103 protein-coding genes and 2 tRNA genes (1 of these 105 cut by a window edge) are annotated in these 115,343 nt (G+C 73.9%); 57 read left to right on the plus strand and 48 right to left on the minus strand.

Annotated elements, in window-relative coordinates; genetic code table 11:
- Positions 1-1,050: the 5' portion of a magnesium/cobalt transporter CorA gene (gene corA / locus DQ244_RS02505; protein WP_113809880.1), read on the minus strand. It extends 72 nt beyond the left edge of the window; the window shows 1,050 of its 1,122 coding nt (coding positions 1-1,050); it begins with the start codon at positions 1,048-1,050; the stop codon falls past the left edge of the window.
- Positions 1,051-1,173: 123 nt separating this feature from the next.
- Here corA and DQ244_RS02510 point away from each other — a divergent pair, with 123 nt between their 5' ends.
- The 8 genes from DQ244_RS02510 (at position 1,174) to DQ244_RS02545 (ending at position 10,421) form a co-directional block, all read left to right on the plus strand.
- Positions 1,174-2,682, plus strand: coding sequence for an amino acid permease (locus DQ244_RS02510; RefSeq protein ID WP_113809881.1), 1,509 nt, complete (start codon positions 1,174-1,176; stop codon positions 2,680-2,682).
- Positions 2,683-2,784: 102 nt separating this feature from the next.
- Complete coding sequence (locus DQ244_RS02515) at positions 2,785-3,468, plus strand: hypothetical protein (RefSeq protein WP_113809882.1); 684 nt, start codon at positions 2,785-2,787, stop codon at positions 3,466-3,468.
- Positions 3,469-3,595: 127 nt separating this feature from the next.
- Positions 3,596-5,389 (plus strand): methionine--tRNA ligase, encoded by a 1,794-nt coding sequence (metG, locus tag DQ244_RS02520; protein WP_113809883.1) that lies wholly within the window; start codon positions 3,596-3,598, stop codon positions 5,387-5,389.
- Positions 5,386-6,273, plus strand: coding sequence for a TatD family hydrolase (locus DQ244_RS02525; RefSeq protein ID WP_113809884.1), 888 nt, complete (start codon positions 5,386-5,388; stop codon positions 6,271-6,273). Before metG ends, DQ244_RS02525 begins: the two co-directional genes overlap by 4 nt.
- 52 nt (positions 6,274-6,325) lie before the next feature.
- Complete coding sequence (locus DQ244_RS02530; RefSeq protein ID WP_233491122.1) at positions 6,326-7,165, plus strand: hypothetical protein; 840 nt, start codon at positions 6,326-6,328, stop codon at positions 7,163-7,165.
- Between the two features lie 361 nt (positions 7,166-7,526).
- Entirely contained in the window at positions 7,527-8,618 is a 1,092-nt protein-coding gene (locus tag DQ244_RS02535) for a resuscitation-promoting factor (RefSeq protein ID WP_113809886.1), read from the plus strand.
- 148 nt (positions 8,619-8,766) lie between these two features.
- Positions 8,767-9,495, plus strand: a complete 729-nt coding sequence (rsmA, locus tag DQ244_RS02540; protein WP_233491123.1) for a 16S rRNA (adenine(1518)-N(6)/adenine(1519)-N(6))-dimethyltransferase RsmA — start codon at positions 8,767-8,769, stop codon at positions 9,493-9,495.
- The gene (locus tag DQ244_RS02545) at positions 9,492-10,421 is read left to right on the plus strand and encodes a 4-(cytidine 5'-diphospho)-2-C-methyl-D-erythritol kinase (protein ID WP_113809887.1); all 930 of its coding nucleotides are present in this window, start codon (positions 9,492-9,494) and stop codon (positions 10,419-10,421) included. Before rsmA ends, DQ244_RS02545 begins: the two co-directional genes overlap by 4 nt.
- Here the strand turns inward: DQ244_RS02545 and DQ244_RS02550 are convergent.
- The gene (locus DQ244_RS02550; protein ID WP_113810600.1) at positions 10,418-11,011 is read right to left on the minus strand and encodes a TetR/AcrR family transcriptional regulator; all 594 of its coding nucleotides are present in this window, start codon (positions 11,009-11,011) and stop codon (positions 10,418-10,420) included. The two genes, DQ244_RS02545 and DQ244_RS02550, sit on opposite strands and share 4 nt — an antisense overlap.
- 65 nt (positions 11,012-11,076) lie before the next feature.
- Complete coding sequence (locus DQ244_RS02555; RefSeq protein WP_113809888.1) at positions 11,077-12,042, minus strand: acyl-CoA desaturase; 966 nt, start codon at positions 12,040-12,042, stop codon at positions 11,077-11,079.
- 246 nt (positions 12,043-12,288) lie between these two features.
- On the opposite strand from DQ244_RS02555, the gene DQ244_RS02560 reads away from it, so the two are divergent.
- The 16 genes from DQ244_RS02560 to DQ244_RS19280 all read left to right on the plus strand — a co-directional run bounded on the left by DQ244_RS02560 (position 12,289) and on the right by DQ244_RS19280 (position 35,895).
- Positions 12,289-12,361, plus strand: a tRNA-Gln gene (locus DQ244_RS02560).
- Between the two features lie 33 nt (positions 12,362-12,394).
- On the plus strand, positions 12,395-13,903 hold the full coding sequence (gene glmU / locus DQ244_RS02565) for a bifunctional UDP-N-acetylglucosamine diphosphorylase/glucosamine-1-phosphate N-acetyltransferase GlmU (RefSeq protein WP_233491124.1): 1,509 nt from the start codon (positions 12,395-12,397) through the stop codon (positions 13,901-13,903).
- A 15-nt stretch (positions 13,904-13,918) separates the two neighbouring features.
- Positions 13,919-14,899 (plus strand): ribose-phosphate diphosphokinase, encoded by a 981-nt coding sequence (locus tag DQ244_RS02570; protein WP_113809889.1) that lies wholly within the window; start codon positions 13,919-13,921, stop codon positions 14,897-14,899.
- A gap of 318 nt (positions 14,900-15,217) precedes the next feature.
- Positions 15,218-15,934, plus strand: a complete 717-nt coding sequence (locus DQ244_RS02575) for a 50S ribosomal protein L25/general stress protein Ctc (protein WP_113809890.1) — start codon at positions 15,218-15,220, stop codon at positions 15,932-15,934.
- A 98-nt stretch (positions 15,935-16,032) separates the two neighbouring features.
- Complete coding sequence (gene pth, locus DQ244_RS02580; protein ID WP_233491210.1) at positions 16,033-16,590, plus strand: aminoacyl-tRNA hydrolase; 558 nt, start codon at positions 16,033-16,035, stop codon at positions 16,588-16,590.
- A gap of 308 nt (positions 16,591-16,898) precedes the next feature.
- Positions 16,899-18,281, plus strand: a complete 1,383-nt coding sequence (locus DQ244_RS02585) for a sugar transferase (RefSeq protein ID WP_233491125.1) — start codon at positions 16,899-16,901, stop codon at positions 18,279-18,281.
- Between the two features lie 154 nt (positions 18,282-18,435).
- Positions 18,436-19,677: a DUF1972 domain-containing protein gene (locus tag DQ244_RS02590; protein ID WP_113809893.1), complete on the plus strand. Its 1,242-nt coding sequence runs from the start codon at positions 18,436-18,438 to the stop codon at positions 19,675-19,677.
- Complete coding sequence (locus DQ244_RS02595; RefSeq protein WP_113809894.1) at positions 19,674-20,360, plus strand: hypothetical protein; 687 nt, start codon at positions 19,674-19,676, stop codon at positions 20,358-20,360. Before DQ244_RS02590 ends, DQ244_RS02595 begins: the two co-directional genes overlap by 4 nt.
- 313 nt (positions 20,361-20,673) lie before the next feature.
- Positions 20,674-25,161: a PKD domain-containing protein gene (locus tag DQ244_RS02600; protein ID WP_113809895.1), complete on the plus strand. Its 4,488-nt coding sequence runs from the start codon at positions 20,674-20,676 to the stop codon at positions 25,159-25,161.
- 254 nt (positions 25,162-25,415) lie between these two features.
- A complete protein-coding gene (locus tag DQ244_RS02605; RefSeq protein ID WP_113809896.1) occupies positions 25,416-29,927 on the plus strand; it encodes a PKD domain-containing protein in 4,512 nt (1,503 codons plus the stop codon).
- A gap of 270 nt (positions 29,928-30,197) precedes the next feature.
- On the plus strand, positions 30,198-31,004 hold the full coding sequence (locus tag DQ244_RS02610; protein WP_233491126.1) for a CDP-alcohol phosphatidyltransferase family protein: 807 nt from the start codon (positions 30,198-30,200) through the stop codon (positions 31,002-31,004).
- Positions 31,001-32,206 (plus strand): glycosyltransferase, encoded by a 1,206-nt coding sequence (locus DQ244_RS02615; RefSeq protein WP_113809898.1) that lies wholly within the window; start codon positions 31,001-31,003, stop codon positions 32,204-32,206. The genes DQ244_RS02610 and DQ244_RS02615 overlap by 4 nt, the downstream gene beginning before the upstream one ends.
- Complete coding sequence (locus tag DQ244_RS02620) at positions 32,203-32,943, plus strand: polysaccharide deacetylase family protein (protein WP_113809899.1); 741 nt, start codon at positions 32,203-32,205, stop codon at positions 32,941-32,943. The genes DQ244_RS02615 and DQ244_RS02620 overlap by 4 nt, the downstream gene beginning before the upstream one ends.
- 14 nt (positions 32,944-32,957) lie before the next feature.
- Positions 32,958-34,241 (plus strand): hypothetical protein, encoded by a 1,284-nt coding sequence (locus DQ244_RS02625; protein WP_233491127.1) that lies wholly within the window; start codon positions 32,958-32,960, stop codon positions 34,239-34,241.
- The gene (locus tag DQ244_RS02630; RefSeq protein WP_113809900.1) at positions 34,238-35,476 is read left to right on the plus strand and encodes an O-antigen ligase; all 1,239 of its coding nucleotides are present in this window, start codon (positions 34,238-34,240) and stop codon (positions 35,474-35,476) included. The genes DQ244_RS02625 and DQ244_RS02630 overlap by 4 nt, the downstream gene beginning before the upstream one ends.
- A gap of 275 nt (positions 35,477-35,751) precedes the next feature.
- Positions 35,752-35,895, plus strand: coding sequence for a hypothetical protein (locus DQ244_RS19280; protein WP_158544451.1), 144 nt, complete (start codon positions 35,752-35,754; stop codon positions 35,893-35,895).
- A 162-nt stretch (positions 35,896-36,057) separates the two neighbouring features.
- Here DQ244_RS19280 and DQ244_RS02640 read toward each other — a convergent pair whose 3' ends face one another.
- Positions 36,058-37,263: a YveK family protein gene (locus DQ244_RS02640; RefSeq protein WP_113809902.1), complete on the minus strand. Its 1,206-nt coding sequence runs from the start codon at positions 37,261-37,263 to the stop codon at positions 36,058-36,060.
- A gap of 342 nt (positions 37,264-37,605) precedes the next feature.
- Here DQ244_RS02640 and DQ244_RS02645 point away from each other — a divergent pair, with 342 nt between their 5' ends.
- The 8 genes from DQ244_RS02645 to DQ244_RS02680 all read left to right on the plus strand — a co-directional run bounded on the left by DQ244_RS02645 (position 37,606) and on the right by DQ244_RS02680 (position 47,227).
- The gene (locus tag DQ244_RS02645; RefSeq protein WP_113809903.1) at positions 37,606-38,064 is read left to right on the plus strand and encodes an adenylyltransferase/cytidyltransferase family protein; all 459 of its coding nucleotides are present in this window, start codon (positions 37,606-37,608) and stop codon (positions 38,062-38,064) included.
- A gap of 135 nt (positions 38,065-38,199) precedes the next feature.
- Positions 38,200-41,739: a transcription-repair coupling factor gene (mfd, locus tag DQ244_RS02650; RefSeq protein WP_113809904.1), complete on the plus strand. Its 3,540-nt coding sequence runs from the start codon at positions 38,200-38,202 to the stop codon at positions 41,737-41,739.
- A 156-nt stretch (positions 41,740-41,895) separates the two neighbouring features.
- Positions 41,896-42,903: a SurA N-terminal domain-containing protein gene (locus DQ244_RS02655; RefSeq protein WP_158544452.1), complete on the plus strand. Its 1,008-nt coding sequence runs from the start codon at positions 41,896-41,898 to the stop codon at positions 42,901-42,903.
- A gap of 4 nt (positions 42,904-42,907) precedes the next feature.
- Entirely contained in the window at positions 42,908-43,819 is a 912-nt protein-coding gene (locus DQ244_RS02660) for a MazG family protein (protein WP_113810603.1), read from the plus strand.
- A 10-nt stretch (positions 43,820-43,829) separates the two neighbouring features.
- A complete protein-coding gene (gene eno, locus DQ244_RS02665; protein ID WP_113809906.1) occupies positions 43,830-45,107 on the plus strand; it encodes a phosphopyruvate hydratase in 1,278 nt (425 codons plus the stop codon).
- Positions 45,108-45,117: 10 nt separating this feature from the next.
- Positions 45,118-45,693, plus strand: a complete 576-nt coding sequence (locus DQ244_RS02670) for a septum formation initiator family protein (RefSeq protein ID WP_113809907.1) — start codon at positions 45,118-45,120, stop codon at positions 45,691-45,693.
- On the plus strand, positions 45,690-46,280 hold the full coding sequence (locus tag DQ244_RS02675; RefSeq protein ID WP_113809908.1) for a DUF501 domain-containing protein: 591 nt from the start codon (positions 45,690-45,692) through the stop codon (positions 46,278-46,280). The genes DQ244_RS02670 and DQ244_RS02675 overlap by 4 nt, the downstream gene beginning before the upstream one ends.
- Positions 46,277-47,227, plus strand: a complete 951-nt coding sequence (locus DQ244_RS02680; protein WP_113809909.1) for a Ppx/GppA phosphatase family protein — start codon at positions 46,277-46,279, stop codon at positions 47,225-47,227. Before DQ244_RS02675 ends, DQ244_RS02680 begins: the two co-directional genes overlap by 4 nt.
- Before the next feature lie 19 nt (positions 47,228-47,246).
- Here DQ244_RS02680 and DQ244_RS02685 read toward each other — a convergent pair whose 3' ends face one another.
- Positions 47,247-48,518, minus strand: a complete 1,272-nt coding sequence (locus DQ244_RS02685) for a GNAT family N-acetyltransferase (protein ID WP_113809910.1) — start codon at positions 48,516-48,518, stop codon at positions 47,247-47,249.
- A 221-nt stretch (positions 48,519-48,739) separates the two neighbouring features.
- Between DQ244_RS02685 and DQ244_RS02690 the strand changes: the two genes are divergently transcribed.
- Positions 48,740-49,501 carry a uracil-DNA glycosylase gene (locus DQ244_RS02690; protein WP_199580115.1) on the plus strand — a complete coding sequence of 254 codons (762 nt, stop codon included), beginning with the start codon at positions 48,740-48,742 and terminating at the stop codon, positions 49,499-49,501.
- Here DQ244_RS02690 and DQ244_RS02695 read toward each other — a convergent pair.
- Positions 49,455-50,366 (minus strand): alpha/beta hydrolase, encoded by a 912-nt coding sequence (locus DQ244_RS02695; RefSeq protein ID WP_199580117.1) that lies wholly within the window; start codon positions 50,364-50,366, stop codon positions 49,455-49,457. The two genes, DQ244_RS02690 and DQ244_RS02695, sit on opposite strands and share 47 nt — an antisense overlap.
- A 70-nt stretch (positions 50,367-50,436) precedes the next feature.
- Between DQ244_RS02695 and DQ244_RS02700 the strand changes: the two genes are divergently transcribed.
- From DQ244_RS02700 to DQ244_RS02725, 6 genes are all read left to right on the plus strand, one after another.
- A tRNA-Leu gene (locus DQ244_RS02700) sits at positions 50,437-50,510 on the plus strand.
- Between the two features lie 143 nt (positions 50,511-50,653).
- Positions 50,654-51,664, plus strand: coding sequence for a DUF4304 domain-containing protein (locus DQ244_RS02705; RefSeq protein ID WP_113809911.1), 1,011 nt, complete (start codon positions 50,654-50,656; stop codon positions 51,662-51,664).
- Positions 51,665-51,794: 130 nt separating this feature from the next.
- Positions 51,795-52,388: a TetR/AcrR family transcriptional regulator gene (locus tag DQ244_RS02710; protein WP_113809912.1), complete on the plus strand. Its 594-nt coding sequence runs from the start codon at positions 51,795-51,797 to the stop codon at positions 52,386-52,388.
- Between the two features lie 5 nt (positions 52,389-52,393).
- Positions 52,394-54,574, plus strand: a complete 2,181-nt coding sequence (locus DQ244_RS02715; protein WP_113809913.1) for an MMPL family transporter — start codon at positions 52,394-52,396, stop codon at positions 54,572-54,574.
- A gap of 49 nt (positions 54,575-54,623) precedes the next feature.
- Positions 54,624-54,914 (plus strand): hypothetical protein, encoded by a 291-nt coding sequence (locus DQ244_RS02720; RefSeq protein WP_113809914.1) that lies wholly within the window; start codon positions 54,624-54,626, stop codon positions 54,912-54,914.
- Positions 54,915-55,066: 152 nt separating this feature from the next.
- A complete protein-coding gene (locus tag DQ244_RS02725; RefSeq protein WP_113810606.1) occupies positions 55,067-55,933 on the plus strand; it encodes a Bax inhibitor-1/YccA family protein in 867 nt (288 codons plus the stop codon).
- Between the two features lie 130 nt (positions 55,934-56,063).
- On the opposite strand, the gene DQ244_RS02730 is transcribed toward DQ244_RS02725, so the two are convergent.
- Together DQ244_RS02730 and DQ244_RS02735 are read right to left on the minus strand one after the other, a co-directional pair.
- On the minus strand, positions 56,064-57,284 hold the full coding sequence (locus DQ244_RS02730; RefSeq protein ID WP_113809915.1) for an acetyl-CoA C-acetyltransferase: 1,221 nt from the start codon (positions 57,282-57,284) through the stop codon (positions 56,064-56,066).
- 128 nt (positions 57,285-57,412) lie between these two features.
- Positions 57,413-58,444 (minus strand): SGNH/GDSL hydrolase family protein, encoded by a 1,032-nt coding sequence (locus DQ244_RS02735; protein ID WP_113809916.1) that lies wholly within the window; start codon positions 58,442-58,444, stop codon positions 57,413-57,415.
- Between the two features lie 83 nt (positions 58,445-58,527).
- Between DQ244_RS02735 and DQ244_RS02740 the strand changes: the two genes are divergently transcribed.
- Positions 58,528-59,895: a DUF2252 domain-containing protein gene (locus DQ244_RS02740; RefSeq protein WP_233491128.1), complete on the plus strand. Its 1,368-nt coding sequence runs from the start codon at positions 58,528-58,530 to the stop codon at positions 59,893-59,895.
- Here DQ244_RS02740 and DQ244_RS02745 read toward each other — a convergent pair.
- Positions 59,892-61,877 carry a VWA domain-containing protein gene (locus DQ244_RS02745; protein WP_113809917.1) on the minus strand — a complete coding sequence of 662 codons (1,986 nt, stop codon included), beginning with the start codon at positions 61,875-61,877 and terminating at the stop codon, positions 59,892-59,894. The two genes, DQ244_RS02740 and DQ244_RS02745, sit on opposite strands and share 4 nt — an antisense overlap.
- Positions 61,878-61,879: 2 nt before the next feature.
- Positions 61,880-63,343 carry a sigma 54-interacting transcriptional regulator gene (locus DQ244_RS02750; RefSeq protein WP_233491129.1) on the minus strand — a complete coding sequence of 488 codons (1,464 nt, stop codon included), beginning with the start codon at positions 63,341-63,343 and terminating at the stop codon, positions 61,880-61,882.
- A 70-nt stretch (positions 63,344-63,413) separates the two neighbouring features.
- On the opposite strand from DQ244_RS02750, the gene ilvA reads away from it, so the two are divergent.
- From ilvA to DQ244_RS02775, 5 genes are all read left to right on the plus strand, one after another.
- On the plus strand, positions 63,414-64,640 hold the full coding sequence (ilvA, locus tag DQ244_RS02755) for a threonine ammonia-lyase (protein WP_113809919.1): 1,227 nt from the start codon (positions 63,414-63,416) through the stop codon (positions 64,638-64,640).
- A 132-nt stretch (positions 64,641-64,772) separates the two neighbouring features.
- The gene (locus tag DQ244_RS02760) at positions 64,773-65,774 is read left to right on the plus strand and encodes an ATP-binding cassette domain-containing protein (RefSeq protein ID WP_113810608.1); all 1,002 of its coding nucleotides are present in this window, start codon (positions 64,773-64,775) and stop codon (positions 65,772-65,774) included.
- Positions 65,771-66,577, plus strand: coding sequence for an ABC transporter permease (locus DQ244_RS02765; RefSeq protein WP_113809920.1), 807 nt, complete (start codon positions 65,771-65,773; stop codon positions 66,575-66,577). Before DQ244_RS02760 ends, DQ244_RS02765 begins: the two co-directional genes overlap by 4 nt.
- A 64-nt stretch (positions 66,578-66,641) precedes the next feature.
- Entirely contained in the window at positions 66,642-68,699 is a 2,058-nt protein-coding gene (locus DQ244_RS02770; RefSeq protein ID WP_113809921.1) for a M3 family metallopeptidase, read from the plus strand.
- A 69-nt stretch (positions 68,700-68,768) separates the two neighbouring features.
- A complete protein-coding gene (locus DQ244_RS02775; RefSeq protein ID WP_113809922.1) occupies positions 68,769-69,695 on the plus strand; it encodes a DUF5996 family protein in 927 nt (308 codons plus the stop codon).
- Positions 69,696-69,797: 102 nt separating this feature from the next.
- On the opposite strand, the gene DQ244_RS02780 is transcribed toward DQ244_RS02775, so the two are convergent.
- On the minus strand, positions 69,798-70,130 hold the full coding sequence (locus tag DQ244_RS02780; RefSeq protein WP_233491130.1) for an RNHCP domain-containing protein: 333 nt from the start codon (positions 70,128-70,130) through the stop codon (positions 69,798-69,800).
- 8 nt (positions 70,131-70,138) lie between these two features.
- The gene (gene greA / locus DQ244_RS02785) at positions 70,139-70,642 is read right to left on the minus strand and encodes a transcription elongation factor GreA (protein WP_113809924.1); all 504 of its coding nucleotides are present in this window, start codon (positions 70,640-70,642) and stop codon (positions 70,139-70,141) included.
- A gap of 245 nt (positions 70,643-70,887) precedes the next feature.
- Here greA and mca point away from each other — a divergent pair, with 245 nt between their 5' ends.
- Together mca and DQ244_RS02795 are read left to right on the plus strand one after the other, a co-directional pair.
- Positions 70,888-71,775 carry a mycothiol conjugate amidase Mca gene (gene mca / locus DQ244_RS02790; RefSeq protein WP_113810609.1) on the plus strand — a complete coding sequence of 296 codons (888 nt, stop codon included), beginning with the start codon at positions 70,888-70,890 and terminating at the stop codon, positions 71,773-71,775.
- Complete coding sequence (locus DQ244_RS02795) at positions 71,772-72,104, plus strand: hypothetical protein (protein ID WP_113809925.1); 333 nt, start codon at positions 71,772-71,774, stop codon at positions 72,102-72,104. The genes mca and DQ244_RS02795 overlap by 4 nt, the downstream gene beginning before the upstream one ends.
- 25 nt (positions 72,105-72,129) lie before the next feature.
- Here the strand turns inward: DQ244_RS02795 and DQ244_RS02800 are convergent, their stop codons facing one another.
- Positions 72,130-72,696 carry a hypothetical protein gene (locus DQ244_RS02800; RefSeq protein ID WP_113809926.1) on the minus strand — a complete coding sequence of 189 codons (567 nt, stop codon included), beginning with the start codon at positions 72,694-72,696 and terminating at the stop codon, positions 72,130-72,132.
- Positions 72,697-73,098: 402 nt separating this feature from the next.
- Here DQ244_RS02800 and DQ244_RS02805 point away from each other — a divergent pair, with 402 nt between their 5' ends.
- Positions 73,099-73,602 (plus strand): hypothetical protein, encoded by a 504-nt coding sequence (locus DQ244_RS02805; protein ID WP_304556545.1) that lies wholly within the window; start codon positions 73,099-73,101, stop codon positions 73,600-73,602.
- Positions 73,603-73,644: 42 nt separating this feature from the next.
- Positions 73,645-74,895 carry a geranylgeranyl reductase family protein gene (locus DQ244_RS02810; RefSeq protein WP_113809928.1) on the plus strand — a complete coding sequence of 417 codons (1,251 nt, stop codon included), beginning with the start codon at positions 73,645-73,647 and terminating at the stop codon, positions 74,893-74,895.
- A gap of 6 nt (positions 74,896-74,901) precedes the next feature.
- Here the strand turns inward: DQ244_RS02810 and DQ244_RS02815 are convergent, their stop codons facing one another.
- Entirely contained in the window at positions 74,902-75,492 is a 591-nt protein-coding gene (locus DQ244_RS02815; protein ID WP_113809929.1) for a rhomboid family intramembrane serine protease, read from the minus strand.
- A 6-nt stretch (positions 75,493-75,498) separates the two neighbouring features.
- Positions 75,499-76,314 carry a hemolysin III family protein gene (locus DQ244_RS02820; RefSeq protein ID WP_113809930.1) on the minus strand — a complete coding sequence of 272 codons (816 nt, stop codon included), beginning with the start codon at positions 76,312-76,314 and terminating at the stop codon, positions 75,499-75,501.
- Between the two features lie 137 nt (positions 76,315-76,451).
- Between DQ244_RS02820 and DQ244_RS02825 the strand changes: the two genes are divergently transcribed.
- The 4 genes from DQ244_RS02825 (at position 76,452) to DQ244_RS02840 (ending at position 80,466) form a co-directional block, all read left to right on the plus strand.
- The gene (locus tag DQ244_RS02825) at positions 76,452-77,231 is read left to right on the plus strand and encodes an isoprenyl transferase (protein WP_113809931.1); all 780 of its coding nucleotides are present in this window, start codon (positions 76,452-76,454) and stop codon (positions 77,229-77,231) included.
- Positions 77,232-77,253: 22 nt separating this feature from the next.
- Positions 77,254-78,471, plus strand: coding sequence for a DUF885 domain-containing protein (locus DQ244_RS02830; RefSeq protein WP_113809932.1), 1,218 nt, complete (start codon positions 77,254-77,256; stop codon positions 78,469-78,471).
- A gap of 42 nt (positions 78,472-78,513) precedes the next feature.
- Positions 78,514-78,846 (plus strand): hypothetical protein, encoded by a 333-nt coding sequence (locus DQ244_RS02835; protein WP_199580119.1) that lies wholly within the window; start codon positions 78,514-78,516, stop codon positions 78,844-78,846.
- A gap of 324 nt (positions 78,847-79,170) precedes the next feature.
- The gene (locus DQ244_RS02840) at positions 79,171-80,466 is read left to right on the plus strand and encodes a PhoH family protein (protein ID WP_113809934.1); all 1,296 of its coding nucleotides are present in this window, start codon (positions 79,171-79,173) and stop codon (positions 80,464-80,466) included.
- An 87-nt stretch (positions 80,467-80,553) separates the two neighbouring features.
- Here the strand turns inward: DQ244_RS02840 and DQ244_RS02845 are convergent, their stop codons facing one another.
- The 33 genes from DQ244_RS02845 to DQ244_RS03005 all read right to left on the minus strand — a co-directional run bounded on the left by DQ244_RS02845 (position 80,554) and on the right by DQ244_RS03005 (position 111,842).
- Positions 80,554-81,468, minus strand: coding sequence for a type IV toxin-antitoxin system AbiEi family antitoxin domain-containing protein (locus tag DQ244_RS02845; RefSeq protein WP_113809935.1), 915 nt, complete (start codon positions 81,466-81,468; stop codon positions 80,554-80,556).
- Between the two features lie 165 nt (positions 81,469-81,633).
- On the minus strand, positions 81,634-81,891 hold the full coding sequence (locus DQ244_RS02850) for a hypothetical protein (RefSeq protein ID WP_233491131.1): 258 nt from the start codon (positions 81,889-81,891) through the stop codon (positions 81,634-81,636).
- A complete protein-coding gene (locus DQ244_RS02855) occupies positions 81,888-84,788 on the minus strand; it encodes a hypothetical protein (RefSeq protein WP_147251453.1) in 2,901 nt (966 codons plus the stop codon). The genes DQ244_RS02850 and DQ244_RS02855 overlap by 4 nt, the downstream gene beginning before the upstream one ends.
- Positions 84,775-86,820 (minus strand): flagellar biosynthesis protein FlhA, encoded by a 2,046-nt coding sequence (gene flhA / locus DQ244_RS02860; RefSeq protein ID WP_113809937.1) that lies wholly within the window; start codon positions 86,818-86,820, stop codon positions 84,775-84,777. Before flhA ends, DQ244_RS02855 begins: the two co-directional genes overlap by 14 nt.
- A 92-nt stretch (positions 86,821-86,912) precedes the next feature.
- Positions 86,913-88,061 carry a flagellar biosynthesis protein FlhB gene (locus DQ244_RS02865; RefSeq protein ID WP_113809938.1) on the minus strand — a complete coding sequence of 383 codons (1,149 nt, stop codon included), beginning with the start codon at positions 88,059-88,061 and terminating at the stop codon, positions 86,913-86,915.
- Positions 88,061-88,825: a flagellar biosynthetic protein FliR gene (gene fliR / locus DQ244_RS02870; protein ID WP_113809939.1), complete on the minus strand. Its 765-nt coding sequence runs from the start codon at positions 88,823-88,825 to the stop codon at positions 88,061-88,063. The genes DQ244_RS02865 and fliR overlap by 1 nt, the downstream gene beginning before the upstream one ends.
- A 5-nt stretch (positions 88,826-88,830) precedes the next feature.
- A complete protein-coding gene (fliQ, locus tag DQ244_RS02875) occupies positions 88,831-89,106 on the minus strand; it encodes a flagellar biosynthesis protein FliQ (protein WP_104523809.1) in 276 nt (91 codons plus the stop codon).
- Entirely contained in the window at positions 89,106-89,951 is an 846-nt protein-coding gene (gene fliP, locus DQ244_RS02880) for a flagellar type III secretion system pore protein FliP (protein ID WP_113809940.1), read from the minus strand. Before fliP ends, fliQ begins: the two co-directional genes overlap by 1 nt.
- The gene (locus DQ244_RS02885) at positions 89,948-90,403 is read right to left on the minus strand and encodes a flagellar biosynthetic protein FliO (RefSeq protein ID WP_113810610.1); all 456 of its coding nucleotides are present in this window, start codon (positions 90,401-90,403) and stop codon (positions 89,948-89,950) included. The genes fliP and DQ244_RS02885 overlap by 4 nt, the downstream gene beginning before the upstream one ends.
- Before the next feature lie 5 nt (positions 90,404-90,408).
- Positions 90,409-91,146, minus strand: a complete 738-nt coding sequence (fliN, locus tag DQ244_RS02890) for a flagellar motor switch protein FliN (protein ID WP_113809941.1) — start codon at positions 91,144-91,146, stop codon at positions 90,409-90,411.
- The gene (locus DQ244_RS02895) at positions 91,143-92,204 is read right to left on the minus strand and encodes a flagellar motor switch protein FliM (protein ID WP_113809942.1); all 1,062 of its coding nucleotides are present in this window, start codon (positions 92,202-92,204) and stop codon (positions 91,143-91,145) included. Before DQ244_RS02895 ends, fliN begins: the two co-directional genes overlap by 4 nt.
- A 152-nt stretch (positions 92,205-92,356) precedes the next feature.
- Positions 92,357-92,851 carry a flagellar basal body-associated protein FliL gene (gene fliL / locus DQ244_RS02900; RefSeq protein ID WP_113809943.1) on the minus strand — a complete coding sequence of 165 codons (495 nt, stop codon included), beginning with the start codon at positions 92,849-92,851 and terminating at the stop codon, positions 92,357-92,359.
- On the minus strand, positions 92,848-93,747 hold the full coding sequence (locus tag DQ244_RS02905; RefSeq protein WP_113809944.1) for a flagellar motor protein MotB: 900 nt from the start codon (positions 93,745-93,747) through the stop codon (positions 92,848-92,850). Before DQ244_RS02905 ends, fliL begins: the two co-directional genes overlap by 4 nt.
- A 31-nt stretch (positions 93,748-93,778) precedes the next feature.
- A complete protein-coding gene (locus DQ244_RS02910) occupies positions 93,779-94,546 on the minus strand; it encodes a motility protein A (RefSeq protein ID WP_199580121.1) in 768 nt (255 codons plus the stop codon).
- A gap of 3 nt (positions 94,547-94,549) precedes the next feature.
- On the minus strand, positions 94,550-94,819 hold the full coding sequence (locus DQ244_RS02915) for a flagellar FlbD family protein (RefSeq protein ID WP_233491132.1): 270 nt from the start codon (positions 94,817-94,819) through the stop codon (positions 94,550-94,552).
- A gap of 288 nt (positions 94,820-95,107) precedes the next feature.
- Positions 95,108-96,370: a flagellar hook protein FlgE gene (locus DQ244_RS02920; protein WP_113809946.1), complete on the minus strand. Its 1,263-nt coding sequence runs from the start codon at positions 96,368-96,370 to the stop codon at positions 95,108-95,110.
- Between the two features lie 71 nt (positions 96,371-96,441).
- A complete protein-coding gene (locus DQ244_RS02925; protein WP_233491133.1) occupies positions 96,442-96,864 on the minus strand; it encodes a flagellar hook assembly protein FlgD in 423 nt (140 codons plus the stop codon).
- An 18-nt stretch (positions 96,865-96,882) separates the two neighbouring features.
- Positions 96,883-98,367, minus strand: coding sequence for a flagellar hook-length control protein FliK (locus DQ244_RS02930; protein WP_147251454.1), 1,485 nt, complete (start codon positions 98,365-98,367; stop codon positions 96,883-96,885).
- Entirely contained in the window at positions 98,364-99,311 is a 948-nt protein-coding gene (locus tag DQ244_RS02935) for a transglycosylase SLT domain-containing protein (protein WP_113809949.1), read from the minus strand. Before DQ244_RS02935 ends, DQ244_RS02930 begins: the two co-directional genes overlap by 4 nt.
- Entirely contained in the window at positions 99,299-99,754 is a 456-nt protein-coding gene (locus DQ244_RS02940; RefSeq protein ID WP_113809950.1) for a flagellar export protein FliJ, read from the minus strand. The genes DQ244_RS02935 and DQ244_RS02940 overlap by 13 nt, the downstream gene beginning before the upstream one ends.
- Positions 99,755-99,785: 31 nt before the next feature.
- The gene (locus DQ244_RS02945; protein ID WP_113809951.1) at positions 99,786-101,096 is read right to left on the minus strand and encodes a FliI/YscN family ATPase; all 1,311 of its coding nucleotides are present in this window, start codon (positions 101,094-101,096) and stop codon (positions 99,786-99,788) included.
- Complete coding sequence (locus DQ244_RS02950) at positions 101,093-102,025, minus strand: FliH/SctL family protein (protein ID WP_233491134.1); 933 nt, start codon at positions 102,023-102,025, stop codon at positions 101,093-101,095. Before DQ244_RS02950 ends, DQ244_RS02945 begins: the two co-directional genes overlap by 4 nt.
- Positions 102,009-103,067, minus strand: a complete 1,059-nt coding sequence (gene fliG, locus DQ244_RS02955) for a flagellar motor switch protein FliG (protein WP_113809952.1) — start codon at positions 103,065-103,067, stop codon at positions 102,009-102,011. Before fliG ends, DQ244_RS02950 begins: the two co-directional genes overlap by 17 nt.
- Complete coding sequence (gene fliF / locus DQ244_RS02960) at positions 103,064-104,656, minus strand: flagellar basal-body MS-ring/collar protein FliF (protein ID WP_113809953.1); 1,593 nt, start codon at positions 104,654-104,656, stop codon at positions 103,064-103,066. The genes fliG and fliF overlap by 4 nt, the downstream gene beginning before the upstream one ends.
- A complete protein-coding gene (locus DQ244_RS02965) occupies positions 104,656-104,970 on the minus strand; it encodes a flagellar hook-basal body complex protein FliE (protein WP_113809954.1) in 315 nt (104 codons plus the stop codon). The genes fliF and DQ244_RS02965 overlap by 1 nt, the downstream gene beginning before the upstream one ends.
- Positions 104,970-105,374: a flagellar basal body rod protein FlgC gene (flgC, locus tag DQ244_RS02970; protein ID WP_113809955.1), complete on the minus strand. Its 405-nt coding sequence runs from the start codon at positions 105,372-105,374 to the stop codon at positions 104,970-104,972. The genes DQ244_RS02965 and flgC overlap by 1 nt, the downstream gene beginning before the upstream one ends.
- A gap of 1 nt (position 105,375) precedes the next feature.
- Complete coding sequence (flgB, locus tag DQ244_RS02975; protein ID WP_113809956.1) at positions 105,376-105,723, minus strand: flagellar basal body rod protein FlgB; 348 nt, start codon at positions 105,721-105,723, stop codon at positions 105,376-105,378.
- Positions 105,724-106,076: 353 nt separating this feature from the next.
- A complete protein-coding gene (locus tag DQ244_RS02980; protein ID WP_113810613.1) occupies positions 106,077-106,496 on the minus strand; it encodes a hypothetical protein in 420 nt (139 codons plus the stop codon).
- Positions 106,493-106,879 carry a flagellar export chaperone FliS gene (gene fliS, locus DQ244_RS02985; protein ID WP_113809957.1) on the minus strand — a complete coding sequence of 129 codons (387 nt, stop codon included), beginning with the start codon at positions 106,877-106,879 and terminating at the stop codon, positions 106,493-106,495. The genes DQ244_RS02980 and fliS overlap by 4 nt, the downstream gene beginning before the upstream one ends.
- 44 nt (positions 106,880-106,923) lie before the next feature.
- Positions 106,924-108,306 (minus strand): flagellar filament capping protein FliD, encoded by a 1,383-nt coding sequence (gene fliD, locus DQ244_RS02990; RefSeq protein WP_113809958.1) that lies wholly within the window; start codon positions 108,304-108,306, stop codon positions 106,924-106,926.
- A 109-nt stretch (positions 108,307-108,415) separates the two neighbouring features.
- Complete coding sequence (locus tag DQ244_RS02995; RefSeq protein WP_113809959.1) at positions 108,416-109,597, minus strand: flagellin; 1,182 nt, start codon at positions 109,595-109,597, stop codon at positions 108,416-108,418.
- 155 nt (positions 109,598-109,752) lie between these two features.
- Positions 109,753-110,826, minus strand: a complete 1,074-nt coding sequence (locus DQ244_RS03000; protein ID WP_113809960.1) for a hypothetical protein — start codon at positions 110,824-110,826, stop codon at positions 109,753-109,755.
- A gap of 11 nt (positions 110,827-110,837) precedes the next feature.
- Positions 110,838-111,842, minus strand: coding sequence for a sigma-70 family RNA polymerase sigma factor (locus DQ244_RS03005; protein WP_113809961.1), 1,005 nt, complete (start codon positions 111,840-111,842; stop codon positions 110,838-110,840).
- A gap of 221 nt (positions 111,843-112,063) precedes the next feature.
- Between DQ244_RS03005 and DQ244_RS03010 the strand changes: the two genes are divergently transcribed.
- From DQ244_RS03010 to fliW, 4 genes are read left to right on the plus strand one after another with little or no spacing between them, the layout of a single operon-like run.
- Complete coding sequence (locus DQ244_RS03010; protein WP_113810614.1) at positions 112,064-112,549, plus strand: flagellar protein FlgN; 486 nt, start codon at positions 112,064-112,066, stop codon at positions 112,547-112,549.
- Positions 112,546-113,961, plus strand: a complete 1,416-nt coding sequence (gene flgK, locus DQ244_RS03015; RefSeq protein ID WP_113809962.1) for a flagellar hook-associated protein FlgK — start codon at positions 112,546-112,548, stop codon at positions 113,959-113,961. Before DQ244_RS03010 ends, flgK begins: the two co-directional genes overlap by 4 nt.
- A gap of 5 nt (positions 113,962-113,966) precedes the next feature.
- Positions 113,967-114,866: a flagellar hook-associated protein FlgL gene (flgL, locus tag DQ244_RS03020; protein ID WP_113809963.1), complete on the plus strand. Its 900-nt coding sequence runs from the start codon at positions 113,967-113,969 to the stop codon at positions 114,864-114,866.
- A complete protein-coding gene (gene fliW, locus DQ244_RS03025; protein ID WP_113809964.1) occupies positions 114,866-115,306 on the plus strand; it encodes a flagellar assembly protein FliW in 441 nt (146 codons plus the stop codon). The genes flgL and fliW overlap by 1 nt, the downstream gene beginning before the upstream one ends.
- Positions 115,307-115,343 lie beyond the last annotated feature (37 nt).

Consider the following 115,343-nt stretch of genomic DNA (forward strand, 5'->3'; position numbering starts at 1 on the left):
GAGGTAGCCGAAGCGCCACTCCAGCTCCGGCATGTGCTCGAAGTTCATGCCGTAGATCCCGGCGATCGCGGTCGGGACGGCGATGATGCCGGCGTAGGCCGAGATCTTCCGCATGTCCTCGTTGTCGGCCATCGAGGTCCGCGCCAGCGATGCCTGCAGGATCGAGGTCAGCAGCTCGTCGAGCCCGTTGACCTGGTCGCGCACCCGGATCGCGTGGTCCATCACGTCGCGGAAGTACGAGCGGATGGCGTCCGGGACGACGTCGATCGGCCGCTCGGCCAGCTTCTGCAGCGGCACCTCCAGCGGGGAGACCGCGCGCCGCAGCGCCATGAGCTCGCGCTTGAGCTGGTACAGCCGCCCGATGTCGTCAGTGCGGTCGGGGCTGAACACCGACGCCTCCAGCTCGTCGACGTCCTCCTCGACCGCGCCGGCCACCTCCACGAAGGTGTCGACGACGAGGTCGGCGACGGCGTAGAGCACCGAGGAGCTGCCCAGGCAGAGCAGGTCCCGCTGGTCCTCGAGCCGCTGCCGCAGGTCGGCCAGGTGGTTGTGCTCCCCGTGCCGCACGGTGATCACGTACCGCTCGCCGAGGAACACCATCACCTCGCCGGTGTCGACCACCTCGCTGGTGGCCGTCAGCTCCTCGTGCTCCACGTAGGTCGCCGTCTTGAGCACCATGAACAGCGCGTCGTCGTAGCGCTCGAGCTTGGGCCGCTGGTGGGCGTACACGGCGTCCTCGACGGCGAGCGGGTGCAGGTCGTACCGCTCGCCGATCGCGCCCAGCTCCTCCTCGGTCGGCGCGAACAGCCCCAGCCACACGAAGCCGCCGCGTTCCTCGGCCATCGCCAGCGCGTCCTCCGGCGCCACCGCCTCCTGCCGGCGGCCGTCGACGTAGACCGCGCAGTCGACGACGACGTCGACGTCGGGACGCCTGGTGGGGGTGCGGCCCTGACGGCCGGCCGGGCGCGGGCGCAGCGTGGGAGGCCCGCTCAGGGGCGCTTCCGACGGCAGGTCGAGCGGCGCGGCGCGGGGTGTCTCACCGGTGGTCATGGCGGCCCCTCCTGGATCGGTCCTCGGGCTGGTGCAGCGTAGGCGTGCGGCGGGCAGCGACCCGTGCGAACCTGCGGGGAGGGGCTGCCGGACCGTCGGGCCCTCGACCTGCGAGGAGGCACCGTGGCGGCAGGTACGCGGCGGATCAAGTCCGTCGAGGACTCCATCCGTGACACCGACGAGCCGGAGCACCGGCTCAAGAAGCACCTGTCCGGCCTGGACCTCGCGGTCTTCGGCGTCGGTGTGATCATCGGCACCGGCATCTTCGTGCTCACCGGTGTGGTGGCCCGCGACCAGTCGGGGCCGGCCGTCGCCATCTCCTTCGTCATCGCCGGCGTGGTCTGCGGGCTGGCGGCGCTCTGCTACGCCGAGTTCGCCTCCACCGTCCCGGTCGCCGGGTCGGCCTACACGTTCTCCTACGCGACGTTCGGCGAGTTCATCGCCTGGATCATCGGGTGGGACCTGGTGCTCGAGCTCGCGCTGGGCGCGGCCACCGTCGCCGTCGGCTGGTCGGGGTACCTGAACCAGCTGCTCGCCGACGTCGGGATGCCGCTGCCGGAGTCGATCGCCGGGGAGACGGCGAGGTTCAACATCCCGGCGATCGTGATCGTCGCGGTGATGACCGCCGTCCTCGTCCTGGGCATCAAGCTCTCGTCGCGGGTGACGGCGGTCATCGTGGTGATCAAGGTGGCCATCGTGCTGCTGGTCATCGGGGTGGGGCTCTTCTTCGTGAAGGCGGCCAACTACAGCCCGTTCGTCCCGCCGGCCCAGCCGGCCGAGGCCGGCGCGAGCGGCTGGGACGCGCCGCTGGTCCAGACGCTGTTCGGCTTCAGCCAGGGCACGTTCGGCTGGGGCGGCGTGATGGCCGGTGCCGCCGTCGTGTTCTTCGCCTTCATCGGCTTCGACATCGTGGCCACCGCGGCCGAGGAGACGAAGAACCCCGGGCGCGACCTGCCCCGCGGCATCCTGGGCTCGCTGGCGATCTGCACGATCCTCTACGTCGCGGTGTCGCTCGTCGTGGTGGGCATGCAGCGGTACAGCGAGCTCAGCGCCGACGCGCCCCTGGCGGCGGCCTTCTCCGACGTCGGGCTGCCCGTCTTCGCGACCATCATCTCGATCGGCGCGCTCGCCGGCCTGACGTCGGTCGTGATGATCCTGATGCTCGGGCAGTCGCGGGTGCTGTTCGCCATGAGCCGCGACCGCCTGCTGCCCGCGGGCCTGGCGTCGGTGCACCCGCGCTACGGGACCCCCTACAAGATCACCATCGGCACCGGGGTCTTCGTCGCGATCCTCGCCGCGGTCGTGCCGCTCGAGGAGCTCGCCAACCTGGTGAACATCGGCACGCTGTTCGCCTTCGTGCTCGTCTCCATCGGCGTGATCGTGCTGCGGCGGACCCGACCGGACCTCCCGCGCGCCTTCCGGGTCCCGCTGATGCCGGTGCTGCCGATCGTCTCCGCGCTGGCCTGCGTCTGGCTGATGCTGAACCTGCCAGGGGAGACCTGGTTGCGGTTCGCCCTCTGGATGGTGGTCGGCGCTCTCCTGTACGTCGGCTACAGCCGCCGGAAGAGCCGGTTCGCGACCGCGGGCGGACGGGAGGACGCCGCGGCCGCGAACGCCGCGCGGAAGGGCTGATCGTTCGCCCGGACGGGGGAGATCCGCCGCCGGGCCTACAGCACCTGCCCGCACGCGCCGTCCTGATCGGAGACAGCACCCTCCGGTCAAGGAGAACAGCACGTGGCCATCAGCGTCCTCGACGTCCGCGACACCGTCGCGTCGCCGTACCTCCGCACCCCGCGGACGGCCGACGCCACGTCGCAGGCGGACGCCGGTCAGGCCCTGCGCCGCGTCCCGGTCCCCGCGCTGGTGGCCGGGCTCGTCGCGATCGTGCAGGCCGTGGGCCTGCTGGCCGCGGGGCTCGACGGGATCGACGACGTCCTGGCGTCGGCGACCCGCCCGGCCGGTCTGCTGATCCTCGGTGGCCTGCTCGCGCTGGCGGCCTGGATCGTGCTGGCGGCCGGTGGCGGCGCGGCGATGATCGACGGGTGCAACCGGCGGCTGCTGGTGCTCACCTCGTCGGTCGAGCTGTTCGTCGTGGCGCTGGTCGGTGCGGTCGCCGTCGTCTGGCCGGTCCCGGAGGCGCTGACCTTCGGCCTGCCGGTGCCGGTGGCCTTCGCCGGCGCGGTCGCCGTCCCCGTCGCCAAGCTGCTGCTGGCCGACGCCCCCACCGCCCGTCGCTGGGTGGCCCAGGGGCCGCGGCTGCGCACCCGCCGCCCGGGTCCGGACCCGGTGGTCGTCCACCGCGTGCTGTGCACCGCCACCCTCGGCGTCATCGCTCTGGGCCTCGGCGCCGTCGCGCTCCTCTCGCCCGTGCAGCCCGGCGCCGAGAACCCCGCGTCGAGCGTCGTCTACCACCCCTGACCGGGGCGCGGTCGGCCCGCACGGGACACCCCGCCACGGTCCGTCCGGTGCCTGCGCCGTTCCGCTCCTCGGTCGCCGGCGCTCCCTGCGATGCTCGCGGCTCGGTCACCTTCACTAGTCTCGTGCCGTGAGTGATCGGCACATCCTGACCGCAGTCGCCTGGCCCTACGCGAACGGGCCGCGGCACATCGGGCACGTCTCCGGGTTCGGCGTCCCCTCCGACGTCTTCAGCCGGTACCACCGCATGGCCGGGGACAGGGTCCTCATGGTCAGCGGCACCGACGAGCACGGCACCCCGATCACGGTCGCCGCCGACGCCGAGGGCATCACGCCCCGCGAGATCGCCGACCGCAACAACCGGATCATCGTGGACGACCTGGCCAGCCTCGGGCTGAGCTACGACCTCTTCACCCGCACGACGACGGTCAACCACGCGAAGACCAGCCAGGAGATCTTCCTCGGCCTGCTGAAGAACGGGTACGTCTTCCCGAAGACGACGCTCGGCGCGATCAGCCCCTCGACCGGCCGCACCCTGCCCGACCGCTACATCGAGGGCACCTGCCCGATCTGCGGCTACGACGGCGCCCGCGGCGACCAGTGCGACAACTGCGGCAACCAGCTCGACCCGACCGACCTGGTCAACCCGGTCAGCAAGATCAACGGCGAGACGCCGAAGTTCGTCGAGAGCGAGCACTACTTCCTCGACCTGCCGGCGTTCACCCGCGCGCTGGGCGACTGGCTGGCCACCCGCAACAGCTGGCGGCCCAACGTCCTCAACTTCAGCGTGAACCTGCTCGAGGACCTCAAGCCGCGCAGCTACACCCGCGACATCGACTGGGGCGTCAAGGTGCCCCTGGACGGCTGGCGCGACCGGAACGACAAGCGGATCTACGTGTGGTTCGACGCGGTGGTCGGCTACCTGTCGGCGTCGATCGAGTGGGCCCGCCGCTCCGGTGACCCCGAGGCCTGGCGGCAGTGGTGGCAGACGCCGGACGCGGACGCCTACTACTTCATGGGCAAGGACAACATCGTCTTCCACTCCGAGATCTGGCCCGCCCAGCTGCTCGGCTACAACGGCGAGGGTGACAAGGGCGGGTCCGCGGGCTCCCTCGGCCGGCTCAACCTGCCCACCGAGGTGGTCTCCAGCGAGTTCCTGACCATGGAGGGCAAGAAGTTCTCCAGCAGCCGCCAGATCGTCATCTACGTGCGGGACTTCCTCGCCCGGTACGACGCCGACGCGCTGCGCTACTTCATCGCCGTCGCCGGGCCGGAGAACCAGGACACCGACTTCACCTGGGAGCAGTTCCGCCGGCGCAACAACGACGAGCTCGTCGCGGGCTGGGGCAACCTGGTCAACCGCAGCATCTCGATGGCCGCGAAGAACGTCGGCGCGGTGCCCACCCCGGGCGACCTCACCGACGCCGACCGCGCGCTGCTGGAGACGACGAAGAACGCGTTCGGGCCCGTCGGCGACCTGCTGGCCCGCAACCGGCAGAAGGCCGCCGCCACCGAGGCGATGCGCGTGGTGTCGGAGGCGAACAAGTACCTCTCGGACCAGGCGCCGTGGAAGCTCAAGGAGGACCCGGCCCGCCGGGACACCGTGCTGCACACCGCCCTGCAGGCGATCAGCGACTGCAACACGCTGCTCACTCCGTTCCTCCCGCACTCCGCGCAGAAGGTGCACGAGGCGCTGGGCGGCACGGGCGTGTGGTCGCCGGCGCCGCAGATCGTGGAGACCGAGGACCTCGACGACGGCTCCCCGTACCCGATCATCACCGGCGACTACGGCGACGCCCAGGCCGTCTGGGCCTCCCGGCCGCTGCCGTCGGGCACCCCGCTGGCCGCGCCGACGCCGATCTTCAAGAAGCTCGACGAGTCCGTGGTCGCCGACGAGCTGGCCCGCCTGGAGGGCAGCGCGTGAGCCGGTCGGCGTCCTCGCGGGCCAACCGGCGCGGCGAGCCGCCGCCGTCCCCCGAGCCGCTGCCGGCGCCGGTGCTGGACAGCCACACCCACCTGGACATCGTCCTCGGGGAGCGGCCGGCGGACGGCGAGCACGGCGAGTGGGCCTCCGACGACGCCGTCGACGCCGAGATCGCCGCCGCCGCCGCGGTGAACGTGACCCGGCTCGTGCAGGTCGGTGTGGACGTCGCGTCGTCGCGCTGGTCGGCCGCGCTGGCCGCCCGGCACGCCGGCGTGCTGGCCGCCGTGGCGGTCCACCCCAACGAGGCCGGCGCCGGCGGTGCCGACGACGACGCCCTGGCCGAGATCGACCGGCTCGCCGCGCTGCCACGGGTGCGGGCGGTGGGGGAGACCGGGCTGGACCGCTTCCGCACCGGCGAGGAGGGGTGGGCCGCCCAGGAGGCGTCGTTCCGGGCCCACATCCGGATCGCCAAGGAGCACGGCATCGCCCTGGTCATCCACGACCGCGACGCGCACGACGAGATCCTCCGCGTGCTCGAGGACGAGGGCGCTCCGGAGCACACGGTGTTCCACTGCTTCTCCGGCGACGCCGTCTTCGCGAAGGCCTGCGTCGAGCGGGGCTACGTGCTCTCCTTCGCCGGCACCATGACCTTCGGCAACGCGGCCTACCTGCGCGAGGCCGCGGCCCTCACCCCGGCCGGGCAGCTGCTGGTGGAGACCGACGCGCCGTTCCTGACGCCGGTGCCCCACCGCGGCCGGCCCAACGCCTCCCGCCTCGTGCCGCACACCGTGCGGGCGCTGGCCGAGGTGACGGGGATCGAGCTGACCGAGCTCTGCGACACCCTCACGGCGAACGCCGAGCGCGTCTTCGGCGCCTGGCGGTAGGAGGACGACCCTTCAGCCGCCGCCTCACAGGGAACCGGGGGACACTGGGGTCGTGGGCCGTCTCATCGCCGTTGTGCTCTTCGTCGCCCTGCTGGTGCCCGGGGTGCTCCTCGCCCGTGCGTGGGGTCTGGCGGCCGCTCGCCGGGCCGTCGCCGGAGCGGCCGTCGAGCTGGCCGATCCGACGCCCGAGGGCGTGGACACCCTGCGCCGCCAGGCCGCCCACGGGCGCCGGTGGCGCGGGCTGGGCCTGCTGCTCGGCGTCGCGGGCATCGTCGCCAGCGTCGTCCTGTTCGCCGAGGCGTCGGTCTTCCTCTGGATCCCGGCGCTCGCGGTGGGCCTCCTGGCCGGCGTCCTGCTGGCCGAGGCCACCCGGCCGCGCCCGCGCTGGGCCCTCTCCTCCCCGGCGCGGCGCCCCGGCCAGGGTGAGCAGATCTCGGCGTGGCTCGTGTGGAGCATGCGGGCGGTGGTCGCGGGCGTGCTGCTCGCCGCGGGCCTGATGTGGGACGCCGGGGACCTCGGCGGCGCGGTGGCCCCGATCGTCGTCGCGGTGCCGGTGGTCGCCTGGCTGACCGCGGAGATCGCGCTGCTGCGCGCACTGCTGCGCCCGATGCCGGCCGCGGGTGCCGACGTGCCGGTGGACGAGGCGCTGCGCACGTGGACGGCCCACCTGGCGACCGCGGCCGCCAGCATCGCCGCGCTGCTGCCGCTGGGCACGCTGCTCCTGCGGGCCGGCCTCGACCTCGGCGACCGCCCCGGCGGGGGCCTCGACGTGCTGCCCGTCGCCCTGGTGGCCGGCGGGTTCTCCGCGCTCGCCGCGGGCCTCGCGGTCACCGTCTTCCTCGTGACCTGGCTGCGCCCCGTGCGGTCGGCGGCCCCCGCCCTCGCGGGCTGACCGGGGGGCGGTCCTGCCCCTGGCGCGGCCGGGCCACACCGTGGCGTTCCTCACGGCCGCCCCGTGCACCGATCGCTCGCCACAGGGGCCCCACACGGCACGCCCGTAACACACGGTGTCGGCGCGCCCCCGGAGCGCGACCGACGAGTCCTGCTTCACTCGTCGTGCACCGTTGTCACGCGCGGAGTGTTCGTTATCGTGTCGTGACCGATCAGCCGGGGTGGAGGATGACCCGGGTGGCACCCAGCGGTCCGGCACCTCGGTCCCGGACGGCCGCCGCCCGCGTCTGCACCGGTGGCCGTGCCGCTCCCCAGCGGCCCGGACGCTCTCCTGCCCGGGTTCTGTGACCCCTGGAAGTGCCGTGCGCCGCTCGCTTCAGCTCAGCCTCTTCGCCCTGGTCCTCCTCGGACTCGTGGGCGGGACGCTGGCCTACTTCATCGCCCAGAAGTCCGTGACGCTCACCGTCGACGGGCAGACCCGCGACGTCGGCACCTACGCCGACACCGTGGGCGAGGTGCTGGAGGACGAGGGGCTGGAGCCGGCCGCGTACGACGTGGTCCTCCCGTCGCCCGACGCCCCGGTCGGCGACGGCGACGCAGTGGTGCTGAACCGGGCCCGCCCGCTGACCCTCACGATCGACGGCGTCTCCCGCGAGGTCTACGTCACCGCGCTCTCCGTCGAGGACGCGCTGGACCAGCTCGGCCTGCGCGCCGAGGGGCTCGTGGTCTCCGCCAGCCGCGCCGAGCGCCTGCCGCTCGAGGGCATGCAGCTGACCATCACCACCCCCAAGGAGGTCGTGCTCAGGGTCGACGGCCAGGAGCGGCTCGTCGTCACCACCGCCGCCACCGCCGGTGACCTGCTCGCCGAGCAGGGCATCGCGCTGAGCGAGACCGACCGCACGAGCCTGCGGCTCGAGCAGGGCCTGCTGCACCGCATGCGGCTCCAGGTCTTCCGGGTGCAGATCGGTGACGTCACCGAGACCACCGCCATCCCGCACGGCACCGTCGAGACCAAGGACGACGCCGCGTTCCAGGGCGACGAGGAGGTCACCCAGCCGGGCGTCGACGGCGAGCAGACCACCACCTGGCGCGTCACCGTCGTGGACGGCCGCGAGACCGGGCGCGAGAAGCTCAGCAGCTCGGTCACCCGCCAGCCGGTCGACGAGCACGTCACCGTGGGCACCAAGGCCAAGCCGGCCAACTCGCCGACCGCCGACGGGCTGAACTGGGCCGCGCTGGCCAAGTGCGAGTCCGGTGGCCGCCCGAACGCCGTCAGCGGCACGGGCAAGTACCGCGGCATGTACCAGTTCTCGCAGAGCACCTGGAACGCCGTGGGCGGCACCGGCGACCCGGCCGCCGCGTCGGCCGACGAGCAGACCTACCGCGCGCAGCTGCTGTACCAGCGCTCCGGCGCCGGCCAGTGGCCGCACTGCGGGCCCCGCCTGTTCGGCTGATCGGATCCCCCTGAGCACCACACCTGAGCAGACCGACGGGCTGCTGGGCCCGGCCGCGATCCGCGAGCTGGCCCAGCAGCTCGATCTGCGTCCCACGAAGACCCTCGGGCAGAACTTCCTGCACGACGCGAACACGATCCGGCGGATCGTGCGCACCGCCGGGCTGCGTCCCGACGACGTCGTCCTGGAGATCGGGCCCGGCCTCGGATCGCTGACCCTGGGGCTGCTCCCCGCCGCCGCGCACGTCACCGCCGTGGAGATCGACCCACGGCTGGCCGCGCTCCTGCCGGAGACGGTCGCGGCCCGCCGTCCCGACCTCGCCGACCGGCTGACCGTCGTCGAGGCCGACGCGCTGCGGGTGACCGAGCTGCCCGGCCCGCCGCCGACGGCGATGGTGGCCAACCTCCCGTACAACATCGCCGTCCCGGTTCTGCTGAACATGCTCGAGCTGCTGCCGACGCTGGACCGGGCCCTGGTGCTCGTGCAGGCCGAGGTCGCCGAGCGCCTCGCGGCCGCTCCCGGGTCCGGCGTGTACGGCATCCCGTCGGTGAAGGCGTCCTGGTACGGCGAGGTGCGCCGCGCCGGCAACGTGGGACGACGGGTGTTCTGGCCCGAGCCGAACGTGGACTCCGGCCTGGTCTCGCTCGTCCGCCGCCCACCGCCACCGGGCGACCGGCAGGCCACCTTCGCCGTCGCGGACGCCGCCTTCGCGATGCGCCGCAAGAGCCTGCGGGCCGCGCTCGCCCGCTGGGCCGGGAGCCCGGCGGCGGCCGAGACGCGGCTCCGGGCCGCGGGGATCGAGCCCTCCACCCGGGGCGAGCAGCTGTCGGTCGCCGACTTCGCGCGGCTGGCGGCCACCGACCCGGTGCTGCCGTGACCGGCGTCGTCGTCGCCCGGGCACCGGCCAAGGTCAACGTGCACCTCGGCGTCGGGCCGCTGCGGGACGACGGCTTCCACGAGCTGCACACGGTCTACCTGGCGGTCTCGCTGTTCGACACCGTCAGCGCGCGTCCCGGGGAGGGGCTCTCGCTGACCGTGTCCGGCGAGGGCACCGGGGTGGCCGCCGGTCCGGGCCTGGTGCCCGGGGACCGCACCAACCTCGTCTGGCGCGCGGCCGAGCTGCTCGCCGAGCACGCGGGCGTCGCCGCCGACGCCGCGCTCGACGTCGCGAAGAGCATCCCGGTGGCCGCGGGGCTCGCCGGGGGCAGCGCGGACGCCGCGGCCGCGCTGGTGGCCCTGGACGCCCTGTGGGGGACGAGGGCCTCCCGCGAGGACCTGCTGGGGCTCGCGGCCCGGCTCGGCAGCGACGTGCCCTTCAGCCTCGTGGGCGGGGCGGCGCTGGGAACCGGCCGGGGGGAGCAGGTGACCCCGGTGCTCGCCCGGAGCCGGTCGCACTGGGTGCTCGGGATCGCGGGGGAGGGGCTCTCGACCCCCGCCGTCTACGGCGAGCTGGACCGCATGCGCGCGGCCGGAGCGCTGCCGGCGGCCGCCGGGCCCTCGCCCGCGGACCCGGTGATCGCGGCGCTGCGCGCGGGCGAGGCGGCACCGCTGGCGGCCGCGCTCACCAACGACCTGCAGCCACCGGCGCTCACCCTGCGCCCCGACCTCCGCCGCGCGCTGCGGGCGGCGACGGACGCGGGGGCGCTCGCCGCGCTGGTGAGCGGCTCCGGGCCGACCGTCGCGGCCCTGGCACCCGACGAGACGGCCGCGGTGCGGCTGGCCGCGGAGCTCGCCGGGGTCGGCGTCTTCCGCACGGTGCGCGCCGTCAGCGGGCCGGTGCCCGGCGCCCGGCTGGTCCCCTAGGGCCGGACCGGCGGCGTCGGACCCAGGTGGGAGAGCCCGTCGTAGGCCAGCGCCACCAGGTGCGCGGCCACCTCGTGCTTGCCCGGTGAGCGGGTGTCCAGCCACCACTGGCCGGTGAGCGCGACCATGCCGACCAGCGCCTGGCTGTAGAGCCCGGCCAGCTGCGGGTCGGCCCCGCGCGCGGCGACGTGGGCGCCCAGGATGTGCTCGACCTTGCGGGCCACCTCGCCGATGAGCGACCCGAACGGACCGGCGCCGCTGGTGACCGGCGCGTCCCGCGTGAGGACGCGGAAGCCGTCGGTGTCCTCCTCGATGTAGTCCAGGAGGACCAGGGCGGCCCGCTCGAGCAGCTCGCGGGGGTGCCCGGGCTCGGAGAGCGCCGTGGTGAAGCGGCCGAGCAGGCGCTGCATCTCCCGGTCGACGACGTCGGCGTGCAGGCCCTCCTTGCCACCGAAGTGCTCGTAGACGACCGGCTTGCTCACCTCCGCGCGGGCGGCGATCTCCTCCACCGACGTCGCGTCGAAGCCCTTGCTGGCGAAGACGCCGCGGCCCACGTCGAGCAGCTGGCGCCGCCGCTCGGTCCGGGACATGCGCACGCGCGAGCGGCCGGCGGGAGCACCTGCTCCCACCGGCCGCTCGTCGTGCGCGGAGGTGCTCAGCTCGCGGCGGGCGCGGGCGTGCGCCGCTTGGCCGCCAGCCGGACCGGGTCCGGCCACTTGACGTGCCAGGCCCAGCCGAGCTTCTCGAAGGCCCAGATGACCCGGGCGCTGATGTCGATCTGGCCGCGCAGCACGCCGTGCCGCGCGCAGGTCGGGTCGGCGTGGTGCAGGTTGTGCCAGGACTCGCCGGCGCTGAGGATCGCCAGCGGCCAGAAGTTGGTCGCGCGGTCACGGCCGGGGGAGACGAACGGCCGCTCGCCGACGACGTGGCACACCGAGTTGATCGACCAGGTGACGTGGTGCAGCACCGCGATGCGCACCAGCCCGGCCCAGAAGAACGCCGACAGGGCACCGGCCCAGCTCGTCGTCACCAGACCGCCGATGACCGCGGGCAGGAAGAGGCTGATGCCCGCCCAGACGACGAACATCTGGTCGGTGCGGACGAGGGCGGAGTCCTTCAGCAGGTCCGGCGCGTAGCGCTCCATGCTGGTCTTCCGCCGCTCGAACAGCCAGCCGAGGTGTGCGTGGAACATGCCCTTGAGCAGCGCGCGGAGGTCCGTGCCGTAGCGCCACGGGGAGTGCGGGTCGCCGTCGCGGTCGGAGAAGGCGTGGTGCCGGCGGTGGTCGGCCACCCACTGCACGACCGGGCCCTGGATGGCCATGGAGCCCGCGACCGCCAGGCCCAGGCGCAGCGGCCGCTTGGCCTTGAACGAGCCGTGCGTGAAGTAGCGGTGGTAGCCGACCGTCACGCCGAGCAGGGTGAAGAAGTAGAAGCCGATCGCGAGGCCGACGTCCAGCCAGGACAGGCCCCACCCCCACACCGCCGGGACGATCGCCGCGAGGGCGAGGAACGGCACGATCACGATGACGTAGAGCGTCACGATCTCGAGCACGCTCTTGCGCCGGCCGATCGCGTTGGCCGGCAGCCCCTCGTGGGGCGCGGCCTGGCGCGGCGGGGACATGGGCCGGGTACGGGCAGGAGCGGACAAGGGGCCTCCGGGGGCGACCGACGGGGGGAACGGCGGGCGCACGTCGGGCCCGGCTACGTGGCCGTAACCTACGCCCCCGTAGGGCGCCCGGCGACCCGGCCCGGTCGACCGGCGCGGGCACCCGTCAGCCGGGCAGGTGTCCCGCCTCCGCGTCGGGCCCTAGGCTCGCGGGGAGCGCCGGCACGCAGCGGCGCTCCCGGGCTCCCGCGGGCCCGGGGATGGGGGATGGGGTAATCGGCAGCCCGCCGGCCTTTGGAGCCGTGCAGTCTCGGTTCGAGTCCGAGTCCCCCAGCGAGCACCGCGCCGACGCCGACCGAGGAGTTCCGTGACCCACGCCCAGCCGGACCCCGTCCCCGACGCGCCGACGGTCGCCGCCGTCGTCGTCCTCGCCGCCGGGCAGGGCACCCGCATGCGGTCGGCCACGCCGAAGGTCCTGCACCCGCTCGGCGGCCGCAGCATGCTCGGGCACGTGCTCGCCGCGGCCGCCCCGCTGGGCGCCGGGGTGACCGTCGTCGTGGTGGGCGCCGGGCGGGAGCTCGTCCGGGAGCACCTCGCCGCCGTCGCGCCGGACGCCCTCCCCGTGGTGCAGGAGGAGCAGCGCGGCTCCGGTCACGCCGCCGCCGTCGCCCTGGCCGCGGTGCCCGATCTCACCGGGCCGGTCCTGCTGGTCAACGGCGACGCCCCGCTGCTGCGGGCCTCGACGGTCGCCCGCCTGGTGGAGGAGCACCGCAGCCGGGAGAACGCGCTCACCGTGCTCACCGCCGAGGTCGAGGACCCCACCGGGCTCGGCCGCATCGTCCGGGACGCCGACGGTTCCGTGCGCGCGATCGTCGAGCAGCGCGACGCCACCGACGAGCAGCGGGCCATCCGCGAGATCAACGCGGGCGTCTACGTGGGCGACGCCGCCGCCGTCCGGTCCGCGCTCGGCCGGATCGACGCCGACAACGACCAGGGCGAGCTCTACTTCACCGACGTCCTGGCCCTGCTCGTCGGGGACGGCGCCCGGGTCGGCGGCGTCATCGCCGAGGACCCCGACGACGTGCTCGGCTGCAACGACCGGGTCGAGCTCGCCGCCCGCCGTCGCACCCTCAACGACCGCGTGCTGGACGACCTCATGCGCAGCGGCGTCACCGTCGTCGACCCCCTCACCACGTGGGTCGACGTCACCGTGACCGTCGGCCGGGACGCCGTCCTCGAGCCCGGCACGCACCTCCAGGGGGCGACGTCGGTGGGTGACGCTGCCCACGTGGGCCCCGACACCACCCTGGTCGACTGCACGGTGGCCGACGGTGCGTCGGTCGTGCGCTCGCACTGCCTCGGCGCCGCGATCGGACCGGGGGCGACCGTGGGTCCGTTCAGCTACCTCCGCCCGGGCACCGACCTCGGCCGGGGGGCGAAGGTCGGGGCGTTCGTCGAGACGAAGAACGTGCAGGTGGGGGAGGGGTCCAAGGTCCCGCACCTGTCCTACGTCGGCGACGCGACGATCGGCACCGGGAGCAACATCGGGGCCGCCACGGTGTTCGTCAACTACGACGGCGTCGCCAAGCACCGCACCATGATCGGCGACCACGTCCGGGTGGGCTCGGACACCATGCTCGTGGCGCCGGTCACGGTCGGGGACGGCGCGTACACCGCCGCGGGCTCCGTCATCACCTCCGACGTGCCCCCCGGGGCGATGGGCGTCGCTCGGGCGGCCCAGCGCAATGTGGCAGGCTGGGTCCGTCGCCGACGGCCCGGAACGCCTGCTGCGCAGGCCGCGGAAGCAGCCGAGAACCGGGCCGGGGCACTTCGGGAGGAGTCGTCCGGTCCCTCCCGAGCGGACACCGACAGCTAGGGATACGCGAAGCCGATGAGTGCGATCCGGCAGACGACGAACAAGAGCCTGATGCTCTTCTCCGGTCGGGCCTACCCGGCGCTGACCGACGAGATCGCCGGTCACCTCGGCGTCACGCCGACCCCCACCGCGTCGTACGAGTTCGCCAACGGCGAGCTGTTCGTCCGGTTCGAGGAGTCGGTGCGCGGGTGCGACGCCTTCGTGGTGCAGAGCCACACGGCGCCGATCAACACCTGGCTGATGGAGCAGCTGATCATGGTCGACGCGCTCAAGCGCGCCTCGGCCAAGCGGATCACCGTCGTCGCGCCGTTCTTCCCCTACGCCCGCCAGGACAAGAAGCACCGCGGCCGCGAGCCCATCTCGGCCCGCCTGGTCGCCGACCTGTTCAAGACCGCGGGCGCCGACCGGCTCATGGCCGTCGACCTGCACACCGCGCAGATCCAGGGCTTCTTCGACGGTCCGGTCGACCACCTCTTCGCCATGAACCTGCTCATCGACGAGGTCAAGCGCAAGTGGGGGCACTGCGACCTCACCGTCGTCTCGCCCGATGCCGGTCGCGTCCGGGTGTCGGAGCGGTGGAGCGACAAGCTCGGCGGCACGCCGCTGGCCTTCATCCACAAGACCCGTGACCCGCTGCGGCCCAACGAGGTCGTCGCCAACCGCGTCGTCGGCGAGGTCGAGGGCCGCGTCTGCATCCTGGTCGACGACATGATCGACACCGGCGGCACGATCGTGAAGGCCGCCGACACGCTGTTCGCCGAGGGCGCCACGGACGTCGTCATCGCCGCGACCCACGGGGTGCTCTCCGGCCCCGCCGTCGACCGGCTGAAGAACAGCCGGGTCAGCGAGGTGCTGGTCACCAACACGCTGCCCATCGAGCCGGCCCGGCAGTTCGACAAGCTCACCGTGCTCTCCATCGCCCCGCTGCTGGCGCAGGCGATCAAGGCCGTCTTCGAGGACGGCTCGGTGACCAGCCTGTTCGGCGGCGAGTCGTAACACTGCGATCCTCCGGATCGCATCGCGGCCACGTGCCGTCCCCTGCTGCGACGAGCGAGCTCCCGTCCCGCCTCGGGGGAGCCTCCGGCCCCCCGCTCGGCGGAACCCGCTTCGCGGAGTTGCTCGCCCGTCCGTCCTCGGGGGAGCCTCCGGCCCCCCGCTCGGCCGGACCCTCGGCCGGGTCGCGTATCGTGTCTCCCGTTGCCCGGCGAGGGAGCGCTCCTGCGTTCCGTGATCGACGTGCGTGTGCCCGCTGAGGGTGCGTTGCGCCCGGTCGCCGGCACGCACGCAGACCCTCTTCGCTAGGAGCACATCACCGTGGCTGACTTCCGCCTCGACGCCGAGATCCGCACCGAGTTCGGCAAGGGCAGCGCTCGTCGCACCCGCCGCGCCGGCCGCGTCCCGGGCGTCCTCTACGGGCACGGCCAGGACGTCGTCCACCTGTCGCTGCCCGCCCGCGAGTTCGCCGCGGCGCTGCGCAACGGCGGTTCCAACGTGCTGCTCACCGTCGTCCTCGACGGCAAGGAGCAGCTCGCGCTGACCAAGGCCGTGCAGCGCGACCCGCTGACCCGCATCCACGAGCACGTCGACCTGGTCATCGTCCGCCGCGGCGAGAAGGTCACCGTCGACGTCCCCGTCCTCACCACCGGCGAGACCACCGCCGACGTGCTGGTGAGCATCGAGCTCAACACCGTCTCCATCGAGGCGCTGGCCACCGCGATCCCCGAGTCGATCGAGGTCGACGTCACCGGCCGCGGCGTCGGCGAGGGCGTCACCGCCGGTTCGCTGGAGCTGCCGGAGGGCGCCACGCTGGTCACCGACCCCGAGGCGCTCGTCGTCAACCTGATGGCCGCCCCGACCGCCGAGGCGCTGGAGGCCGAGCTCGCCGAGGCCGAGGCCGAGGCCGGCATCGAGCGCGAGGAGTCCGACGAGGCCGCCGAGGGCGCCGGCGAGGGCGACGTCGTCCCCGAGCCGCAGGACCAGGGCAGCGGCGAGTCGATGGACTCGGCGGAGAAGTCCGCCGACGACGCCTGAGGCACCCGCTGACCGAGAGCACGACCCCCAGGGGCGCCGGCACCGCCGGCGCCCCTGCGGCGTCCCCGCCGCCCGAGGGGCCCTTCCTGGTCGTCGGGCTGGGGAACCCGGGGCCGGGGTACGCCGGCAACCGGCACAACGTCGGAGCGATGGTGCTCGAGGAGCTGGCCCGCCGGGCCGGCATCAGGCTCGCGCCCGGCAAGGGCGCCCGCGCGCGGGCCGTCTCGGGCGAGGGGCGGCTCGCGGGACGCCGGGTCGTGCTGGCCCAGCCGCTCACCTACATGAACGAGTCCGGCAGCCCGGTCCGCGGGCTGCTCGACTACCACAAGCTGCCGCCCGAGCAGCTGGTCGTCATCCACGACGAGCTCGACATCCCCTTCTCCGCCGTCCGGCTCAAGCGCGGCGGGGGCGAGGGCGGGCACAACGGCCTGCGCTCCATCAGCCGGTCCGCCGGCACCAAGGACTACCTGCGGGTGCGCGTCGGCATCGGGCGACCGCCCGGCCGGCAGGACCCGGCGGACTTCGTCCTCAAGGACTTCTCCGGGACCGAGCGCAAGGAGCTGGACCTGCTGCTCGTCGAGGCGGCCGACGCCACCGAGCTCCTGCTGACCGACGGTCTCGAGGCCGCGCAGAACCAGGTGCACCCCCGCAGCTGACTGCCCCCGCACGGTCCGATCGGGTGAACCCGTGACGCTCCGTGTTGACGCTCGCCCTGACTCTCTGTGAGTGTGGCCGCTGATCAGCACGACTGCGCGGCACGAAGTGGCTGCTCAGAGCCCTGGGACTCCAGTCCGGGTGTTCGAGTAGTTACGCTGCGTAATATCGTTCGGGGGGACGCGCAATGCTTCTGGACCGCCAGCAGGCGAGTACGGGGGCGGTGATCCTGCCGGGGGCACCCGGTGGATCGACCGCTCCGTCGCTGCCACGGCCACGCCCCCTCGTCCGGCGCTCGGCCCCCGCGTGGGTGCGGTCCTACACCGTCGCGCTGGCCGGGGCGGAGACGCTGATGGCCGCCGCGGCAGGCGCCGCCGTGCTGCTGGGCCAGGACGCTCCCGTCGGCCCGCGCACCGTGCTGCTGTGGGCCGCGCTCGCGCTCGTGGTGGCCTGGCCGGTCCTCCTCGGCTCCACCGGCGCCTACGCGGAGCGGGTGTACGGCACCGGGAGCGACGAGTACCGCCGCGTCGCCCGCGCCGGCTTCCTGCTGCTGGCGCTCGCCAGCTTCCTGTCCTACGCCGCCGCGCTCGACCTCAGCCGCGCGCTGGTCGTCGTGGCCATCCCGCTGCTCACCGGCGCGACGCTGCTGGGCCGGTACGTGGCCCGCACCCGGCTGCGCAGGCTGCGCGCCCAGGGGCAGTGCACCAAGAAGGTCGTCGTCGTCGGCCGAGGTGGCGCGGTGCTGGAGCTCGTCGGCCGGCTGCAGCGCGAGCAGTACGCCGGGCTGGACGTGGTCGCGGCGGCCGTCACCCCTGCCGACCGGGTGCGGGTCGCCGAGCGGGCCGGCGTGCCCGTCGGCGGCCTCGACGACGTGCTGCTGCTCGCCGACCTGCACGACGCGGACACCATCGCCGTCACCTCGGCCAGCGAGACCGCCGCGCAGTACCTCCGCCAGCTGTCCTGGCAGCTCGAGGGCACCGGCATCGAGCTGCTCGTGGCCCCCGGCCTCATCGAGGTGGCCGGCCCCCGGCTGCACATCCGCCCCTTCGAGGGCCTGCCGCTGCTGTCCGTCGAGCAGCCGTGCTTCGAGGGCTGGCGGCGGGTCGTCAAGGGCGGCTTCGACCGCGCGGCGGCCGCGCTGGCGCTGCTCGTGCTGGCCCCGGTGCTCCTGACCGTCGCCGCGGCGGTCCGGCTGAGCAGCCCTGGCCCCGTGCTCTACCGCCAGGAGCGGGTGGGGCTGGGCGGGCGCACGTTCACCATGCTCAAGTTCCGCAGCATGGTCGTCGACGCCGAACGGCAGCTCGACTCCCTGCGCGGGGACAACATCTCCGACGGCCTGCTCTTCAAGCTGCGGGCCGACCCCCGGGTCACCCCCGTCGGCCGGCTGCTCCGGCGGCTGTCCCTGGACGAGCTGCCCCAGCTGCTCAACGTCCTCGGCGGCTCCATGTCGCTGGTGGGCCCTCGTCCGCCGCTGCCCGCCGAGGTCGCGCGCTACGACACGTCGGTCAGCCGGCGCCTGCTGGTGAAGCCGGGACTGACCGGCCTGTGGCAGATCTCGGGACGCAGCGACCTCTCGTGGGAGGAGTCCGTCCGGCTCGACCTGCGCTACGTGGAGAACTGGTCGCTGGCGCTGGACGTGCTCATCCTCTGGAAGACCGGCCGGGCCGTGCTCTCCAGCTCCGGGGCGTACTGACCTCCCCCTCCCGGGCGTCACTCGCAGGGGTCACGCGGCCCCGCGGAACGGTCCCCGCAGCCCATCTGATGGGTGAAGCTCCTGGTCAGACGGCGTTGCGCCGGCACCTCCCAGGTGTCCGGGACGTGCGCTCCCGGACACGGATGGAGGGGTCATGCGGATCGCCATGGTCGGCACGCGCGGAGTACCCGCTCGGTACGGCGGCTTCGAGACCGCCGTCGAGGAGGTGGGCCGGCGGCTCGCCGACCGGGGCCACCGGGTGACCGTGTACTGCCGCACGGCTCCGGGCCAGGAGCGCCCCGCGCGGCACCTGGGCATGGACCTCGTCCACCTCCCCGCCGCGCGCAAGCGCTCGCTGGAGACGCTGAGCCACTCGGCGCTCTCGGTCGGGCACCTGCTGACCCACCGCGCCGATGCGGCCTTCGTCTTCAACGCCGCCAACTCCCCGCTCCTGCCGGCCCTGCGGGCCGCGCGCATCCCGGTCGCGACGCACGTCGACGGCCTCGAGTGGAAGCGGGCCAAGTGGGGCCCGGTCGGCCAGCGCTACTACCGCGTGGCCGAGGCGCTGGCCGTGCGCTGGTCCGACGCGCTCATCGCCGACGCCCAGGGCATCGCCGACTACTACCGGTCGGAGTTCGGGGTGCCCACCACCCTGCTGACCTACGGCGCGCCGGTGATCTCCCCGGGCACCGGCAAGCTCGCCGAGCTCGGCCTGACCCCGGGCGGCTACCACCTGGCCGTCGCCCGCTTCGAGCCGGAGAACCACGTCGACGTCATCGTCGACGGCTACCGCCGCAGCGGCGCCACCAAGCCGCTCGTCGTCGTGGGCTCGGCGCCGTACTCCGACGCGTACACCGCCCGGGTGCACGGGCTGGCCGACGACCGCGTGCGCTTCCTCGGCGGCGTCTGGGACCAGGACCAGCTGGACCAGCTGTACGCGCACGCCTACACCTACCTGCACGGTCACTCGGTCGGTGGCACCAACCCCTCGCTCCTGCGCGCGATCGGTGCCGGCACCGCCGTCCTGGCCTACGACGTCGACTTCAACCGCGAGGTCATCGAGGACTCGGGCCGGTTCTTCGGCAGCCCCGCCGACGTCGCGGCGCTCGTCGACGCCGCCGAGGCCGACCCGGAGCAGGTCCGCCGCTCCGGGGTGCGGGCCCGCGAGCTCGCGAAGGGCTACGACTGGGACGACGTCGCCGCCGGCTACGAGCAGCTGGCCCGTCGGCTGGCCGGCCGGCACGTGCCGAGCCGCCGTCCCTCGGGTCGCCGGTTCCCGGAACCGACCTATGCGCCGGCGCCGGTGCCGTTCCCGCGCCCGGCCCCGGAGGTCGGCGCCGCCCACCCCGTCGCCACGCGTCCCGACGTGGTCCCGTTCCGGGGAGCGCAGCAGTGAGCCGCTGGAGTCGCAGGTCCGAGCAGGTCGACGCGGCGCGCACCGGGCACGAGCCGTCCGCGCCACGGCGCCGCCGGCAGATCGCCATCGGCGCGGCAGTGCTCGTGGCCCTGCTGGCGCTCGTGGCACTCCTGGTCACCCGCCCCGGCAACGGGGACGGCGCCGTCGCCGCCGCCGACGAGTCGGCGGCCGCGTCGACCTCGGGTGCGCCCGAGACCTCGATCGCACCCCCGCCACCGACCCCCACCCCCACGGGGCCCACCGAGGACGTCGACGAGCCGCCGCCGTCCCTGCCGGAGGTCGCCATCGACGCCCCGGCCGCCGTGGGCAACGGGATCGTCGCCACCATCGCCTCGGTGGAGGCGATCGAGGGCACTGCCGTCGGCCCGGGGAACATCGCCGGTCCGGCACTCCGTCTGACGGTGCGCATCGAGAACGGCACGAGCGAGGCCGTGTCGCTCGACGGCGTCGCGGTCAACCTGTCCCACGGTGCCGACCGGACGCCGGCCTCGCCGCTGGACGACCCCTCGCGCCGGCCCTTCACCGGCATGGTCGACCCCGGTGCGTCGGGCGAGGGCGTCTACGTCTTCAGCGTGCCGACCGACGCCCGGGACCTGATCACCGTCGAGGTCGGTTACCAGGCCGGCGCGCCGCTACTCCTCTTCACCGGCCGGGCGGGCTGATCCCGCCGGATCGCTCGCGCACGACGACCCGCCACCGCTCCCGCGGTGGCGGGTCGTCGTGCGTCCGGACCCGGGGCGGGCCGCCGCCGGCAGCCGCAGCGCTGATGCGGACGGTCACGCAGAGTGAGCCGCTCTCACCAGCACGAGGGACATGACCCCTGCTCGTCACCGGATCGGGTGTCCCCTCACCCTTGTTCCAGGCCCCGATGGTCACGCAGAGTGTCCAGCGTCCGTTCCGAGGGAACGGGCGCGTACTGGAACTTGAGCGGGGGCTCTCATGCGGGATGCAGGGACTGGTGCGCGCACGCGCGCCATGGCGGCGATGGTGGCCATGGTGCTCGCGGCCGGCAGCTGGGCGCTGACCGTCCCGACGGCGCGGGCGGACTCCGCTCCGCAGCCCGCGACGGCCACCGACCCCGTGACGGTCTCGGCCGACGCGCTGCCCACCGTGCAGATCGACGGCGTGGCGTGGGCTCAGGTCGTCGTCGGGGACACCGTCTACGTCGCCGGCTCCTTCACCCGGGCCCGGCCCGCCGGGGCGCCGGCCGGCACCGCCGAGACCGTGCGGAACAACCTGCTGGCCTACGACATCCGCACCGGCGCGCTCGTCACCTCCTTCGCGCCGAGCCTCAACGCCCAGGCGGTCAGCGTGGCGGCGTCGCCGGACGGCACAAGGATCTACGTCGGCGGTGACTTCACCGTCGCCGACGGGCAGCCCCGCAACCGGATCGCCGCCTACGACACGCGCACCGGCGCCCTGGTGGACAGTTTCCGGCCGACCGTCAACGGTCAGGTCGCGGCCATCGCGGCCACCGGCACCACGGTCTACCTCGGTGGCAACCTCACCGCCGTCGGCGGGGTCAGCCGCACCCGGCTGGCCGCGGTCCGCGCGTCCGACGGCGGCCTGCTGCCCTGGGCCCCGGTGCCGGGGATCGGCCCCACCAGCGGCAACCGCAACCCGACCGACCCGAGCAAGCCGGGGAGCACCGCGACCAGCAACGACGTCAAGGCCCTCGTGGTGACCGGTGGCGGCAGCCAGGTCGTGGTCGCCGGGCGCTTCGACACGATGAACGGCGTCAAGGCCACGGGTGTCACGGCGCTCGACCCGACCACCGGCGCGACGCGGACCTTCGAGATCAACCGGCTCATCACGAACCAGGGCGTCAACTCCGCCGTCTGGAGCCTCTCCACCGACGGCGCCACCGTCTACGGGACCGGGTACGACTACTACGGGCCGGGCAACCTCGAGGGCTCCTTCGCCGTCGACGCCGCCAACGGCCGGGTGCGCTGGATCGCCGACTGCCGCGGTGACAGCTACTCGAGCTTCCCGGCCAACGGCGTGCTCTACATCGCGTCGCACGCGCACAGCTGCGTGAACATCGGCGGCTACCCGGAGCAGGACCCGAAGGTCGAGAAGCGCGCCACGGCGATGAGCGCCGCCGCGGCCGGCCGGGTCGGCCCGAGCACCCAGCGCAACCAGAACTTCACCGGGCAGCCGACGTCCGCGTTGCTCAACTGGTTCCCGCTCCTGTCCCAGGGGAGCGTCACCGGCCAGTACCAGGCGGGCTGGAGCGTCTCGGGCAACGGGCAGTACGTCGTGTACGCCGGAGAGTTCCCGCGGGTGAACAGCAAGGCGCAGCAGGGCCTGGTCCGCTTCGCCGTCCCCTCGATCGCGCCGAACGCCGTCGGTCCGGAGGTCACCCCGGGGGTGGGCGTCACCGCGACCAGCGGGGGGCTGCGCGTGAGCTGGCAGGGCGCCACCGACCAGGACAACCGCGTGCTCACCTACCGGGTGTACCGGGACAACGGTGCCCAGCCGGTGGCCACCTTCGCCCGGTCGTCGCTGTGGTGGCGGGTGGCACCCGTCGCGTGGACCGACCGCACGGCCGCCGCCGGAGCGCACACCTACCGGGTCACCGTGACCGACCCCTTCGGCAACGAGGCCGCCATCGGCACCGGGTCGGGCACCTCGTCCGGTCCCACGCCGGCCCGGGCCTACGCCTCGGCGGTGGCCACGGACGGGGCGACCGACCACTGGTCGCTCGGCGAGCGCTCCGGCACCGCCCGCTCCGACCTGACCGGCATCGACGACCTCGTCGGCAGCGGCGACGTCCGCCACAACTGGTCCGGAGCGCTGCGCGGTGACGCGGACGGCTCCACGTGGTTCGACGGCGTCGGTGGCTTCCTCTCGACGCAGACCCCGCGCCGCGGACCGCACACCTTCTCGGTCGAGGCCTGGTTCGAGACCCGCAGCACCGCCGGCGGCCGGATCGTCGGCTTCGGCGACCAGCGCACCGGGCTCAGCAACAACCACGACCGGATGATCTTCCTGGACCCGTCCGGCAGGCTGCACTTCGGTGTGTACCCCGGCTTCGGCGCCGAGCTCGTCACGCCGACCGCCTACAACGACGGGCAGTGGCACCACGTCGTGGCCACCCTGGGGACGACGGGGATGCAGCTGTTCGTCGACGGCCGACTGGTCGCCAGCCGGACCGACGTCGTCATGGCGCAGGACTACCTCACCGGTTACTGGCGGATCGGTGGCGACCGCACCTGGTCCGGGGCGCCCTACTTCAACGGCCTCATCGACGAGGTCGCCGTCTACCCCACCATCCTCAGCGCCGAGCAGGTGGCCCGCCACCACGCGATCGGCACGACCGGGACGAGCACGAACCTCGCCCCGACGGCGTCGTTCAGCTCCAGCGTGCAGGGGCTGACCGGGTCGTTCGACGGCCGGCTCTCCGCCGACCCCGACGGTGGTTCCCTCAGCCGGTACGCGTGGGACTTCGGTGACGGGACCACCGCCACCGGGGCCACCGCGACCCGCACGTACGCGAGCGGCGGCACCTACACCGTCCGCCTGACCGTCACCGACGCTGCCGGTGCGACGGGCACCACCGAGCGGCAGGTCGCGGTGGTGGCTCCGGCCAACAAGCCGCCGACGGCGGCGTTCACCTCGACGTCGTCCGGCCTGAGCGCCGCGGTGGACGCCCGGAGCTCCACCGACACCGACGGCACGATCGCCTCCTACAGCTGGGCCTGGGGCGACTCGACGCCGAACGGTTCCGGCGCCACGGCGTCCCACACCTATGCGACCGCCGGGACCTACCAGGTGGCGCTGACGGTGACCGACGACGACGGCGCGGTCTCCACCGTGACCCGGGCGGTCGTGGTGACCGCCCCGGGCGCCACCCCGCCGGTGGCCAGCGACAGCTTCGCCCGGTCGGTGACCGGTGGGCTGGGTACCGCCGACCTCGGCGGCGCGTGGACGGCCGCGATCGGTGCCTCGCGCCAGTCGGTCAGCGGCGGTGCCGCGGTGCTGACCCTGCCCGCCGCCGGCAACGACACCGGCGCCTACCTCGGCTCGGTCAGCACCACGAGCGCCGATCTCCGGACGTCGTTCACGCTGACGTCCACCCCGACCGGGAACGGCACCTACGTGTACGTCATCGGCCGTCGGGTCGGCAGCGGGCAGGACTACACCGTGCGGTCGCGGGTGGCCGCGGACGGCCGGGTGTGGCTGGCGCTGTCCCGGACGACCGGCGGCGTCGAGTCCTTCCCCGGTGGCGAGGTGCTCGTGCCGGGCGTGACCTGGACGCCGGGGAAGACCCTGGAGCTCCGGGTGCAGGTCTCGGGCACCGGCACCACCACCGTCGACGGGTCCGTGTGGCTCTCCGGCCAGCCGGAGCCGACGGCGGCGCAGCTGACCCGGACGGACACGACCGCGGCGCTGCAGGGCCCCGGCGGCGTGGGCATCGGGGCCTACCGACCGGGCAACTCCACGGCAGCCACCTCCGTGCGCTTCGGGCCGCTGACGGTCACGGCGGTCGGCGCGTCCCAGCCGCCGGTCGAGGAGCCGCCCGCGGAGGATCCGCCCGTGGAGGAGCCGCCGGCCAACCAGGCGCCCGTCGCGGCGTTCACCGCGACCCCGGCGGACCTGGCCGTGGCGGTGGACGCCTCCACCTCGACCGACCCCGACGGCACCGTGTCCTCGTACGCCTGGAACTGGGGCGACGGCACGCCGGCGGGTACGGGGCCGACGGCGTCGCACACCTACGCGGCTGCGGGCACGTACACCGTGACCCTCACGGTGACCGACGACGACGGCGCGACCGCCACGACCACGCGTCCGGTGACGGTGGCGGCGGCGGGGGAGCCGCAGCCGCAGGTGCTCGCCGCGGACACGTTCGAGCGGTCGAGCACCGGCGGCCTCGGCACGGCCGACACCGGTGGTGCGTGGACGACCCTCGTGGGGGCCGCGCGGCAGGCGGTCACCGGCGGCGCCGCGGTGCTGACGGTGGGGCCCGGCAACAACGCGGGCTCGCACCTGGCGTCGGTGTCGCAGACCGCGGTCGACGTCCGGACGACGGTGTCGTTCTCCCGCGTGCCGACCAACGGCACCGGGGCCTACGCCTTCGTGACCGGCCGGCGGGTGGGCACCGCGATGTACAACGCCCGCGTCCGGGTGCTTCCCGGCGGCGAGGTCGGGGTGTCCCTGGTGCGCGAGGTCGGCGGTGTGGAGACGACGCTGGGCTTCGTCACCCTGCCGGGGCTGACGTACACCGCCGACCTGCCGCTGCACGTGCACCTGCGGGTGGCCGGCACGGGCACGACGAACCTGGAGCTCACGGTCTGGCGGTCCGGGACGACCCGGCCGACCGCGCCGACGCTGGTGCGCACCGACACCACGGCGGTGCTGCAGGCGGCGGGCTCGGTGGGTCTGGCGGCCTACCTGTCCGGCAGCTCCACCACTCCCGTCGCCGTCCGGTTCGACGACCTGCAGGTGACCGCCACCCAGTGAGCCGGGGTGCCGGGTCGCCCGACGCGACCCGGCACCTCGCACCCAGCTCGACGTCGCGCACCGCATCAGCGCGGTGCGATCGACCGATCACAGCTGGTCACGGGCCCCCTCCCTGTGAGGGAGGAAACCGCAGCTCATCACCTGATCAGGCGATCGGCAGAACGGTCCGCACCTGCGATCGTCACTCTCGGTACTCGACGACGGCATCCAGGGGGAGGCCGCCGCTCTCGGGTCCTGGCACACGGGGGAACCGCATGTCCACGTCTTCGAACGCGCCTCGGCGCGCGCCCGCCCGCCTCGTCGCGGGCTCCGTCAGCCTCCTGCTGGCGGCCGGCAGCCTGGCGCTCCTGCCCGGCGTCGCCCAGGCGGACTCCGCGCCGCTGACCCCGTCGGCCGCGACGCCGACCACCGTCGCCGCCGACGCCCTGCCCACGGTGCAGATCAACGGTGTCGTGTGGGCGCAGGCCGTCGTCGGCAACACCGTGTACGTGGGTGGCAAGTTCACGAGCGCCCGGCCCGCGGGAGCGCCCGTGGGGACCGGCGAGACGCCGCGGGCGAACCTGCTCGCCTACGACATCCGCACCGGTGAGCTCATCACCTCCTTCGCGCACGACCTCAACGGCCAGGTGCTGGCCGTCGCGGCCTCGCCCGACGGCTCCCGGGTGTACGTCGCCGGTGACTTCACCGCCGTCGACGGCCAGACCCGCCGTCGCGTCGCCGCCTTCGACACCGCGACCGGCGCCCTCGTCGCCGGCTTCGCCCCGGCCGTGCAGAGCCAGGTCGCCGCCCTCGCGGCCACGAACGACACCGTGTACCTGGGCGGCAGCATCACCGCCGTCGGCAGCGTCAGCCGCAGCCGGCTGGCCGCGGTCAAGGCCGCCGACGGCAGCCTGCTGCCCTGGGCCCCGGTGCCCGGCGTGGGTTCCACCGCCGGGAACCGGCTGCCGAACAACCCCGAGGGCAACGCCAAGACCAGCGACGCCGTCCTCGCCCTGACCGTCGCCGGCACGGGGCAGGTCATCGCCGGCGGGCGCTTCGACAGCATGAACGGCGTCAAGGCCACCGGCGTGGCCGCGCTGGACCCGGTCTCCGGTGCCACGAAGCCGTTCGCGATCAACCAGCGGCTGACCAACCAGGGCGTCAACTCCGCGGTGCACAGCCTGACCACGTCCGGTGACCTGGTCATCGGCACCGCCTACGACTACTACGGCCCGGGCAACCTCGAGGGCTCGTTCGTCGTCCAGGCCGACGGCGGCGCCATCGTGGCGATCAACGACTGCCGAGGCGACTCCTACTCGAACTACTCGACCGGCGGGGTCGTCTACGTGGCCAGCCACAGCCACGACTGCAGCCAGATCGGTGGCTTCCCGGAGCAGAACCCGCGCACGCACCGCTTCGGCGTCGCCTTCACGCTGGGCGCCACGGGCACCGTCGGGACCAAGACCATGGCCAACGCCAACTTCCGCGGGCAGCCGGCGCCGTCGCTGCTGCCCTGGTTCCCGACGCTGACGCCGGGCGACTACACCAAGCAGTACCAGGCCGGCTGGTCGGTCACCGGCAACGACCGCTACGTCGTCTACGGCGGTGAGTTCCCGAGGGTCAACGGCGTCGGGCAGCAGGGCCTGGTGCGCTTCGCGCTGCCCGACAGCGCACCGAACGCGGTGGGCCCGGCGCGCGAGGGCTTCACCGCGACCGCGATCTCGCCGGCGCCCGGCCGGGTCACGGTGAGCTGGACCGCGACGTCGGACCAGGACAACGCGAACCTGGTCTACCGCGTCGAGCGCGAGGGTCAGGCCCTGCCGGTCGCCGAGACCGTCCAGGCCTCGACCTGGTGGAACCGGCCGGCCATGTCCGCCGGCGACGCCGGCGTCAGCGGCGACCTGCGCTACCGCGTCACCGCGACCGACCCGTTCGGCAACACCGTCGCGACGCCCTGGGTGGCCGTCTCGGTCGCCGCGGCGACCGGTGGCGAGACCCGGCCCTACGCCGACACGGTGCGTGCCGACGGTGCGTCCAACCACTGGCGCCTCGGTGAGGTCTCGGGCAACGCCGTCGACGCGATCGGCAGCCGTCCGATGACGGTCGGCGCGGGCGTCACCCGCAACCAGGCCGGGGCCGTGCCGGGCGACACCGCCTACTCCTTCAACGGCAGCTCGACGGCGTCCCTGGCCACACGGGGCACCACCGCCGCGCCGAACACCTTCACCCAGGAGGCGTGGATCCAGACGTCGTCGACGTCGGGTGGCCGGATCATGGGCTTCGGCAACAAGGCCACGGGCACCAGCTCGACCTTCGACCGGCAGGTGTACCTGCAGAACGACGGCCGGGTCTCCTTCGCCGTCAGGGTGCCGACGTGGTTCGGGCTCTCCAGCGAGATCCGGTCGGTCACCAGCACCGTCCGGGTCACCGACGGGGCATGGCACCACGTGGCCGCCACGATGAGCTCCTCGGGCATCGCGCTCTACGTGGACGGCGTCCGCGTCGCCTCGCGCACCGATGTGACGACCGGGCAGTCCTACAACGGCTACTTCCGGGTCGGGGCCGACAAGGCCGTCGCCGGCGTGAGCACGTTCACCGGGCGCATGGACGAGGTGGCCCTCTACGGCACCGCGCTCTCGGCCCAGCAGGTGGCCGCGCACGCCGCCGCCGGCGGGGTCGCCGTGGCCGGGAACATGCCGCCGACCGCCCGCATCGCCGCCACCGCCACCGGTCTGACCGCGGCGCTCGACGCCCGCGGCTCGACCGACAGCGACGGCTCGGTCGCCTCCTACGCCTGGGACTTCGGCGACGGGGAGAAGGGCACCGGTGCGACGGCGTCGCACACGTACGCCGCCGCGGGCCGCTACGTCGTCACGCTCGCCGTGACCGACGACAAGGGCACCACCACGACGGCGAAGACGCTGGTCACCGTGGCTCCCGCGCGGGTCAACCAGGCTCCGACGGCGGCGTTCACCGCCACCGGCCGCGACCTGGACGTGGCGGTCGACGGCTCGGCCAGCGACGACGCCGACGGCACCGTGGCCACCCACTCCTGGAACTGGGGTGACGGCTCCGCCGACGCCACCGGGGTCACCGCGACGCACGTGTTCGCCACGGCCGGCACCTACACCGTGACGCTCACGGTCACCGACGACGAGGGCGCCACGGCGACCACCTCCCAGGAGGTCACCGTCACCGCGCCGATCCCGACCGCCCCGATCGCCAAGGACACCTTCGGCCGCTCGGTCACCGGTGGCCTGGGCACGGCGGACGTCGGTGGCGCGTGGACGGCGCTCGTCGGTGCTCCGCGGCAGTCGGTCACCGACGGCGTCGCCGAGCTGGGCCTGCCCGGCGCCGGCAACAACACGGCGTCGCACCTGGCCGGCGTGAGCACCACGAGCGCGGACATCCGGAGCACCGTCACGCTCGGCGCCGCGCCGACCGGCACCAGCGGCACGTGGGCCTACGTGACCGGCCGGCGCACGGCTGCCGGTGACGAGTACCGGGTCCGGGTCCGGGTCGATGCCGCGGGTGCGGTGCACCTGGCCCTGTACCGGCAGGCCGGGGGCGTCGAGGCGTTCCCCGGCGGGGAGGTCACGGTGCCGGGGCTGACCTGGACGCCGGGCACCGCCCTGGCGACCCGGGTGCAGGTCTCGGGCAGCGGGACCACCGCCATCACCGCGTCGGTGTGGGCGGCCGGCCAGCCGGAGCCCGCGCAGCCGCAGCTGTCGCGGACGGACACGACCGCGGCACTGCAGGCGCCCGGGTCGGTGGGTCTCGCGGCCTACCGCCCGAGCAGCAACATCGCGGCCACCGCGGTGCGGTTCACCGGCTTCCGGGTCGGCCTGGTCGGCGCGGGGCCGCACACCAACCTGGCTCCCACGGCCACCTTCACCGCGGAGGCCACGGACCTCGCGGTCGCCGTCGACGCCGCGGGTTCCGCCGACACCGACGGCCGCGTCGCCCGTGCCGACTGGGACTTCGGGAACGGGTCGTCGGCCACCGGTGCCACCGCCACCCACACCTACGCGGCGGCGGGCACCTACACCGTGCGGTTGACGGTGACCGACGACGAGGGGGCCACGGCGACCACCACCCGGACGGTCACCGTGACCTCGCCGGCCGCCCCGCCGGTGGAGGAGCCGGCCGTGCAGGTCGCGGCCGACGCCTTCGAGCGGGCGGTGACCGGCGGCCTGGGGACCGCCGACCTGGGCGGGGCCTGGACCTCGGCGGCGGGCGCCTCGCGCCAGGCGGCCGTGGACGGCGGGGCGGTGCTGACGGTCAACCCGGGCAACAACACGGGTTCCTACCTCGGCGGGGTCTCCGCCGCCGCCGTCGACGTCCGCACCACGGTGTCGTTCTCGGCGGTGCCGGCCACCGGCACCGGTGCCTACGCCTTCGTGACGGGGCGCCGGGTCGGGACCGCCCAGTACAACGCCCGGCTCCGGGTGCTGCCCGACGGCAGCGTCGGCGTGGCGATCATCCGCGAGGTCGCCGGGGTGGAGACCATCCTCGGCCCGGTGACCACGCTCCGCGGCGTCACCTACACCGCCGGCATGCCGCTGGAGGTCCGGTTCCGCGTGACCGGCAGCGGCACGACGGACCTGGCCCTCACGGTGTGGCAGGGCGGCACGGCCGAGCCGGCCACCCCGACCCTGGTCCGCACCGACACCGCCGCCGAGCTCCAGGCGCCCGGCGGGATCGGGATCGCGGCCTACCTGTCGGGCAGCGCGACCGGCCCGGTCGGCGTGCGGTTCGAGGGGATCACCGCCACCGCCGTGCGCTGACCCGCACGACGAGCCCCGTGCCGGGCCGGCCCCCGTGGCCGGCCCGGCACTGTGCTGTCCGCGGCACCGTGCTGTCCGCGGCACGGTGCTGTCCGCCGGCGCCACGGGAGGACGACGCCCGACCGGGTGACCCGTGGGGGTGAGGGCGTCCGGCCAGCCCTCCCCATGCCTCCCGGACGCGTAGATGCTGGTCGGAGCGACGACCAGCGACCGTGCGTCCCGCGCGGCCGCATGCCGTCGGACCGGTCAGGCACAGCACGGGAGGCCACAGTGGACGGCTCGGGGAACGCCCTCGCCGAGGTCGAGGAGGCGTGGCCGGGAACGGCTGCCGCTCCCGCACCGCGCCCGGCGGACCCCGAGGGGCTGCGGGCCACGCTCCAGCGGCTGTCGGCCGCCCAGAAGGGTTCGGCCGGGGCGCCGCTGTACTCGCGCTTCGTGAACCGGCCGCTCGGCCGGTTCTTCGCCGCGCTCGCGTTCGGCGCGGGGCTGACCCCCAACGCGGTGACCGCCGTCAGCGCCGCGTTCACCGCCACCGGCATCGCGCTGCTCGCGCTCGTGCCGCCGTCGGTTCCGATGGGGCTGACCGTCGCCGCCTGCCTGGTCCTCGGCTACGGCCTCGACGCCGCCGACGGCCAGCTCGCCCGCCTGCGCGGTGGCGGTTCGCCGGCGGGGGAGTGGCTCGACCACATGGTCGACGCCGCCAAGGTCGCCGGCCTGCACCTGGCCGTGGCGATCGGCCTGTACCGCTTCACCGACGTCGACCCGGCCGTGCTGCTCATCCCGCTCGGGTTCTGCTTCGTCGACGTCGTGATCTTCTTCGCGATGATGCTGAACGAGGCGCTGCGCGCCCAGCACGGCGCCGCCACGCGCGCCCAGGGCCCCACGCAGCAGGTGGGCATCGCCCGCTCGGTCCTGGCGCTGCCGACCGACTACGGCGTCCTGGCGCTCGCCTTCGTGCTCTTCGGCGCGACGTCGGTCTTCGTCCCGGTCTACGCGGCCCTCGGCCTGGCCGAGGGGCTCTTCCTCGCCCTCGCGCTGGTCAAGTGGTTCCGCGAGATGGACCGACTGCCCCGATGACCGGCCAGGAGGACCGCCCGCCGCTGCTGGTGGTGCACCCGGGGTCGGAGCTGTACGGGGCCGACCGGATGCTGCTGGAGTCGGCGACCGCGCTGGCCGGCCGCTTCGCGGTGACCGTCGTCCTGCCCGGCCCCGGCCCGCTGGTCGCGGAGCTCGAGGCCCGAGGGGTGGCCGTCGAGCTGTGCCCGATGCCCGTGCTGCGCAACTCCGCGCTGCGGCCGCGCGGTGCCCTCCGGCTGCTCGCCGATGCCGTCCGCGGCCTGGTGCCCGCGCTGCGGCTGCTGCGCCGGCACGGCGCGGCGGGTGTCTACGTCAGCACCCTCACCCTGCCGTCCTGGCCGCTGCTGGCCCGGCTGGCCGGCCGGCGCTCGATCTGCCACGTGCACGAGGCCGAGCAGTCCGCTCCGCGGCTGCTGCGCCGGGGGATGGCGCTGTGCCCGGCCCTGGCCGACCGCGTGGTGGCCAACAGCCGGTTCACCCTCGACGTCCTCACCGAGGTGGCGCCGCGACTGCGCCGGCGCGCGACCGTCGTGCACAACGCCGTGCGCGGGCCCGCGGAGGTCGCCCCGGCCCGGGAGGGCCTCGACGGCCCGGTGCGCCTGCTGTTCGTCGGCCGGCTCAACCCCCGCAAGGGCCCGCAGGTGGCCGTCGCCGCGCTGGCCGAGCTCACCCGCCGCGGCGTGGACGCCCGCCTGACCGTCGTCGGCGACGTCTTCCCGGGCTACGAGTGGTTCGCCGAGGAGCTGCGCGCGAGCGTGGCCGACGCCGGCCTCGGGGACCGGGTGGAGTTCCTCGGTTTCCACGCCGACGTCTGGCCCGACCTGGCCCGCGCCGACGTCGTGCTCGTGCCCGCGGTGGGCGACGAGTCGTTCGGCAACACCGCGGTGGAGGCGGTCCTCGCCGCCCGGCCGCTGGTGGTCAGCGACCACAGCGGCCTGCGGGAGGCCGCGGCCGGCTACGCCGGCGCCCAGGCCGTCCCCGCCGGCGACGCCGGCGCCTGGGCCGACGCGATCGCCCGCGTGGCCGCCGACTGGCCCCGCTTCCGCGAGGCCGCCCTCGCCGACGCCGCCGTGGCCCGGCGGCGCTCGGCGCCCGATCGGTACGCCGCCGAGCTGGTCGACGCCGTCGCCGCGCTCCACGCGCCCCTGCCGGCGTCCCGGGAGCTGCTCGCGCCGGCCACCGGATCGGGGGCCGCGGCATGAGCGCCGTCGTCAGCCGGGTCTCCGCCCCGGCGGTGCTGATGTACCACTCGATCAGCGCCTCGTCCGAGCCCGATCCGCACGCGATCCGGGTGCACCCCGACCGGCTCGACCGGCACCTGGGGCTGCTGCGCCGGCTCGGTCTGCGCGGCGTCTCGCAGACCGAGCTGCTGCACGCCGTCGACCGCGGGCAGGCCGCCGGCCTCGTCGGCCTGACCTTCGACGACGGTTTCGCGGACTTCCTCACCACCGCCGTGCCGGTCCTGGCACGGCACGGCATGACGGCCACCGTCTACGTGGTCGCCGGCCACATGGGCGCCACGAACTCGTGGGACACCGGCCCGCAGTTCCCGATCATGACCGCCGACCAGGTGCGCGCGGCGGCGGCCGCCGGGCACGAGGTCGGCAGCCACACGATGACCCACGCTCGGCTCGCCGGTGCCGCCCCGGCGACGCTCGCCGCCGAGGTGGGGGACAGCCGGCGGCTGCTCGAGGACGTGCTCCAGGCCGAGGTGCCGGGTTTCTGCTACCCGTACGGGTCCTACGACGCCGCGGCCGCCGACGCCGTGCGCGCGGCCGGGTACGACAACGCCTGCGTCACCGGCGACTACGTGCCCGGGGACCGGCACACCCTGCCGCGCTGCTACGTGAGCCCCCGCGACACCCGCGCGCACATCCTGGCGCGGCTCGTCCGGCACGGCGTGCGCATCCGCCGCCCCCTGCCCGCTCCCGGACGCTGACAGGCGGACCGGACGTGCCCTCCGTGCTCTCGTCCCTGACCGGCCTGCTGCGCCGTCGGGCGACCACCGCCGTCATCGGCCAGGCCACGATGGCGCTGGCCGGGCTGACCCTGCAGGTCGCCGCCGCCCGGTTGCTCGGCGCAGGCGGGCTGGCGGTGTTCTCCCTGGTCTACGGCGCGCTCGTGCTGGTCACCGCGGTGTGCAGCGGGATGGTCGGTGACTCCCTGACGGTGCTGGACCGGCACGACCGCGCGGTGCGCGCCGGCCTGCACGTCTGGACCGTCCTCGTGTCCGCCGCCGCCGGCCTGGCCGGGGCGCTGGCCGCGCTGGTCACGGACGCGGTGCCGGTCTGGGCAGGGCTCCTGCTGGCCCCCGCGTGCGCCGCGTTCGTCGTCGAGGACACCCTGCGCCGGCTGCTGATGGCCACCGGCCGGTACAGCGCTCTGCCGGTGGTGGACGCCACGAGCCTGGTCGGCGCGCTGGCGGCGCTGGTGCTGTGCGGCCTGGCCGGTGGGGTGACGCTCAGCTCGTTCGTCGTCGCGCTGCTGGCCGGGCAGGTCTCGGCAGCCGTGGTCGCCTGGTGGCTGCTGCCCGCGGCCGAACGGCCGGCCGGGCCGTGGCGCCGTCCGGGCCTGCGCACCGTCGCCGACTTCGGCGTGTGGCGGGCGGCCGCCCAGACCGTCCGTCCGGGCTCGCTGACGCTGCTGCGGCTGCTGCTCGTGGGGACGGTCGGCGCGCTGGCCTACGGGCCGCTGGAGGCCGCCCGCGTCTACACCGCGCCGATGCTCACGCTCGTGGCGGGCATCGCCTCGTTCCTGCTGCCGCACTTCGTCGGCCTGCGCGACCGGCCGCTGCCGGACAGCCTGCGGGTGGCCGACCGGGCGTCACTGGGCCTCGTGGCGGGGATCGCCACGCTCGGGGTCGCGGCACTGGCCGCGCTGCCGTGGCTCGGGCCCGCGCTGACCGGCGGCGGGTACGACGTGCCCGTGGCGGCCGTCGCCGGCTGGACCGTGTACGCCGCCTGCGCGGCGCTGCTGCTGCCCTACGCGTCGCTGTCCTCGGTGCACGGCGAGCAGCGCCGGGTCCTCGCGCTGCGCGCCGTCGAGCTGGTCTCCCTCGGCGGTGTCGCCGCGCTGGTGCTCGTCGCGCCGCACGCGGTGGCCTGGGCGCCGTTCGTGCTCGCCGCCGGCCCGGCGCTGACCGCGCTCGCCGTCCGCCAGTCCGTCGTCGTCCCGCTGGTCCGGCGAGGTGCCGGCCGGCCGGCCCGCCGGCCCGCCCGGGACGAGGTCCCGGCGTGACCGCGCGGGTGCGGGAGACGGCGGTCCCCGGCCGCCTGCTGGTCTGCATGCTGCTGCTGGTCCTCACGACCGTGGGCTGGCGGCGCGGCACCTACTTCACCGGCTCGGTGGACCCGGTCGTCGCGGCCAAGGGCCTGCTCAGCGTGGCGGCGCTCGTCCTGGCCTACTTCGGTACCCGGCGCGTCGCCCTCCGCCTGGGGACGGGCACGCTCTGGGCGCTGGGACTGCTGCTCGCCGCCTCGGTGCTCGGGGCGTTGACCCACGGACCGCTGGTCGCCGGCGGGGTCATCGCGGTGCGCGTGACCATCGTCGCGCTCACCGTCGTGCTGCTCCTGCGCTGCTACACCGGCACCCAGTTCTTCGCCGCCCTGGCGTGGTCCTCCGCGGGGATCGGCGGGGTGGCGGCGGTCAGCGGCCTGCCGAGCCTCTCCTCGGGCCGGCTGGCCGGGGGTTTTCCGCAGCTGGCCCCCAACGAGCTCGCGCTGCTCGCCTGCCTCGTGGTGCTGTACGCCGCGTGGCGGATCGCGCTGGGGGCCAGTGGCGTCCCCATGGCGGGGATCGCCGTGGTGGCGCTCGGCGTCCTGTGGTTCACCGGCTCGCGGACGGCGCTGCTCATGCTCGTGCCCGCCCTGGTGATCATGGCGCTGCACGTGCGGCGTGCCCGCGTCGGCCTGGTCGTCAGCGGACTGCTGCTGGCAGCTGCCGCCACCGTCGCGGCGCTCAGCACCGATGCGCTGACCGCCTTCCTCGAGCGCGACGGCGACGGCACCAGCACGGTGGAGTCGCGGTTCATCGCCTGGGACGCCGCGACCACGTGGGCCGACGACAACTGGCAGCTCTTCTTCGGTGGCGGCATGTCGGTCAAGATCATCCCGGTCAAGGGTCAGTACTGGGACGAGCAGCCGCTGGACAGCAGCTGGGTCTCCCTGCTCGTGCAGGTCGGACTGGTGGGTCTCCTCGTGGCCTCGGCCTGGGCCCTGTGGACCGTGCGCGGAGCGCTCCGGGCCCCACGGGAGTCCCGGGCGCTGTTCCTCGGAGCACTGGTCTTCCTGCTCGGCCGCAGCGTGCTCGAGAGCGGGTTGTTCGACGCGACCCCCGACTTCCTCGCCTTCCTGGCCATCTCGCTGCTGGCCGAGGGTGGCTCCCGTCGCCGCCTCGCCGAGCAGCCCCCGGAGAGCGGTGCCGGGCCGGCGTTGCCCGCCCGCCGACCGCGGCCTGCTGCGCTCACCGGCTGACCCTTCCTCGGAGCGCGCCCCGAGGAGACACCGCGCGAGCAACCCCCTGAGCACGGTCGCGCGTCCGTCCTCGATCGGATGACAGGGCGGTGCGCTCCGCGCACCCCTGGTCAGCGACCCAGCAGCATGGTGGCGACGGCACGGCTGACGGCAGGGTGGACACCGTGGACATGGCCCGGCACCAGGGCGAGGGGGAGCAGCCGAACCGTCGAGGGGTGGGGGCCCGACTACCTCGTGCGCCCTCCCTCGCGACGCACGGCCTGGTCAGTGGAGTCGTGAACCTCCCGTGGCTGCTGTCGCTCGGATGGACGGGCTTCGTCATCGGATGGGCGGTCACGCTGACCGCGGTGCTCCTGATCAGGACCTTCTTCGTTGGACGCTGGCGTCGCGACGGCGAGGCGGCGGACGCACAGCCCTGAAGCCACCCTGGCGACTGCCCCGCGGGATCGCGACCGCCACCTGACCCGCCGTCGACAGGGCGTCGTCACAGGGACCAGGTCCGGCCGACGGCCCCGGGAACGCCGACGGGCCGGCCGGGACCGCGGTCCCGGCCGGCCCGTCGGTGCGTGCCGTGCGTCGGCTCAGCCGCGCCGGGCGCCGTTCATCGCGACCGGCTTGCCGGTCGTCGCGACCGGGGTCGGCCTCGGCGGCGTCGGCAGGACCGGCTGCGCGACGTCCGCGTCGTCGTGCGGGGAACGGCGGCCCCGACCCCGCGGCACCAGGGCGATGGCGAGCGGGGTGATCCCCGCCGAGCCCAGGATGGTGCGCATCTCGCGGAGCTCCCGGTCGTCGACCCGGCCGCTCGTCACGACCAGGACGACGCCGTCGTGGCGCTCGGCCACCTGCTTCCAGGAGCGCAGCGGCATCAGCGGGTCGGCGAGGTCCAGACGGATCCGCGGACCGTCGTTCCCGACCGCGCCGGTGAGGGACTCGGTCACGGCGGCCGTCAGGCCGCGGCCGCCGAGCACCTCGGTGACCTGCTCGGCGAAGGCGCGGGACGCCTGCTCGTCCGCGGGCGCAGGGGAGAGGACCGCGATCCGCACCGGCTGCTTCTCGGCGTGCAGCTCGAGCCGCCGGGCGAGCGTGCCGGCCGCCTGCCCGGTCAGGGCGCTGCGGCGGCGGCGACCGGAGGGCTGCACGAGGACCTCGGTGTCCCCGGCGTCCTCGCCCCAGGCGCGGCGGACGTCGTCCTCGGTGTGCAGCGTCGAGTCCACCCGGCTCCTGACGACCGCGGCCGCCAGGCCGGCGAAGAGCCCGGCGACGACGCCGAGCACCAGCAGGTAGAGCAGCACGGGGGACGACGGCGAGGTCGGGGCCACGGCGGGATCGACGACGCTGAGGCGCACCGGCTGGTCACCCGACGACGGGGTCTCCAGGGTCTCGACGACGTCGGTGAAGAGGTCGGCCACCTCGTTCGCGATGGCGGCCGCCTCGACCGCGTCCGGACCGCTGACGGTGACGTGCAGCTGCGTGGTGTCCGCCGGGTTGGTCGCCGACACCCGGGTCCGGAGCTCGGCCAGCGGCACGTCGAGCCCGAGCTCCTCCCGGACCGGGGCGAGCACGGCCTCGCTGGTCACGATGTCGGGGTAGCTCTTCACCCGCTGCTGCACGAACGAGGCGCTGTTGGGGATCGAGGGCGAGACCGAGACGAAGACGGTGGCGCTCGCCGAGTAGGTCGCGGGTGTCACGGCGAACACGAGGAGCCCCGCGAGCGCGCCGGTCAGCGTCGCGCCGACCCAGATGACCCAGTGTCGCCGCACCGCGGCGACGTAGTCGCTCAGTTCCATGTCGTCCCTTGCCTGCCCGCGCGACCGAGCGAGGCCCGGAAGGGCGCCCTCGGGTCGCGTCCCCCAGTCGGAATTCCGACGATATCCGCAGGTCAGCGCGCCGAGGCCGGTGCGGAGGGGCGCCTCACCCCTGCGAGGGGGGCGCTCCCGGCCGTGCCGGCGGCCCCGGCCCCCGAAGGGGTGAAGTATCCCGCGACGGTCACCAAGCGTGACCGTTCTCGATTAACTTTCCGGGCGTCGCCGCTGCGGAGCGCCATGGATGCCGTTCCTCGCGTGACCCAGCGTGATCAGGCGAGCGCTCCCGACCGGGGAGTGCGGACCACGGGAGGATCGGGGGATCCCATGACGGTCATCGGCTACGCGCCCGGTGCCTACGACCTGTTCCACGTCGGGCACCTGAACATCCTCAAGCACGCCGCCGAGCACTGCGACCGGCTGATCGCCGGCGTGGTCTCCGACGAGATGCTGCTGCTGACCAAGGGCCGCGCGCCGGTGATCCCGCTCGCCGAGCGCATGGAGATCGTGAGCAACCTGCGCTTCGTCGACGCCGTGCACGCGGAGGTCGTCCCGGACAAGGTCGACACCTGGCGCGAGGTCCGCTTCGACGTGATCTTCAAGGGCGACGACTGGCGGGGCACCGCCAAGGGCGAGAAGCTCGAGCGCGACTTCGCCGAGGTGGGCGTCCGGGTGCACTACTTCCCGTACACGATGCACACCTCGAGCACGATCCTGCGCAAGGCGCTGGCGGCCATCGACGCCGAGGCGCCCGTGGGCCGCGGCGCCCGCGTCCTGACCTCCTGATCACCGGCCCCGCTGCAGGGGCCCGCGGCGAGCGAGCGAGTCGTGGGGGGCAGCGGGGTCCTTATGCTGGGAGACCGGCCCCTGCCGCACTCGGCGGCACGTGCGAGGCCGGTCGAACCTCAGGAGTAGAGAAGCGTGACCCTGCGCGGCGTGCTCGACGTCGTCCTCACCGACCCCGCGATGGCCCGCGTGGTCGCCGCGGCGGGCAACACCGAGCTCGCGGTCACCGCGCCGCCGGCCGTGCAGCCGCTGGTCGCCGCGGCGCTGGCCGCGGCGGGCGGCGGCGAGGGCGTGCCGGTCCTGCTGGTCACCGCGGGCGAGCGGGACGCCGACGCGGCCGCCGACCTGCTGCGCTGCTTCCTCCCGCAGCGGCGGATCGAGACCTTCCCCGCGTGGGAGACGCTGCCGCACGAGCGGCTCAGCCCCCGTGCCGACACCGTCGGACGCCGGCTGGCCGTGCTGCGCGACCTGACCCACCCGGGTGCCAACGGCACGATCGACGTCCTGGTCGCCCCCGTCCGCAGCGTGCTGCAGCCGCTGGCGCCCGGTCTGGGTGACCTGGTGCCCGTCGAGCTCAGGTCCGGCGACTCCGCCGACCTCGACGACATCGCCCGCGCCCTCTCCGACGCCGCCTACACCCGCGTCGAGCTGGTCGAGAAGCGCGGCGAGTTCGCCGTCCGCGGCGGACTGCTCGACGTCTTCCCGCCCACCGAGCCCCATCCGGTGCGGGTGGAGTTCTGGGGCGACGAGGTCGACGAGCTGCGCTACTTCTCCGCCGCCGACCAGCGCTCGCTGGACGACCGGCCGGAGCGGCTGTGGGCCCCGCCGTGCCGCGAGCTGCTGCTCACCGAGGAGGTGCGCGCCCGCGCGGCGACCCTGGCGGTCGAGCACCCCGGCCTGATCGAGGTCCTGGGCAAGCTGGCCGAGGGCATCGCCGTGGAGGGCATGGAGTCGCTGACCCCGGCCCTCATCGGCGGCGCGGCGATGCAGCTGCTCACCGACCTCGTGCCCGCCGGCACGCACGTGCTGGTCGCCGACCCCGAGCGGGTGCGCAGCCGGGCCGCGGACCTGGTCCGCACCGCCGAGGAGTTCCTCGCCGCGTCCTGGGCGATGGCCGCGGAGGCGGGGGAGGCCCCGCTGGACCTGGGGGCGTCGTCGTTCCGCGACCTCGCCGACGTCGAGACCGCGGCCCGCTCCCGCGGCCTGCCGTGGTGGACCACCGGCGCCTTCACGCTCCAGGCCGAGGACGACGAGCGCCAGGTCACCCTCGACGCCGCCCCCGTCGAGCGGTTCCACGGCGACCAGGTGGCCGCCGTGCGGAAGATGCGTGACTGGCACCGCCAGGGGTGGCGGGTCGTCGTCACCTTCGCCGGCCCCGGTCCGGCCCAGCGCGCCGCGGACCAGTTCATGGAGGCCGAGCTCGGCGCCCGCCTGGTGCCGGACATCGCCCGGGCGCCGGACAAGGCCCTGACCCACGTCACCCAGGGCAACCTGGAGGCGGGCTTCGCCTTCCCGGGCATCGGCCTCGCGCTGCTCACCGAGCAGGACCTCACCGGCCAGCGCGGCACCTCGATGCGCGACGCCACGAAGATGCCCGCCCGCCGGCGCAACGCCGTCGACCTGGTGCAGCTGCAGCCGGGCGACCTCGTCGTCCACGAGCAGCACGGCATCGGCCGGTACATCGAGATGGTCAGCCGCACCGTCAACGGCGGCCAGCGCGACTACCTGATCGTCGAGTACGCGGCGTCGCGCCGGAACCAGCCGCCGGACCGGCTGTTCGTCCCCACCGACTCCCTCGACCAGCTCACCCGCTACGTGGGCGGTGAGGCACCGGCGCTGTCCAAGCTCGGCGGCGCCGACTGGAAGAACACCAAGGCCAAGGCCCGCAAGGCGGTCAAGCAGATCGCCGGTGAGCTGATCCGGCTCTACTCGGCGCGCATGGCCAGCAAGGGCCACGCGTTCGGGCCGGACACGGTCTGGCAGCGCGAGCTCGAGGACGCGTTCCCCTTCCAGGAGACCCCCGACCAGCTGGCCGCGATCGACGAGGTCAAGGCGGACATGCAGAACCCGGTGCCGATGGACCGGATCATCTGCGGCGACGTCGGCTACGGGAAGACCGAGATCGCGATCCGCGCGGCGTTCAAGGCGGTGCAGGACGGCAAGCAGGTCGCCGTCCTGGTGCCGACGACGCTGCTGGCCAACCAGCACTTCAAGACCTTCTCCGAGCGGGTCGCCCAGTTCCCGGTGACGGTGAAGGTGCTCTCCCGGTTCCAGTCGGACAAGGAGACGACCGAGATCCTGCGCCAGCTCGCCGCCGGGGAGGTCGACATCCTGGTCGGCACCCACCGGCTGCTGCAGCCGACGACCCGCTGGAAGGACCTCGGCCTGGTCATCGTCGACGAGGAGCAGCGCTTCGGCGTCGAGCACAAGGAGTACCTCAAGACGATGCGGACGGCGGTCGACGTCCTGTCGATGTCGGCCACGCCGATCCCGCGCACGCTCGAGATGTCGCTGACCGGCATCCGCGAGATGTCGACGATCCTCACCCCGCCCGAGGAGCGGCACCCGGTGCTGACCTACGTGGGCGCCTGGGCGGACAAGCAGATGGCCGCCGCGGTCCGCCGGGAGCTGCTCCGCGACGGTCAGGTCTTCGTGATCCACAACCGGGTTCAGTCCATCGACAAGGCCGCGGCCAAGATCCGGCACCTGGTCCCCGAGGCGCGGGTCGTCGTCGGGCACGGCCAGATGAGCGAGGCGGAGCTCGAGCGGGTGATGGTCGGCTTCTGGGAGAAGGAGTACGACGTCCTGGTCGCGACCACGATCGTCGAGTCCGGCCTGGACATCCCGAACGCCAACACCCTGATCGTCGACCGGGCCGACACCTTCGGTCTCTCCCAGCTGCACCAGATCCGCGGGCGCGTCGGCCGTGGGCGGGAGCGGGCCTACGCCTACTTCACCTACGACCCGACGCGCACGCTCACCGAGACCTCGGTGGACCGGCTGACCACGATCGCCAACAACACCGACCTCGGCGCCGGCATGGCCGTGGCGATGAAGGACCTGGAGATCCGGGGGTCGGGCAACCTGCTGGGCGGCGAGCAGTCCGGGCACATCGCCGGCGTCGGCTTCGACCTCTACGTGCGGCTGGTCGGCGAGGCCGTCGCCGACTACCGCGCCCAGGTCACCGGCGAGGACGCCCCCGCCGAGCCGGTCGAGGTGCGGGTCGACCTGCCGGTGGACGCGCACCTGCCGCACGACTACGTGCCCGGCGAGCGGCTGCGCATGGAGGCCTACCGCAAGGTCGCCGCCATCTCCGACGACGACCAGGCCCAGGCGGTGCTCGACGAGCTGACCGACCGGTACGGCGCGCCCCCGGCGCCGGTGCTCAACCTGCTCGCCGTCGCCCGGTTCCGGGTGGCGATGCGGGCGCTCGGCATCACCGAGGTGTCGCTGCAGGGGCGCACCATCCGGGTGGGTCCGGTCGACCTGCCGGAGTCCAAGCAGATGCGGCTGGCCCGGCTGGCCGACGGCGCCTCGTACAAGGCCGCGGTGGAGACGATCGTGCTGAAGATGCCGGTCGGCCCCGACCGCCGGACCCCGCTGCGCGACGTCGCCCTGCTGGAGAACCTGCACTCGGTGCTGAAGGCGGTCCTCGACCAGCCCGTCGCCGCCTGACCGCCGCGGGAGCATCGCAGCGAGCGCCAGCGAGCGAGGAGCGGACCGTGGCGCGGAAGGCGGCCGGGTGCCATCGCCGCCTGACGCCCAGGGCCGACATGGCCATTTCGGCCCTGGGTGCGTCGTGGGTCACAGGGGGTGTGGGAGTCTCCCGGCGTGCTGACGCGTCGACCTCCCCGCACCCGGGCCGCCGTCCTGCTCGTGGCCGCCGCCCTGCCGATCCTCGCCGGCTGCCGCTCGGCCCCTGACGTCGCGGCCTACGTCGGCGACGAGCGGATCACGGTGACCGAGCTGGAGGCCGCGGTCCGCGAGCGGCTGGCCGACGACGGCATCGCCGCCTGGGCCGAGGGGCGGGAGGACGAGCTGACGCAACGCGTGCTCGGCACCCTGGTCGACCAGGAGGTCTACGCCGCGGCGGCCGAGCGGTACGACGTGGACGTCGACGACGCCGACGTCTCCCGGCGGATCGACGAGCTGCTGGGCGACGACGATCCCGACGCCGCGTACGAGGCGCTGGCCGCGCAGCAGGGCATCGGGCGCGCCGACGTGCGCGCGACGGTGCGCCAGCAGCTGGTGCGGCGCGAGCTGGCCGCCCGCGAGGGCGAGGCCGGCGCGCTGGAGGAGGAGGCGCTGCGGGCGCGCTACGAGGAGGTGCGGTCGAACCTGGCGACCCTCGAGTTCGGCTACGTCACCGTGCCGGACCAGGCCACCGCGGACGCACTGCTCGCCGAGCTGACCGCGGCCCCGGGGCGGTACGCCGAGCTCGCCGCCCGGTACCCCGGGCAGTACACGCTCCCCGAGCTGCGCTCCCAGCGGATCGAGGAGATCCCGCCGCTGCTGGCCGAGCAGCTGCAGATGACCCCGCCCGGCAGCGGGTTCACGCTCCCCGTCCCGGAGGTGGGTGGGGTGGTCGTCGGCCTCCTGGTCTCGACCGAGGTCCCCTCCTTCGCGGAGACCCGCGCACAGCTGGAGGAGGAGGCCGCCGGCCCCGCCGACGCCGCCGGGGGCGAGCTGGTGCGGGCGGTGCGCGAGGACCTGGGCGTGACCGTGAACCCGCGGTACGAGCTGCGCGACGCCGAGGGCCGGCTGGCTCCGGTGGAGGGTGGCGTCGTCGACCTCCTCGACGACGCCACCGCGGACCCGGCGGCCGGCGCGGCAGACTGACCGGGTGCCCGTAGCGCTCGCCGTCACCGTCAGCCCCCGACTCCCCGGACTGCTCGGCCCCGCCGGGTGGCGGGCGGTCTCCTCCGGAGCGCCGCTGGCCGCGCTGCCCGGCGCCGCCGCGACCGCCGAGGTGCTGCGGGCCGACGGCCTGGAGGTCGCGGCGGTCCCCGACCTCGCCGCTGCCGGAGCGCTGGACGGCGACGTGGTGCTGCTCGTCGCCGGTGCGGAGGCGGACGCCCTCCCGGCCGACGAGGGTGCGCCCGAGCCGGCCGGGGCCCGGCTGCTCGACGTCGTCGCCGTCATGGACCGGCTCCGGTCGCCCGGGGGCTGCCCCTGGGACGCCGAGCAGACGCACTCCTCGCTGCGCGGCTACCTGCTGGAGGAGGCGCACGAGGCCTACGACGCGATCGTCGACGACGACCCGGTCGGTATGCGCGAGGAGCTTGGCGACGTCCTGCTGCAGGTCGTCTTCCACGCCCGCGTCGCCGCCGAGGCCGGGGCGGACCGCCGCTTCGACGTCGACGACGTCGCCGGGGACCTGGTCGACAAGCTCGTGCGCCGGCACCCGCACGTGTTCGGCGACGCCGGCCCGCGCGATGTCGCCCAGGTCGAGGCGGGGTGGGAGGAGATCAAGAAGGCCGAGAAGCAGCGGCGCTCGCCCACCGAGGGCGTGTCCCGGTCGCAGCCGGCCGCCTCCTGGGGCGCGGCGCTGGTGCGCCGGGCGGGGAGGGCCGGCCTCGCGACACCCGCAGCGGCCGACCTCTCCGCGCGCAGCCCCGAGGAGCTGGGGGAGCGGCTGCTCGCCGTCGTCGCGGCTGCTGAGGGCCGTGGTTGGGACGTCGAGGACGCGTTGCGGGAGGCCGTGCGCCGCTACGCCGGGGAACTGGACGCGGAAGCAGCGGCGAAGGCTGGCTAGGCTGCCCCCCGTGCCGAGCATCGATGCCGTAGGCGCGCGGGAGATCCTGGACTCGCGCGGAAACCCCACCGTGGAGGTCGAGGTCGCCCTCGACGACGGGACCATCGCCCGGGCCGCCGTGCCCAGCGGTGCCTCGACGGGCGCCTTCGAGGCGGTCGAGCTGCGGGACGGAGGTGAGCGCTACGGCGGCAAGGGCGTGACCAAGGCCGTCGACGGCGTCCTCGACGTCATCGGCCCCGAGCTCGTCGGCTACGAGGCCACCGAGCAGCGGCTGGTCGACCAGCGGCTCATCGACCTCGACGGCACGCCGGACAAGTCGCGCCTGGGTGCCAACGCCATCCTCGGCGTCAGCCTCGCCGTCGCCCGGGCCGCCGCGGACTCCACCGGCCTGCCGCTGTTCCGCTACGTCGGCGGCCCCTCGGCGCACCTGCTGCCCGTGCCGATGATGAACATCCTCAACGGTGGCGCCCACGCCGACAGCAACGTCGACGTGCAGGAGTTCATGATCGCCCCGATCGGCGCCGCGACCTTCGCCGAGGCGCTGGCCATGGGTACCGAGACCTACCACGCGCTCAAGGCCGTCCTGAAGAAGGAGGGCCTGTCGACCGGGCTGGGTGACGAGGGCGGCTTCGCGCCGAACCTGTCGAGCAACCGGGCGGCGCTGGACCTCATCACCCGCGCGGTCGAGCAGGCCGGCTACTCCGTGGGCACCGACATCGCCTTCGCCCTCGACGTCGCCGCCACCGAGTTCCACGAGGGCGGCTCCTACACCTTCGAGGGCAAGCAGCTCTCGGCGGCCGAGATGGCCGAGTACTACACCGGTCTGGTCGACGCCTACCCCATCGTCTCGATCGAGGACCCCCTCGACGAGGGCGACTGGGACGGCTGGGTCTCCCTGACCCAGGCCCTCGGTGACCGCGTGCAGCTCGTGGGCGACGACCTGTTCGTCACCAACCCCGCGCGGCTGGCCGACGGCATCGCCCAGGGTGCGGCCAACGCCCTGCTGGTCAAGGTGAACCAGATCGGCACGCTCACCGAGACCCTCGACGCGGTCAACCTGGCCCACCGCAGCGGCTACCGCAGCATGATGAGCCACCGCTCGGGCGAGACCGAGGACACCACGATCGCCGACCTCGCCGTCGCCACCGACTGCGGGCAGATCAAGACCGGTGCCCCCGCCCGCAGCGAGCGCGTGGCCAAGTACAACCAGCTGCTGCGCATCGAGGAGGAGCTCGACGACGCCGCCCGCTACGCCGGGGCGTCGGCCTTCCCGCGGCTGAAGGTCTGATCGGGAGCGGATGAGCAGCGTTCGGGGGCGGCGGGGGGGCTCCCCGGCCGAGGGTGGTCGCCGCGCCACCGGCCGGGTGCCCCGGGTGCACTCCACCCGGCCGGTGCCCTCCGGCCTGCGCTCGGGAGCCTCCAGCCGTCCCGGGCAGCGGCGCACCGACCGCCGTCCCGAGCGCCGGCCCTCCGCCTCGGCGCGGCGCCGGCCGCTGGTCACCGGCCGGGCCGTGCTGCTGGTCGGGCTCGTGCTGCTGCTCGCGCTCACCCTGGCCGGCCCGGTCCGGCAGTACCTGGCCGGCCAGGCCGAGCTGGCCCGGCTGGCCGCGGAGGGCGAGGCGCTGGACCAGCGCGCCGCTGAGCTGCGCGAGCAGCTGGACCGCCAGACCGATCCCGCCTACGTCGAGCGGGAGGCGCGCGAGCGGCTGGCCTACGTGCTGCCCGGTGACCGGCTGGTGATCGTCGTCGACGGCGAGGCGGTCGAGGGCGACGCGGGCACGCTGGCCGAGGCGACCGAGGAGCCCGAGCCGCTGCCCTGGTACGAGGGGCTGATGGCGTCGGTCGCCGACGCGGACGGAGGAGCGGACGAGTGAGCGAGCCTGTCGGCCCCGAGGACCGGGAGACCGTCGAGCGCCAGCTCGGTCGCGCCCCGCGCGCGCTCACCGGCGTCGCGCACCGCTGCCCGTGCGGTCAGCCCGACGTCGTGGAGACCGCGCCGCGCCTGGAGGACGGCACCCCGTTCCCCACGCTCTACTACCTGACCTGCCCCCGCGCGTCCGCCGCCGCCAGCCGGCTGGAGTCCGCGGGCCGCATGCGGGAGTGGCAGGACGAGCTGGCGACGAACCCGGAGCTCGCCGACGGCTACCGGGCGGCGCACGAGGCGTACCTGGCCACCCGCGACGCCAAGGACGTGCTGCCCACGCGCGCCACCGCCGGCGGGATGCCCGACCGGGTCAAGTGCCTGCACGCGCTGGCCGGGCACGCGCTGGCGGCCGGCCCGGGCGTGAACCCGATCGGTGACCGCGCGGTCGAGGAGATGGGGGAGTGGTGGGCGAAGGGGCCGTGCGCCCTCCCCGGCGGCCCTGCCGAGGACGACGCCCGAGCGAGCATCGCAGGGAGCGCCGGCGACCGAGGAGCGGAACGAGGTCGGGGTCGAGCCGACGAAGGAGCCGAGGCGTGACCCGGGTCGCGGCCATCGACTGCGGCACCAACTCCATCCGCCTGCTCGTCGCCGACGTCCCGGCGCGGGGCGGGCACACCGACCTGCTGCGCCGGATGGAGGTCGTGCGGCTCGGCCAGGGCGTCGACGCCAGCGGCCGGCTGGCACCCGAGGCGATCGAGCGCACCCGCGTCGTGCTCGCCGAGTACGCGGCGCAGGCCCGCGAGCTGGGTGCCGAGCGGGTGCGGATGGTGGCCACCAGCGCCACCCGGGACGCCGCCAACCGCGCGGACTTCGAGGGCATGGTGCGGGCGACCCTGGGCCGCACCCCCGACGTCGTGACCGGGCGGGAGGAGGCGGAGCTGTCGTTCCTCGGGGCGACGGGCTCCCTCGCGGCGGCAGCCGCGGCGCACGGCCTGGAGCCGGCGCAGGCGCCCTGGCTCGTCGTCGACATCGGCGGCGGCTCCACCGAGTTCGTGCTGGGCGACGCCGACGGCGTGCGGGCCGCCCGCTCGGTCGACATCGGCTGCGTGCGGCTCACCGAGCGGCACCTGCGCGACGACCCGCCGACGGCCGAGCAGATCGCGCTGACCGAGCGGGACGTCCGCGCCGCGCTGGCCACGGTCCGCGCCGAGGTGCCGGTGGGGGAGACCGCGGGCCTGGTCGGGCTGGCCGGCTCGGTCACCACCGTGGCCGCCCTCGCGCTGGAGCTGCCCGGTTACGACTCCGACGCCATCCACGGGTCGCGCATCCCGGTCGCGGACGTGCGGCGGGTCTCCGCCGAGCTGCTGGCGGCCACCCGGGAGCGCCGGGCCGCCGAACCGGTCATGCATCCCGGCCGGGTCGACGTCATCGGCGCCGGGGCGCTGATCCTGCGGGTCCTGATGGACGAGTTCGGTCTGCCCGAGGTGACCGTCAGCGAGCACGACATCCTCGACGGCATCGCCCTGCGCCTCGCGCGCGGCTGACGGGATCCGGGCGCTCCGCTCAGCGAGCGGCCCGGACCTGCCGGATCCAGTGCATGACGGTGCGGGCGAGTTCCCGCGCCCGGCCGTCCAGCACCCGGCGGGCGAAGGCCAGGACCGCTGAGATGGCGGTGGCCGCGGGGAGGTAACCGGCCGAGCCGAGGAGTCCCGGACGCGCCAGCAGCACGCGCTCGGCGGTCACGTGGTCCGGGCGCCACCGGAGCTTGTAGTCCTCGTCGCCCCGGAGGAACGAGTACTCGTCCCGGTCCAGCCGTCGCGCGAGGTCCTGGGCGCCGCTGACCAGCAGCACCGAGGTGTCGATGTGCTCGCGGAGCTCCGGGCTGATCCCCGCGAGGTAGTAGGCCAGCTGCCGGTGCCCGACCAGGTCGACCTCGCTCGCCATCAGCCGCCCCTCCAGGCGGTACTCCACGACGACCGCCTGGCCGCGGTCGACCATGGCCGACAGGGCGTCGACGAGAAACGTGCGGAACCGCTCGGTGAGGTGCTCCGGGTTGCCCCGTCGACCGGCCCACTGGGCCTCGTGCAGCCGGATCAGCTCCTCGACCGCCGCCGGCACGCCCGCTGCGGAGAGCTCGGTCCGCTCGATGGCCAGCTTGTCGATCTTCTTGATCTTCCGCCGCAGCGTGGAGGCGGTCCGGGACGGGAGCCGCGCGAGCAGGTCGTCCTGCGGCAGCACCGGGAGCTGGAGGTTGAGCGAGGAGGGTGTGCGGCGGGCCCGGCCCGGCCAGCTCCGTGCCCATTCCTGCGCGGCGGAGCCCGGCAGCACCTCCGGCAGGTCGAGGACGCGCCATCCACGGAGCCGGGCCAGCGCGGAGGCGAGGCGCGGACCGGCGTCCGGGACCCGCGGGTCGAGCAGGACGTCGTCGGAATCGCTCAGCGCACCACCGAGGGGAGCCAGCACGGGCACCGCGCCGCGGCGCACCCGGTGCAGCGGCGCCGCCGCGACGAGCCTGTCGCCGTCCCACACCGTGACGACGGCCAGCCGCCCGGCGGGCACGTACGCCCGGGCCCAGGCCGCGCTCCACGCGTGCGCCTGGAAGGCGGTGGCGGTGGGCATGCTCCGCCAGAGGGCGTCCCAGGCCTCGGCCAGCGCGTCGAGGTCCTCGTGGTCGGAGACGACGGTCGCACCGGGCATGCCCGGGAGCGCCCGGCCGATCGCGAACCCGGCGGTCCGGGACGGGAGCACGGGCGCCGCGGTCAGGGGGCCGGGCCCCGTGTCCGTGCCCAGGGCGAGCTGCAGCTCGTCGCTGGAGACATCCGCCGTCGCGCTCATCCAGGCACACCCCTCGTCCGTGCGGCGCCTCCCGCCGTCCGGCTGGGTCGCTGACCTCGTCCGAGCGTAGGGACCGGGGAACGCGGGCGAACCCCCACGAAGGGGGAATCTCGTGCGGCGGTGCCGACGGCCGCACCCAGGTGGCGTGCGGCGGGGTGGTCCACTGGGCCGTGCTCTCCGACGACGAGTTCCGGTCCCCGGTCACCCGCACACCGGCGGGCGTGGCACGCGCTGCCCGCGCCGTCCGCGAGCTCCCGGTCCTCGACGCCCGTGTCTCGAACTGCTACGCCTGCCCCCGCCTGGTCACCTGGCGCGAGGAGGTGGCCCGGGTGAAGCGGGCGTCGTTCCGGGACGAGGACTACTGGGGGCGACCGGTGCCGGGCCTGGGGCCCGCCGACGCGCGGATCGCCGTCGTCGGCCTGGCCCCGGCGGCGCACGGCGGCAACCGGACCGGGCGGGTCTTCACCGGCGACCGCAGCGGTGACTGGATCTTCGCCGCGCTGTGGCGGGCGGGGCTGGCCAACCAGCCGACCTCGACCCACATCGGCGACGGGCTGGAGCTCACCGACGTCCGGGTCGCCGCCGCGGTGCGCTGCGCCCCGCCCCAGAACGCGCCGACGCCGGAGGAGCGGGACACCTGCTCGCCGTGGCTGGCGCGCGAGCTCGAGCTGCTGCCGCGGCTCCGCGTGATCGTGGTGCTGGGCGGCTTCGGCTGGACCGCGCTGTGGCCGGTGCTCGCCGCCGCGGGCTACGGCGTGCCCCGGCCGCGGCCGACCTTCGGGCACGGTGTGGAGGTGGCGCTGGAGGGCCCGCGCGGGCCGCTGACCCTGCTGGGCAGCTACCACGTCAGCCAGCAGAACACGTTCACCGGCCGGCTCACCGAGCCGATGCTCGACGCCGTCCTGAGCCGGGCGACCGAGCTGGCGGCCGGTGCGATCAGTGCGCCGATAGGTGCGCCGCCAGCGTCTCGCCCAGCGCGATGACGGCGGCCGTCGACTCGCGCACCGAGCCGGCCGACACCTGGAAGACGTGCCACATCCGGTCGAACCGGCGCAGGTCGACCGGCACACCGGCAGCGCGGGCCAGCCCCGCCAGCCGCACCGACTCCTCGAGCAGGATCTCGTCGCCACCCACCTGCACCACCAGCGGCGGTAGCCCGGTCAGATCGGCGGCCAGCGGGCTGAGCTCCGGTGAGCGCAGGTCGCGCCCGGGTGCGAAGTCGGCGGCGCAGCGGGCGAGCCAGGCCGGCTGCAGCATCGGGTCGACCCGGTCGGGGCGCCGGTCGTCGCCGGAGAGCTCGAGCAGCGGGGAGATCAGGGCCACCGCCGCCGGGAGCGGGCTGCCCTCGTCGCGCAGCCGCAGCGCTGCGGTCAGCGCCAGCCAGCCACCCGCCGAGTCCCCGGCGAGGACCGTCCGCTCCGGTCGGTCGGTCCGCCCCCGCAGCTCGCGGTAGGCGGCCAGGACGTCGTCGAGCGCGGCGGGGAACGGGTGCTCGGGAGCAAGCCGGTAGTCGAGCAGGTGCACGGTCGCACCCGAGGAGGCCGCGAGGTGGGTGGCGAGCGTCCGGTGCGTCGCCGCGGAGCCGGTGGTGAAGCCGCCCCCGTGCAGGTACAGCACCGCACCGGTCGACGGCGTCGCCTCCGGCACCATGACCTCGACCGGCCGGCCACCCAGCTCCCCGGCCCGGCGGTCGACGCCCGCCGCGGGCGGGGTGGTGGCGCTGACCGCGTCCAGCCAGCGCCGCTGCACGCCCACCGGCACGCGCGGCCCGAGCACCGGTCGCACGAGGGTGCGGACGACGGCGCGCATCACGCCCGCGGGCAGCTGGGGCGGTGTTCTCGTCGGCAACGGGTCCTCCGGGAGGCGGATCGGGCGGCGCGGTCACCGTAAGGCCCGGGGCCGATAGCCTGCGCACCGCGCCCCCGTAGCCCAATCGGCAGAGGCAGACCCCTTAAAAGGGTTCGAGTGTCGGTTCGAATCCGACCGGGGGCACTCTGCATCAGCCGCCACGAGACGTGATCTCCCCGTCGACAGCAGTGACAGGAGGTCCGCGCTTCGACCGCGCTGGCCGAGGTCGAGCGGCTTGTCGGCGGGTTGCCGGATCAGACCGATCGCGCACGAGCACACTGCCTGCCGTGAACGCGCCGAGGCTGTTCGAGGAGATGGTGAAGGGCCGTATCGCGCCCGCCCTGCGCGACCTGGGCATGCGTGGCTCCGGGCAGAACTTCCGGCTGCCGAACGAGGATGGCGACTATGCGCTGCTCGGCTTCCAGAAGGACAGCTGGGACGGCACCATGCGGTTCACCGCGAATGTGGCCTTTCACAGCGCCCGCGGGTGGCAGGACGCCCGCGACCGCCACGGCTGGCTCCCCGCCCAGCCCACCGCATCCTCGATGTACGCCGTCGAACCGGACCTCCAAGGTTGGTCGGAGCGGATCGGACACCTGATGGATCCGCCCCACGACCACTGGTGGACCATCCCGACCGAGAGCGATGTCCCGGTCGTCGCCGACCATGTGATCGCCGTCGTTCGCGGCACGGTGCTCCCGCAGCTACGGACCAGGTTGGCCGGCATCGAGCCCCCACCGCAGCCGACCAAGGAGATCGGCCCGGTCGCGGACTGCCCCGCGCCGACCTGCGCCTATCCACCCGTGGCGTGGGTGGACGGCGCTGAGCTCGACAGCCTGAGCGGTGTGCTCGCAGCAGACGAAGGAGACGACCCCGACCTCGACGCCGTGCAGCGGGAGCTCGTCGACCGCGCCCGCAACGTGGCCGTGCCCCGCGCGCGAGCATGGAAGGTGCTCCACATCAGCCGTGCACGGCTGGACGAGTACGCCGACCGCATCGGCGCCGGCGCTGCGTTGACGTTCGCCCAGCTTCTCGCGGTGAACCTGCTTGGGACCGACGACCTGCTGGCCCCCGCTCGTTGGCCTGACGTGACTGCGTTGGTGACCGCATGGGCCGCGCAGCTGCCGGACGCCAATCCCGACGCCACCCTGGTGGTGGGGGAGGACGCCGTCGCGCTGATGCCGCTGACCGCCGCGCTCACTCGAGACGACCACGGGTTCGGGAGCAGCGTCGTCCAGCCCCTGATGCCTGCGACCCTGTACCTGCTGGAGGAGCTGAGCAGCGCAAATGCGGTGTAGCAGCAGGCCGTGAAGTCTCACGGTCCCGACGCGGTCGGACAGCAGGCCAACGAGCCCGTGTGACCAAGCGCACCGACCCGATCGTCCGGAAAACCGACCGATACGGTCGGTCGTGCGTAACCTCTCCTCCGTGGCACGACCGTTCCGGCAGCAGATCGACGAGGGCATCCTCGATCGAGCCGCCGCGCTGTTCGCCCGCCAGGGGTACGTCAAGACCTCGTTGCAGGACATCGCGGACGCCGTGGGCCTGTCCAAGGCGGGGCTGCTGCACCACTTCCCGAGCAAGGACGCGCTGCGCGACGGCGTGGTGGCGCAGGTCGACACCGTCGCCCGCCGGGTCCTCGAGGCCGTGCAGCACCTGCCCGCGGGCCGGGAGCGGGACCACCTCGGCGTCGCGGTCGTGCTCGACGCCGCCCTGGCGCACCCTGGGCTCGTGGCCCTGCTGATCGCCCCGGTGACCCGGGCCGACGGCGGCGCGATCGCCGAGGACGCGTCCCCGGAGGCCGCCGTCCTCGAGGCCTTCTGCGTCGATCCCGCCACCACCGCGCCCGAGCGGGTCGTGCGGGTCATCGGTGCCCTCGGCGCCCTCGCCGTCCTCACCCTGGCGGCCGAGCAGGACGACCAGACCACCGCGTGGCGGGCGCACGTCGCCGCCACCTGCTTCGACGCGCTCGGCCACGGCCGTCCCGCCGCTCTTCCCAGCTCCGACCAGGTGGAGGCCTGATCAGCATGGCTCTCGTTCTTTCCCGACTCGGCGCGTTCTCGCACCGGCGCCGGCTCCCCGTCGTCCTCGTCTGGCTGGCGGTCCTCGTCGCGGGCGGCGCCGGCGCCGCGACCCTGGCCGGTGAGACGTCGAGCAGCTTCTCCATCCCCGGGCAGGAGTCGACCGTCGCGCTGGACCGCATCGGCGACGAGTTCGGTGCCGGCGGCGAGGGGGCGACCGCGCGCGTGGTCGTCGTCGCCCCGGAAGGTCAGACGCTGACGACGCCGGAGGGCGCGACCGCGATCGGCGAGCTGGTCGCCGAGCTCGGGGAGCTGCCGGGCGTCGTCTCGGCCACGAACCCGCTGGACCCGGCGGCGCCCTCGGTCAACCGCGAGCAGGACACCGCCTACAGCACGGTCACCTACGACGCGGCGCCCGGCGAGGTGACCCCCGCCCAGCAGGAGGCGCTGCTCGAGGCCGTCGACGGCGCGCGGGACAGCGGCTTCACCGTCGAGGCCGCCGGCGAGGCGACCCAGGAGCCGCCGCACGTCGGTGGCCCGGCCGAGGCGGTCGGCGTCGTCATCGCGCTGCTCGTCCTCGCCGTCACCTACGGCGCCCTGGCCGTCGCGGGCATGAACCTGCTGACGGCGCTCGTCGGGGTCGGCATCGGCGTCCTCGGCGTCACCATCGCCACCGGCTTCACCGACCTGTCCTCGACCACGCCGACGCTCGCCGCGATGCTCGGCCTGGCCGTCGGCATCGACTACGCGCTGTTCATCATCACGCGCTACCGGCAGGAGCTCCGCGAGGGCGCCGACATCGGCACCGCGATCGCCACCGCCGTGGGCACCGCCGGATCGGCCGTGGTCACCGCCGGGCTGACCGTGGTCATCGCGCTGGCCGGCCTGTTCGTCGTCGGCATCCCGTTCCTGACCCAGATGGGTGTCGCGGCCGCCGCCACCATCGTCGTCGCCGTCCTGGTCGCGCTGACCCTGGTGCCGGCCGCGCTGAGCTTCTTCGGCCGCCGGGCGCTGCCGCGCAAGCAGCGCGCCGCCGCTCCCGGCGGCGCGCCGGCCGGTCGGGGCTTCCTCGCTGGCTGGGCCGACACCGTCGCCCGCCACCGCGTCCCCAGCCTGCTGGCGTCGATCGTGGCGCTCGGGGTGCTGGCCATCCCGTTCTTCTCGATGCAGACGACGCTGATCCAGATGCCGGCCGCCGACAGCACCCAGGCCCGGGCCGAGCAGCTCCTCTCCGACGGCTTCGGCCCCGGGTTCAACGGCCCGCTCGCCGTCCTGTTCGAGGGCGAGGGCGCGGCCGAGGTCGCTGCCGGCGTGACCGGCGCGATCGGCGAGCTCGACGACGTCGTCACCGTCACCCCGCCGACCCCGAACGCCGACGGCACCGCCGCCCTGCTCAGCGTCATCCCCGAGTCCGGTCCCACCGACCCGGACACCGAGCAGCTGGTCGCCGACCTGCGCGCCGAGCTGGCCGACCTCGACGGCGGCGTCGAGGCCTCCGTCACCGGGGCGACCGCGGTCAGCGTGGACGTCGCTCAGAGCCTGGACGAGGCGCTGCCGGTGTACCTGGGACTGGTCGTCGGCCTGGCGCTGGTCCTGCTGGTGCTGGTCTTCCGCTCCGTGCTGGTGCCGCTGGTCGGCGTGCTGGGCTTCGTCCTCACCGTCGGCGCCTCGCTGGGTGCCACCGTCGCCGTGTTCCAGTGGGGCTGGCTGGCCGACGCGGTCAACCTGGACACCACCGGCCCGCTGATCAGCCTGACGCCCATCCTGGTGATCGGGATCCTGTTCGGCCTGGCGATGGACTACCAGATCTTCCTGGTCTCCCGGATGCACGAGGCGCACAGCCACGGTGCCGCCCCGCTCGACGCGATCCGCACTGGCTTCCGCCAGGCGGCCCCGGTCGTGGTCGCGGCGGCGCTGATCATGTTCTCGGTGTTCGCCGGGTTCGTGCCCGCGGGCGAGGCGACGATCAAGTCGATCGCCTTCGCGCTGGCCGCCGGCATCCTCTTCGACGCGTTCGTGGTGCGGATGGTGCTGGTGCCCGCGGCGCTGGCGCTGCTCGGGCACCGCGCCTGGTGGCTGCCCCGCTGGCTGTCCTGGCTGCCGGTGCTCGACGTCGAGGGCGCGGCGCTGGAGAAGGCGTCGACCGGCCGGCACGCCGCGCCGGAGCTGGCCACCGCCGATCGCTGATCCCGCCGGGAACGGGCGTACCCGCCCCGCGCTGGGTACGCCCGGTCCCGTGGCGGGCAGGGCGGTGGCGGCGACGGGGCAGTGGACCGATCCGGACGACGGGATCCGCTACCCCTCCGGCGAGGTGCACGCCTGGGAGCGGGGCCGCAACGAGACCGCGTGCGGGCTCTCGCTCAGCCGGTCGCGGCTGACCCGCTTCCCGCACGTGCCGTGGCCCGACGTGCAGCCCGAGTCCGGGCGGCACGCCGAGGAGGTGCAGCTGGTGTGCCGGAGGTGCCGCGCGGCGCAGGGCGCCCGCCGGGACGAGCGGCGCTGGCAGCGCACCGACCCGCGACCGTGAGTGCGCAGGTGGACGCGCGGGTGCGCGGCAGTGGTCCGCTCGGGGGAACTCGGCCCGGTCCGGAACGCTTTCGGCGTGTCGGGCGTTGACCAGACCGAGTGGAGTGCACGAAGTTGGCTCCACGACCCAGGAGTCCTCTCGAGGAGATGACGATGCCCAGTAAGAACCCGGCGTTCAGCCGAGGGTTCGGGAACAACGCCGGCCCCGGCCAGCAGTACGCCGGTTGGGGCAACGCGCCCCAGTACGGCGCGCCGCAGTACGGCGCTCCCGGCCAGTACGGCGCCCCCGACCAGTACGGTGCCCCGGCCCCGCAGGACCAGTACGCCGCCCCGTCGCCCTACGGCACGACCCCGGCGACGCGGTACATGACGATGGACGACGTCGTCACCAAGACCGGCATCTCGTTCCTGGTGACCGTCCTCGCCGCCGCGGCCGTCTGGGCGATGCCCGGCAACGCCGCCTGGGGGCTCGCGCTCCCCGCGGTGCTGGTGGCGTTCGTGCTCGGCCTGGTGATCAGCTTCAAGCAGATCGCCAACCCGGCCGCGACGCTCGCCTACGGCGCCCTGTACGGCGTGGCCCTCGGTGCCATCAGCGAGGCCTTCAACTCGATCTACCCCGGCATCGTGGTGCAGGCGGTGATCGGCACCTTCGGTGTCTTCGCCGGCATGCTGGTCATCTACAAGACCGGTGCCATCCGCGTCACCCCGAAGTTCACCCGCTGGATGATGGGCGCGCTCATCGGCGTGCTCGTGCTGATCGTGGCCAACCTGGTCGCCGGCTTCTTCGTCGAGGGTGGGCTGGGCCTGCGTGACGGTGGCCCGCTGGCCATCATCTTCAGCCTCGTCGTGATCGGTGTGGCGGCGTTCTCGCTGCTGCTCGACTTCGACATGGCCGACGAGGCCATCCGTCGCGGCGCCCCGGCGAAGTTCGCCTGGTACATCGCCTTCGGCCTGCTGGTCACGGTCGTCTGGCTGTACCTGGAGATCCTGCGCCTGCTGTCCTACCTCCAGGACGACTGATCGAAGGACCCCGTCCTCCCCACCCTTCGCACGCTCAGGGTGGGGCCCGGGACGGGGCCGTAGGACGAACAGTGGCCCGGTCCCCGCGAGGGGGCCGGGCCACTGTCATGTGGTGGTGCCGGTCAGCGCATCAGCTGAGGCGCTCGAGCACCATCGCCATGCCCATGCCGCCACCGACGCACATGGTCTCCAGGCCGAAGGTCTTGTCCCGGGTCTGCAGGCCGTTGATCAGCGTGCCGGTGATCCGGGCGCCGGTGCTGCCGAAAGGGTGCCCGACGGCGATGGCGCCGCCGTGCACGTTCAGCTTGTCGATGTCGATGCCCAGGTCCCGGTAGCTCGGGATGACCTGCGCGGCGAAGGCCTCGTTGATCTCGACCAGGTCGATGTCGTCGATCGTCATGCCGGCCCGCTTCAGCGCCAGGCGCGAGGCGTCCACCGGGCCGTAGCCCATGATCTCCGGCGAGAGGCCGGTGACCGCGGTGGAGACCACGCGGGCCAGCGGGGTGAGGCCCAGCTGCTCGGCCTTGGTGTCGCTCATGATCACCACGGCGGAGGCGCCGTCGTTGAGCGGGCAGGCGTTGCCGGCGGTGACCCGGCCGTCGGGGCGGAACACCGGCTTCAGGCCGGAGATGCCCTCGAGCGTGGTGCCGGGCCGCGGGCCGTCGTCCTTGGTGACGACGGTGCCGTCCGGGAGGGTGATCGGGGTGATCTCCCGCTCCCAGAAGCCGTTGTTGATCGACTCCTCGGCGAGGTTCTGGCTGCGGACGGCGAACTCGTCCATCTCCTGGCGGGAGACGCCCTTGAGCAGCGCCAGGTTCTCGGCGGTCTGGCCCATGGCGATGTAGATGTCGGGGACCTGACCGTCCTGGCGGGGGTCGGTCCACGAGTCGGCGCCGCTCTCGGCGATCTTGGCGCCGCGGGCCTGCGCGTCGGCGAAGAACGGGTTCTGGGTGTCGGGCAGCGAGTCGCTGTTGCCCTTCACGAACCGGGACACGGTCTCCACACCGGCGGAGATGAAGACGTCGCCCTCGCCGGCCTTGATGGCGTGCAGGGCCATGCGGGTGGTCTGCAGCGACGAGGAGCAGTAGCGGGTGATCGTCGTGCCGGGCAGGTGGTCCATGCCCAGCAGCACGCTGACGACGCGGCCCATGTTGTGGCCCTGCTCGCCACCGGGGAGGCCGCAGCCGAGCATCAGGTCGTCGATGTCGGTCGGGTCGAGGGCGGGCACCTTGTCCAGGGCGGCGCGGACGACGGCGGCGGCCAGGTCGTCGGGACGCATGTCCTTGAGCGAACCCTTGAACGCGCGGCCGATGGGCGAGCGCGCGGTCGAGACGATGACGGCTTCGGGCATGGGTCCTCCACGATGAGGGGGTCCGACACGGGTCGCCGGACGGCGGTCATCCCGGAACGTACCCCGCAGTAGCTCTGGCGCATCCCGCCGGAGAGCCAGGAGCGGGCGGGTGTGCTCCGCGTCACGCCCTAGCGGGCGTCGGAGGGCTCCGACCCGGTCTCGGCCCGCTCGGCCTCCTCGGGCGTGGGCACGTCGGTGGGCCGCGGCCGGCGCAGCAGCGCCCAGGCGCCGCGGGGGCCGGTGTCGGAGCCGGCGACCTCGGTGCCCTGCACCTCGGTGCCGGGACGGTTCGCGGCCCGGGCGGCGGCCCGGGCGACGGGCCGGACCGACTCGCCGCGCAGCGCGCGCAGCCCCCGGCCGGCCGGGGTGGGCCACACGCCGACGGCGTCGGCGACCGCCGGCAGCAGCACCGCCGCGGCCGCCGCGTAGCCGAACGCGCTGGGGTGGAACTCGTCGTTGCTGAACATGCCGTGGTCGGACGCGAAGGCCGGGCCCAGCAGCGAGCCGAGGGACACCGTGCGACCGCCGGCCTCGACGACCGCGATGGTCTGCGCGGCGGCCATCTGCCGGCTCCACCGGCGGGCCAGGGTGCGCAGCGGCTGGGCGATCGGGCGGATCGTGCCCAGGTCCGGGCAGGTGCCGACGACGACCTCGCAGCCGGCCGCGGTGAGCCGGCGGACGGCGTCGGTGAGGTGCCCGACCGAGACGGCGGTGGGGGTGCGGCTGGTGACGTCGTTGGCGCCGATCATGATCAGCGCGACGGTCGGCTTCTCGGCGAGGGCCCGGTCGACCTGCGCCTCGAGGTCGCGGGCGCGGGCCCCGGAGACGGCGAGGCGGACCAGCCGGACCGGGTGCTCGGCGAGCTCCGCCAGCCCGGCGGCGACGAGCACGCCGGGGGTCTCCGACGCGCGGGTGACGCCGAGCCCGACGGCGCTGGAGTCGCCCAGCACCGTGAGCACGATCGGCTTGGCGCGGCCGCGTCCGTAGACGCCGTCCCCCGACGGCGGGTCCAGCTTGGTCGTCCGGGCCTCGACCTTGCGGCGCGCGGCGCGGGCCTCCTCGCGGAGGAGGGCCACCAGGGCGGCTCCGGCGATGGTCACGCTGCCACCGCCGTAGGCGGCGTAGGGCGCGAGTCGTCGGGCGGTGTCGGTACGCATCATCGTGCCTCCGTCCCTGCTCGGCGCCCTGGTGCTCGTTGCCTCAGTGGCACCACTGACGTTATCGGCCGCCTACGGTGCAAGCTGTGGCCTCCTCCCTCGACGGTGTGACCTCCGACACGATCGACGACCAGCGCACCCGGCAGATCGTCGACGTGCTGGTCGAGGCGTTAGGCGAGCTCATGGACGCCGACGCCGCCGCCTTTCGCACCAAGTTCCGGAAGATGGCGGCCGATCCGTTCGCCTTCTACCGGGGGAGCGCACCCCTGTTCTACGCGGACATGGCGACGCTCGAGGACCGCTGGAGCGACGAGCGGACGTCGCGCGTGTGGATCCAGGGTGACCTGCACGCGGAGAACTTCGGCACCTACATGGACAGCGCCGGCCGCATCGTCTTCGACGTCAACGACTTCGACGAGGCCTACCTCGGGCACGTCAGCTGGGACCTGCGCCGGTTCGCCGCCAGCTTCGCGCTCCTGGCCTGGCGGAAGGCGCTCGGCGACGACGTCATCGGCGACCTGCTGGGCACGTACCTGGAGTCCTACCTCGACCAGGTCGAGGCCTTCACGCGGTCGGACGACGACCGCTCGTTCGCGCTGCTCGCCGGCAACACGGAGGGGGCGGTGCGCCACGTCATCCTGAAGACCACCGCCCGCAGCAGGTCGGCCCTGCTGGACCGGATGACGGTGGTCGAGGACTTCCAGCGGCGGTTCGCCGACCGCTCGCGCAACCGCCGGCTGGACGACGCCGAGCGCGACCGCGTGCTCGCCGCGCTGGAGCGCTACCGGGAGACCGTCCCGAGGGGCCAGCGCCGGCGGGAGGTCACCTACGACGTCAAGGACGTGATCGGCACCGGCGGCTTCGGCATCGGCAGCGCCGGGCTGCCCGCCTACAACGTGCTGCTGGAGGGGTACGACCAGGCGCTGGAGAACGACGTCGTCCTGTCGCTGAAGCAGGGCAACGTGCCGGCGCCCAGCCGGGTGGTCACCGATCCGGAGATCCGGTCCTACTTCGAGAACGAGGGCCACCGGACGGCGCTGAGCCAGCGGGCGCTGCAGGCCAACGCCTCGCAGTTCCTGGGCTACACCGAGATCGACGGCCGCGGGTTCGTCGTCGCCGAGCTCTCGCCCTACGAGGTCGACCTGGACTGGGAGGACCTCACCGAGCCCGAGGAGATCGCCCCGGTCATGGCCCAGCTGGGCCGCGCGACGGCGAAGCTGCACTGCGTCGGCGACGCGGACAGCGACCACACGCTGGTGCCGTTCCAGACCGAGGAGGCGATCACCGCGCTGATCGGCGACCGGCGGGCGGAGTTCGTGGCCGATCTGGTCGAGTTCGCCCGCTCCTACGCGCTGCGCACGCAGGAGGACCACCGGTTGTTCGTGAACGCCTTCCGCGCCGGCCAGATCCCGGGCATCAGCTCCAGCGGCTCCCACCCCCTGCCCGGCGACTAGCGGGCCCGCCGTCCCCGGCGGGTCCTGAGGTAGTCCGCGACGACGTACTCGCCCAGCCGGTCGGCGTCGGGCTGGAAGACCCGCCCGCCCGCCCGCTGGGTGAGGTCGTGCACGAAGTGGACCAGCCCCGGGTCGGGGTCCAGCGCGAACACGTTGACCGTCGCGCCGGAGCGGGCGACCCGTTCCACCTCGGCAACGGTGCGCGCGATCGTCTCGGGCATCGGCGGCCAGCAGAAGAACGGCGTCCCGTCGTCCTCCAGGTGGGCGGTCGGCTCGCCGTCGGTGACCACCAGCACCACCGGCTCGGCGTCCCGGTGCCTGGCGAGGAACCGCCGCGCGAGCATCAGGCCGTGCTGCAGGTTGGTGCCCTGCAGGGTGTCGACGCTCAGCTCGGCGAGGGTCGCCGGTGCCAGCACCTGCGCGGTGGAGGAGAAGCCGATGATCTCGATGGCGTCCTGCGGGAACTTCGTCGTCACCAGCGAGTGCAGGGCCATCGCCGTCGACTTGGCCGCGCCCCAGGTGCCGCGCAGCGCCATCGAGTAGGAGAGGTCGACCAGCAGGGCGACGGCCGCGCCGGTGCGCCGCTCGGTCTCCACGACCTCGAAGTCGTCGACGGCGATGCGCACCCGGCGCTCGTGCTCGCCGCGCGGCTCGTGCGCCGTCCTCAGGACGGCGTTCTTCACGGTGCGGACGACGTCCAGGGGCTGCTCGTCACCGAACCGCCACTCCCGCGAGCTGCCGGTCAGCTCGCCGGCGGCCCCGGCGTCGGCGACGTCGTGCTCGCCCCGGCCGGTGGCGTCCAGCTGGGCGAACACCCGGCGCAGGGCGGTGGCGCCCAGCCGGCGGACCGCCTTGGGGGAGAGCTCGAGCTTGCCGTCGGTGCGGTTCAGGTAGCCCTGCCGCTCCAGCTCCCGTTCCAGCTGGCGCAGCGCTGCCAGGTCGTCGGCCGCGGACCGGCCGAGCGCGCGCTCCAGCAGCTCCTCGTCGACGTCGGCCAGCGAGGCGCCCGCGTAGCCCTGGGAGAGCTGGTTGGACAGCGCCTCCAGGTCGGCGAGCTCCGCGACGGCGCTGGTCGCGTCGCCGAGGCCGAGGGAGGGCTCGCCGTCGGGCACCTGGCCGCGCTGGCCCCACGGCAGGTCGGGCCGGGCCTGGCGCAGGGCGTCGGACAGGTGCGCCATCTCGCTGGCCAGCCCCATGTCCTCCATCGTCTGGGCCATCAGCTCGCCCAGCTCGGCCCGCTGCTCGGCGGAGAGGCCGGCCATCATCCGCTCCTGGGCGGCGGCGCGGCGGGCCAGCGAGTCGATGAGCTCCTCGACCGTCTTGGGCTGGTCGGGGAAGAACTGGCCGTGCTGCGCCATGAAGTCGGCGAACTGCTGGTCGGTGTCCTCGCCCCGGTTGTGCGCGTCGACCAGCCGTGACAGGTCGGCGACCATGTCCTTGACCGCCTGCAGGTCCTCGGGCGAGCTGTTCTCCAGCGCCTGCTTCATGGAGGCGAAGGAGCTGTCGAGCACCTCCCGGCGGAGCAGGTCCTGGATCTGCTCGTAGGCCTGCCGGGCCTCCGCCGAGCGCCAGTCGTACTCCTTGAGCGACCGGACGGCGCCCGCGGTGTCGTCCGGCAGGGCGTCGAGCTCGGCCTCCTTGAGCCGGGCCATGTCGTCCGGGTCGGGGAACAGCTCCCGCCGCTCGGCCTCGACGGCGCGGTCGAGCAGCTCGCGCACCTCCTGCAGCGTGCCGTCCATGCGGCCGGCGGTGCGCGCCTTGCGCAGCCGGTCGCGCACCGCGCGGCGCAGCTCGTCCAGGCCGCGGCGACCCTCGGCACCCCGGCGCAGCAGCTCGCGCAGCGCCTCCCGCACGCCGCTGCCGCCGAGGACCGAGTCGCCGATCTCGTCGACCGCGTTGCCCAGGTCGTAGGGCGGCGCGAGCGGGTCCGGCCCGCCCTGCCACCGCCCGTACCGGTAGCCCTTCGGGGCGCGGTGCGCCATCGTCAGGCCCCGTAGACCGTGCGGCCGCCGTCGGTGTCCTTCGCCAGCCGGCGGGTGAGGTGCAGGCCCTCCAGGGCGAACTCCACCGCCGCCGCGGCCTGCTCGGCGGACTGGTCGCCCTCGGGCACCCCGAGCCGGCCCAGCAGCTCGGCGAGCTTGGGGACCGTGCCCAGCTGACCGAGCAGCGCCGGCGCCGGCACCAGCTCGCCGGACTCGACGGTCTCCCCGCCGGTGAAGTGCTCCTGCAGCCCGGTCAGGTCCAGGCCCGCGCACCGGGCGCGGAAGGTCTGGGCCGTGGCCTGGCGCAGCAGGTGGTCGAGGATCTCCAGCTCGCGGTCGTCGTCCGGGTCGCTGCCGGCGTCGGCGAACTCCACCTTGCCGCGGCTGGCCGGGACGATCGCCGGCAGGTCGACCACCCGCGCGACCGGCCGGGTCTCCCCGGCGACCGCGGCCCGGCGGACGGCGGAGGCGGCGACGGTCTCCAGACCGGCGATGGCGAAGCGGGCGCTGACGCCCGAACGCTGGTCGACGTGGCTGGACTCGCGCACGAGGCGGGTGAACCGGGCGACGATCTCCACCAGGTGGGAGGGCACGACCGGCCGGGCGAGGTGGTCGGCGCCGAACGCGGTCGGCCAGCTGACCGCCGCCTCCTGCTGCAGCAGCCGGATCTCGTCGGCGAGCTCGATCGGGTAGTGGGTGCGCACCTCGGCGCCGAACCGGTCCTTGAGCGGGGTGATGATCCGGCCGCGGTTCGTGTAGTCCTCGGGGTTGGCGCTGGCCACCAGCAGCAGGTCCAGGGGCAGCCGCACGCGGTACCCGCGGATCTGGATGTCGCGCTCCTCCAGAACGTTGAGCAGCGCCACCTGGATCCGCTCGGCCAGGTCGGGCAGCTCGTTGACGCTGAAGATGCCGCGGTTGGTGCGCGGCACGAGCCCGTAGTGCACGGTCTCCGGGTCGCCCAGCGTGCGGCCCTCGGCGACCTTGATCGGGTCGACGTCGCCGATCAGGTCGCCGACGCTGGTGTCCGGCGTCGCCAGCTTCTCCCCGAAGCGGTCGCTGCGGTGCAGCCAGCCCACCGGGGTGGCGTCGCCGTGCTCGGCGATCTGCCGGTGCGCCCACACGCTGACCGGCGCCAGCGGGTGCTCGTTGAGCTCGCTGCCGACGAGCACCGGCGTCCACTCGTCGAGCAGGCCGACAAGGGTGCGGATCAGCCGGGTCTTGCCCTGGCCGCGCTCCCCGAGGAGCACCAGGTCGTGGCCGGCGATGAGGGCCCGCTCCACCTCGGGCAGGACGGTGTCCTCGAAGCCGACCATGCCCGGCAGCGAGGGCTCGCCGGCGGCGAGACGGGCCAGCAGGTTCGCGCGGATCTCGGCCTTGACGGGCCGGACGGTGGCCCCGGAGGCGCGCAGCTCGCCCAGGGTCGTGGGTGCGGGGGAAGGGGAAGCGGGTGCGGGAGTCTCCGTCACCCCCGCCACGGTACGACGGTCGCGCGCGTGCCGGACGGTCCTCGGCACCGGCTGCTGCGAAGATCGCGGCGTGGTCGCTCCCGGTGGTGTCCCCCTCGTCAGCGGTGCCGACGTCGAGGCGGCGGCGGCGTTGATCGCCGGCGTCGTCCGCCGCACCCCCCTCGAGTACTCCGGAGCGCTGGCCGACCGGGTCGGCGGACCGGTGTGGCTCAAGTGCGAGAACCTCCAGCGCACCGGCTCGTTCAAGATCCGCGGCGCCTACACCCGCATCTCGCGGCTGAGCGACGCCGAGCGCGCGCGGGGCGTGGTCGCCGCGAGCGCCGGCAACCACGCGCAGGGCGTGGCGCTGGCCGCCCGGCTGCTCGGCGCCGAGGCGACGGTCTACATGCCCGAGAGCGCGCCGCTGCCCAAGCTCGCGGCCACCGAGGGCTACGGCGCCCGGGTCGAGATGTCCGGGCAGTCGCTCGCCGAGCCGCTGCTGGCCGCCGCCGAGCACGCCGAGCGCACCGGCGCGGTGTTCATCCACCCGTTCGACCACCCCGACGTCATCGCCGGCCAGGGCACCGTCGGGCTCGAGGTGCTGGAGCAGTGCCCCGAGGTCGCCACGGTGGTGGTGTGCGCGGGTGGCGGGGGACTGGTCTCCGGGATCGCCGCGGTGGTCAAGGAACGCCGTCCCGACGTCCGGGTCGTCGCGGTGCAGGCGGAGACGGCGGCTGCGCTGCCCGGTTCGCTGGCCGCGGGCCGGCCCGTGGCGCTGACGTCGATGAGCACGATGGCCGACGGGATCGCCGTCCCGAAGCCCTCGGACCTCTCGTTCGCCCACGTGCAGGGCCTGGTCGACGAGGTGCGCACGGTCAGCGAGGAGGACCTCTCCCGGGCGCTGCTGTTCTGCCTGGAGCGGGCCAAGCTCGTCGTCGAGCCGGCCGGCGTCGCCGCGGTGGCCGCGGTGCTCGCCGACCCCACGGCGTTCCCGGCGCCGGTCGTCGCGGTGGTCTCCGGCGGCAACATCGACCCGGTGCTGCTGCTCAAGGTCGTCCAGCACGGCATGTCGGCGGCGGGGCGCTACCTGTCGCTGCGCCTGCGGGTGCCCGACCGGCCCGGGTCGCTGGCCGCCGTCCTGGCCGAGCTGGCCGCCGTCGGCGCCAACGTGCTGGAGGTCGAGCACGAGCGAACGACGACGCGGCTGGGCGTCGGGGAGGTCGAGATCTTCGTCGTGCTGGAGACCCGGGGCCCGGTGCACGCCGGCGAGGTCATCGCGGCGCTGCGCAGCGCGGGCTACGCCGTCACGCCGGAGTGATCCACGGCGGGACCGATGAGTTCCCGGGACCGGCGCCGTCCTGTCTCCCGTGCACCTGGAATCCACCTCCGCTTCCCGCCGATCGCGAAAAGCGGTCGGGAATTATCACCGGCCACCCCTAGCGTGGCCGTCATGACCGACGCGATCGTGGTCGAGGGGCTGGCAAAGCGCTTCGGCGCGACCACCGCCCTCGACGGAGTGGACCTCACCGTGACCGAGGGCTCGGTGCTGGGGCTCCTCGGCCCCAACGGCGCGGGGAAGACGACGGTGGTGCGGATCCTCACCACGTTGCTCCTCGCCGATGCCGGCCGCGCCGAGGTGGTGGGCCTGGACGTGGTCCGCGACGCCGATGCGGTGCGCGCGGCGATCGGGCTCACCGGCCAGTACGCCGCCGTGGACGAGTACCTGACCGGCTTCGAGAACCTCGAGATGGTCGGCCGGCTCTACCACCTGCCCAAGGCGGAGGCGCGGTCGCGCGCCGGTGAGCTGCTGGAGCGGTTCGACCTCTCCGGCGCCGCCGACCGGCCGGCCAAGACCTACTCGGGAGGCATGCGCCGGCGGCTGGACATCGCCGCCTCGCTGATCAACCGCCCGCGCATCCTCTTCCTCGACGAGCCGACCACCGGCCTCGATCCGCGCAGCCGGCTGGCGATGTGGGAGTTCATCGCCGAGCTGGCCGACGGCGGGACGACGATCCTGCTCACGACCCAGTACCTGGAGGAGGCCGACCGGCTGGCCGACCGCATGGTCGTCATCGACCGGGGCCGGGTCATCGCGCGGGGAACGGCTGACGACCTCAAGGCGCAGGTCGGTGGTCAGCGGCTGGAGTTCACCCTCAGCCGGGCGCTGGACCTGCCGGAGGTGGCGAAGCGGCTGCGTCCGCTCGCCGTCGAGGACGCGCGGATCGACGAGCAGACCCGGCGGCTGAGCCTCCCGGTGCACGGCGGCACCGAGGTGCTCGCCGAGTCGCTCCGGCTGCTCGAGGGCAGCGGTGCCGAGGTGCTCGACGTCGGGCTGCGCCGTCCCGATCTCGACGACGTCTTCCTCACCCTGACCGGGCACGCCGCTGACGACGCGGTGACCCGGGGCGACACCCAGGCCGAGCCGGCACCCGCCGCAGGAGGAACCCGATGACCGCGCTGGCCATGGCCGTCTCCGACAGCCTCACCATCACCCGGCGGAACCTGATCAAGGTCAAGCGGGTGCCCGACCTGATCGTCTTCGCGACGCTGTCGCCGATCATGTTCGTGCTGCTGTTCCGCTACGTCTTCGGCAGCGCGATCCCCGTGCCCGGCGGTCTCAGCTACGCCGAGTTCCTGCTGCCCGGGATCTTCGCCCAGACCGTGGTCTTCGGCAGCACGATCACCGGTGCCAGCCTGGCCGAGGACCTGCAGAAGGGCCTGATCGACCGCTTCCGCTCGCTGCCCATGGCCCGCTCGGCGGTGCTGGTCGGTCGGACGGTCGCCGATCTGCTTCTCAACGTCCTGACGATCGCCGTCATGATGATCACCGGCTTCGTGGTGGGGTGGCGCATCCACACCTCCGTCGGGGAAGCGGTTCTCGGCGTCCTCCTGCTGCTGGCCTTCGCCTACGCGATGTCGTGGGTGATGGCGTTCGTCGGGCTGCTGGTCCGGACGCCGGAGGTGGTGAACAACGCCAGCTTCATCGTGATCTTCCCGATCACCTTCATCGCCAACACGTTCGTGCCGATCGACAACTTCCCGTCGGCCCTCAAGACGTTCGCGGAGTGGAACCCGGTGTCCGCGGTGGTCCAGGGCGCCCGGGAGCTGTTCGGCAACGTGGTCCCGGGGGCGCCGGAGCCCACCGGGTGGGCGCTGCAGAACCCGGTGCTCTACGTGTTCATCTGGGTTGCGATCTTCCTGGCCGTCTTCGTGCCGCTGGCGGTGCGGACCTACCGCCGCACCGCGGGCCGCTGACGACGGACCCCGCGGGCGGGACCGGCGCGCGCCGGTCCCGCCCCGGGGCGCAGGATGGACGGCGATGAGCACCGCTGACGCCCTCTCCGACGACAACCCCCTCGCTGCGCCGTCGGAGCTGCCGTTCCGGCTGCCCGCCTTCGCCGACATCACCCTTGAGCACTGCCGCGAGGCGCTCCTGGCGGGGATGGCCGCCCAGCGGCGCGAGGTCGCCGGCATCGTGGACTCCGCCGAGGCACCGACGTTCGAGAACACGATCGTGGCCCTGGAGCGGTCGGGTGCCCTGCTCGACCGCGCCTGGTCGGTGTTCGGCAACCTCTCCTCGTCGGTGGCCACCCCGCGGCTGCGCGAGATCGAGCGGGAGATCGCCCCGCTCGCCGCCGCGCACGACGACGCGCTGCGCCTGGACCCGGCGCTGTTCGCCCGGGTCGACGCCGTGCACGCCGCCCGGGAGACCGCAGGCCTCGACGCGGAATCGCTGCGGCTGGTCGAGCGGTACCACCTCGACTTCGTGCTCGCCGGCGCCCGGCTGGACGACGCGGGCCGGGCCCGCCTGAGCGAGCTCAACCAGGAGCTGTCGGAGCTGTCTACGACGTTCGGGCAGAACCTCCAGCTGGCGACCGAGGCCGCTGCCGTGCAGGTGGCCGACGCCGCTGAGCTCGACGGGCTCGGCGAGGAGGAGGTGGCCGCCGCCCGGCGCGCCGCCGCCGACCGCGGCCTCGACGGCTTCCTGCTCACCCTGGTGCTGCCCACCGGTCAGCCGCTGCTGGCCAAGCTCCGCGACCGGGAGCTGCGCCGCCGGGTGTTCGAGGCGTCGACGACCCGCGCCGCCGGGGGAGAGCACGACAACCGCCCGGTCGCCGAGCGGATCGCCCGGGCACGGGCGGAGCGGGCCCGGCTGCTCGGCTTCGGCTCGCACGCCGAGCTGGTCCTCGCCGACCAGACCGCGGCCACCACCGCGGCTGTCGACGGGATGCTGGGCTCCATGGTCCCGGCGTCGGTGGCCAACGCCGAGGACGAGGCGGCGGTGCTCCGCGATGCGGCCGCGGAGGACGGCGTGGAGCTGGCCGCCTGGGACTGGGCGTACTACAGCGAGCGGGTGCGGGCCGAGCGCTACGCCGTCGACACGGCGGCCCTGCGGCCGTACTTCGAGCTGGACCGCGTGCTGGTCGACGGCGTCTTCCACGCAGCCGAGCTGCTCTACGGCTACCGGTTCACCCCCCGCCCCGACCTCGCCGGCTACCACCCCGACGTCCGGGTCTGGGAGGTCAGCGACGCCGACGGCGCCGAGGTCGGGCTCTACCTCGGCGACTTCTTCGCCCGCGAGGGCAAGCGCGGCGGGGCCTGGATGAGCTCGTTCGTCCGGCAGTCGGCCCTGCTGGGGACGAAGCCCGTGGTCGTGAACAACCTGAACGTCTCGCGGGCACCCGAGGGTCGGCCCACGCTGCTGACCCTCGACGAGGTCAACACCCTCTTCCACGAGTTCGGGCACGCGCTGCACGGCCTGAGCTCGGCGGTCACCTTCCCGCGGTTCTCCGGCACCAGCGTGCCGCGCGACTTCGTCGAGTTCCCCAGCCAGGTGAACGAGATGTGGGCGCTCTGGCCGGAGGTGCTGCGGCACTACGCCCGGCACGTGGAGACCGACGAGCCGCTGCCGCAGCAGGTGGTCGACGCGATCGACGCCGCCCAGCTCTGGGGCGAGGGGTTCGGCACGCTGGAGTACCTGGCCGCCACCCTGCTCGACCAGGCCTGGCACCGCATCACGCCCGAGACCGAGATCGGCGACCCGGTGGAGTTCGAGGCCCGTGCCCTCCGCGAGGCCGGGGTGGCCTCGGAGCTGGTGCCGCCGCGCTACCGGACGACCTACTTCCAGCACGTCTTCGCCGGGGGCTACTCGGCTGGTTACTACTCCTACATCTGGTCGGAGGTCCTGGACGCCGACACCGTGGAGTGGTTCCGGGAGAACGGCGGTCTCCGCCGGGAGAACGGGGACGTCTTCCGCGAGCGGCTCCTCGCCGTCGGCGGCTCGGTGGACCCGCTCGTCGCCTTCCGGGCGGTGCGCGGACGCGACGCCGACCCGGGCCCGCTGCTGCGCCGTCGGGGGCTGGCGCCGGTCGCCTGACCCCGTCGCGGACCGACCGACGCACCCGACGCCGCGCCGGGCACCCGGCGCACTCCCAGGAGGTACCCGATGGAGCTGTTCCCGCCGATCCCCTACGCGGGGTGGTCGGACACCCTGGCCACGGTCCACCGGTTCGCGCAGGTGGTCGGCCGGGTGCGGCTGCTGGCCAGCCCGCGGCGCAACCACTGGTGGAACGTGCCCTTCCACCTGACCGGCCGGGGGATCACGACCCGGCCCATGGGTCTGGACCCGACGTTCACCATCGACCTGGACCTGCTCGACCACCGCGTCGACGTGAGCGCCGTCGACGGGCGGCGCGCCTCCTTCGGCATGGTCGGGCGGTCGGTGGCGTCGTTCCACCGGGAGCTGCAGGACGCCCTGGCCGCCGTCGGCGTCTCGGGCGTCGACATCTCCGGGGCGCGCCCGTTCGACCTGCCCGACGCCGACCGGCCCTTCGCGCAGGACACCGAGCACGCGAGCTACGACCCGGCGGCGGTGACCCGCTACTGGCAGGTGCTCAGCCAGGTCAACGTCGTCCTGGAGGAGTTCGCGGGCCACTTCTCCGGCAAGACCAGCCCGGTGCACCACTTCTGGCACACGTTCGACATCGCCGTCACCCGCTTCTCCGACCGGGTGGTTCCACCGGCCGAGGGCACCGATCCGGTGACCCGGGAGGCCTACTCCCGCGAGGTGGTCAGCTCGGGGTTCTGGTTCGGCGACCCGACCTACCCCGACCCGGCGTTCTACTCCTACACGTCGCCGGAGCCCGCCGGGCTGGCCGACGCCGAGCTGCCCGCCGGCGCGACGTGGCTGGAGCGCGGCGCCAGCCACCTCGCCGTCCTGCCCTACGACACGGCGCGCGCCGCCGACGACCCCAGGGCCGCGGTGTCGGACTTCCTCGAGGCCGCCTACCTCGCCGGAGCCACCCGGGCCGGGTGGGACGTCGAGGGGCTGGCCTGCCGGGACGGGATCACCGACCCCGCGCGCAGGGCCTGAGCCGGCGCGAGCAGGTTCGCGCTCTGCGGGCCGTCCTCGTGCTGTGCGGGTCCTGCAGGCCCGCAGAGCACGAGCAGCACCCGCAGAGCGAGCGGCCGCGGGTCAGAGCCAGGGGAGCGAGAGGACCAGGTCCAGGTCGTCCGGGGCGTCGCCGTCGCGGACCAGCCGGTTGGGCTGGCGGTGGCCGCACGCCGTGCAGCGGTGCACCACCTGCCAGCCCTTGCCCGACTTCTCCACCAGCCCGATCGGCTCCATGGGCTGCCGGCACCCGCTGGCCCGGTCGCCCGGCAGCTCGTCGACGTGCAGGGACCACAGGCAGTACGGGCAGTGGTTCCGGTAGTGCCCGTCGCTGTTGGCCGGCACCGGTGCGCTGCAGTGCACGCACGGGAAGCCGGTGTTCTCCGCTCGCCGGGAGCGGGCGCGCGGCGCGGTCACCCGAGCGGTCAGGGGACGAACGGCTCGATGCCGACGACCTCGACGGTGATGTCCTTCCCGTTGGGGGTCTGGTACGTCACCTTCTTGCCCGGCTTCGCGCCCATGATCGCCGCACCCAGCGCCGACTCGGGGGAGTAGACGGTCAGGTCGGTCGTGCCCGCGATCTCGCGGGAACCGAGCAGGAACTTCTCGGTGTCGTCGTCGCCCTCGAACCGGATGGTGATGACGGTGCCGACGCCGGCGTCGGTGACCTTCGTCGGGGGCTCACCCACGTGCGACTTGCGGAGCAGGTCGGTGAGCTGGCGGATGCGCGCTTCCTGCTTGCCCTGCTCGTCCTTGGCGGCGTGGTAGCCACCGTTCTCCTTGAGGTCGCCCTCCTCGCGGCGGGCGTTGATCTCCGCGGACATCGCCGGACGGTTCGCCACCAGCTGGTCGAGCTCGGCCTTGAGCCGGTCGTGGGCCTCCTGGGTCAGCCAGATGCCCTGGTCCTGCTCGTCAGTGGGGGTGGACACGGGGGAGAACTCCTGGAACGTCGTGGGTGGCGGCCCGGGTGGGCCGCCGCTGGTCGATCCGGCCAAGCTAACACCGCCGATCGGCGCGGTGCATGGATCCGGCGCGTGTGCCGGGCAGCGGAACGGTCCCGTACCGGCACGGAACCGGCCCTCCGGGGCGCCCGTCCGGGTGGTCTCCGGCGAGGGATGGGCCACACCTCGGAGGCATCCGTCATCACCGCGGCCCGGCGAGGGACACTGTGCGGGTGACCCAACCCGACCAGCTGCGCCTGCTCGCCGTGCACGCACATCCCGACGACGAGTCGAGCAAGGGTGCCGCCACGATGGCGAAGTACGTCGCCGAGGGCGTTCGCGTGATGGTCGCGACCGCCACCGGTGGGGAGCGGGGCTCGGTGCTGAACCCGGCCATGGACCGCCCCGAGGTGTGGGAGCGGCTGCCGCAGATCCGCGCGGAGGAGATGGAGCGCGCCCGCGAGATCCTCGGGATCGAGCAGGAGTTCCTCGGCTTCGTCGACTCCGGCCTGCCCGAGGGCGATCCGCTGCCGCCGCTGCCCGAGGGCTGCTTCGCGCTGGTCCCGGTCGAGGAGGCCGCAGCACCCCTCGTCGCGCTGATCCGCCGGTTCAAGCCGCAGGTGATCACCACCTACGACGAGCGTGGTGGCTACCCGCACCCGGACCACATCAAGACCCACGAGATCTCGGTGCACGCCTTCGAGGCGGCCGGCGATCCCGACCGCTACCCGGAGCTCGGCGAGCCCTGGCAGCCGAGCAAGCTCTACTACCACATGAGCTTCACGCTGCCCCGCACGAAGGCGCTGCACGAGGCGATCCTCGCGACCGGCGCCGAGTCGCCCTACGCGGAGTGGCTGGCCAACTGGGACCCGGCGCACGACATCTCCCACCGGGTCACGACCCGGGTGCCGTGCGCGGAGCACTTCCCGGTGCGGGACGCGGCGTTGATCGCGCACGCCACCCAGATCGATCCGCTGGGCCGCTGGTTCGCCTGCCCCGTGGAGACCCAGCAGGAGGTGTGGCCGACCGAGGACTACGAGCTGGCCCGCTCCCTGGTCGACACCGCCACCCCGGAGGACGACCTGTTCGCCGGCATCCGCAGTGAGGTGACCGTCCGATGACCACGATTCTCGCCGCTGCCGGCGACCAGATGCCCGAGGACGTCGGCAAGGCCGGCCCGCTGGGGCTGCTGCTCATCGTGCTGCTGCTGATCGCCACGGCCCTGCTGGTGAGGTCGATGAGCGGGCACCTCAGGAAGCTGCCGCGCAGCTTCGACCCGGCCGACCAGGAGCCGGCGATCCAGGTCCCCGACGACATCTCGGAGCTGGACCGGCCCCGCCCGCAGCCGGGTCAGGAGCTGCTGGACACGCTGCGCAGGGCGCCGCTGGCCATCGAGCCGCCGCGGCGCGACGGCGACGACCGGACGGGCGGTCCCGCCGAGCGCGGGTGACCCGTCCGGCCGCCGCCGGGTGCTCCTACCAGCGGTGGGCGACGTCGACGACCATGCGCGGGCCCTCGCCGGACGCCGCGACGCCCGGCAGCACGAACACGCGGAACGGCAGCCGGGCGCGCACCCCGAGGGCCAGGGTCGTGCGGCCCTCGAAGGAACCGGCCCACGCGACCTGGCGGAAGGTCGTGTAGCCGGAGACGTCCACGACCTCCGTGCGGCTGGGCGGCGCGTAGGTGGCGTCGCCGTGCTCGTCGTAGGCGGGTGCGCCGATCACGACCTGCAGGTCGGCCGCGCCGCGGACCGGCACCGACCGGCCGGAGCCGTCCTCGCGGACGCCTGCCACGTAGCTGACGTCGTAGCTGCCGAACCGGGTGTCCTGGCCGTTCAGGTCGATGACGAGGCGGTCGAAGCACTGGTGGCGACCGGCCCGGACGTCGTGGACCATCTCGCGGTCCCCCGTGGTCGCGGTCTTCGCCGTCGACCCCCACGTGATCCCGCAGTACGGCGCGGCGTGCGCCGGGGCGGGTGCCATCACCACGGCCACGGCCGAGGTGAGGAGGGCGACGAGCGGGCGGTGGATGGAGCGGATCATGGCGGCCTCCCTGGCGCGCGATCGACGCGGCTGCGTCAGCTGCAATGTCCGCCGACACGGCCACTACCACCACGGGTCGCCAGGGTCATACATTGCCGATCCTTCGGCGTGTCGCTTGTGCAGAGCTGTGGCCTGCGGCGAGTCGTTCACCTCCGGTGCCTGGCGGATCCCGCCCTGCAGCGGGCGGACCACCACGGGTGCCCGTCCGCTGAGGGCGTAGCCGCGAGGGTCCTCGGATCGGTGAGGGCGAATTACCGTGCAAGCGTGTAATCAACACGTCGCCCGCTGGAGGTCAGCATGCGTGGACACCGTTCTCCCGACCAGTTCCCCTTCGCCGCTGGAGGGCTCGGCGCCGGCCGCGGCAGGGGAGGCCGCGGCCGCGGGGCGGAGGCGCCGCCGCCGGTGGATCGCACCGAGCTCGCCGGCTGGTTCGCCGGACGTCTGCCGGACGGCTGGTTCACCGGGCCGGTGGAGCTCACCGTCGACCGGGACGAGATCACCGTCGTCGGCACCCTGGTCGAACCCGAGGCGGGCGAGGGGGACGTCGACGCGGCGCGGACCGGGCGCATCGAGCGCTTCCGGGAGGAGACCCGCCGCGAGCGCATGGCCGTCGCCGACGCCGCGCAGCAGCGGTACGGCCGCTCGGTGGCCTGGGGCGCCGTCTGCGGCGGGACGCGACGGCTGTTCACGCACGCCTCGGTGCCGGTCATGACCCGGCTGCGCCAGCCCGAGCGCCTGGTGCTCGACACGCTCGTGGACGCCGGGGTGGCCCGCTCCCGGTCCGAGGCCCTCGCGTGGGCGGTGCGGCTGGTGGGTCGCAACGCCGACGCCTGGCTGAGCGAGCTGCGGGCCGCGATGACCGCTGTCGAGGAGGTCCGCGCCCGGGGGCCGCAGCAGGAGGACTGAGCGGGTGCTCGCCCCGACGTCCCGACCAGGGACACTGGGGCGGTGACCCCCGTGCCCGCGCCGTCCGCGACCGACGTCCTGGTGGTCGGCGCGGGGCCGGCGGGCTCCTCGGCCGCCGCCTGGGCGGCCCGCGCCGGGCACGACGTCGTCCTGGCCGACGCGCAGGTCTTCCCGCGCGACAAGACCTGCGGCGACGGCCTGACCCCGCGGGCGATCGCGGAGCTCGACCTGCTGGGCCTGGGGGATTGGGCGCGCTCGAAGGCCCGCAACCGCGGGCTGCGCGCCGCGGGCTTCGGGCGGGAGTGGGAGCTGCCCTGGCCCGGCGGGAGGTTCCCCGACCACGGCAGCGCCGTGCCGCGCACGGAGCTCGACGCCCGCATCCGGCAGGTCGCGGTCGAGGCTGGAGCCCTGCCCCTGGAAGGGGCCCGCGCGGTCGACGTCGAGCGGGACGGCGAGCGCGTGACCGGCGTCGTCTTCGAGCTCCCCGACGACAGCCGGGTGACCGTCGGCTGCCGTCGTCTGGTGGTCGCCGACGGCGTCCGGTCGCCGCTGGGCCGGGTGCTCGGGCGGACCTGGCACCGCGACACCGCCTACGGGGTGGCGGCACGCAGCTACGTCCGCTCGGGCCGCAGCGACGACGAGTGGATCAGCTCGCACCTGGAGCTGCGCGGCACCGAGGGGGAGCTGCTCTCGGGGTACGGCTGGGTGTTCCCGCTGGGTGAGGAGGCGGGGGAGGTCAACCTCGGCGTCGGCACGCTCGCCACCTCGAAGCGCCCGGCCGGGGTGCAGCTGAAGTCGCTGCTGGAGTTCTACGCGGAGAGCCGTCGCGACGAGTGGCAGCTCGACGGGCCGGTGCGGGACGTGACGTCCGCCCTGCTGCCGATGGGCGGCGCGGTGTCCGGGGTGGCCGGCCGCAACTGGGCACTGATCGGTGACGCCGCCGGGTGCGTGAACCCGCTCAACGGCGAGGGCATCGACTACGGCCTGGAGACCGGGCGGAACCTGGCCGGGATGCTGGGCGAGGACGACTGGACGACGGCGTGGCCCGCGACCCTGCGGCGGCACTACGGGGAGGCGTTCTCCATCGCCCGGCGGCTGGCCGGTCTGCTGACGGTGCCGCGCTTCCTGCCCGCGGCGGGGCCGGTGGGCATGCGCTCCCGTCCGCTGATGACGGTGGCGCTGCGGGTGATGGGCAACCTGGTCACCGACGAGGACCGCGACCTGACCGGCCGCCTCTGGCGCCTCGCAGGCAAGGCCTCGGTGAAGCTGGACCAGCGCACGCCGTTCAGCTGAGCCGGTTCAGCGGCCGAGGGCCGGACGCCGAGGGCGGGCGAGGACCCGGGCCGCGAGCACCCCGCCCAGCGCGCCGAACAGGTGTCCCTGCCAGGAGATCCCGGGGCTCGGCAGCAGCCCGCCCAGCAGCGTGCCGCCGTAGACGATCGCCACCAGGAGGCCGATCGCGAGGTAGTGCAGCCGCCGGTCGAACAGGCCACGGGAGACCAGGTAGGCGGCGAACCCGAAGACGACGCCGCTGGCCCCGATGTGCAGCGAGCCGTCGGAGCCGGACAACCACGTGCCGAGCCCGCTCACCAGCGTGACGATCACCGTGACGGCCAGCAGGCGGGCCAGCCCGCCGATCGCCACGACCGCGCCCAGCACCAGGAGCGGCACCGTGTTGCCGGCCAGGTGACCGAAGCCGCCGTGCAGGAACGGGGCCAGGACCACGCCGGTCAGCCCGTCGACCTCCCGCGGCTCGATGCCCAGCAGGTCGAGCCGCCCGCCGAGGACGACGTCCACGATCTCGGCCACCCACATGACGCCGACCAGCACCGCCAGCGTGAGCAGTGCGGCCCGGCGGTCCTCCCGTGGCGACGTCGCCTGGCGGTCCATGCCCCGTCAGCCCACGAACGGCGAGTTGAAGACCGCGAAGTAGACGGCGATGTAGTGGCAGATCGCGGCGACGACGGTCATCGCGTGGAACACCTCGTGGTAGCCGAAGACCTGGGGCCACGGGTCCGGCTTCTTGAGCCCGTACGCGACGCCGCCGAGGGTGTAGAGCACGCCGCCGACGGCGAGCAGCACCATCGAGGTGATCCCGGCGATGTGCAGGATGTCGGTCAGCACGAAGACCGCCACCCAGCCCAGGCCGATGTAGAGCGGCACGCCGACCCAGCGCGGCGCCGTGGGCCAGCTCATCTTCAGCGTGACGCCGGCCAGGGCGCCGGCCCACACGAAGGCCAGCACCCAGTAGCCGGTGGGCTGGTCGACGGCCAGCAGGGCGAACGGGGTGTAGGTGCCCGCGATGAACAGGAAGATCATCGAGTGGTCGAGCCGCTTCATGATCTTCCAGCCGCGCGGCGACCAGCGGCGGCGGTGGTAGAGGGCGCTGATGCCGAACAGGCCGCAGATCGTGAGGCAGTAGACGGCCACCGACCAGCCGGCCCGCGCGCCCTGGACCGCGGCGAGCGGGATGAGCACGGCGCCGGCGGCGATCGCGCCGAAGAACGAGAAGAGGTGGATCCAGCCGCGGGCGCGGGGGCGCGTGTCGGGGTGGGTCCAGTCCGAGTCGGCGAAGTCGGTGGCGTCCCAGGCGCGCTCGACCTGCTCGCCCTCGGCGACGACCGTGGCGACGGCCTCCTGCGCCGGCGCCTCGAGCTCCGATCCGTCCACCTCCACCCGGACGGTGTCGTCGCCGTGGGGAGAGACGCTCATGCTGCGAGGTTACGGAGACGTAGGTACGCCGTCATCCGGACGTGCCTGTGAGCTTCCTGCCAACGGCCCCGTCCCGAGGCTCGCCGCGAGCTCGCGAGTGGTGAGGTGGACGGGGTCCTTTCACTAGGGTGACCCGCGTGGGGGTGCGTCGGCAGGTTCGGGACGCGCTGACCCGGGTGTACGAGCGGCGCCTCGCGCGCGCCCTGGTGGACGCCGAGGTCCCCCGGCACGTCGGCGTGATCATGGACGGCAACCGGCGCTGGGCCCGGGCGATCGGGCTGGACGACGTCGCGCACGGGCACCGCCGGGGCGCGGACAAGATCGTCGACCTGCTCGGGTGGTGCGACGACGCCGGCGTCCAGGTGGTCACCCTGTTCATGCTCTCCACCGACAACCTGCGCCGTCCGGAGTCCGAGCTCGAGGCGCTGCTGGGCATCATCGAGGACGTCGCCGTCGACCTGTCCCGGCCGGGGCGGCCCTGGCGGGTGCGCTCCATGGGGGCGCCCGAGGTCCTCCCGTCACGCACCGTCGGGATCCTGGAGCAGGCCGAGCGGGACACCTGCGACCGCACCGGGGCGACGGTGAACCTCGCCGTCGGCTACGGCGGCCGGCAGGAGATCGCCGACGCCGTCCGCTCGCTGCTGGCCGAGCACGCCGAGCGCGGCACCTCGCTGGAGGAGCTGGTGCAGGCGCTGGAGGTCGAGCACATCGCCGAGCACCTCTACACCCGCGGCCAGCCGGACCCCGACCTGGTCATCCGCACCAGCGGCGAGCAGCGGCTGTCGGGCTTCCTGCTCTGGCAGACGGCGAACACCGAGTTCCACTTCACCGACGTCTACTGGCCGGACTTCCGGCGGATCGACTTCCTGCGCGCGCTGCGCGACTACTCCGCCCGGCACCGCCGCTTCGGCGGGTGACCGCGGCTGCGAAACTGCCCCCATGACCGCCGGAGCCCTCGACATCGCCCTCGAGTACGTGCGTCTGGGACTGCGCTTCGACCGCCTGGAGGCCGGGTTCGTCGACGCCTACACCGGGGACCCGCGGATCCGGGCGCAGGTGCTCGACGAGCCGGCGCCGACGCCGCAGCAGCTGCGGGACCGGGCGCGGGCCCTGCTGGGCGAGCTCGACGCCGCCGGCCTGCCCGAGGACCGGGCGGACTTCCTGCGCGGGCAGCTGACCGGTCTGGAGTGCAGCGCGCGGAAGATGAGCGGGGAGCCGGTCGGCTTCGTCGAGGAGGTGCACCGCTACTTCGAGGTCGACGTCGAGCTCGGCGACGAGGCGGAGTACGCGGCGGCGCACGCCGAGCTGGATGCCCTGCTGCCCGGCGACGGCACGCTGGCCGAGCGCTACGCCGCGCACCGCCGTCGCGAGGAGTGCCCGCCGGACCGGCTGGAGGTCGCGGTGCACGCGCTGTCCAGCGCGCTGCGCGACCGGGTGCGCGGCCAGTACGGGCTGCCCGAGGTGGAGACCGTCCGCTACGAGGTCGTGACCGACAAGCCGTGGTCGGGCTTCAACTACTACGAGGGCGGCTTCCGGTCCCGCGTGGCCATCAACGCCGACCTGCCGCACCGGCTCTCCCAGCTGCCGCACCTGGTGGCGCACGAGTCCTACCCGGGTCACCACACCGAGCACTGCCGCAAGGAGCGCGGGCTGGTGGAGCGCACCGGCCGCGTGGAGCACACCGTCTTCCTGGTCAACACCCCCGAGTGCCTCATGGCCGAGGGGCTGGCCGACCTCGGTGTGCAGGCCGCCATCGGCGCCGGCTGGGGACCGTGGGCCGCGGAGATCCTCGGTGACCTGGGCCTGCGCTTCGACGGCCACCTCGCCGAGCGCGTCTCGGCGGCGGCCGGACCGCTGAACCGGGTCCGGCAGGACGCCGCGGTGCTGCTGCACGACCGGGGCGCCGACGCCGACGAGGTCAGCGCGTTCCTGCAGCGCTGGTCGCTGGTCAGCCCCGAGCGGGCCCGCCAGCAGATCCGCTTCCTCACCGACCCGCTGTGGCGCGCGTACACCTCCACCTACGTGGAGGGCTTCGCCCTGCTGTCGCGCTGGCTGGACGCCCGTCCCGCCGAGCAGGCGGTCGCCGACCGGTTCCTCCGCCTGCTCGACGAGCCGCTGACCCCCCGCCGGGTCACCGCCGAGCTCCGGGCCGCCTGAGCCGTGTCGCGCCGGTCGCCTGGACAGGCCAGGTTCCTCGGGTTGTGGTCCGCGGGCTGGCTGGCGCTGCTGCTGGTGCTCGGGATGCTCCGGTTCGGCGACCCCGCGGTGCAGTGGCCGGTGCTGCTCGTGCCCGCGCTCTGGGCGCTGATCGCGCTGCGGCCGCGGCGTCGCTCCCGGATGCCGGTCGTCGAGCGGGACCGGCCGTCCCGGCGCCGCCCGGAGCCGGCGGAGGACGAGTTCCCGTGGGACGACGAGGTCGCCGACGACCGGCCCTACGACGAGCCGACGCTCCCGCCGGGCACCCGCACCGACACCGTGGAGCGCCCCGCGCTGCGCCGTCGCCAGGACCCGTACGACGACGACCGGTGGTGAGCGGGGAGTCCTGACGCCGTCGTCCACCGTTGCTGCCGGCGGCTCGGCCGCGGGCCCGGTCGGGAGGCGCGCGCACCGATGGGTCGGGTGTGACGCCGGTTACCCCGTTGAGTGAACTTCAGGTACCGACCGGGTCGGTGGGGGCGCCTTTGTCGGTGGGCGGCCTTACCGTCCGGAGTGGAAGGCGAGGTGTCCTCGCCGTCCACGGGAGGCCCGGTTGGTGCTGACGAGTTCGTCGACCAGGGGGGCCGGTACCCGGCCTCCGCGCCGGGGCCCGGCCACCAACGATTCGGGGCGTGCCGTGCGCCCCACGGGAGTCGATCCGTGACCACTCGCCGAACGTTCGTCCTCGACACCTCCGTCCTGCTCTCCGACCCGCGGGCGCTGCTGCGCTTCGGGGACGCCGACGTCGTGCTGCCGCTCGTCGTCATCGGCGAGCTCGAGGACAAGCGCAACCACCCCGAGCTCGGCTGGTTCGCCCGCCAGACGCTGCGGATGCTCGACGACCTGCGGGTCACCCACGGCCGGCTCGACGCCCCGGTGCCGATCGGTGAGGACGGCGGCACGCTGCACGTCGAGCTGAACCACAGCGACCCGTCGGTGCTCCCGGCCGGCTTCCGCAACGACAGCAACGACTCGCGGATCATGGTGGTCGCGCTCAACCTGCGCGCCGAGGGCCGCGACGTCTGCCTGATCACCAAGGACGTGCCGCTGCGGGTCAAGGCGGCGGCGGTCGGGCTGGACACCGACGAGTACCGCGCCCACGACGTCGTCGACGCCGGGTGGACCGGCATGGCCGAGATCTCGATCGACGACGCCGACCTCGACGCCCTCTACGACAGCGGCGAGGCGTTCCTCCCGGCGGCGGCGGAGCTGCCCACCCACACCGGGCTGGTGCTCCTCTCCTCCCGCGGTTCCGCCCTGGGGCGGGTGACGCCGGACAAGCAGGTGCGGCTCGTCCGCGGCGACCGGGAGGCGTTCGGCGTGCACGGCCGGTCCGCCGAGCAGCGGATCGCGCTGGACCTGCTGCTGGACCCCGAGATCGGGATCGTGTCGCTGGGTGGCCGCGCCGGCACGGGCAAGTCGGCGCTGGCCCTGTGCGCGGGGCTGGAGTCGGTGATGGAGCGCCGGGCGCACAAGAAGGTGGTCATCTTCCGGCCGCTGTACGCCGTCGGCGGCCAGGAGCTCGGCTACCTGCCCGGCGGCGAGGGCGAGAAGATGTCGCCCTGGGCGCAGGCGGTCTACGACACGCTGGGGGCGCTGGTCTCCAAGGAGGTCCTCGACGAGATCGCCTCGCGCGAGCTGATCGAGGTGCTGCCGCTGACTCACATCCGCGGCCGGTCGCTGCACGACTCGTTCGTGATCGTCGACGAGGCGCAGTCGCTCGAGCGGGGCGTGCTCCTCACCGTGCTCTCGCGGCTGGGCACGAACTCGCGGGTCGTGCTCACCCACGACGTCGCCCAGCGCGACAACCTGCGGGTCGGCCGGCACGACGGCATCACGGCCGTCATCGAGAAGCTCAAGGGGCACGTGCTGTTCGCGCACACGACCCTCACCCGGTCCGAGCGCTCGCCGATCGCGGCCCTGGTCACCGAGATGCTGGAGGACCTGCCGCTCTGACGTCGTCGCCCGCTCTGCGGGTGCTCCTCGCGTCCGCGGCTCCGCCAGGTCCCGCAGGGCACGAGGAGCACCCGCAGAGCGCCGGCGTCACACCGGCGGCCGGGCCCGCTCCCGCGCCCGCCGCAGCCTGGCCGCCAGGCGGTGCGGCGCCTCCAGGTCCGACCACCCCCAGCGCACGACGCCCCAGCCCTCGGCCCGGACGGCGTCCTCCCGGAGCTTCTCGCGGTGCACGGCGTCGCCGGCCGTCTCGCCCGGGCGCCGGAGCCGGCCGTACTTCACCCGGCCGTCGAACTCCCCGACGAGACGGTCCTCCGGCCAGGCGAAGTCCGTCCGGGCCACGAGGAGACCCGCCGGCGACCGGACCTCGAACTGCAGCTCGGGGACCGGCAGCTTCCATCGGGCGAGGGCCACCCGGCTGCGCGACTCGCCCACGCTCTCGCTCCGGCCGTCGGCGAAGGCGACCGCACGCGCCGCGGCCCGGCTGCCCGGGGACCCGACGACGTCGAACAGCCGGTCCCGGAGCTGCTCGGCGCCCAGCATGCCGCGGTGCAGCGCCGCGTCGAGGGCGACGACCGCGAGCTCGTGGGGCAGGGAGCGGGCCAGGTCGAGCAGCGTCCGGGCGGCGTTGGTCACCCGGACGCCGGACACCTCCACCACCTCGTCGTCGCGGAGCCGGGCGACGTGGCAGCAGAGCACCGAGCTGCGGTGGGTGCCGGCGCCGGGCGTCCGTGTGACGTGCACGCGGTCGAGCGGGACGTTCCACAGCGGCAGTCCCAGCAGGACCGCCGCGGACTGGTGGCTCACCACGGCCGCCCGCCGCACCTGGGCCATGGTCGCGTGCACCAGGAGCGCGTGCCGCTCGCCCGCGGGGACCTCGTGGGCGTACGCGCCCCGTCGCACGCGGGACAGCTCGCCGGTCCGGAGCGCACGCGCGAGCTCGTCGTCGGACCAGCCCTGAGCCAGTGCCTCACGGCGGAGGAGGAGCGGGGGAGTCTCGTGCATCCGCCCACGGTCGGGTCCGCGGGGAGTCCGAGGCCAGGTCAGGCGCGCACCTGTGCACGGGCGGGCCGGCTGTGGACGGCCGCTCTGGTGGTGCAGCTCGCGCTCGAGACGCCCTGCACGACCCGCAGGGCACGAGGAGCACCCGCAGAGCGCGGCCGGACCAGGTCAGGCGGCGGACGGCTCGTGCTCGTCGTCCTTGGTGACGACGGGTCGCGGAGCCGGGCGCCGTTTCGGCGTCGGCGCCGGCTTCGGGGGCGCCAGCACCGCGCGCACCAGGGCCACCACGGCCCAGCCCGCGAGCAGGCACCACGGCAGCTTGCTCACCATCTCCTCGGTGGTGAAGTCCCCGCGCAGCCCGAGGGCCAGCACCGGCAGAGCCAGCACGAACCCGACGAGGAGGACGTCCCAGCGCAGCGGGTTCATGCCTGCGGGTCCTCCAGGCGCTCGCAGAGCAGCGAGGCCCAGCGGTGCGGGGTCGCCCGGACACCGTCGAGGAGGGCCACGGGCACGGTGAGGCGGCGCAGCACGGCGGCCGGGTCGGCGCTGAGGTCGGTGTCCTGCACCGCCAGCGCGTCGACACGGACCAGCCCGTCGAGCCACGCCTCGACGTCCTCGGGCTTGCGGGTGGCCTCGACGACCGCCCACACCGCCGTCGGCGACCAGGCGGAGAGCATCTGCTCCATCCAGAACGCGTCACCGCGCAGCGGTGCGTCGACGGCGACGATCGTGGGGCTGCCGCTCCCGGCGGTCTCCTGGCGGCGCTCGACGGCGCCGTCGACGGTGGTCACGCGGACGGCCCGCGGCGCGAGGCCGGCGAGGTCGCCACGGGTCGCCCACTGCACCCGGTCGGGGTCCAGCCGCAGGGTCGCGGCCAGGGACTGCGCGGCGCGGAGGGTCTCCAGGCCCGGGCCCACCACGAACAGCACGTCGCCGGCGCCGGCCGGGGGCCGGGGCACCTCGGGGAGCGACCCGGCCAGCGCACGGGTGAGCGCCGCGTAGGTGCCGTCGGCGGCGACCGCCTCGGCGAACGCCTCGCCCAACAGCTGCGCGGGCAGGCCGAGGGCGGTCAGCCGGGCCACGATCGCGTCGGCGGCGCGGACCGCGGCCGGGACGACGGTCTCGTCGGCGTCGTCGCTGTCGTCCAGCTCGGGCATGTCGGGCACGTCCGGGCCGGCCATGAGCGGGGCGACCGGCAGCCGGGTGACCGTCGCCAGCGCCCGCGGCGGGCGGACCGCGCGCGGCGCCGGTGCAGGAGGCGCGGTGTCCTCGCCGTCCGACGGGAGCTCGGTGTCCGCCGGCGCCGGCCGCTCGGCCCGCGGGCGGGACGGCGGGACGGCGGGGCGACCGGTCGAGGGCGGCACCGGCGGCAGTCCGCGGCCGCGGGACCCGGAGCGCGCGGGCAGCACCGAGATCCGCGGCATGACCGTGGTGGCGTCCATCGACATCGTCAGGGGTGCGGGGTCGCTCGCCGTGCGGGCCAGCAGCGGGGCGAGCTCGTCCACCTCGGGGGCGGTGGTCCCGCCCGCGGCGTCGGAGGTGGCCTCGGGGGCCTGTGCGACGGCGGGGGTGGGCTCCTCGACGACGGGGGCGGCGGTGGACACCGGCTCCTCGACGGGAAGCTCCTCGGCGGGGGTCTCCTGGAAGAGCGCCGTGGTCGCCGGCGCCGGCACCTCCGCCACGGGGGCGGGGTCGGTCAGGACGACGTCGGCCCAGATCGGGGCGTCGGTGCGGGAGACCGGGGGAGCGGCCGGGGTCGCCGGCTCGCCCCAGAGCGGGGTGCCCGTGACGACGGGCGCGGGGGCGTCCCAACCCAGCCCGGAGCCCGCCGGGACGGGGGCGGGGAGCCCGAACAGCGAGTGGTTCGAGGAGACCAGGTCCCAGCTCGGTGCCGGCTCGGTCACGGCCGGGGCGAACAGCGACGATCCGGCGACGGGCGCGGCGGTCTCCACCACGGCCAGGGGAGCGACCGGGGGCGCGACCGGCAGCTCGACCGCCACGGGGGTCTCGACGACGGGGGTCTCGGCCACGGGGGTCTCGACCACGACGGGAGCAGTCTCGACCGTCTCGACCGGCTCGACCGGCTCGGCCAGCGCCTCCTGCGGGGAGTCGCCGGCGAGCATCTTGCGCAGGATGCCGGCCAGCGCCTCGTCCGAGTGCCCCTGGGCCAGCGCGGAGCGCAGGGCCTCGGCGATCTCCTCCTGGCGGGTGGAGGGCGCCGGGGTGGCGATCTCCTCGGCGGCCGCCCACGTGGGGTCGACGGGCGCCGGCGTGCTGGTGGAGGGCGCCGTGACGACCTGTTCTCCCACGGTGGACTCCTCCTGGTGCACGGTCGTGGACCGCATCGATGGATCAGCTGAACGGATGGCCGCGGCCAGGGACGGTCGGGGTGCCGGGGGCTCCGGCGTCCCGACCGGGTGCTTCTCGTCGCGCACGACCGGCTCCGGCGTGGTGCGGACCGGCTCCAGGAGGGCTGCCGGTGCCTCCTCGACGGCTGGGGCCGCCTCGGGGGCCGGGACGCCCGGCTCCTCGAGGGCCTGGGCGACGGCCTGCCGCACCTCGCGGTCGCCGGCCACCATCCGCGCGAGCGCGGCCGTGAACGGCGACGGGGCGCCCGGGGCCTCGAGGGCCGCGGCGAACGGGGAGGGAGCGGGGCTGCTCTGCTCGCGCGGCGCGGGGGCGGTGGAGCGGGAGCCCTTGGTCGACCCGGCGCGCGGGAACGAGGCCCGAGGGGCGCCGCCCGTCGCGGGGGAGTCCTCTGCCGGTGCCCGGGGGGCCGACGGCGCCGGCGAGGACGCCGTCGAGGAGGAGGAGGTGGCCGGGAACGACGGCTTCCGGGAGGCCTGGGGCGCGGACCACGAGGACGACGTCGGTGCGGCGGCGCGCGGCACGGCGGCCGGCAGGTTGCCCAGCAGACCGGCGAGCTCGTCGAGCCGCTCGTGGTCGGCGGTCGCGGTCGGAGCCGGGCGGGCGCCGGTCGCCGGGCCGCGGTCGGTACCGGCCGAGCGGGCTGCCTCGGCGGCCCAGGCGGCGGCTCCGTTGCGGGCCGGGGCGGTGGCGCGCGCGCGGGCGGGCGCGGCGGAGGCCAGCGGCGACTCGAACGAGCTGACGGGGGTGGCCTGGGCCGACCCGGCCGACGGCGCCGGGGCGCCCGGCCGGCCGAACTGGTCGGCGACCTCGGCGACGTAGCGCTCGGTCGTGAAGAACCCGAGCACCCCACCCGAGCGCACCCGGCGGACGCCGACCACGCGCGCGTGCGGGCCGAACTGCTCGCGCGCGGCGGCGATCGCGTCGTCGCGCGTGGCGGCCTCAACGGATCGCAACGGCACCGCTCACCACTCCCAGCGACTCGATCTGCGCTGTCCGGGACACCTCCGAGTAGGAGATGACGGGCAGCCGGGGAAGAATTTGGCGCATCAGGCGCGACAGGGCGGCGCGGACCTGCGGCGAGCAGACGAGGACGGGCGAGAGGCCCGAGCGCTCGGCCTCCTCGAGCATGCCGCTGCAGCCGGAGACGAGTGCGTCCACCGCGCCGGCGTCGAGGGCCAGGACGGCGCCCATGTCGGTCTGGCGGACCGCCTCGAGGAGCCGCTGCTCGAAGCCGGGCTCGAGGGTGAACACGTGCAGTCGCTCGTCCGGGGTGACGTAGGGCTGGCTGATCGCCGCGCCGAGCGCCGACCGGGCCGCCTCGACCAGACCGTCGAGTTCGGTCGAGGACTTCGCACGCACAGAGAGTGCCTCGAAGATGCGGACGAGGTCCCGGATCGACACACCCTCGCCGAGCAACGCGTGCAACACGCGTTGCACCTCTCCCAGCGTGAGCAGGGCGGGGGTGAGCTCCTCGACGACGACGGGGTGCGAGCGGCGCACCATCTCCACGAGGAGGCGGACGTCCTCCCGGCCGAGCAGGTCCGCGGCGTTCTGCCGGACGACCTCGGCCAGGTGCGTGGTGATGACCGACGAGCGGTCGACGACGGTGGCGCCGGCCATCTCGGCGGCGCGCTGCAGCTCCGCGGGCACCCACTTGGCGGCCAGGCCGAACACCGGCTCGCGGGTGGGCTTGCCGGGCAGCCCGTCGAGCGCGTCCCCGATGGCGAGGACGGTGCCGGCGGGGGAGCTGCCCTTGGCCACGGGGACGCCGTTGAGCCAGACCACGTACTGGGAGGACGGCAGGTCGAGGTTGTCGCGGGTGCGGACCAGCGGGATGACCAGGCCGGTCTCCATGGCGACCTTCCGGCGCAGCGCCTTGACCCGGTCGAGCAGGTCGCCGCCGCGGGCGGTGTCGACCAGGTCGACGAGGTCGAAGGCGACCTCGAGCTCCAGGGGGTCGACCCGCATCTTCTCCGCGATCGCCTCGGGGGAGTCCGGCGCCGGCTCGTTCTCGGCGGCCTCGGCGGCGGCCTCGGCGTCCTCGTCGATCTCCTCGGCGTCGGTCATCCGGCTGGCGAGGACCAGGAAGAGCGCACCCACGAGCAGGAAGGGCAGCTTCGGCAGGCCGGGGATGAGGCACAGGGCCAGGGAGGCGCCGCCGGCGATGCGCACCGGCTGCTTGAACCGGCCCAGCTGGGCGATCAGGTCGGTGCCCATGTCGCCCTCGGTGGCCGAGCGCGTGACGATGATGCCGGTCGCGGTGGACATCAGCAGGGCCGGGATCATCGAGACCAGGCCGTCGCCGACGGTCAGCAGCGAGAAGGTCGACACGGCCTCGCCGGGCGCCATGCCCCGCTGCATGACGCCGATCGCGAAGCCGCCGATGAGGTTGACCAGCGTGACCACGATGCCGGCGATGGCATCGCCCTTGACGAACTTCGAGGCACCGTCCATCGAGCCGTAGAAGTCGGCCTCGGCGGTGACCTCCTGGCGGCGCTTCCGGGCCTGCTTCTCGTTGATCAGCCCGGCGTTCAGGTCGGCGTCGATGGCCATCTGCTTGCCGGGCATCGCGTCGAGGGTGAAGCGGGCGCCGACCTCGGCCACCCGGCCGGCACCATTGGTGATCACGACGAACTGGACGATCGTCAGGATCAGGAAGATGACCATGCCGACGATCAGCGAGCCGCCGATCACGATGTGGCCGAAGGCCTCGATCACCTTGCCGGCGTAGCCGTCGGTGAGCACCAGTCGCGTCGAGGAGACGTTCAGCGAGAGCCGGAACAGCGTCGCGACGAGCAGCAGCGAGGGGAACACCGCGAAGTCCAGCGGCCTCTTGATCTGCATCGCGACGAGCAGGATGAGCAGCGAGATCGCGAGGTTGACGCCGATCAGCAGGTCCATCAGGGCCGCGGGCAGCGGCACCACGAGCATGAGGACGATGGCGACGACGCCGATCGGGACGGCGGCCTTGCCCAGCCCCTTCACTGACCCGCTCCGGGCGCTGACGACGGCTGGCTCACCCCTGCTTCATCGGCAGGCCTGGGCGCGGGTGGTACCGCCGGACCGGCGGCCGGGGGTCAGGCCGCGGTGGGGGCGCGGCGGCGGCCGGCCTTGGGCAGGTCCGCGGTGTCGGGCGCCTCGAAGCCGGGCCGGTGGAAGCCGCCCTTGACCCCCCGCGCGCCCAGGTGCATGACGAAGGCGAGCACCCGCGCGACGGCGTTGAACAGCTGCGGCGGCACCTCCTGGCCGATCTCGCAGGAGGCGTGCAGCGCGCGGGCGAGCGGGATGTCCTGGACCAGCGGGACCCGCGCCTCGGCGGCGCGCTCGCGGAGCTTCGCGGCGACCTCGCCGGCGCCCTTGGCGACCACCCGGGGCGCGCCCTTCTCGGCCTCGTACTTCAGCGCGACGGCGACGTGGGTCGGGTTGACCAGGAGCACGTCGGCCTCGGCGACCTCGGCCATCATCCGGTTCCGCGACATCTGCATCTGGATGCCGCGGCGGTGGGCCTTCATGTGCGGGTCGCCCTCGGACTGCTTGTGCTCCTGGGTGATCTCGTACTTGCTCATCTTGAGCTCTTTCATCATCTTCTTGCGGACGACGACGTAGTCGGCGACGGCGAGCACGAGGCCGGTGACGGCGACCACGCGGAACATGAGGACGGCGGAGTCGGCGAAGGTGGCCGCGACCGCCGACAGCGGCAGCGCACCGGAGGCCGACACGAGATCCTGGGCCCGGCTGCTGGTCACGATGACGACGGTGCCGAGCGCGGCGGTCTTGATCAGCGCCTTGCTGGTCTCCCAGAGCCCCTGGGTGCCGAACATGCGCTTCAGGCCGGGGAGCGGGTTGAACTTCTTCAGCGTCGGCTTGATCGGCTTGGTCGCGAAGTGCACGCCGCCCTGGGCCGCCGAGGCGCAGACGCCCACCACCAGCAGCGCGATCGCCGTGGGCAGCAGCGTGGTCAGGAACGTCATCAGCGCCTCGCCGAGCAGCGTGGTCACGTTCTCCGGCTCGGGGGTCTTCACCACCGTGCCCACGTGCACGAACAGCTCCTGGCTGGCCTCGAACGCGCTGCCCACGAGGATCGGGAGCAGCGCGCTCGCCGCGGCGACACCCAGCCACGTCCCCAGTTCCTGGGTCCGTGGGATCTGGCCTTCCTTGCGCGCCTTCTTCAGGCGCTGGGGAGTTGGTGCCTCTGTCTTCTCACCACCCGGCCCGTCCTTGGCCATCAGCCGCCACCGAAGGACGTCATGGCGCGGGCACCGTGCTCGAGCAGGGTGTCCAGGGCGGGCGGCAGGAGCGGGAAGGTCAGCCCCAGCATCGTCAGCGTGAGCATGATCTTCACCGGGAAGCCGAGGGTGAAGACGTTGAGCGCCGGTGCCGCACGGCTGAGCAGCGCGAGGGCGACGTCGGCCAGCAGCAGCACGGCCACCATGGGGCCGGCGATCTGGATGGCGGCCAGGAACATCATCGAGAACGCGGTGATGAGGACCGAGCCGATCTGGTCCACGGGCACGTCGGCGCCCACGGGCAGGCCGTCGTAGGACGTGGCGAAGCCCTTGACCATCAGCAGGTGCCCGCCGCTGGTGAACAGCAGCGTGCTGGCCAGCATGTAGTGCAGCTTGCCCAGCGAGCTGTTCTGGGTCATCGCCATCGGGTCGTAACCCGGCTGCAGCGAGAAACCGCCGGCGACGTCGAGGATGTCGCCGGCCATCTGCACCGCGGTGAACAGCACCTGGACGACGAAACCGAGCGCCGCCCCGATGACCACCTCGGTGATGGTGGCAACCAGCAGGAAGCCGGCGGTGGGCTCGGGCAGCGTCGGTGCGATCTGGGTCGAGAGCAGCACCGACAGGGCCAGGGCGAGCGCGCCCTTGACCGCCCCGGGGATGACCCGGGAGTTGAAGGGTGGCGCCAGCAGCACGAAACCGGCGGCACGCGCCGTCCCGAGGAGCAGGGCCGCGAGCGTGACTGCCGGGACCGAGAGGTCCATGGCGGCTACGTCCGGTCGAGCAGAGCCGGCAGCTGGTCGAACAGGGTCTGGGTGAAGCTGACCAGCTCGGAGAGCACCCAGTTCCCGGTGACGAGCAGGGCGAGGGAGACGGCGATCATCTTGGGGACGAAGGAGAGCGTCGCCTCCTGGATCTGCGTCGCGGCCTGGAACAGCGAGATCAGGAAGCCGACCAGCAGCGCGGTCAGCAGGATCGGGGCGGCGACCTTCGCGGCGACCATCATGGTCTGCGCCGCGATGTCGGTGACGTCGGCGTCGGACATCAGCCACCACCCCCGTAGCTACCCACCAGTGCGGTGGTGATCAGCGCCCAGCCGTCGACGACGACGAAGAGCAGCAGCTTGAAGGGCAGCGACACGATGGTCGGCGGGACCATCATCATGCCCAGGGCCATCAGGGCGGCGCTTACGAGCATGTCCAGCACCAGGAACGGGATGAAGATGACCAGCCCGATGATGAAGGCGCTCTTGAGCTCGGAGAGCACGAACGCCGGGATCAGCGTGGTCATGCTGACCTGCGTGGCGTCCGCCGGGGCCTCCTCGCCGGAGAGCCCGATCATCAGCTTCAGCTCGTCCTCGCGGGTGTTGTCGAGGAGGAACTCCCGCAGCGGCACGACGCCGGCGTCGTAGGCCTGGGAGACCGACATCGCCCCGTCCATGTAGGGCTGGACGGCGAGCTCGTTGATGTCGGAGAAGACCGGGCCCATCACGAAGAGCGTGAGGAACAGGGCGATGCCGGTCAGCACCTGGTTGGGCGGCGAGGTCGCCATGCCCAGCGCGTTCCGGGTCAGGCCCAGCACCACGATGATCTTGGTGAACGAGGTGGCCAGCAGCAGCACCGAGGGCGCCACCGACAGGACCGTGATCGCCAGGATCAAGGTGATCGAGCTGGACGGCGAACCGTCGCCGATGGAGATGTCCACGTTGCCGTCGACCGCCGGAGCGGTGGGCGCGGCGGGCGCCGTCGGGGCGGTGGGTGCGGCGGACGCGGGGTCGGCGAGCAGCACCATCGCCACGGCGGCGAGCAGCGTGAGGAGCAGGACCAGGCCGGCGCGCCGACGGGTCCGCGAGCCTGCCCCGCGGGGCAGCGGGCGCACCGGTGCCGTCATGACCGCCGCACCGTCCGCTCGCGGAGCTCGTCGACGAGCGTGCCCCAGCCGTTGCGGTCCAGGACCGATCCGGCGAGCACCCCCTCGGACGAGCGGGCGGCGCGCGGGTGCACGAGGGTCGGCGCGGGGGCCGGGGCCGGCGCGTCCTCGGCGTCGTCCTCGGTGTCCTCCTCGGCCCGGAGCCGGGCCGGACGGCGGTCGCGGATCGCCGCGTCGACCGCCTCGGGGTCCACCTCGGCGAGCAGGGTGACCTGCTCCTCGGTGGCGCCGACGACGAGCACCATGTCGGCGATCCGGACGACGTTGAGCGTGCTGGTGCGGCCCATGCGGTGGCGGGCCACGACCTCGATGAGGCCGTTGCCCTGGCCCAGGCCGCGCTTCTTGGCCAGCTTGGCGGCGAACCAGAGCACGCCGCCGATCAGGGCGAGGGACAGGAAGAGCCGGATGATCATCCAGGTCACGACGCCGCCCCGAGCTCGGCGGCGTCGGTGACGATCTCGCTGATGCGCAGGCCGAAGTCCTCGTCGACGACGACGACCTCGCCGCGGGCGATGAGCGTGCCGTTGACCAGCAGGTCGGCCGGCGCGCTGGCGGCCCGGTCGAGCTCGACGACCTCACCGGGGTGCAGCGAGAGCAGCTCCTGGACCGTCATCCGGGTGCGGCCGATCTCGACGGTGACCTCCATGGCCACGTGCCGGAGCAGCTCGAGGCTGCCGCGCTGCTCGCGGGTCGCGGGCAGGGTCACCTGCAGGGCGAAGGTGGCCTGGTGCTCGCCGTCGGCCAGCAGGGGGATCGCCACGAACATGCCCTTGTCGCGGAGCCCGTCGAGGGCCGCGACCGGCTCCTCGGTGCGCTCGGAGGCGACGCGCACGCGGCCCAGCGTGGCGGCGGCGGCCTCGAGGGCGGGGCGCAGCGCGGAGGAGACGTCCATCTGACCGACGGGGGAGTTCTCCAGCGCGTCGACGACCTCGCCCGAGACCACCAGGACGACGTCGCCGGACACCTCGCCGGACAGGCCGGCGGTGACGGCGAGCGCGGCCGCCGGGGGGAGCGGGACGGTGTCGGGGTCGCTGACCGGCGTGCCCGGCACGAGCGCGGAGGTCGAGGGGACCAGCGCGGCCGCGGCCCGGGCAGCGGCGGCGACGACCGCCGTGACGGTCTGGGAGTCCTGCGAGTCGGTGCGGGGCGCGGTCATGCGGAGTCCTTCGCGGCGTGCGGAGCGTGCGGGGTCGGGACGATCGAGGCGGCCAGTCGGCGCCGGTGGTTGCTGGCGATCGCGTAGGCGAACGTCACGTCGTTGGTGGTGACCTCCAGCGGGCTGTCCCGCGGGTGGCGGAGCAGCAGGACGTCGTCGACGGCGAGCGAGAGCAGGTCGGACGAGGACACGCTGAGCGGGGCGAAGCGGACGCTGACGTCCACCGGCACGAGGTTCAGCCGGTCGGTGAGGGCCTCGCGGGCCCGCTGGCGCTTGCGCAGCGCCTGCTCGGAGAGCTGCGGGGAGGCCGCGTTGTTCAGCGACTGCGCGAACGAGGAGAACGGCAGCACGACCGTCGCCTCGCCCTCGCGCGCGCCGACGGCCATCTCGTAGGTGGCCACCATGACGGTGTCCGAGCCGGCGGCCGCCTGGGCGAGGGCGGGGTTGTACTCCCGGCCGATGAGCACCGGCTGGATGTCGGTGATGCCGCTCAGCGAGCGGGCGAACTCGTCCAGCAGCCGCTCGAGCAGGTGGTTGGTGATGGTGGTCTCCATCGCCGTCATCGGCCGGTTGGGCTGCGCGGCGTTGCCGGAGCCGCCGAGCATGTGGTCGACCATCGACATGGCGATGTCCAGCGGGAAGGCCAGCAGGCCCTTGCCGGCCAGCGGCTCCATCGAGAACGTCGACAGGAAGCTCGGGTTGGGCAGCGTGCCGATGTAGTCGTCGTAGGCGAACTGCTCGATGCCGACCAGCTCGACCCGGGCGCCGGCGCGCAGGAACGTCGTCAGGATCGTCGTCGCCTGGCGGGCGAAGGACTCCTGGGCGATCTGCATGACCCGGACGTGCTCGCGGGAGAGCTTCGTCGGGCGGCGGAAGTCGTAGGTGCGCGCGGCGCCGCGGGCGCGGCGGCCGCCGGGCGCGGCGGGGGGTGCGGCGGCCGGGGGAGCGGCTGCGGTCGCTGCCTGCGGGGCCTCGGGGGCCGCGGGCGGAGCGGCGTCGGGAGCCGCGTCCGGGGCCGGCGCGGCGGCCGGGGCCGGTCCGGTCTCGGGGGTGGTCACAGAACCCCTCATCGGCGGTCCCCGGGGCCACCCTGACCGGTGGGGCGGGGGCGCCCGTTCCGGCCGGGGAGGGCGTGACGCGTGGGGCTCCTGATGGACGCGCAGGGGTGCCCTCCGTGAGCGGAGGGCACCCCTGCGTGGTCGGACGGGCGCTACTGGGTCACGTACTCCGTGTAGTAGATGCCCATGACGTTCTTGACGCCCTCGTCGGTCGTGTAGGCCTCGATGATCTTCTCCTGCAGCGCCTCCTTGAGCGCCTCCCGTGCGCCGACGACGTCGGCGGGCTGGGCCTGGGAGAACGTCGAGATGACGAGGTCGGCAGCCTTGGTGCCGTCCACCCCACCACCGCCGTGGCCGTCGCCGGCGGCCGCGCCCTCCGCGGTGATCTCGAGCGCGACACCGATCTTGAGGTAGCCACCGCCGGCCAGGTTCACGGCCACCGGCTCCAGGGGGAGGAACGAGCCGCTGGACACCAGCTCGGGCTCCGCCTCGGCCTCGGCCTCGCCCGAGGAGGCGAACAGGAAGAAGTAGGCGGCGCCGGCGCCGGCGAGCAGCACGACGGCCAGGATGATGAAGAGCTTCTTCTTGCCGCCCTTGGCCTCGGTCTCCTCGCCCTCGGCGGGGGCGTTCGTGTCCTTCTTGCTCATCGGTTCCCTCCCTGGTGGGCTGCGTCGATGTCCGGCAGCAGCGCGTTGGCCTCGGCGGAGGCGTCGGACAGGACGACGACGTCGACCCGTCGGTTGACGGTGAGTGCATTGGGGTCCGACACGGGCACGAGTGGCCGGGTCGAGGAGTAGCCGACGGCGGTCAGCCGCGGCTCCGGGACGCCCTCGCTCGCGAGGTAGCGCACGACGGTGGTGGCGCGGGTCGCCGAGAGCTCCCAGTTCGACGGCCACGGGCCGCCGCGGCTCACCGGCAGGTGGTTCGCGTGGCCTTCGACCCCGATGGCGTTGGGCAGCTCGGTCACGGCGGGTGCGACGGCGGCCAGGATCTCGCGGCCCTCCGGCCGCAGCACGGCCTCCTCGGCGTCGAACAGCACCTGGTCGGCGACGATGTGCACGACGAGACCGCGCTCGTCGATCTCGTACCGGGCCGCACCGGCGTAGCCGGCGGCGGTCAGGGCCGCCTCGATCTTGTCGCGTGCGGCGGCGAGCTCGTCGTAGGCCTCCTCCGCCTCCGCGGCGATGTTCTCCGCCCGCTGGACGGCGGCGGCAGCGGCGGCCTTGTCGATCTGGGCCTGCTCCACCGTCGGGTCCGGGGGGATCGCCGAGGCGATGTCGATGACGCCGGGGAGGCCGTCGAGCACGGAGCCGTCCGGGGTGGGAGCCGGCTGCACGGTGACCGGCCCGCCGAAGGCCTCGGCCATGCCCTTGGCCAGCGCGGCGAACTTCTGCTCGTCGACCTTGCTCATCGCGTAGAGGACGACGAAGAGGACGAACAGCAGGGTCATCATGTCGAAGCCCGACACGAGCCACCGCTCGTGGTTCTCGTGCTCTTCGTGCTCCTCGTGCTTCTTGCGGCGGCGGCCGTGCCCGGCGCTCACGCGGAGCCTCCGGGCGCGGGGGCCGGCGCGGTCACGCCGCCTCCTTGACGGATCCCGGCGGCACGAGCGAGGTCAGCTTGAGCCGGACGGCGCGCGGGCTGGTGCCGGCCTGGATCTCGGTGATGCCCTCGACGAGCAGCTCCATCTGGGCGGCCTGGAGCTCGCTGACCCGGAGGATCTTGGCGCCCATCGGCAGGAACCAGAAGTTGGCCGCCATGACGCCCCACAGCGTGGCGATGAAGGCCGCGGAGACCATGGGGCCGAGCGCCTCGGGGTTGGACAGGTTCCCCATCACGTTCATCAGGCCGACGATGCAGCCCAGGATGCCGATGGTCGGCGCGTAGCCGCCCATGTTGTTCATGAACTTGGCGGCGACCTTGTCCTGGGCCTTCTTGGCGGCGATCTCGCTCTCGAGGACGGCGCGCAGCTCCTCGGGGTCGGTGCCGTCGATGCCCATCTGCAGGCCGCGGCGGAGGAACTCGTCCTCGATCTGCTTGACCTGGGCCTCCAGCGCGAGCAGGCCCTCCTTGCGGGCCTTCTCGGCGAGGCTGACCAGCGTCTGGATCTGGTCGGTCGGCGGCGGCACCTTCGCCGGCATGACGGCCATCTTGAACCAGCTGCCGACCTTCTTGAGGTCGTCCATCGTCTGGCTCGCCGCCGCCGCGCCGAAGGTGGCGATGACGACCAGGACGATCGCCGGCAGGAAGATCAGCGACGTCGGGTCCGCGCCTTCGAGGATCATGAAGACCACGAGGGCCACCAGGGAGATGGCGAACCCGATCAGGGTGGCGGGATCCACGGATCAGCGCTCCTCTCGGCTCGGGAAGGGCAGCACGGAGGAGTCGGAGACGGGCTCGGCCACGGCGAGCGGGTAGGTCCGGCGGTCCATCTCGTAGGAGAGGGCGAGGATGCCGGCGCGGTACTCGCGGATCTCCTGCAGGACCTCGTCCACGCTCTCCTTGAGCAGGTACTTCGTGCCGTCGACGAGGAAGGCGACCGTGTCGGGGTGCCCCTCGACCTTCTCGATCAGGTCGGGGTTCAGCGCGAAGTGGTCGCCGTTCAGGCGCGTCACACGGATCACGGTGGGTCCTCTTGCTCGGTGGGTGCCCGGGATCGGGCGGGAACGGCACTTCTGTCATCGGCCCGCGGACGGCCTTCCTTGAGCCGAACGGGCTGGCCGGAGGCCTGTCGGGGGGCGCCGCGACGGACGGCCCGGCCACCCTCGAGGGCGACCGGGCCATCCGCGGTGACCTGCTGGAACGGCCTCTTTCCAGAGGCCCCTGGTGCCGTGCTGGAACGGCCTCTTTCCAGGGGCCCGCCGCGAGCGGAGCGAGCGGTGGGGAGGAAAGAGGTCCTTCACTCAGCGCTTGAGGTTGACCAGGTCCTGGAGGAGCTCGTCGGAGGCGGTGATGACGCGGCTGTTCGCCTGGAAGCCGCGCTGGGCGATGATCAGCCCGGTGAACTCCTCGCTGAGGTCGACGTTCGACATCTCCAGCGCGCCGGCGTTGAGCACGCCCCGGCCACCGATGCCGGCCTGGCCGATCATCGCGACGCCGGAGTTGTCCCCGACGCGGAAGGACGAGTTGCCGGCCTTCTCGAGCCCGCTCGGGTTGTTGAACGACGCGAGGGCCAGCTGGCCCAGCGCCTTCCGCTCCCCGTTGGAGTAGATGCCGGTGATCCGGCCGTCGTTCCCGAGGGTGAACGACTGCAGCGTCCCGAGGGCGAAGCCGTCCTGCTCGGTGGCGGTGATGGTGTTCGCGCCGCCGAACTGGCTGACCTTGGTGAGGTCGATGGTCACCGGGCCCGGCCAGGCCGGGAAGACGGCGGGGTCGGGCGTGAACTGGGTCTGCCCGAGCAGCGGCGTGGTCGGCGCCTCGATCGCACCGGTCGCGTCGTTGAACGACACGGCGACCCCACCCGGAGGGGTGAACGTGACCGGCGTGGCCGGGGCGGGCCGCGGACCGGTGATCACCAGGTTCCACTCGTTGTCGGCGGTCTTGGTCATCGTGTAGACGACGTCCTGCGGGACACCGAGGTCGTCGAACATCTGGATCTTGCTCTGCACCACGGCGCCGACCGCGGCGTCCGAGGGCAGGTTGCCCTGGAGGACGCCGGAGGTGGAGGCGGACGGAGCGGTGGTCTGGCCGTAGGGCACCGAGAGGTCGTTGATCGGGTTGTTCGGGTTGATGGTCCCGTCGGCCTCGGCGAGCCAGCCCTGCAGGATCGAGCCGTCGGGGGTGACCAGCTTGCCCGACGCGTCGAAGTCGAAGGAGCCGGCGCGGGTGAACAGCTGCTGGTCACCGGCGCCGCGGGTGACGAAGAAGCCGTCGCCCTCGATCATGAAGTCCGTCGAGCGTCCCGTGGCCTGGGCCGCACCGTTGGTCCAGTTGGTCGTGATGCCGGCGAGCTTCACGCCCAGACCGATCTGCGCCGGGTTCGTGCCACCGCGGTCCTCGGCCGGCTGGCCACCCGCGCGGACGACCTGCGACAGCGTGTCCTGGAAGACCGTGGCGCTGCTCTTGAAGCCGACGGTGTTGACGTTGGCGATGTTGTTGCCGGTGACGTCCATCTTGGTCTGGTGGGCACGCAGACCGGAGATGGCGGAGAACATGGAACGCAGCATCGGGGGACTCCTCCGAGGTGATCAGGGATGGGGGCGCGGGTCAGCGCCGTGGCGGGTGGTGGGCCTCGGGCTCAGCGCTTGCCGACGTCGGTGATCCGGCCGAGGGGCACGGCGACGCCTCCGACGGTCGCCACGGCGTCGGCCTTGTCGGTGCCGAGTCGCACCGAGCTCACGACCCCGGTCTTCGGGGCCCCGCTCTCGTCGGTGTAGGTGACGGTCTGGCCGACCATCGCTCCGGCGCTGCTGGAGCGCTGCAGGGCCAGCATCGAGGCGTTCTGCTTGGCGAGCTCCTCGAGCTTCTCCACCTGGCTGAAGGTCGCGGTCTGCGCCATGAGCTGGTTGGTGTCGGCAGGATTGCTCGGGTCCTGGTACTTCATCTGCGCGACCAGCAGCTTGAGGAAGGTGTCCTTCCCCATCTGGTCGCCGCGGTCGACGCTGGCCTTGGCCGTGTAGGTCGCCCCGGAGGGAACGGTGCCGCTCACTGCGTCCGGCATGGCTCGTCGGCCTCCTTCTCAGACACGCACGTCCACGCCGGACGACGTGGATCCGCTGGGCGGCTGGGCTCGCCCATCTCCGCTATCGGCAGGCCGACCCCATGACCGTGACCGTTCGCCGGGCTGGTTCTGCTGCGACCCGCGGTCGGCGGAGCCCTGCTGGGACTCCCGCTGGGCCTGCTGCTCGGCCGCGTGCCTGGCCAGCCACGAGCCGCCGGAGTCCGCGTCGACCTCCACGCGGGACGGGCTGAGCCCGGCCGCCTCGAGGTCACGGCGCAGCTCGGGGAGGGCGTCGAGGAGGGCCATGCGGCCCTGCTCGTGGGCGCCGCGCAGCTGCAGGTCGAGGGAGCCCTGGGCCACCGTCACCTGGACCTCGACCGGGCCGAGGTTCTCGGGGGTCAGGACGAGCGTCATGGTGTGCGACCCGTCGCCGGCAGCGCTCAGCACGGCGACGTGCCGGGCGACCTGGCCCGCGACGGGCGGGGCCGCGGTGGGCGCGGAGGGAGCGGCAGCAGCCGTCACGGGGGCTGCCGCCGTGGTGCCGCCGGCCGCCGGGGCGAGCCCCGCGGCCGGGGTCACGACGGGGTCGGTCCCGGACGACTGCTCCGCGGGCGCGGCGGCCGCGACGGCTCCGGTCCCCGCGCGCGGGGCGTCGTCGCCACCGGCACCGGCACCGGCACCGGCACCGGTGCCGCCGGCCGGCACGGGCGGCACGGGCGCACCGGTGGCCGGGGCCACGGCGGTCGGGCCGTCGGCCGGCGCAGCGGTGCCCGGGCCGCCGGAGGTGGCGGTCGGAACGGGCGCGGGGGCCGTGGCGGTCGTCGGCGTGCCGGTCGTCGCCGTGCCGGTCGTCGGGGTGGTGACGACGGCGAGCTCGACCGGGACCGGCGACCCCTGGCCGGCGGACGGGGGCTGCACGGTGGTCGCCGGAGCAGTGGCCGTGGTGGGCGTCGTCGCGGCGGGCGGCGGAGCCGGCACCGAGGTGGGGGTGGACGGGACGCCGGTGGTGCCACCGGGCGCACCGGCGTCTCCCGGTGCCGCGCTCACGACGGCGCCGGCGAGGGCGGAGGAGGCGGAGGCGACGGCGAGCGCGCGGGCGGAGGCCACCTCGGCGGCCACGGCCGCCCCGGGGGCGGCGCCCGCCTTGCCGGGGGCGCCCTCGCCCGCCGCGACCGCGGCGACCGCCGCTGCGCCGGCTCCTGCGGGAGCGGCGCCGCCGAGCGTCAGGGCCCAGAGGGCAGCCGCCACGCCCGCGGCCGCGGCCTCGGCGGCCGGCGCGGCCGGGTTCTCCCCGGCGGGCACGGGCTCCTCGCCGGTCGCGGCGTCACCGGACTTCTGCCGGCCGTTGCCGGAGGTCGCATCCCGCACGGGGCCCTGGCTCCCGGCCAGCGCCCCGTCGAGCGCGGAGGCGAAGGGCGCCGCGCTGTCGGCGGACCCGCCGTCGGAGGTGGAGGTGGAGGTGGCGCGCGCGGCCGGCGCGGCCACGCTCACGGGAGCGGTCATCGGTAAGCCTCTGCCTTGCTCATCACGGAGCGGACGTAGTTCTGGGTCTCGGAGTAGGGCGGGACGCCCCCGTACCGGCTGACCGTCCCCGGCCCGGCGTTGTAGGCCGCCAGGGCCAGCTCGGTGGAGCCGAACTGCTTGGTCAGGCTGCTCAGGTACTTCGCCGCGCCGTCGATGGCCGAGGCCGGGTCCATCGCGTCGACGCCGAGGCCCTTCGCGGTGGCCGGCATGAACTGCATGAGGCCCTGCGCCCCGGCCGGGGAGACGGCAGAGGTGTTGAAGTTCGACTCCTGCTTGGCGACGGCGGCCAGCAGCGAGGGGTCGACGCCGTGCTTGGTGGCGGCCCGGCTGAACAGGTCGGCGTAGGGGACGCCGGCCAGCGCGCCACCGGAGGCGGCGGGAGCGGCGGCGGCCGCCTCGGGCAGGACGCGCCGGATCACCGCGGGGTTGCCGACCGCCTGCATCTTCACCTGCTCGCCGGGCTGCGGGGCGGCGATCATCTGACCGTTGCCGACGTAGATGCCGACGTGGTCGATGCCCGCGCGCGAGCTGGAGTGGTCGAAGAAGACCAGGTCGCCCGGGCGGGCCTGGTCCAGGGAGGCGACCGGCTTGCCCGCGGTGGCCTGCTGGGAAGAGGTGCGCGGCAGGTCGATGCCGAGGTTGCCGAAGACCAGCTTGGTGAAGCCGGAGCAGTCCAGGCCCTTGTTGGGGTCGGTGCCGCCCCACAGGTACGGGACGCCGATGTACTTCTGCGCCTCGCTGACCACCGCGGCCTCCGAGGCGGTGCCCGCGGAGCCGGTGGCGTAGCCGGCGGTCGACGTCCCGGTCAGACCAGCGGCGCTGGCGGCCGACGCCCAGCTCGCCGAGCTCGTCCGGCTGGGCGTGGCGGCGAAGCGGGCCTGGATCTCGCCGATGCGTGCCTGGACCGCGCTCAGTCCGTCCATGCCGGCTCCTCCCCGGTCGAGGACGCGCGACCTGCGCGTCCGGTGACCAGGTCATCGGCAGCCCGCTCCTCCGACATGTCCATCGCGTGCTGCTGGGCCTCCCGGTGCCGTTCGGCCAGCCGCTCCAGCGCCTTGGTCCGCTGGGCGGCGGCGGTCCACTGCGCCCGCACGGCCTCGGCCTGCTCGGCCTGGGCGATCGCGAGCGACCGGGCCTCGGAGGCGTCGGTGGCCGCGGTGCGCAGCAGCACCATGGCGGCCACGAACGTGCCGGCCGGCAGCGACCGCGGCATGGGGGAGTCGCGGAGCGCCGCCTCGTACTCGGTGGCGCGCCGGTCGGCGTCGGCCGCCGCGTTCATGGCGGCGGCCGCGGCTGCCGCCGCGGCCCGCTCCTCGGTGCGCCGGAGCTCCAGGACCGGCTGCAGCCGGAACCTGCCCCGCTTCACGCTGCGCCCCCGCGCGTCTCCGCAGGAGTCGTCATGCGCTCCTCACGATCCGCTGCAGCCAGCCCCACGCCTCGTCGGCCGAGGTCGACTCACCGAGCGGCTGCTGCAGGAACGCGTCGATCTGCGGGGCCAGCACCCGGGCGCGGTCGACCAGGGGGTCGCTGCCGGCCTGGTAGGCGCCGATCTCGATGAGCTCGCGCACGTCGCGCAGGGCCCCCATGAGACGGCGCACCTCGCGGGCGTCGGTCATCCGGGCGGGGGGCACGACCGCGCCGGCGACGCGGGAGATGGACTCCAGCACGTCGATGGCCGGGAAGTGGCCGGTGGTGGCCAGCTTGCGGGTGAGCACGATGTGCCCGTCGAGGATGGAGCGGGCGGTGTCCGCGATCGGCTCGTTGTGGTCGTCGCCCTCGACCAGGACGGTGTACAGACCCGTGATCGAGCCGACCGCGCCGGTGCCCGCCTTCTCCAGCAGCTGCGGCATCATCGCGAAGACGCTCGGCGGGTAGCCGCGGGTGGCCGGCGGCTCGCCCGCGGACAGGCCCACCTCGCGCTGGGCCATGGCGGTGCGGGTGATCGAGTCCATGAGCAGCAGGACGTCGCGGCCCTCGTCGCGGAAGGCCTCGGCGATCCGGGTGGCCACGAAGGCGGCCTTGAGCCGCACCAGCGGCGGCTCGTCGGAGGTGGCGACGACGACGACCGTGCGGGCCATCCCCTCGGCGCCGAGGTTCTCCTCGATGAACTCGCGGACCTCGCGGCCTCGCTCGCCGATCAGGCCGATGACGCGGACGTCGGCGTCGGTACCGCGGGTGATCTGGGCCATGAGGCTGGACTTGCCGACGCCGGACCCGGCGAAGATCCCCAGGCGCTGGCCCTTGCCGCAGGGCACGAGGGTGTCCAGGGCGCGGACGCCGAAGGTGAGCGGCTCCTCGACACGGGTGCGTGAGAGGGCGTGGGGGGTCTCGGTCTCCAGGTCCACCCAGGAGACCCGGCTGCCCAGCGGCGGACCGCCGTCGACCGGGCGGCCGAGACCGTCCAGGACGCGGCCGAGCAGGGCCTGGCCGACCGGCACCTGGAGCGGGCGGCCGGTGGCGCGCACGGGGGCGCCGGCGTGCACGCCCGAGAGGCCGCCCAGCGGCATGCAGGTGAGCCGGTCGCGGCCGACGGCGACGACCTCGGCCAGCAGCGGCCGGTCGGTGGGGTTGATCTCCACGAGGTCGCCCACGGCGGCGCTGACGCCGTCGACGCTGAGCGTGAGGCCCATCGCGCCGGTGACCGAGCCGGTGACCTGCGGACGGGCCGCGGCACGGGCGCGCTCCAGGATCGTGGGGGACACCGTCACGAGCTGAGCACCGCCTGGACGCGGGCCAGAGCGGAGCTCAGCTGCGCGTCGATCCGGCGCGGACCGCTCTCCGCGACCGCGCCGGCCCGCTCGACCGACAGGTCGGGGACGACGCGGATGCTGTCGGGAAGCTCGGCGAGCGCGTCGGCGGGCAGCTCGGCGAGGTCGTCGGGGTGCAGCCGCACGACGGCGGGGGCGTCGGCCGGGCAGAGGGACAGCGCCCGCCGGACGGCGTCCATGACCGGGTCGGTCGCGAGGGCCAGCTCGCGACCGAGCAGCTCCTCGACCAGGGTGAGCACCGAGCCGATGATCGAGTCGCGGATGTCGTCGGCGACCGGGACGGCCGACTCCTCCAGCCCGCGGGCGGCCGCACCGAGCGCGGCGGTCGCGGACACCAGCCGGCGCTCCCAGCGGGCCTGCACCTCGGCGAGCCGCTCCTGGGCGGCCCGCTCGGCCTCTGCCACGACGGACTCGGCGGCTGTCAGACCCTCGGCGTGGCCGGCGGCGAAGCCCTCGGCGTGCGCGCGGGCGCGCAGTCGCTCCAGCTCCTCGGCGTAGACGTCCCCGAGCCGGAACGACGGCTTGCCGCCGGCGACCGGCTGGTCCTCCGCGCGGCGCACCGCGGTGCGCCGCTCCGCGGGGACCGCCTGCACCGCGACGGCACCGTCCGCGGCGCGGACGATCGACGACGAGCGGTGCGGTGCCGGTGAAGCCGGGGCGGCGGCGGGATCCGCGGCCGGCCAGACCTGGGTGCGCGGCGCCGCGGCGACGGGCAGGTCCTCGATGGCCGGCCGGGCGGCCGGCACGGCGACGGGTGCGGCCGGAGCGGCAGCCGCCGCCTGGGCCCGCTCGGCCATGACCTCGCGGTACGGCCGGGCCTGCGCGGCGGATCCGCCGCGCAGGACCGCGCCCTCACGCAACGAAGTCATCCTCGCCGCCGCGCGAGATGGTCAGGACACCCTGCTCCTCCAGCGTGCGGATGACGCCGACGACCTTGGCCTGCGCCTCCTCGACGGTGCGGGTGCGCACCGGGCCGAGCAGCTCGATCTCCTCGGCGAGGTTCTCGGCGGCACGCTCGGAGAGGTTGCGCTGCACCTTGTCGCGGACGTCGGGCCGGACACCCTTGAGGGCGGTGGCCAGGTCGTTGGCCTCGACCTCGCGCAGCACCAGCTGCAGGGAGCGGTCGTCGATCGTGACGATGTCCTCGAAGACGAACATCTGCGCGCGGACGGCCTCGGCCAGCTCCGGGTCGCTGTTGTCCAGCCACTCGAGGATGGAGCGCTCGGTGGGCCGCGGCGAGCGGTTGATGATCTCGACGAGGGTCTCGACGCCACCGACGGTGGTCATGTCCTGGTGCGCCAGGATCGAGCCCATCCGGCGGCCGAGCTCCTCCTCCACCAGGCGGACCATCTCCGGGGAGGTGCGGTCCATGGTGGCGATGCGGTGGGCGACCTCGGCCTGCTGCTCGGGCACGAAGCCCGAGAGCACCTCGGCCGACTGCGCGGCGGTCAGGTGGGCCAGCACCAGCGCGATGACCTGCGGGTGCTCGTCCTTGAGGAAGGTGACCAGCTGGCGGACGTCGGCGTTGCGCAGCGAGGCGAACGGCACCTCGGTGTAGACGACGTTGAGCCGGGAGAGGATGCCCTCGGCCTTGTCCTGCCCGAGGCCGGCCGCGAGGATCTCGCGGGCGAACTCGACACCGCCGCGGCCGACGAACTGCTGGGCGGTCATCAGGCCGTGGAACTCGCGCATGACGCCGTCGACGTCGTCGAGGTCCACCGAGCCGAGCTTCATCAGCTCGCGGGTGAGCGCCTCGACCTCGCGCGGGCGCAGCTGGGCCAGCAGGACGCCGGCCTCCTCCTTGCTCATCTGGGCGAGGAAGACGGCGGCCTTGCGCAGGCCGGGCAGCTCGGGCTTGGCCGGGACCGCGACGGCGGCGGGCGCGGCGGTGGGGATGCTCGCGAGGGTCATGACTTGCTCTCGCTCAGCCAGCCGCGCAGCATCGCCGCGACCTCGTCCGGACGCTCGCTGACCATCGACGAGATCTCCCCTCGCACCTTGGCGCGCTCGGCGGCTTCCAGCTCCAGCTGGGCGTCGGTGGGCTCGGGCTCGTCGCGGATGCTGGACACCCGGAGGCGGTCCAGCTCGGCGAGCATGTCGTCGTCGAGCTCGAGCGGCTCGTAGTCCTCCTCGACGTCCCGGTTGCGGCGCGAGCGCAGCCACACGACCAGGACGACGAGGGCGATGCCGGCCGCGATCCCACCGGTGCGGATCATCGACCACATCTGCTCGCTGGCCTCGGCCTCCCGCGCGGCCTCCATCGCCTCGGCGGCGTTGGTGGCGGCGGTGTCGTCGAAGGGCATCGAGGCGACCGTGATGTCGTCGCCGCGGGCCGGGTCCAGGCCGACGGCGGTGGTCATCAGGTTGGTCATCTGCTGCTGGTTCAGGTTGCCGGCGACGGCATCGTTCATCACGACGGACACGGTCAGCCGGTTGAGGGCACCCGGGGCGCCCTCGGTGACCTCGACGGTCTCCCCGACGGCGTTGTTCGCCGTCGTGGACTCCTTCTCGTAGGTCGAGTTCCCGCCGCCGGCGTTGGCCCCCGCGTCGGGCATGTTCTCCGGCCCGAGGATGCCGCCCACGGGGGCACCGGTGCCGGTGTAGCGCTCGGTGTCGGTCTGCTCCGACACCGGCGGGACGGCCTCGTCGTAGTTGTAGGTCTTCGAGGTGGTGTTGCGCTTGGAGAGGTCGACGTCGGCGCGCACCGAGACGACGCTGTTGCCCGGGCCGACGACCGAGTCGAGGATCTTCTGCGCGCTGGCGGCGAGGCGGTTCTCGTACTCCTGCTCCACCTGGGAGCGCGCGTCGCCGGCGGCGGCGGTGATGCCGGCGCCGGGGGAGGAGAGCACCTGGCCGGTCGAGTCGGCGACGGTGACCTGCTCGGGGGTCATGTCCTGGACGCTGGAGGAGACCAGGTTGGTGACCGCCTGGATCTGCTCGCCGCTGAGCTGCGTCCCGGGGGAGAGGTCGAGCAGCACCGAGGCGGTGGGCTGGGCCTTGTCCCGGACGAAGACCTCGTCCTCGGGCAGCGCGACCTTGACGATCGCGGAGTTCACGCCGGCCAGGGCCTCGAGGGTCTTGGAGAGCTCGCCCTCCAGCGCCCGCTGGTAGGTGACCTGCTGCTGGAACTCGCTGGTGGTGATGCCCTGCTCGTCGAGCAGCGCGTACCCGGTGTCCTGGCCGGCCGGCAGGCCCTTGCCGCTCATCGACAGGCGCAGGTCGTAGACCGCGTCCTTGGCGACCATGATCGTGCCGCCGCCGTCGGCGAGCTCGTAGGCGACGCCCTGGGCGTTGAGCTCCTCCACGATGGCGGAGGCGTCGCTCGCGGCGAGGTTGGAGAACAGCGGGGCCTGGGTGGGGGCGGTGATCCAGCTGTAGAAGAAGAACCCGCCGAGCGTCAGCCCGACGAGCAGCAGGCCGATGACGACCTTCTGCCCCAGGCTGACGGTGGCGAACGTGGAGCGGGCACGCTCCAGCGTCCCGGCGAGTGCCGACTTCATCAGATCTGCATCCTCATGATCTCGTTGAAGGCCGCCACGGCCTGGTTCTTGATGGTCACGACCATCTCGGTCGCCACGCCGGACTCAGCGCTGGCGATCATGTAGTCGTGCACGTCCTTGAGGTCGCCGGTGGCGGCCTGGACGGCCAGGTCGGAGGTGACCGACTGCTTGGCCTGCAGGGCGTCGAAGGTGGAGGCCAGGACGGCGGCGAAGCCGTCGGTCGCCTCGGTGGCGGTGGTGCCGCGGGTGCTGCCGGCGACGCCGGTGACGGCGCCGACACCCACCGGCGGGATACCGCCGATCGGGAAGGTCATCAGCGCTTGCCGAGCTGGAGCGCGGCCTGGTAGGCGCTGGTGGCCCGCTCGACGACGGCGAGGTTGGCCTGGTAGCCGCGCTGCGCCATCATCATGTGGGACATCTGGTCGCCCAGGTCGATGTCGGGGTACTTCACGTAGCCCTCGGCGTCGGCGAGCGGGTGCTCGGGCTCGTAGACCATCCGGCCCTCGGGGTTGCCGAACTCCGCCCGCGCGACGCGCACGCCGCCCTCGCCGGACCCGTAGTCGACCGCCTGGGCGACGACGAGCCGCTCCTGGAAGGCGTCCTCGTCGGTCCGGGTGACGGTGTTGATGTTCGCGATGTTGTCGGCCGTGGCGTCGAGCCACTTCCGGTGCGTCATCAGGCCCGACTGCGAGATGCTCAGTGCCTGGAACATGCTCATGTCAGCTCGTCCTCATCGCCGTGCGCATCGAGTTGTACTTCCCGTCGAGCGCGTTGAGTGCCAACTGGTAGCGGAGCCCGGTCTCGGTCGCGATGACGGTCTCGGCGTCGAGGTTGACGTTGTTGCCGTTGGTGTTGGTCGGCTCCAGCGAGCGGACGGTCGAACCGCCCGACACCGTCGGGAGCTGACCGCTGCTGACGGCCCCGCGCAACGACGTCTCGAAGTCGGTCCGCCCCGCCAGGAAGCCCGGGGTGTTGACGTTCGCGATGTTGTCGGCGGTCACCCGCTGCCGCTGGGCGAGCCCGGCCAGTGCCGCCTTCAGCACCGTCGACGTGGCGTCGGCGATCATCGAGCGGCGGACCGGCAGTTGGAGAAGGACACGATCGACCTCCGGGGTAGGCGGAAGAGCACTCGCGAGCGAGTGCGGGGCCGCCGATCCGTGGCGAAGGTGTTGCTCTCCGTGCAAGTCCTTCATCGGCACGGCCGCAGAGCGGGTTGACCGCCGGTCCGTCACCCGGGTGACGGGAGGGGTCCGGTGGGTTCGCCGGTGCGTGATCGCACGGATGTGACTGGTGCGGCGCGGCGGGCTGCCCGGTGCGGACGGGGCGGCTGCGCCCGGCGGCCGGCGTCCGGTCCCGGGAACGACGGCGCCCCCGCCCTCCCGGAGGGGAGGAGCGGGGGCGCCGGGGTCGATCGGGGAGGTCAGAGACCGCGGTCGACGAAGGAGGCGACGGGGCGGCTGGGCGTGTAGGACATGCGGGCGGCGACGTCGCGCTGGCGCTGCGACTGCAGGATCCGCTCGACCAGCTCCTCGCCGACGGCGAGCTGGTGCTGCAGCAGGCGGGCGGCACGCTCGCGGAGGTCGGCGGGGATGGGGCCGAGGTCGGTGGGCGGGACCCAGTCGGCGGTGCGGCGGCCCCAGGCGGCGATCTCCTCGCCGCGGCCGCGGGCGAGGGCTGCCCGCGCGGAGACCACGTCGCCCTCGAGCTCGTCGAGGGTCTGCTGCCAGCTCGCCAGCGACCGCCGGCGGTCGTGCCCGTCGCCGGACGTGCCGCTCCCCGCGTGGGGGTTGGGACCGAAGCCCGCGGTGGTCGATCCGGCCACCGGCCGGATGCCGGTCACGAGACCGCGCCGGCCAGCGAAGCCGCCGCCTGCCGCCACGCGTCGCGCAGCGGCTCCACGACCTGGCGGCAGGAGGCGATGCGGTTGGTGTCGAGCTTGATGTTGGCCTGCTGCAGCTCGCTGATCAGCCAGTTGTAGAGAGCGGCCAGCCGCGGTCCGCCGTCCCAGACGTCGACCCGCAGGCTGGACAGCAGCTCGTAGACGATCGCCTGGGCGTGCTGCAGCTGCTCGCTCGCCTCCTGGCGGTCGTCGGCGGCGACCGCACGCTGCGCTCGCTCGAGGTCGAGCGCGAGCCGGTCGTACAGCATGACCAGCACCTGCTGCGGCGATGCGGTCGCGACCGAGTCGCCGAGGTAGCGGGCGCGGAGGGAGGCGGCACTCATCGTGGGATCTCCTGGAACGAGGGGGGCGGTGCGAGGGGAAGGGGTCAGCCGAGGGAGCTGAGCTGGCTGCCCAGCCAGGTGGACTGGTTCCTCATGGAACTCAGCGCGGTCTCCATGGCGGTGAACTGCCGGGTCAGGGTGTCCCTGCGCTTCTCCAGCCGCAGGTCCCAGGAGTCGATGCGCGCCTGGATGTCCTTGGCCGTCGAGTCCTTGCCGCTGGCCATCGAGACCAGCGTTCCGGTCGTCGCGTTCGAGGCGGACTTGGCGACGTCCAGCAGACGGGCGGCGACGCCCTTGACCGCAGGGATCGGGGTGCCGTCGGGCGCGGTGCCCTTCGCGGTGCCGAGCACCAGGGTCTGGGCCAGCTCGGGCTTGTCCTTGAGCGCGGCGGTGAACACGTTCTTGTCGAACGTGATCTTGCCGTCCTTGGTGAGCTGGAAGCCGGCCTGCGCCGGCGACCCGGAGGAGCCCACGCCCGCGGAGACCGCGTCGAGCAGCTGGCCGGCGAGCGAGGTGATCGAGTAGTCGCCCCGCAGTGCGGCGGTGCTGCCCTTGGAGTTGTTCGTGTAGTCCTTGACCGTGGTGATCGCGGCGTTGACCGCGTCGACCAGCTTCTGCACGTTGGCGACGACGGCGTCGTTGTTGCTGGCCACCGCGACGCTGACCTGCGCCTCGGGGTCGGCCTTGGACACCGTCACCGAGACACCCGGCAGGAGGTCGGCGAACGTGTTGGTCGCCGAGGACGAGGTCACGCCGCCGCCGAGGTGCAGGACGGCGTTCTTCGCGTCGGCGGTGTTGAGGAAGGTCGACCCCATCGTGGTGGTGTCCTCGGACGCCGTCCTGACGGTGAACTTCCCGGCCTCGCCGGACTTCGTGCTGCTCAGCTGCAGGGTGTAGGAGTTGTCGGCGAGCTTGACCACCGACGCGGTCATCCCCTTGCCGGCGTCGGTGATCGCCTTCGCGGCCTCGGAGAGGGTGGCCCCGGCCGGGATGTCGATCGTGCCGACGGAGACATCCTTGTCGTCGTAGACCTCGATCGGCCACGTCATGCCCGGGATGCGGGCATCGGCGGTGGCGGAGGTCCAGGTGTTCCGGCTCAGGCTGACCTGGGTGCTGGCCAGGGAGTTGACGTAGAAGCTGACCGAGGCGCCGGGGGTGGCGCTGGCGGTGGCGGCGGCGGTGACGGCGGAGCTGGTGCTCGACGCGGTCCGGGCGCTGGCCAGGGCGGAGGGGGTGAGCTTCTCGGCGGCCGAGGTGATGGCCAGGAAGGTCGTGTTGACCGTGCGGTAGGCCGAGGCGGCCTGCTGGGTGGCCGTGAGGCGGGTCTTGAGCGCCTTCTGCGACGCGCCCTCGGCGCTGATGAGCTGGTTGATGAGGTTCGTGGTGTCCAGCCCGGAGACCAGACCGTCGACGCTCATGCCTGCCATGCGCTTCCTCCTGGTCCGGGCGGGCGGGGGTGTGAGTGAGGGGGGAGGCCGGTCCGGCCTCCCCCCTCACCCGAGGTGCTGAGGTGCTCCCTCAGCTACTCAGCTGGGATCAGCGGAGCAGCGACAGGACACCCTGCGAGGCCTGGTTGGCCTGCGCGAGCATCGAGGTGCCGGCCTGGGTCAGGATCTGGTTGCGGGTGAACCCGACCATCTCCTGCGCCATGTCGGCGTCACGGATGCGGCTCTCCGACGCGGTCAGGTTCTCGACCGAGACGTTGAGGTTGTTGATGGTGTGGTCGAACCGGTTCTGCAGAGCACCCAGGTCGGCCCGGGTGGTGGAGACCGTCTTGATCGCGGCGTCGATCTTCTTCAGGCCCTCGGTGGCTCCGGTGGACTGCGTGAAGGTGAGCTGCGCGGCCGCGAGCTCCTCGGCGGTGGCGTCCGCACCCGGGTTCGAGCCCGTGATGGTGAGAGCGCCGCCGCTGACAGCGGCCTGGATGTTGCCGGCACCGAAGGTGTTGTCCAGGGCCTCGTTCAGCGACGCCAGACGCTCGGTGGCGTTGGCCGTGTCGCTGTACTTGACCGAGGACAGGTCCAGGGTCTTGCCGCCCATGGTGAGGGAGCCGTTGAGCTTGGCGAACTCCTCGGCGTTGGCCAGGTTGGCCGTGCCCGAGGCGACCGCCACGGTGCCGGCGGTGCCGGCAGCGGAGCTGCTGGTCGCAGCCGTCTCGGTGGCGGTGATGCCGGCCGCGGCGATGGTGACGTCCACGCCCTCCAGGTCGAGACCGTTGGCGCCCATGGCGGTGCCGATCTGGACCTGGATCTGCTCGCCGGCGTTGGCGCCGACCTGGAACTTGCCGGCGTAGTTGCCGTCGAGCAGCTTGGTGCCGTTGAAGGTCGTCGTGTCGGAGATGCGGGTCAGCTCGTTCTTGAGCTGGCCGAGCTCCGACTGGATGTTCTTCTTGGCCTCGGCGTTCAGACCACCGTCGTTGCTGGCCTGGACGGTCAGGTCGCGCATGCGCTGCAGGATCGAGTGCGTCTCGGTGAGCGCACCTTCAGCGGTCTGCACGACCGAGATGCCGTCCTGGGTGTTGCGGACGGCGACCTTCAGGCCACCGATCTGCGAACGCAGGCCCTCCGAGATGGCGAGCCCGGCCGCGTCGTCGGCAGCGCGGTTGATGCGGAAGCCGGAGGAGAGCTTCTCCAGCGACTTGCTCATCTGGTTGTCCGTGACGGACAGGTTGCGGTACGCGTTGAGCGCCGCGATGTTGTTGTTGACGCGCAGACCCATGATGTTCCTCCTTGGACGGGGTCGTACTGGGGGTTCCCGCTGCATCCGTGCTGCGGGCCGTGCAGGTAGAACTACGGCCGGAAGGCCGGGGGACTTGAGGCGAACGGGTCACGAAATGACCACGGTCCCCCGATCGGGGGCATCGCCGGCGGTCCTCAGGCGTATCTGCGCTGGTCGCGGGCCCGGTGGTCGGCGGCCCGTCGCCAGGCCTCCACCCAGAGCTCCGCGGTGTGCTCGGTCAGGTGCCGGTCGAGCACGACCTCCCGGGCCTGGACGGCGCTCTCGACCCGCCGGTCCCGGTCCCGGATGAAGGCGGTCAGGGCCTTGCCCCAGTCCTTGGCCGACTTCGCCCGCCAGCCGAGGCCGAGCCGCTCGTACTCGGCACTCGGGGAGCGGACGAACGCGACGCCCCGCGCCGAGTACTCGATGGCCTTGAGCCAGCTCTTGCAGGTGTTGAACCGGTCGATGCGCAGCGGGGCGACCCCGATGTCGAGGTGGTCCCCGACGGCGGTGACGTAGGTGTCGACGCCGTGCATCCAGCCCGTCTCCTCGGGCTCGTCGGAGAGGCCGAGCAGAGCGGTCGCGTTCTCCTTCTGGCCGACGACCATGAACCGGCTGCGACCGCGGGTCGCGGCCAGCGCCTGCTGGAGGCCGCTGCCCATCTCCTGCAGGTCGTAGGGGTGGGTGGCGACGCTGCCGGTCCAGCCGACGGTGACGACGTCGGTCTGCCGCTCGTAGGCGGGGGGCAGCTCGGCGACGCGACGGGGGATCGCGTTGGGGATGGTGACGCCGCGGCCGTGCGGCGCGTACTCCTCCAGCAGGGCCGGCGTCGTCGTCGTCACGAGGTCCGCGGCCCGGGCGCACTCGGCCGCCTTGCGACCCATGCCCCGGCGGACCAGCGCCAGGTGGGCGAGGTGCCCGTAGGGGACGGCCGAGAGCAGGTCGTCCATCTCCACGACGACGGCGACACCGTCGGCCTGCAGGACGCGGATGGTCTCGAGCATGGCCTGGGTCTTGGGCAGCTGGAGGACGACGACGTCGGCGCCGCGTGCGTCGGCCGCGACGACCTCGCCCTCGCCCCCGGTCGCCGAGGGGCGGACCGTGGTCGCGATGCCGGGGACGGTCTCGATCTCGACGTCGTGGCCGGCGTCGCGGATGGCGCGCAGCGGCTCGGTGACCCGGTAGTAGTCCTGGGCGTTCTGCCCGGCGTGCATGACGAGCACCTTCATGGCGGCGCCTCTCAGGCGGGACGCCGCGACGTCGCGGTGTCGGGGGTGACCCAGCGGGGCCGGGGGTGGGGGACCGTCGTCCTCACGGGCGCGGGCGGGACGGGGGCCGTCGGAACGGCACCGGACCGGCCGGTGAGCCGCTCCAGGTAGCTGCGCTGCTGGTTGCGGGCGCGGACGCCGCCGCTGGCCGCGACGGGGGTGCCGTCCCAGATCTCGCCCATCGCGGCGTGCAGCAGGGTCAGGGCCCGGGCGCGCATCTGCGAGACCCGGGAGAGGGTGACCCCGAGGTCCTCCGCGATGTCGGTCAGGGATTCATCACCGAAGAAATTGCGCTCGATGACCTCGTCGAGCCGGTCGGGCAGCGCCCGGATGGCCTCGTGCAGGTGGCGGGCACGCTCGCCGCGCATCACCGCGCGCTCCGGCGACTCGCCGGTGTCGGGCAGGTCGAGGCCCGTGCCCTCGGGGCCGGTCTCGGCGTCGATGCTGACCATGACCGCGCGGTGCACGTCGACCTGCAGGTGGTCGAGCTCGCTGCGCGCCATGCCCAGGCTGTCGGCGAGCTCCTCGCGCGTCGGCGGGCGGCCCAGGCTGATCGTCAGGGCGTCGGCCGCGGCGTCGGTCCGCCGCGCGGCGGCGCGCACCGACCGGCTCGCCCAGTCCCCGGACCGCAGCTCGTCGAGCACGGCGCCCTGCAGCCGGGCCAGGGCATAGGTGGCGAAGGAGGCGCCGGCGGTCGGGTCGAACCGCTTGGCCACCTCGACGAGGGCCACGTGCGCGCAGGACAGCAGGTCCTCGCGGCTGACGTGGCTGGGCAACGAGATGCGGGCGGCGACCGCGTTGACGGCGAAGGCGGCGAGCGGCAGGTGCTCGGTCACCAGCGCGTCGACCTCCTGCGCCGACCGGCCCTTGACCGGGTGCGGCACGCGGCCGCTGGGGGGCCGCTCGCGCGACGAACGGTCGTGTGCGGACCGCTCGCGCAGGGATCGCTCGGAGACGAGGGCACGGACTGGGGTCACGTCCGTATCTCTCGGCGGACCGGGACGAGGTCGGCACCACCTGTCGGCAGAAATCCCGCGGAACTTGAGCGGCTCTTGCGTGCTTCGGCTTGACCTGCTCCGAACGGGTGCCGATGGCACCACCGTTGGCGGCTCCGCCCACGGCCCTCCTCGACCTCGAGGACCGGGCCGGGCGGACCGCCCGGGACGACGACGCGGATCGACGGAAGGCGGTGGACGGAGTGGACTACCAGCACCTGTCGACGTTGCTGTGGCGGGAGCAGGAGCTCCTGGACCTGCTGCTGTTCAAGGCCGAGGAGAAGCAGTACCTGATCCTCACCGGGAAGACCCGCTGGCTGCAGCGGATCGCCCACGAGATCGAGGTGGTCCTCGACCAGCTGCGCACCCTGGAGGTGGAGCGCGCCGCGGCCACCGAGGCCGTGGCCCAGCAGCTCGGCATCGACACGAACCCCTCGCTCCGGCAGGTCGCCGAGGTGGCGCCCGCGCCGTGGAACGACCTCTACGCCAAGCACCACGAGGCCCTGCTGGTGCTGGTCACCGAGCTGCGCAGCCTCTCCGACGCCAACCGCGAGCTGATCGAGAGCGGTCTGTCCGCGATCGGTGACGCCCTCCTGCAGGTGCGCACCCCCTCGGCCGGCACCTACGGCGCCACCGGCCGGCACTCCGACGGCAGCTCGCGCGCCGTCACCCTGGATGGAGCACTGTGAGCACCTTTTCGGGCCTGAACGCCGCGACCACCGCCCTGTGGGCGAACCGTCGTGGTCTGGACGTCACCGGCCAGAACATCGCCAACGTCAACACGGAGGGCTACTCCCGCCAGCGGGTCGACATGGCCGCTGTCGGCGGGAGCGCCGTGCCGGCGTTCTTCTCCACGAGCTCGGGCATCGGACAGGGCGTCAACGCCGACGACGTCATCCGCATCCGGGACGCCTTCCTCGAAGGACGTGGCCACACCGAGCACGCGAACCACGCGCAGCTCGTCGCCGAGACCGACGCCTTCGAGCTCGTCGAGCAGGCCTTCCGCGAGCCCGGCGACACCGGCATCCAGAAGATGCTCGCCGAGACGTGGAGCAGCTGGCAGGACGTCGCCAACAAGCCCGACGACCTCGCCGCCCGCGGTGCGGTCCTCAAGCGGCTGGACACCCTGGTCGGCGGCCTGCACTTCAGCCAGGCCCAGCTCGACGGGCAGTGGGACCAGACGCGGGAGAACCTCGCGGTCCTGGTCGACGACGTCAACGCGGCGGCGGAGAACATCGCCACGCTGAACGTCGCGATCCGGCGCGCGACGCAGGCGAACCTGCCGAGCAACGACCTGGCCGACCAGCGCGACGTGCTGATCATGAAGCTCGCCGGTCAGGTGGGCGCCACGGTCCGGCCGGGCGAGGACGGCGTCCTGAACGTGGTCGTCGGCGGCCTCGGCCTCGTCACGGGGGGCACGGCGACCAAGCTGCGGCTCGCCGGCACCGATGACCCTGCCACCATCGACCCCAAGGCGGGGACCGGCGATCTGGTCCGCCTGATGGCCGACCCCGGGGACTTCCAGGTGCGCGTCGCCGGGACGGCGGCGGGGCAGCTCAACTCCCTCAACGTGATCGTCCCGACCCACCGCAAGGAGCTCGACGGCATCGCCTCCGACCTGGCGGCGAAGCTGAACGCCGCGCACGCGGACGGTTTCGACCTCGACGGCCTGGCCGGGGCACCCCTGCTCGGCTCGTCGGGCGGTCCGCTGACCGCGTCCTCGCTCACGGTGCTGGTCACCGACCCCCGCGGGGTCGCCGCCTCGTCGCTGGAACTGCCGGCGGGGAACCTCGGCAACGGCAACGCCGACCGCATCGCGCGCATCGGCAGCGAGGTGACGGGCGTCGACGCCCGGTACCGCGGGATGATCGTCGAGCTCGGCGTCCAGTCGGCGGTGTCCCAGCGCAACCTCGACATCCAGAGCAGCATCACCACCACGGTGGACGCCGCACGCGACTCGGTCGCCGGCGTGAACCTCGACGAGGAGCTCACCAACATGCTCTCGTACCAGCACGCCTACTCGGCCGCGGGTCGCATGATCACCGCGATCGACGAGGCGCTCGACGTGCTGATCAACCGCACCGGCCTGGTCGGGCGCTGATCTCGATGCGCATCACCCAACGGGCCGTCGCCCTCACCAGCCTGCAGGGCCTCAACCGCAACCTGGACGCCTTCGGCAAGCTGCAGCAGCAGCTCACCTCCGGTCGGCTGCTCAGCGCGCCGTCGGACTCGCCGACCGGCACCAACCGCGCCATGCAGACGCGTTCGGACCAGGAGGCGACCTCCCAGTTCGTCCGCAACATCGCCGACGGGAAGAGCTGGCTCGACCAGACCGACGCCACTCTCCAGCAGATGATGGACGTGACGCGGCGGGTCCGGGACCTGGCGGTGCAGGGCTCCAACACCGGAGCCATGTCCGACACCGCCGGCAAGGCCCTGGCCGCGGAGGTCTCCTCGCTGCGGGAGAGCCTGCTCGGGCTGGCCAACACCACCGTGGCCGGACGCCCGCTGTTCGGTGGGATCACTGCGGGGGCGCAGGCCTACCACCCGGACACCGGGGCCTACCTCGGGACCACGGACACGCCGGTGGCCCGACGGGTGTCGACGACCGAGGAGGTCCGCATCGACATCAGCGGGGTCGAGGCGTTCGGCAGCCAGACCGCGGGTGCGGACCTGTTCGCCATCGTCGACGACATCGCCACCCACCTGGAGGGTGGTGGTGCCGGCCCCGACGCGCTGGCCGCGGATCTCGCCGCACTCGACGAGCGGATGAGCGCGATGATGTTCGCCGTCGCGGACGTCGGTGCCCGGTCCGCCCGCATGGAGCGCGAGGGCGACATCGCCCTCGACCAGGGGATCGTGCTCGAGACCCGGCTGGCCGAGGTCGAGAACATCGACCTGCCGAACACGATCATGCGGCTGCAGATGCAGCAGACGGGCTACGAGGCCGCGCTGGCCGCCACCGCCAAAGCGCTCTCGCCCACGCTCCTGGACTACCTGCGCTGATGACCACCCGACTCCTCGACCCGGCCCCGGCGCCGGCGACCGCACCGGCTCCGCCCCCGGTCCAGGTGCTGTCGTTCGCCGAGCCCGTGCCCGGTTTCCCCGCCCACCGGGACTACGTCCTGGTGCCGGCGGACCCGACCGGGCTGCTGTTCTGGCTGCAGTCGGTCGCCCCGGAGGGTCCGCGCTTCCTCGCCGTCCCGGCGAAGGAGTTCTTCCCCGACTACGCGCCGGTGATCCCGGCGGTGGTCCGGGCGGAACTGGGTCTGGCCGATCCGGCCGAGGCCCGCACCTTCTGCCTGGTCAGCGTTCCCGACGGGGACGTCTCCGAGGCCACGGCCAACCTCCGCGCGCCCGTCGTCGTCGCCCCCTCGACGCACCGGGCCCGGCAGGTGGTCCTGACCGATGGATCGCTTCCCCTTCGGCGGCGCCTCCGCCGATAACCTCAGGAGGGCCGCGCAGGGCGCGGCACTCCGGCCC

Origin of the sequence: Blastococcus sp. TBT05-19, from assembly GCF_003319095.1 — a bacterium.
In the GTDB taxonomy this organism is placed as follows: Bacteria; Actinomycetota; Actinomycetes; order Mycobacteriales; family Geodermatophilaceae; genus Blastococcus.

What these genes read in the sequence shown, in the direction of transcription:
- DQ244_RS02725 (WP_113810606.1), top strand. Translation starts at nt 55,067, where the DNA reads ATGCCCAGTAAGAACCCGGCGTTCAGCCGAGGGTTCGGGAACAACGCC.
- DQ244_RS02925 (WP_233491133.1), bottom strand. Translation starts at nt 96,864, where the DNA reads ATGCCGGACGCAGTGAGCGGCACCGTTCCCTCCGGGGCGACCTACACG.
- DQ244_RS02865 (WP_113809938.1), bottom strand. Translation starts at nt 88,061, where the DNA reads ATGGCCAAGGACGGGCCGGGTGGTGAGAAGACAGAGGCACCAACTCCC.
- DQ244_RS02715 (WP_113809913.1), top strand. Translation starts at nt 52,394, where the DNA reads ATGGCTCTCGTTCTTTCCCGACTCGGCGCGTTCTCGCACCGGCGCCGG.
- DQ244_RS02555 (WP_113809888.1), bottom strand. Translation starts at nt 12,042, where the DNA reads ATGTCCCCGCCGCGCCAGGCCGCGCCCCACGAGGGGCTGCCGGCCAAC.
- DQ244_RS02735 (WP_113809916.1), bottom strand. Translation starts at nt 58,444, where the DNA reads ATGATGCGTACCGACACCGCCCGACGACTCGCGCCCTACGCCGCCTAC.
- DQ244_RS02770 (WP_113809921.1), top strand. Translation starts at nt 66,642, where the DNA reads ATGAGCACCGCTGACGCCCTCTCCGACGACAACCCCCTCGCTGCGCCG.
- DQ244_RS02885 (WP_113810610.1), bottom strand. Translation starts at nt 90,403, where the DNA reads ATGATCATCCGGCTCTTCCTGTCCCTCGCCCTGATCGGCGGCGTGCTC.
- DQ244_RS02800 (WP_113809926.1), bottom strand. Translation starts at nt 72,696, where the DNA reads ATGATCCGCTCCATCCACCGCCCGCTCGTCGCCCTCCTCACCTCGGCC.
- DQ244_RS02950 (WP_233491134.1), bottom strand. Translation starts at nt 102,025, where the DNA reads ATGACTTCGTTGCGTGAGGGCGCGGTCCTGCGCGGCGGATCCGCCGCG.
- fliL (WP_113809943.1), bottom strand. Translation starts at nt 92,851, where the DNA reads ATGAGCAAGAAGGACACGAACGCCCCCGCCGAGGGCGAGGAGACCGAG.
- DQ244_RS02570 (WP_113809889.1), top strand. Translation starts at nt 13,919, where the DNA reads ATGAGTGCGATCCGGCAGACGACGAACAAGAGCCTGATGCTCTTCTCC.
- DQ244_RS02685 (WP_113809910.1), bottom strand. Translation starts at nt 48,518, where the DNA reads ATGAGCGCGACGGCGGATGTCTCCAGCGACGAGCTGCAGCTCGCCCTG.
- fliQ (WP_104523809.1), bottom strand. Translation starts at nt 89,106, where the DNA reads ATGTCCGACGCCGACGTCACCGACATCGCGGCGCAGACCATGATGGTC.
- flgB (WP_113809956.1), bottom strand. Translation starts at nt 105,723, where the DNA reads ATGATCGCCGACGCCACGTCGACGGTGCTGAAGGCGGCACTGGCCGGG.
- DQ244_RS02640 (WP_113809902.1), bottom strand. Translation starts at nt 37,263, where the DNA reads ATGGAACTGAGCGACTACGTCGCCGCGGTGCGGCGACACTGGGTCATC.
- DQ244_RS02830 (WP_113809932.1), top strand. Translation starts at nt 77,254, where the DNA reads ATGACCGCCGGAGCCCTCGACATCGCCCTCGAGTACGTGCGTCTGGGA.
- DQ244_RS02850 (WP_233491131.1), bottom strand. Translation starts at nt 81,891, where the DNA reads ATGAACCCGCTGCGCTGGGACGTCCTCCTCGTCGGGTTCGTGCTGGCT.
- fliD (WP_113809958.1), bottom strand. Translation starts at nt 108,306, where the DNA reads ATGGCAGGCATGAGCGTCGACGGTCTGGTCTCCGGGCTGGACACCACG.
- DQ244_RS02930 (WP_147251454.1), bottom strand. Translation starts at nt 98,367, where the DNA reads ATGACCGCTCCCGTGAGCGTGGCCGCGCCGGCCGCGCGCGCCACCTCC.
- fliR (WP_113809939.1), bottom strand. Translation starts at nt 88,825, where the DNA reads ATGGACCTCTCGGTCCCGGCAGTCACGCTCGCGGCCCTGCTCCTCGGG.
- fliF (WP_113809953.1), bottom strand. Translation starts at nt 104,656, where the DNA reads ATGAAGTCGGCACTCGCCGGGACGCTGGAGCGTGCCCGCTCCACGTTC.
- DQ244_RS02995 (WP_113809959.1), bottom strand. Translation starts at nt 109,597, where the DNA reads ATGGGTCTGCGCGTCAACAACAACATCGCGGCGCTCAACGCGTACCGC.
- DQ244_RS02935 (WP_113809949.1), bottom strand. Translation starts at nt 99,311, where the DNA reads ATGGACGGACTGAGCGCGGTCCAGGCACGCATCGGCGAGATCCAGGCC.
- fliN (WP_113809941.1), bottom strand. Translation starts at nt 91,146, where the DNA reads ATGACCGCGCCCCGCACCGACTCGCAGGACTCCCAGACCGTCACGGCG.
- DQ244_RS02590 (WP_113809893.1), top strand. Translation starts at nt 18,436, where the DNA reads ATGCGGATCGCCATGGTCGGCACGCGCGGAGTACCCGCTCGGTACGGC.
- DQ244_RS02920 (WP_113809946.1), bottom strand. Translation starts at nt 96,370, where the DNA reads ATGCTGCGTTCCATGTTCTCCGCCATCTCCGGTCTGCGTGCCCACCAG.
- DQ244_RS02760 (WP_113810608.1), top strand. Translation starts at nt 64,773, where the DNA reads ATGACCGACGCGATCGTGGTCGAGGGGCTGGCAAAGCGCTTCGGCGCG.
- DQ244_RS02795 (WP_113809925.1), top strand. Translation starts at nt 71,772, where the DNA reads ATGACCACGATTCTCGCCGCTGCCGGCGACCAGATGCCCGAGGACGTC.
- fliG (WP_113809952.1), bottom strand. Translation starts at nt 103,067, where the DNA reads ATGACCCTCGCGAGCATCCCCACCGCCGCGCCCGCCGCCGTCGCGGTC.
- DQ244_RS02845 (WP_113809935.1), bottom strand. Translation starts at nt 81,468, where the DNA reads ATGCACGAGACTCCCCCGCTCCTCCTCCGCCGTGAGGCACTGGCTCAG.
- DQ244_RS02620 (WP_113809899.1), top strand. Translation starts at nt 32,203, where the DNA reads ATGAGCGCCGTCGTCAGCCGGGTCTCCGCCCCGGCGGTGCTGATGTAC.
- flgC (WP_113809955.1), bottom strand. Translation starts at nt 105,374, where the DNA reads ATGAGCATGTTCCAGGCACTGAGCATCTCGCAGTCGGGCCTGATGACG.
- DQ244_RS02745 (WP_113809917.1), bottom strand. Translation starts at nt 61,877, where the DNA reads ATGGCGCACCGCGCCCCGAAGGGCTACCGGTACGGGCGGTGGCAGGGC.
- DQ244_RS02600 (WP_113809895.1), top strand. Translation starts at nt 20,674, where the DNA reads ATGGCGGCGATGGTGGCCATGGTGCTCGCGGCCGGCAGCTGGGCGCTG.
- DQ244_RS02820 (WP_113809930.1), bottom strand. Translation starts at nt 76,314, where the DNA reads ATGAGCGTCTCTCCCCACGGCGACGACACCGTCCGGGTGGAGGTGGAC.
- DQ244_RS02965 (WP_113809954.1), bottom strand. Translation starts at nt 104,970, where the DNA reads ATGACCTTCCCGATCGGCGGTATCCCGCCGGTGGGTGTCGGCGCCGTC.
- flgL (WP_113809963.1), top strand. Translation starts at nt 113,967, where the DNA reads ATGCGCATCACCCAACGGGCCGTCGCCCTCACCAGCCTGCAGGGCCTC.
- fliP (WP_113809940.1), bottom strand. Translation starts at nt 89,951, where the DNA reads ATGACGGCACCGGTGCGCCCGCTGCCCCGCGGGGCAGGCTCGCGGACC.
- DQ244_RS02765 (WP_113809920.1), top strand. Translation starts at nt 65,771, where the DNA reads ATGACCGCGCTGGCCATGGCCGTCTCCGACAGCCTCACCATCACCCGG.
- fliS (WP_113809957.1), bottom strand. Translation starts at nt 106,879, where the DNA reads ATGAGTGCCGCCTCCCTCCGCGCCCGCTACCTCGGCGACTCGGTCGCG.
- DQ244_RS02645 (WP_113809903.1), top strand. Translation starts at nt 37,606, where the DNA reads ATGACGGTCATCGGCTACGCGCCCGGTGCCTACGACCTGTTCCACGTC.
- DQ244_RS02815 (WP_113809929.1), bottom strand. Translation starts at nt 75,492, where the DNA reads ATGGACCGCCAGGCGACGTCGCCACGGGAGGACCGCCGGGCCGCACTG.
- fliW (WP_113809964.1), top strand. Translation starts at nt 114,866, where the DNA reads ATGACCACCCGACTCCTCGACCCGGCCCCGGCGCCGGCGACCGCACCG.
- DQ244_RS02605 (WP_113809896.1), top strand. Translation starts at nt 25,416, where the DNA reads ATGTCCACGTCTTCGAACGCGCCTCGGCGCGCGCCCGCCCGCCTCGTC.
- DQ244_RS02670 (WP_113809907.1), top strand. Translation starts at nt 45,118, where the DNA reads ATGAGCAGCGTTCGGGGGCGGCGGGGGGGCTCCCCGGCCGAGGGTGGT.
- DQ244_RS02615 (WP_113809898.1), top strand. Translation starts at nt 31,001, where the DNA reads ATGACCGGCCAGGAGGACCGCCCGCCGCTGCTGGTGGTGCACCCGGGG.
- DQ244_RS02730 (WP_113809915.1), bottom strand. Translation starts at nt 57,284, where the DNA reads ATGCCCGAAGCCGTCATCGTCTCGACCGCGCGCTCGCCCATCGGCCGC.
- DQ244_RS02550 (WP_113810600.1), bottom strand. Translation starts at nt 11,011, where the DNA reads ATGTCCCGGACCGAGCGGCGGCGCCAGCTGCTCGACGTGGGCCGCGGC.
- DQ244_RS02775 (WP_113809922.1), top strand. Translation starts at nt 68,769, where the DNA reads ATGGAGCTGTTCCCGCCGATCCCCTACGCGGGGTGGTCGGACACCCTG.
- DQ244_RS03000 (WP_113809960.1), bottom strand. Translation starts at nt 110,826, where the DNA reads ATGAAGGTGCTCGTCATGCACGCCGGGCAGAACGCCCAGGACTACTAC.